The 109339-nt window shown below is 25.3% G+C and carries 83 protein-coding genes, 2 tRNA genes and 1 pseudogene; 13 read left to right on the plus strand and 73 right to left on the minus strand.

Features of this window, described 5'->3' with window-relative positions; translation table 11 throughout:
* Both OC680_RS00005 and trhA read left to right on the plus strand, forming a co-directional pair.
* Positions 1 to 461, plus strand: a 461-nt coding sequence (locus tag OC680_RS00005; RefSeq protein WP_320411966.1) for an HIT family protein, incomplete at its 5' end; no start/stop codon positions are given.
* Positions 462 to 550: 89 nt separating this feature from the next.
* Entirely contained in the window at positions 551 to 1228 is a 678-nt protein-coding gene (gene trhA / locus OC680_RS00010) for a PAQR family membrane homeostasis protein TrhA (protein ID WP_304515072.1), read from the plus strand.
* Positions 1229 to 1487: 259 nt separating this feature from the next.
* Here the strand turns inward: trhA and ruvB are convergent, their stop codons facing one another.
* A complete protein-coding gene (gene ruvB / locus OC680_RS00015) occupies positions 1488 to 2492 on the minus strand; it encodes a Holliday junction branch migration DNA helicase RuvB (RefSeq protein ID WP_304515073.1) in 1005 nt (334 codons plus the stop codon).
* Positions 2493 to 2505: 13 nt separating this feature from the next.
* Positions 2506 to 3066, minus strand: a complete 561-nt coding sequence (gene ruvA, locus OC680_RS00020) for a Holliday junction branch migration protein RuvA (RefSeq protein ID WP_304515074.1) — start codon at positions 3064 to 3066, stop codon at positions 2506 to 2508.
* Positions 3067 to 3377: 311 nt separating this feature from the next.
* Between ruvA and OC680_RS00025 the strand changes: the two genes are divergently transcribed.
* Positions 3378 to 4163 (plus strand): RHS repeat domain-containing protein, encoded by a 786-nt coding sequence (locus OC680_RS00025; RefSeq protein WP_304515075.1) that lies wholly within the window; start codon positions 3378 to 3380, stop codon positions 4161 to 4163.
* A gap of 854 nt (positions 4164 to 5017) precedes the next feature.
* Here OC680_RS00025 and OC680_RS00030 read toward each other — a convergent pair.
* The 14 genes from OC680_RS00030 to secA all read right to left on the minus strand — a co-directional run bounded on the left by OC680_RS00030 (position 5018) and on the right by secA (position 24421).
* The gene (locus OC680_RS00030; protein ID WP_304515076.1) at positions 5018 to 5827 is read right to left on the minus strand and encodes a 5'-3' exonuclease; all 810 of its coding nucleotides are present in this window, start codon (positions 5825 to 5827) and stop codon (positions 5018 to 5020) included.
* Between the two features lie 56 nt (positions 5828 to 5883).
* On the minus strand, positions 5884 to 7248 hold the full coding sequence (locus OC680_RS00035; protein ID WP_304515077.1) for a signal recognition particle receptor subunit alpha: 1365 nt from the start codon (positions 7246 to 7248) through the stop codon (positions 5884 to 5886).
* 32 nt (positions 7249 to 7280) lie between these two features.
* On the minus strand, positions 7281 to 8288 hold the full coding sequence (ftsY, locus tag OC680_RS00040) for a signal recognition particle-docking protein FtsY (RefSeq protein WP_420887956.1): 1008 nt from the start codon (positions 8286 to 8288) through the stop codon (positions 7281 to 7283).
* 181 nt (positions 8289 to 8469) lie between these two features.
* Positions 8470 to 10287, minus strand: a complete 1818-nt coding sequence (gene topA, locus OC680_RS00045) for a type I DNA topoisomerase (protein WP_304515079.1) — start codon at positions 10285 to 10287, stop codon at positions 8470 to 8472.
* A 79-nt stretch (positions 10288 to 10366) separates the two neighbouring features.
* Positions 10367 to 11230, minus strand: coding sequence for a ribosome biogenesis GTPase YlqF (ylqF, locus tag OC680_RS00050; RefSeq protein ID WP_304515080.1), 864 nt, complete (start codon positions 11228 to 11230; stop codon positions 10367 to 10369).
* Positions 11231 to 11238: 8 nt separating this feature from the next.
* Positions 11239 to 12024 (minus strand): hypothetical protein, encoded by a 786-nt coding sequence (locus tag OC680_RS00055; RefSeq protein WP_304515081.1) that lies wholly within the window; start codon positions 12022 to 12024, stop codon positions 11239 to 11241.
* A 179-nt stretch (positions 12025 to 12203) separates the two neighbouring features.
* Complete coding sequence (gene tilS / locus OC680_RS00060) at positions 12204 to 13466, minus strand: tRNA lysidine(34) synthetase TilS (RefSeq protein ID WP_304515082.1); 1263 nt, start codon at positions 13464 to 13466, stop codon at positions 12204 to 12206.
* Positions 13467 to 13468: 2 nt separating this feature from the next.
* A complete protein-coding gene (aspS, locus tag OC680_RS00065) occupies positions 13469 to 15229 on the minus strand; it encodes an aspartate--tRNA ligase (protein WP_304515083.1) in 1761 nt (586 codons plus the stop codon).
* Positions 15226 to 16497 (minus strand): histidine--tRNA ligase, encoded by a 1272-nt coding sequence (hisS, locus tag OC680_RS00070; RefSeq protein ID WP_304515084.1) that lies wholly within the window; start codon positions 16495 to 16497, stop codon positions 15226 to 15228. Before hisS ends, aspS begins: the two co-directional genes overlap by 4 nt.
* A 431-nt stretch (positions 16498 to 16928) precedes the next feature.
* Positions 16929 to 18074: a tRNA 2-thiouridine(34) synthase MnmA gene (mnmA, locus tag OC680_RS00075; protein WP_304515085.1), complete on the minus strand. Its 1146-nt coding sequence runs from the start codon at positions 18072 to 18074 to the stop codon at positions 16929 to 16931.
* A 4-nt stretch (positions 18075 to 18078) separates the two neighbouring features.
* On the minus strand, positions 18079 to 19890 hold the full coding sequence (locus OC680_RS00080; RefSeq protein WP_304515086.1) for a nitrilase-related carbon-nitrogen hydrolase: 1812 nt from the start codon (positions 19888 to 19890) through the stop codon (positions 18079 to 18081).
* Positions 19891 to 20000: 110 nt separating this feature from the next.
* On the minus strand, positions 20001 to 20726 hold the full coding sequence (locus OC680_RS00085) for a YitT family protein (RefSeq protein WP_304515087.1): 726 nt from the start codon (positions 20724 to 20726) through the stop codon (positions 20001 to 20003).
* A gap of 71 nt (positions 20727 to 20797) precedes the next feature.
* Positions 20798 to 21892, minus strand: coding sequence for a peptide chain release factor 2 (gene prfB / locus OC680_RS00090; RefSeq protein WP_304515154.1), 1095 nt, complete (start codon positions 21890 to 21892; stop codon positions 20798 to 20800).
* A 39-nt stretch (positions 21893 to 21931) separates the two neighbouring features.
* Positions 21932 to 24421, minus strand: coding sequence for a preprotein translocase subunit SecA (secA, locus tag OC680_RS00095; RefSeq protein ID WP_304515155.1), 2490 nt, complete (start codon positions 24419 to 24421; stop codon positions 21932 to 21934).
* Between the two features lie 593 nt (positions 24422 to 25014).
* Here secA and OC680_RS00100 point away from each other — a divergent pair.
* The gene (locus OC680_RS00100) at positions 25015 to 25554 is read left to right on the plus strand and encodes a hypothetical protein (protein WP_304515088.1); all 540 of its coding nucleotides are present in this window, start codon (positions 25015 to 25017) and stop codon (positions 25552 to 25554) included.
* Positions 25555 to 26120: 566 nt separating this feature from the next.
* Here OC680_RS00100 and mscL read toward each other — a convergent pair.
* Positions 26121 to 26567: a large conductance mechanosensitive channel protein MscL gene (gene mscL, locus OC680_RS00105; protein ID WP_304515089.1), complete on the minus strand. Its 447-nt coding sequence runs from the start codon at positions 26565 to 26567 to the stop codon at positions 26121 to 26123.
* Positions 26568 to 27104: 537 nt separating this feature from the next.
* Between mscL and OC680_RS00110 the strand changes: the two genes are divergently transcribed.
* On the plus strand, positions 27105 to 28739 hold the full coding sequence (locus tag OC680_RS00110; RefSeq protein WP_304515090.1) for an ABC transporter ATP-binding protein: 1635 nt from the start codon (positions 27105 to 27107) through the stop codon (positions 28737 to 28739).
* Between the two features lie 75 nt (positions 28740 to 28814).
* Here OC680_RS00110 and OC680_RS00115 read toward each other — a convergent pair whose 3' ends face one another.
* From OC680_RS00115 to OC680_RS00125, 3 genes are all read right to left on the minus strand, one after another.
* Positions 28815 to 29771 carry an HD domain-containing protein gene (locus OC680_RS00115; RefSeq protein WP_304515091.1) on the minus strand — a complete coding sequence of 319 codons (957 nt, stop codon included), beginning with the start codon at positions 29769 to 29771 and terminating at the stop codon, positions 28815 to 28817.
* Between the two features lie 129 nt (positions 29772 to 29900).
* The gene (locus tag OC680_RS00120) at positions 29901 to 30860 is read right to left on the minus strand and encodes a tRNA nucleotidyltransferase/poly(A) polymerase-related protein (protein ID WP_304515092.1); all 960 of its coding nucleotides are present in this window, start codon (positions 30858 to 30860) and stop codon (positions 29901 to 29903) included.
* 25 nt (positions 30861 to 30885) lie between these two features.
* Positions 30886 to 31737 carry a DegV family protein gene (locus OC680_RS00125; protein WP_304515093.1) on the minus strand — a complete coding sequence of 284 codons (852 nt, stop codon included), beginning with the start codon at positions 31735 to 31737 and terminating at the stop codon, positions 30886 to 30888.
* Positions 31738 to 32298: 561 nt separating this feature from the next.
* On the opposite strand from OC680_RS00125, the gene OC680_RS00130 reads away from it, so the two are divergent.
* The 3 genes from OC680_RS00130 (at position 32299) to OC680_RS00140 (ending at position 35607) form a co-directional block, all read left to right on the plus strand.
* Positions 32299 to 32577 (plus strand): hypothetical protein, encoded by a 279-nt coding sequence (locus OC680_RS00130; RefSeq protein WP_304515094.1) that lies wholly within the window; start codon positions 32299 to 32301, stop codon positions 32575 to 32577.
* A 659-nt stretch (positions 32578 to 33236) separates the two neighbouring features.
* Complete coding sequence (gene ligA / locus OC680_RS00135; protein ID WP_304515095.1) at positions 33237 to 35246, plus strand: NAD-dependent DNA ligase LigA; 2010 nt, start codon at positions 33237 to 33239, stop codon at positions 35244 to 35246.
* 19 nt (positions 35247 to 35265) lie between these two features.
* Positions 35266 to 35607 carry a holo-ACP synthase gene (locus OC680_RS00140; RefSeq protein ID WP_304515096.1) on the plus strand — a complete coding sequence of 114 codons (342 nt, stop codon included), beginning with the start codon at positions 35266 to 35268 and terminating at the stop codon, positions 35605 to 35607.
* 98 nt (positions 35608 to 35705) lie between these two features.
* On the opposite strand, the gene OC680_RS00145 is transcribed toward OC680_RS00140, so the two are convergent.
* From OC680_RS00145 to OC680_RS00200, 12 genes and pseudogenes are all read right to left on the minus strand, one after another.
* Positions 35706 to 36554 carry a hypothetical protein gene (locus tag OC680_RS00145; protein ID WP_304515097.1) on the minus strand — a complete coding sequence of 283 codons (849 nt, stop codon included), beginning with the start codon at positions 36552 to 36554 and terminating at the stop codon, positions 35706 to 35708.
* Positions 36555 to 37365: 811 nt separating this feature from the next.
* On the minus strand, positions 37366 to 37896 hold the full coding sequence (locus OC680_RS00150; RefSeq protein ID WP_304515098.1) for a DUF2963 domain-containing protein: 531 nt from the start codon (positions 37894 to 37896) through the stop codon (positions 37366 to 37368).
* A gap of 228 nt (positions 37897 to 38124) precedes the next feature.
* Positions 38125 to 39414: a glucose-6-phosphate isomerase gene (locus OC680_RS00155; protein ID WP_304515099.1), complete on the minus strand. Its 1290-nt coding sequence runs from the start codon at positions 39412 to 39414 to the stop codon at positions 38125 to 38127.
* 238 nt (positions 39415 to 39652) lie between these two features.
* A complete protein-coding gene (locus tag OC680_RS00160) occupies positions 39653 to 41086 on the minus strand; it encodes an MATE family efflux transporter (RefSeq protein ID WP_304515101.1) in 1434 nt (477 codons plus the stop codon).
* Positions 41087 to 41197: 111 nt separating this feature from the next.
* Positions 41198 to 42175 (minus strand): ATP-dependent 6-phosphofructokinase, encoded by a 978-nt coding sequence (locus OC680_RS00165; RefSeq protein WP_304515102.1) that lies wholly within the window; start codon positions 42173 to 42175, stop codon positions 41198 to 41200.
* Between the two features lie 43 nt (positions 42176 to 42218).
* Positions 42219 to 43085 (minus strand): class II fructose-bisphosphate aldolase, encoded by an 867-nt coding sequence (locus OC680_RS00170; protein ID WP_304515103.1) that lies wholly within the window; start codon positions 43083 to 43085, stop codon positions 42219 to 42221.
* Positions 43086 to 43158: 73 nt separating this feature from the next.
* A complete protein-coding gene (locus OC680_RS00175; protein ID WP_304515104.1) occupies positions 43159 to 43995 on the minus strand; it encodes an ATP-binding protein in 837 nt (278 codons plus the stop codon).
* Between the two features lie 115 nt (positions 43996 to 44110).
* Positions 44111 to 45322: a DnaD domain protein gene (locus OC680_RS00180; RefSeq protein WP_304515105.1), complete on the minus strand. Its 1212-nt coding sequence runs from the start codon at positions 45320 to 45322 to the stop codon at positions 44111 to 44113.
* 62 nt (positions 45323 to 45384) lie between these two features.
* Positions 45385 to 46212, minus strand: coding sequence for a DNA-formamidopyrimidine glycosylase (gene mutM, locus OC680_RS00185; protein ID WP_304515106.1), 828 nt, complete (start codon positions 46210 to 46212; stop codon positions 45385 to 45387).
* 313 nt (positions 46213 to 46525) lie between these two features.
* Positions 46526 to 46876 (minus strand): hypothetical protein, encoded by a 351-nt coding sequence (locus OC680_RS00190; RefSeq protein ID WP_304515107.1) that lies wholly within the window; start codon positions 46874 to 46876, stop codon positions 46526 to 46528.
* 36 nt (positions 46877 to 46912) lie between these two features.
* Positions 46913 to 48611 (minus strand): annotated as a pseudogene (locus tag OC680_RS00195) (ribonuclease J).
* A 65-nt stretch (positions 48612 to 48676) separates the two neighbouring features.
* Entirely contained in the window at positions 48677 to 50356 is a 1680-nt protein-coding gene (locus OC680_RS00200) for a ribonuclease J (protein ID WP_304515108.1), read from the minus strand.
* Positions 50357 to 50565: 209 nt separating this feature from the next.
* Here OC680_RS00200 and recU point away from each other — a divergent pair, with 209 nt between their 5' ends.
* Positions 50566 to 51132, plus strand: a complete 567-nt coding sequence (gene recU, locus OC680_RS00205; protein ID WP_304515109.1) for a Holliday junction resolvase RecU — start codon at positions 50566 to 50568, stop codon at positions 51130 to 51132.
* 42 nt (positions 51133 to 51174) lie between these two features.
* On the opposite strand, the gene OC680_RS00210 is transcribed toward recU, so the two are convergent.
* From OC680_RS00210 to hrcA, 6 genes are all read right to left on the minus strand, one after another.
* Positions 51175 to 51819: a hypothetical protein gene (locus OC680_RS00210; RefSeq protein ID WP_304515110.1), complete on the minus strand. Its 645-nt coding sequence runs from the start codon at positions 51817 to 51819 to the stop codon at positions 51175 to 51177.
* Positions 51820 to 51939: 120 nt separating this feature from the next.
* A complete protein-coding gene (locus tag OC680_RS00215) occupies positions 51940 to 52935 on the minus strand; it encodes a lipoate--protein ligase (RefSeq protein ID WP_304515111.1) in 996 nt (331 codons plus the stop codon).
* 228 nt (positions 52936 to 53163) lie between these two features.
* The gene (dnaJ, locus tag OC680_RS00220) at positions 53164 to 54258 is read right to left on the minus strand and encodes a molecular chaperone DnaJ (RefSeq protein ID WP_304515112.1); all 1095 of its coding nucleotides are present in this window, start codon (positions 54256 to 54258) and stop codon (positions 53164 to 53166) included.
* 104 nt (positions 54259 to 54362) lie between these two features.
* A complete protein-coding gene (gene dnaK, locus OC680_RS00225) occupies positions 54363 to 56219 on the minus strand; it encodes a molecular chaperone DnaK (RefSeq protein WP_304515113.1) in 1857 nt (618 codons plus the stop codon).
* Positions 56203 to 57009: a nucleotide exchange factor GrpE gene (locus tag OC680_RS00230; protein WP_304515114.1), complete on the minus strand. Its 807-nt coding sequence runs from the start codon at positions 57007 to 57009 to the stop codon at positions 56203 to 56205. The genes dnaK and OC680_RS00230 overlap by 17 nt, the downstream gene beginning before the upstream one ends.
* Before the next feature lie 55 nt (positions 57010 to 57064).
* Positions 57065 to 58117, minus strand: coding sequence for a heat-inducible transcriptional repressor HrcA (gene hrcA, locus OC680_RS00235; RefSeq protein ID WP_304515115.1), 1053 nt, complete (start codon positions 58115 to 58117; stop codon positions 57065 to 57067).
* A 622-nt stretch (positions 58118 to 58739) separates the two neighbouring features.
* Between hrcA and OC680_RS00240 the strand changes: the two genes are divergently transcribed.
* Positions 58740 to 61520 carry a trypsin-like peptidase domain-containing protein gene (locus OC680_RS00240; protein ID WP_304515116.1) on the plus strand — a complete coding sequence of 927 codons (2781 nt, stop codon included), beginning with the start codon at positions 58740 to 58742 and terminating at the stop codon, positions 61518 to 61520.
* 345 nt (positions 61521 to 61865) lie between these two features.
* Here the strand turns inward: OC680_RS00240 and OC680_RS00245 are convergent, their stop codons facing one another.
* The 19 genes from OC680_RS00245 to OC680_RS00335 all read right to left on the minus strand — a co-directional run bounded on the left by OC680_RS00245 (position 61866) and on the right by OC680_RS00335 (position 80804).
* Entirely contained in the window at positions 61866 to 62660 is a 795-nt protein-coding gene (locus tag OC680_RS00245; protein WP_304515117.1) for a lysophospholipid acyltransferase family protein, read from the minus strand.
* Positions 62661 to 62666: 6 nt separating this feature from the next.
* Positions 62667 to 63155 (minus strand): dihydrofolate reductase, encoded by a 489-nt coding sequence (locus OC680_RS00250; protein ID WP_304515118.1) that lies wholly within the window; start codon positions 63153 to 63155, stop codon positions 62667 to 62669.
* The gene (locus OC680_RS00255; protein ID WP_304515119.1) at positions 63152 to 64018 is read right to left on the minus strand and encodes a thymidylate synthase; all 867 of its coding nucleotides are present in this window, start codon (positions 64016 to 64018) and stop codon (positions 63152 to 63154) included. Before OC680_RS00255 ends, OC680_RS00250 begins: the two co-directional genes overlap by 4 nt.
* Positions 64019 to 64197: 179 nt before the next feature.
* Positions 64198 to 64287: transfer RNA gene (locus OC680_RS00260), tRNA-Ser, on the minus strand.
* A gap of 64 nt (positions 64288 to 64351) precedes the next feature.
* Positions 64352 to 65542: an acetate kinase gene (locus OC680_RS00265; RefSeq protein WP_304515120.1), complete on the minus strand. Its 1191-nt coding sequence runs from the start codon at positions 65540 to 65542 to the stop codon at positions 64352 to 64354.
* A 172-nt stretch (positions 65543 to 65714) separates the two neighbouring features.
* A complete protein-coding gene (gene citX, locus OC680_RS00270; protein WP_304515121.1) occupies positions 65715 to 66260 on the minus strand; it encodes a citrate lyase holo-[acyl-carrier protein] synthase in 546 nt (181 codons plus the stop codon).
* 67 nt (positions 66261 to 66327) lie between these two features.
* A complete protein-coding gene (citF, locus tag OC680_RS00275) occupies positions 66328 to 67875 on the minus strand; it encodes a citrate lyase subunit alpha (protein ID WP_304515122.1) in 1548 nt (515 codons plus the stop codon).
* A gap of 65 nt (positions 67876 to 67940) precedes the next feature.
* Positions 67941 to 68828: an HpcH/HpaI aldolase/citrate lyase family protein gene (locus OC680_RS00280; protein WP_304515123.1), complete on the minus strand. Its 888-nt coding sequence runs from the start codon at positions 68826 to 68828 to the stop codon at positions 67941 to 67943.
* Positions 68829 to 68931: 103 nt separating this feature from the next.
* On the minus strand, positions 68932 to 69234 hold the full coding sequence (citD, locus tag OC680_RS00285) for a citrate lyase acyl carrier protein (protein WP_304515124.1): 303 nt from the start codon (positions 69232 to 69234) through the stop codon (positions 68932 to 68934).
* The gene (locus OC680_RS00290) at positions 69221 to 69901 is read right to left on the minus strand and encodes a bifunctional 4-hydroxy-2-oxoglutarate aldolase/2-dehydro-3-deoxy-phosphogluconate aldolase (protein WP_304515125.1); all 681 of its coding nucleotides are present in this window, start codon (positions 69899 to 69901) and stop codon (positions 69221 to 69223) included. Before OC680_RS00290 ends, citD begins: the two co-directional genes overlap by 14 nt.
* A gap of 127 nt (positions 69902 to 70028) precedes the next feature.
* Entirely contained in the window at positions 70029 to 70901 is an 873-nt protein-coding gene (locus OC680_RS00295) for a triphosphoribosyl-dephospho-CoA synthase (RefSeq protein WP_304515126.1), read from the minus strand.
* Positions 70902 to 70958: 57 nt separating this feature from the next.
* Positions 70959 to 72476, minus strand: coding sequence for a 2-hydroxycarboxylate transporter family protein (locus tag OC680_RS00300; protein ID WP_304515127.1), 1518 nt, complete (start codon positions 72474 to 72476; stop codon positions 70959 to 70961).
* Positions 72477 to 72567: 91 nt separating this feature from the next.
* Positions 72568 to 73098 carry a DJ-1/PfpI family protein gene (locus OC680_RS00305; protein WP_304515128.1) on the minus strand — a complete coding sequence of 177 codons (531 nt, stop codon included), beginning with the start codon at positions 73096 to 73098 and terminating at the stop codon, positions 72568 to 72570.
* A 387-nt stretch (positions 73099 to 73485) separates the two neighbouring features.
* Positions 73486 to 74427, minus strand: coding sequence for an ABC transporter ATP-binding protein (locus tag OC680_RS00310; RefSeq protein ID WP_304515129.1), 942 nt, complete (start codon positions 74425 to 74427; stop codon positions 73486 to 73488).
* A gap of 1 nt (position 74428) precedes the next feature.
* A complete protein-coding gene (locus OC680_RS00315) occupies positions 74429 to 75376 on the minus strand; it encodes an ATP-binding cassette domain-containing protein (RefSeq protein ID WP_304515130.1) in 948 nt (315 codons plus the stop codon).
* Between the two features lie 34 nt (positions 75377 to 75410).
* Positions 75411 to 76241 (minus strand): ABC transporter permease, encoded by an 831-nt coding sequence (locus OC680_RS00320; RefSeq protein WP_304515131.1) that lies wholly within the window; start codon positions 76239 to 76241, stop codon positions 75411 to 75413.
* 36 nt (positions 76242 to 76277) lie between these two features.
* A complete protein-coding gene (locus tag OC680_RS00325; RefSeq protein WP_304515132.1) occupies positions 76278 to 77216 on the minus strand; it encodes an ABC transporter permease in 939 nt (312 codons plus the stop codon).
* Between the two features lie 83 nt (positions 77217 to 77299).
* A complete protein-coding gene (locus OC680_RS00330; protein WP_304515133.1) occupies positions 77300 to 78964 on the minus strand; it encodes an ABC transporter substrate-binding protein in 1665 nt (554 codons plus the stop codon).
* Between the two features lie 466 nt (positions 78965 to 79430).
* The gene (locus tag OC680_RS00335; protein WP_304515134.1) at positions 79431 to 80804 is read right to left on the minus strand and encodes a Wadjet anti-phage system protein JetA family protein; all 1374 of its coding nucleotides are present in this window, start codon (positions 80802 to 80804) and stop codon (positions 79431 to 79433) included.
* Between the two features lie 164 nt (positions 80805 to 80968).
* On the opposite strand from OC680_RS00335, the gene OC680_RS00340 reads away from it, so the two are divergent.
* Positions 80969 to 81580, plus strand: a complete 612-nt coding sequence (locus OC680_RS00340; protein ID WP_304515135.1) for a nitroreductase family protein — start codon at positions 80969 to 80971, stop codon at positions 81578 to 81580.
* Positions 81581 to 82478: 898 nt separating this feature from the next.
* Here OC680_RS00340 and OC680_RS00345 read toward each other — a convergent pair.
* The 4 genes from OC680_RS00345 to OC680_RS00360 all read right to left on the minus strand — a co-directional run bounded on the left by OC680_RS00345 (position 82479) and on the right by OC680_RS00360 (position 89263).
* Complete coding sequence (locus OC680_RS00345) at positions 82479 to 82805, minus strand: hypothetical protein (protein WP_304515136.1); 327 nt, start codon at positions 82803 to 82805, stop codon at positions 82479 to 82481.
* A gap of 99 nt (positions 82806 to 82904) precedes the next feature.
* Positions 82905 to 84242 carry an FAD-dependent oxidoreductase gene (locus OC680_RS00350; RefSeq protein ID WP_304515137.1) on the minus strand — a complete coding sequence of 446 codons (1338 nt, stop codon included), beginning with the start codon at positions 84240 to 84242 and terminating at the stop codon, positions 82905 to 82907.
* A 236-nt stretch (positions 84243 to 84478) separates the two neighbouring features.
* Positions 84479 to 89005, minus strand: coding sequence for a PHP domain-containing protein (locus OC680_RS00355; protein WP_304515138.1), 4527 nt, complete (start codon positions 89003 to 89005; stop codon positions 84479 to 84481).
* A 170-nt stretch (positions 89006 to 89175) separates the two neighbouring features.
* Positions 89176 to 89263: transfer RNA gene (locus OC680_RS00360), tRNA-Leu, on the minus strand.
* Between the two features lie 298 nt (positions 89264 to 89561).
* On the opposite strand from OC680_RS00360, the gene OC680_RS00365 reads away from it, so the two are divergent.
* Positions 89562 to 91757, plus strand: coding sequence for an ATP-dependent helicase (locus OC680_RS00365; RefSeq protein ID WP_304515139.1), 2196 nt, complete (start codon positions 89562 to 89564; stop codon positions 91755 to 91757).
* Between the two features lie 712 nt (positions 91758 to 92469).
* Here OC680_RS00365 and OC680_RS00370 read toward each other — a convergent pair.
* The 9 genes from OC680_RS00370 to rpsT form a co-directional block, all read right to left on the minus strand.
* On the minus strand, positions 92470 to 93609 hold the full coding sequence (locus OC680_RS00370) for an AAA family ATPase (RefSeq protein ID WP_304515140.1): 1140 nt from the start codon (positions 93607 to 93609) through the stop codon (positions 92470 to 92472).
* A gap of 102 nt (positions 93610 to 93711) precedes the next feature.
* On the minus strand, positions 93712 to 95403 hold the full coding sequence (locus tag OC680_RS00375) for a hypothetical protein (RefSeq protein ID WP_304515141.1): 1692 nt from the start codon (positions 95401 to 95403) through the stop codon (positions 93712 to 93714).
* A gap of 92 nt (positions 95404 to 95495) precedes the next feature.
* A complete protein-coding gene (locus OC680_RS00380) occupies positions 95496 to 96545 on the minus strand; it encodes a hypothetical protein (RefSeq protein WP_304515142.1) in 1050 nt (349 codons plus the stop codon).
* Between the two features lie 1048 nt (positions 96546 to 97593).
* Positions 97594 to 98097, minus strand: a complete 504-nt coding sequence (locus tag OC680_RS00385; protein WP_304515143.1) for a hypothetical protein — start codon at positions 98095 to 98097, stop codon at positions 97594 to 97596.
* A gap of 796 nt (positions 98098 to 98893) precedes the next feature.
* Positions 98894 to 100582 (minus strand): arginine--tRNA ligase, encoded by a 1689-nt coding sequence (gene argS, locus OC680_RS00390; RefSeq protein ID WP_304515144.1) that lies wholly within the window; start codon positions 100580 to 100582, stop codon positions 98894 to 98896.
* A 119-nt stretch (positions 100583 to 100701) separates the two neighbouring features.
* Positions 100702 to 101628, minus strand: coding sequence for an RluA family pseudouridine synthase (locus tag OC680_RS00395; protein WP_304515145.1), 927 nt, complete (start codon positions 101626 to 101628; stop codon positions 100702 to 100704).
* Between the two features lie 43 nt (positions 101629 to 101671).
* Positions 101672 to 103606 (minus strand): ATP-dependent zinc metalloprotease FtsH, encoded by a 1935-nt coding sequence (gene ftsH / locus OC680_RS00400; protein WP_304515146.1) that lies wholly within the window; start codon positions 103604 to 103606, stop codon positions 101672 to 101674.
* Positions 103607 to 103671: 65 nt separating this feature from the next.
* Positions 103672 to 104967 carry a serine--tRNA ligase gene (serS, locus tag OC680_RS00405; RefSeq protein WP_304515147.1) on the minus strand — a complete coding sequence of 432 codons (1296 nt, stop codon included), beginning with the start codon at positions 104965 to 104967 and terminating at the stop codon, positions 103672 to 103674.
* 160 nt (positions 104968 to 105127) lie between these two features.
* Positions 105128 to 105394, minus strand: a complete 267-nt coding sequence (gene rpsT, locus OC680_RS00410) for a 30S ribosomal protein S20 (RefSeq protein WP_304515148.1) — start codon at positions 105392 to 105394, stop codon at positions 105128 to 105130.
* 627 nt (positions 105395 to 106021) lie between these two features.
* On the opposite strand from rpsT, the gene OC680_RS00415 reads away from it, so the two are divergent.
* Positions 106022 to 106459: an Hsp20/alpha crystallin family protein gene (locus OC680_RS00415; protein ID WP_304515149.1), complete on the plus strand. Its 438-nt coding sequence runs from the start codon at positions 106022 to 106024 to the stop codon at positions 106457 to 106459.
* 97 nt (positions 106460 to 106556) lie between these two features.
* Here OC680_RS00415 and smpB read toward each other — a convergent pair whose 3' ends face one another.
* The 3 genes from smpB to OC680_RS00430 form a co-directional block, all read right to left on the minus strand.
* A complete protein-coding gene (gene smpB / locus OC680_RS00420; protein WP_304515150.1) occupies positions 106557 to 107009 on the minus strand; it encodes an SsrA-binding protein SmpB in 453 nt (150 codons plus the stop codon).
* Between the two features lie 176 nt (positions 107010 to 107185).
* A complete protein-coding gene (locus OC680_RS00425) occupies positions 107186 to 107713 on the minus strand; it encodes an inorganic diphosphatase (protein WP_304515151.1) in 528 nt (175 codons plus the stop codon).
* Positions 107714 to 107839: 126 nt separating this feature from the next.
* Positions 107840 to 109090 carry a hypothetical protein gene (locus OC680_RS00430; RefSeq protein WP_304515152.1) on the minus strand — a complete coding sequence of 417 codons (1251 nt, stop codon included), beginning with the start codon at positions 109088 to 109090 and terminating at the stop codon, positions 107840 to 107842.
* Between the last annotated feature and the right edge of the window lie 249 nt (positions 109091 to 109339).

The following is a 109339-nucleotide window of genomic DNA, read 5'->3' on the forward strand; positions in this document are numbered from 1 at the left end:
GTACAATTAAATTAGAAATTTATGATATAGGAGAAATTTATAATATGGCCACTATTTTTAGCAATATTATCCAAAGAAAAATTCCAAGTTATATTATATACGAAGATAACTTAGTAATAGCTTTTTTAGATATTTCCCAAGTTACTAAAGGCCATACTTTAGTTATAACCAAGCAAGAATATTCTAGTATAATTGACGTACCTAATAATGTTTTTGTCCATTTATTCCAAATAGTTCATAGAATAAGCCAAGTTTTAATGAAAACTTTCAAAGCTAAAGGTTTTAATTTGCTTAATAATAACGGAGAAATAGCAGGACAAAAAATACCACATTGTCATATACATATAATACCTCGTTATAAATTACAAGAAGTTGATTTTATTTTTAAGAACAATATGCATAAACTCAAATCAACAGACTATGAAAAAATCCAAAATGATATTCTTAATAATTGGAATTAATAACAAAAAGATGCTTTTTTAATTAAAACTTATCAAGTAAATAAAAAACATTGTGTAAAAATAAAAAAAGGATATGGTAATAATAAATTATGCAATGGCCAAGAAAAAAAAGTAAGACTCAAACAACAGGCGAAGAGATTGCAAACGCTATTTCACATGGTTTAATGATTCCTTTTAGTATTATTATTTATTTTATATATAAAAGAATTTTTTTGCAATCTAAAAGCATTCCTAAAATATATTTAATGTTATTTACGGGAAGTATGTTGGTTCTTTACTTATTTAGTTGTTTATATCACTCTTTAGCTTTTGCAAAAAATAAGCGCATTTTAAACCAACTAGACCACATCGGTATCTATTTATTAATCTGGGGTAGTTTTATTCCTTTTTTATTTTTAAATCAGAAACTACAACACCCTATTTGGTATTTAAAGATTATTAATTGGGGAGACTTTTTTTTCATTATCCAAACAATAGTTGTATTTTTAGGTATTTTTTTCAAAATATTTTATTTTAAGAAAGGTAACCGAATACATTTGTTGTTATATCTAATATTGGGTTGGAGTGGTATTTTTTTAATAAATACTTTGAAATATTCTTTAGCGATATTATTTTTGTTGTTACTAGAAGGAGTATTTTACAGCACAGGGGTTTTCTTTTATTGTAATTCACAGAAAAAATATTATCATTTTATTTGGCATTTATTCGTTATAATGGGAAATATTTGTCATGTTTATGCTATTTATTTGTTTATAAATAGATTATAAATAATTTTTTTATTAGCCTGGAAATTAAGTTGCATTAAAAAGTTTTATATTTATGATGCTTCCGTTTCGATACTATTAAAAATCATATTTACACAAAAACTTTATTCGAATTTAAACTTAAATATTTTTGGTATTTAAAATAAAACTTTTCTATTTTATCATAACTTAATTAAAATAACTATATAAATTTCATTATATAACTAAAAATTAACTTTTGTTAATTGATCAAGTTCCAATTTGCCAAATAACCAAAAATAATTCAATTAATTTTTTTTTTATTTTTGCGCAAAAGACTTATAGTCAAGCTAGTAGCTATTCGACCTTTAATAGTTCTTTTAACATATCCTTCTTTGATTAAATAAGGTTCATAAACCTCTTCAATCGTAAATATTTCTTCTCCTATTGTAGCTGCAATATTCTTAATACCTACAGGCCCACCATTAAATTTATAAACTAAATTAGTTAAATAATTATAATCAGTTTCAGTTAACCCGTTATCATCTATTTTTAACTTTTTTAAAGTTTCTAAAGTGATTTGATGAGTAATGATTTTATTGGAATAAATTTCTGCAAAATCTCGTACTCTTCTAAATAAACGATTAGCTATTCTAGGAGTCCCTCTGCTTCTTTTAGCTAATTCGATCAAAGCTTTTTGTTCAAAGATATTGCCATAAATAGATGCTATTCTTTCTAAAATTAATTTTAATTCTTCTTCTGTGTAATAATCTAGTTTAAGAGTAAGACCAAAACGATCTCTTAAAGGAAAAGAAATCTGGCCAAATTTAGTTGTAGCTCCAATTAAAGAAAATGGAGCTAAATCAATTCTAATAGTTCTTCTTTCGTTATCTTTGCCAATAATAATATCTAAAGCATAATCTTCCATAGCAGAGTATAAAACTTCTTCTATAGCTTTTGGGAGACGATGAATCTCATCTATAAACAAAATATCTCCAGGTTGCAGACTACTTAGAAGAGCTGATAAATCCCCAATCTTTTCCATAATTGCCCCACTTGTAATTTTAAAATTAGCTTTTAATTCATTAGCTATGATTTTAGCTAAAGTAGTTTTACCTAACCCAGGAGGCCCATAGAATAAAAGATGATCCAAAGGTTCTTTTCTTTTTTGCGACGCTTTAATATTAACACTTAAAAGATGTTTAATATTTTCTTGTCCTGTATACTGGTTTAAAGTTTGTGGTCTTAAAAATTGTTCATCTTTATTGTTATTATTAATCTCTTGATTTATAAAATTTTTTTTATTCATATATAAATAAATCCTATTTTTTTAAATTTAAAAGCGATAAAGCTTCTTTAATCATTAATTCTAAACTTTGGTTAGAATCTAATTTATATAAAATCATTTCTATTGTATGTTTTTTAAACCCTAAGTTCAGTAAGGCTTCTTTGACATCTTTTTGTTTACAAGTTAATTTATTTTTATCTGTGATAAACAAATTATTTTTTAAACTAAAAAGAATTTGTTGAGCAGTTTTGTTACCAATTCCTGGAAATTGTATTAAAAAAGATATATCATCATCTTGAATAGCTTTTTGAACTTGAGAACAAAATTCAGGATTAGTCATTACTATAGCACTTTTAGGGCCTATGCCTGGAAGAGCAATTAATTTTTTAAAAAATAAAAGAGATTCAATATCAACAAAACCATATAAAGAACGTATATTTTCCTGGATATGATAATAGGTAAACAATTTGATTTTCTGATTTAGCTGAAAAATATAAGGATTGCAAAAATAAATTTCGTAACCGATATCATGGTTTTCAATAATTATAATATTATTATTAATTGATTTAACTGTGCCTATAACATAATAATACATGATCTTTTTCCTCCTAATATTTCTAATATTTTAGATTTTATGAAAATACGGCTAAAAATAATTTTATATGGCGCTTACAAATTAATTATTGATCTAAAACTAATACTATATAATGCTTGCCAATATTTGATTTTATGTACAAAAACAAAGTTGAAAGACAAGCATCTTGGAATTAAGATAATTTTTATAAATAAAGAAAGTATATTTTGTATACTTATAGCGTGGTACAAAAGATAATTATTTATAATTGTACTTTGAAAATAAAAATAAATAGCAAATAATCATTAGAAAGCGAAGAAATTATATTATACATGAATCCGAACGCGATTATGAAAAGTTTTTTATTCATATGTTTAGCCGTAATTAGTATATTTTTACTTCAGAGTTATTATGAAATAATAACATCATATAGCAGTAAAAAACAATTTACAGAAATAAGAAATAAATTTAATTGCAAAGGGCAATTATTATCATCATTAAATGATAATGAAAACCCAAAAAATATTTACACTTCCAGTATTTTTAAATTTAAACCAGTTGCTAGATTAGATGATGAAGGCAAAATAGAAGTTATGTACGATTATAATCAACAAGCACTATTGCAAAGGAAAATTTATAAACAAGATAATCAAATTTATTACTACGAATATAATGCCCAAAATCAAATTATAAAAAAAATAAAAACCAAAAACGAATTTTTTCTAAGTGAAGCAAATCGACAAAATTTTTATTTATACGAATACAATGATAAAGATCAATTAATTACTATTAAAAATAATCAAAATCAAATTCAATTTGAGTATCAATACGATAGAAAAGGCCAGTTAATTAGAAAAATAAAACATAATTTGCATGGTAAGCCTGATTTTTATAAATCTGTGTATATTTATAAATATAACGATAAAGGACAAAGAATCGAGAAACTATATGATAGTATTATTCGCTTTAAAAAAAAATTGTTTTTTAAATATAGCACTTATAAAAAAATAAATCAGCTTATATATACTTATAAGTATAATAACGAAAATCAAAGAATTAAGAAAATAACCAAAAACGGCAATGAATATACTTATAAATATTATGAATTTGAATCATGAGATTAAAAACAAACCCGTGAATAAACAAAAATAAAAACAATCATGCACGATTGTTTTTATTTTTTAAATTATATTTTTTAAAGAAATCGCTTAGTAAATGTTGATTAAATGATTGTATATTAGTTTGTATATCGGGATAGAATCAATGTGTTCGTGCCATTTGTAACGGTCCATTACATGTAAGCCCCCCACACCACCGTACAAGCAAATTTCTAAGCATACGGCGGTTGAGTAAGTAAAATTACTCTTTTTCTTTCGCCTTGTGAATGGCTTTCCCATTCGCCTTGGTCGGTCAGTACATCTAAATATTCCAATTTAAACTTTGAATTTCCGACGACTACTACGATGTTGCTTTCTCCTTGCTTTTCATCAAATATGTTTTAATTTTCTTAAAATTAAGAAAAGTTTAGGAGGATCAAAGTTACTCTTAATATCTACCAAAACAGTTTTAGGGGAAATAACCTATGCTTTTCATCTGTTTCTACAATAAAACAAAACTTTTACAGCTAGGTGAGTTTGAGGTTAATTTTTTTGCCATGTTACAAAACATGATAATAATTTTATATATCGACTATATGAAATATATAAACGCCCTCAAGTTACAGATTAACTAACTAACTTGAAAACTTAAGTTTAATGTTATTCTATAAGTTCTTTATTACTCTGCTTTTTTTCTTAGGCCTATTTCAAGGCTTCACCATAACTATTCTTTCCACTTGCGTATTATTATCAGCTAAGATAACTTTATCTTAAACTTAAACCGCTTTTATGTTTTGCTGTAATCTAAATTTCTTTCGATTTTTAAATCAAACATATGTGGTCGTATATTATTATGATACGTGTAATTGGTTAAATTACTCGACATTAAGGCATCTTTTGCGCCCATAGTCAAAAGATAAAGGAACAAATTCATTTAATAGAACTAAGAAACGATTAAAAAATAACTTTTCTTTAAAATCAATAAATTTTATTTTTAATTTATCTGGCATTTTTTCTAAATTTCTAAAAAGATTATCTAAACTTTCGAATTGATTTAACAATTTAGTAGCAGTTTTAGGGCCAATAGTAGGAATGCCTTTAATATTATCTGAAGAATCCCCTACCATACTTTTAAAATCAACGATTTGTGATGGTTTTAAATTATATTTATGCCATAAAAATTGAGGATCATAATAAATAACTTTTGTTAACCCTTGTTTAATTAAACAAACAGTAATATTGTTATCAATAAGTTGTAAAAAATCTTTATCACTAGAATAAATAAAAGTCATGATATTATTAATACTAGCTTGTTTAGCAATAGTAGCAATAATATCATCAGCTTCGTAACCGTCTTGAGAATGATATCTAATACCTGAAAGCGTTAGATACTCTTTAGCTAAATTAATTTGTTTGATTAGAGATGGAGGAGTAGGGGCACGTCCTTTTTTATAATCTAGATATATTTCGTGTTTTTTGGTTCTATGTTTTGAATCAAAAGCGACTAAAATATGTTTTTGCGTTTTAGCCAAAATTTTTTCAAACATATTAATGAAAATCATCAATGCACGCAAATTTTCATTTGAATCATTTGCGTTTGGATTTAATTTATTTTGTTTATAAAAAGTAGCATAATAAGCCCTAAAAATTAATGCATTACCATCAACTAAGATCAAATTTTCCACTCTTAAATTTTGCCCTTCTAAAATTTAACATAAAAGAATTTCATGTCCATCTATTTTTATTTTTGATTAATAAACTTGTTTAGTAGATCTTGGTAATTAGAATTATCTCCTAGATTAGAATCTAAATTCTTAATATTTTTAGCTATCTTTTTCTGCTTTTCAAGGAAATCTATCAAATAAGTAATTTCTTTGAAAGTAGTCCCAGAACCTTTCATAATTCTTGTTCTTCTACGATTATTAAATTTAATCAATTGAGGATCTAGTTTTTCTTCTATAGTCATACTATTAATAATTGATTCAAGTTTATTGACAATATTATCTTCTACCAAAGGCATATTCTGTATTTGAGAATTTATTCCAGGAATAAAATTTAGCATTCTTTTTAGAGAACCAAATTTTTTTAACATATTTAATTGTTTTTGGAAATCATAATAATTATAATCCTCTTGCAAAAGTCTATCTATAAGTTTTTCTTTTTGTTGTGAATTTATTTTATCTTCGATATTTTCCATTAAAGTTAAAATATCTCCCATCCCTAAAATTCGAGATACTATGCGTTCAGGATAAAACAATTCAAAATTATCATCATTAGGTTTTTCAGATGAAGAAATAAATTTAATAGGTAGTTTAGTAATATGTTTAATTGATAAAATAGAACCTCCTTTAATATCAGCATCCATTTTAGTCATAATAACTCCCGTAGCGGTCATTTGTTCATGAATTTTTTTAACTGTATGAGCCACTTGCTGTCCTAAAAGAACATCTGCTACAATTAAAGTTTCTACAGGTTTGATTTTTTCTTTAATATTTTTGATTTGTTCAAAAACTTCTGTTGTTATAGAAGAGAATCCTGCTGTATCGATAATTACGATGTCAAAATTATTCATTTGAGCATATTGTAACCCGCCATGAATAACATGTAAAATCTTTTCGTTGGGGTGAGAAAAAACATGAATGTTAATTTTATCACCTATTTCTTCTAGTTGCTGAACAGCTCCTGGTCTGTAATGATCAGCAGCGATCAATAAAACTTTTTTCTTCATCTTACCATGAATTAAAAAAGATAATTTACCAGCTACTGTTGTTTTGCCGCTTCCTTGAAGACCAACCAACAAAATAATATTTAAATTATTTTTGGTTAAACTAAGAGATTCTTCTCGCGGCCCTAAAATTTCTATTAAAGTGTTTTGGATAATCTGAATGATTTGTTCTTGTGGAGCTGATCCTTTTAGTATTTGTTTTCCTAAAATTTTTTGATAAATTAATTTATTAAATTCAGTAATTACTTCATAATCTACATCAGATTCTAAAAACGACAATCGAACTTCTTTCATGATTTCTTCTAAATCATTTTCTTTAAAATATTTTTTTCTTCGAATGACATTGATTATTTTTTGTAAATTTTGGTTTAAAAAACTCATTTATTTATTTTCTCCTTTTATCCCTTATTCCTTTATTCATTTGTAAAATTTTCTGCATTATATTTGCCGCTATCATCAAATAAATTATTTACATAATTTTTTATATCAAAGGCAATTAAATCTTCTGGGTTTTCTCCTATACCTAGATATTTTGTAGCAAGATTGTAGAGATATTTAACTGATAAGATTAACCCGCCTTGAGCTGCCCCATCTATCTTAGTGAAAATAACCCCCGTTATAGTTATTCTTTGTTGAAATAATTCTATTTGATTTAAACCATTTTGTCCTATCATAGCATCTAAAATTAAAAAAGTTTCATGCGGGGCTTGAGGATCTTGTTTGGTAATTACTCTTTTGATTTTTTCTAGTTCTTGCATTAAATTAACTTTATTTTGTAATCTTCCGGAAGTATCGCATAGAATAAAATCAAAACTTTTATTTTTGGCATATTTTAAGGCATTAAAAATAAGACTAGAAGGGTTAGTCGTGTTATAATTAAAAAAAACTTCACTTTGAATTTGTGTACCCCAAACTTTTAATTGTTCAATTGCCCCTGCTCGAAAAGTATCACCAGCAACTAAAAGAACTTTTTTACCTTTTTTTTGCAGTTGCGCAGCTAATTTAGCAATAGTAGTAGTTTTACCTACGCCGTTAACCCCAACAAATAAGTATATTTTAGGTGTCTGTTGAATAGTATGAGACATCTCTTTTTTTGCGTTTATGTTTTCACATATATCATTCGCATGATAAAAAGATAAAATTTCTTGTTTAATTAAAATTAATAATTCTGTAGATTGATCAATTTTATTTTTTTTCATAGTCATTTTGATACGCGATATCAAAGCATTAGTAGTTTGGATGCCTACATCTGCTTTAATTAACAAAATTTCTAGTTCGTCTAACCAACTTACATCAATAAATTTTTTATTTTTTATATTAGTTGCCCATTTAGCAAAATTATTTTTAACTTTTTGCACACCTAAAAAAGAAGTTTTTTTTCTTTTTTGTTTAAAAAAATTCATTAAAAAATTCAAAAACACAACTATTATTCCTTTCTTTCCCTATTTTTACTCTAATTTGCGGAATAAACCAATTAAAATTTCTATATTAATTGGAGACAACAACAAATAATATCATAAATTAAATTTGTTTCTCTTGAAATTTTTTATGCAAAAAACTTATTCTCTTTTTGAGCATAGATATTTTCCTCGAGAAAAAATTTTATTTCTTATCCTTTAAGTCATTTTGACTTTGTAGAGAAACAATGTTTTTACATTTAGGGAAAGCACTACAGCCTAAAAAAGAACCGTATTTGCCTTTGCGTTCTACTAAAAAAGCATCACACAAAGAACATCTTTGGTCTGTTAAAATAGGTTTAACTATTTTTATTTGTTTATCTGCTACCATAAAAAGTTTCATAAAATCATGATAAAAATTTCGTAATACAGATAATTTATCTAAATGACCGCCAGCAATAGCATCTAATTGAGCCTCCATTTTAGCTGTATATTCAAAATTAACAAAAGAGGCAAAAAAATTATCTAAAATCTTTTTCGTAACCATTCCCTGTTCTGTACAAATCATTTTTTTATCTTTTATTTGAATATAGTATCTTTTTTTTAGTGTTTCGATAATACTAGAATAAGTAGAAGGTCTACCTATTTTTAAATTTTCTAGAGTTTTTACTAAAGAAGCTTCGTTAAAATATGCGGGAGGAGTAGTAAATTTTTTGTATGAAATAACACTTTGCGGCGAATAATCTTGATGTATTTTTAAAGCAGGCAACAAAATTTCTTTAAATGGGTCATATTCTAATAGTTTGTAGTAACCATCAAAAACTACTCGGTAGCCTTCTGTAGTAAACAAATATTTTTCTACCTGAAAAATGAGTTTGGTTTTATGAATAAATGCTGGCGACATTAGACTAGCTAAAGTTCTTTGGTAAATCATATTATACAAAGACATTTCATATTTATTTAAATAGGCAGTTAAACTTTGTGGAGTGTTTTGACAATCAGTAACTCTTATAGCTTCATGTGCGTTTTGTATTTGTTGTTGTCTATGCGGCTTGTAATCCTGTAAATATTTTTTGCCATATCTATGTTGAATCCATTGTTGAGCTTGAGTGACAAAAGTTGTAGACATTCTAAAAGAATCAGTTCTCATATAAGTAATTAAGCCAGTTATTTTTCCATTTATTGCTACCCCTTCATAAAGTTTTTGAGCTGCGATCATGGTCTGTTTAGCACTCATAGAAATATTTTTAAAAGCTTCTTGTTGTAAAGTGGCAGTAATAAAAGGTCGAGGAGGGGTTTTAGTTATTTGAGTTTGTTTTACTTCTTTTAGCCAAAAACTTTTATTCTTGATTTCGTTAATAATTTTTTTAGATTCAATTTCCTTCATTTTATAATTTGTAGGTTTAACTACTAAATTAGCTTGAAATTGTTGAAATATAGCTTTAATTAAATGATACTCTTCGGTAACGAAATTTTTACGTTCTTCTTCTCTCTCAGCAATTAATTTTAGAGCTACAGATTGAACTCTACCAGCTGATTTAGATTTTATTCTTTGCACTAAATGAGATAATTTAAAACCAATAATTTTATCTAATATCATACGAGTTTCTTGAGAGTGCACTAAAAATTCATTTATAGTAACAGGGTTTTGAAAAGCTTGTAAAACTACATCTCTGGTCACTTCAGTAAAAAAAATTCTATTTCTATCTGTTTTTTTTAAGTTTAATATTTGGGCTAAATGCCAAGCTATTGCTTCTCCTTCTCTATCTGGGTCAGTAGCTAAAAAAACGTTTTTTCCACGAGTTTTTCTTATTAAATCTTCAACTATTTTTTTTTGCCGAGGAATAATACAATAATCAGGTGCAAAATCTTTGTGAATATTAATTCCTAAACGATCTTCGCCTTGTAAAGATAAATTTCTAATATGACCTTTCGAAAATAAAACTGATACTTGGTTATTAAAATAATGACTAATTGTTTTGGCTTTAGAAGGAGATTCCACAATAATAACTTGCAATTTCATTGCTAACACGTTATCCTTTCTGAAAAAAAGATCTGATTATTTGTATGTTTTATTAAATATTAATTCAATGATAACATCATCATAAAGATAAATCCAAATCAAAATTAACTTTATCTATTTCTTTGTTAGATATTTTATGTAAAATCATATCTAAAACTTTATTTTCATCTGGAACATTATTTTTAGATAGATATCTATTCTTCTTCTTTATAACATTTAACAAATTATCGCCTTGCAAATCTTCATCTGTCAATTGAAAACATTTTTTTAAATTTTGATAATAATGTTTTTTTAAATATGTCAAACTATAATTAATTATAGGTTCTTTTAAGAATAAAGTAGATTTAATGCAACCGCAAATAGCTAAAGCATAGCTCATTTCGGGAGTATTTAACTTATAATTTAATACACCAGGAGTATCTAATAACCTTATTTTATTATTTAAATTTATCCATTGTAATCTTTTAGTTATTCCTGGTATATTAGCTGTTTTAACAACTTTTCTACGTGACAGACAATTGATCAAAGTAGATTTACCAACATTAGGAACTCCGACAATCATCAATTTTAACGTTAATTTATTAAAATTGGGATTTTTTAGTTTCAATATTTGCCTAATATAAGGATAAATTTTATCGATATTATTTTTATGTTTAGCATCTATCGGCAAAGTAGGTATTTGTTTTTGCCGCATAAAATTCGTAAAAATACAAATTTTTTTCATATCTGCTAAAGAAACTTTATTTAATAAAAGTAAAACAGATTTGTTATTTAATACTTTTAAGAGTTCAAAATTCATACTTGAAAAAGGAATACGAGCGTCTAAAACAATTAATATTAAATCAACTAATTTTAAATTATTTTGAATTTGTTTTAAAGTTTCTTTCATATGATCTGGAAACCATTTAATACAATCCATCATTAAATAACCATCATTTATCATTTATTTTGTTAATTATTATCTTTATTATCTTTATTATCTTTATTATCTTTATTATCTATATTATTTTGTTTATTTATTGCTTCGCGTAATTCATTTAAATAAGATTCTAAATTTTGATCCGATGTAAATATCTTTTTACTATAAATTTGATAAACTTCTTCTCCTAAAATCAAAAGAATAGCTATTCCTATTTTTTCAAATAACATATTATAAATATGATGAAAAAAAATTTTTTTTATCCAATGAAAAGGATTAATCAAATTTAAAGAACCACTAACCACATTAAATAATTTATTAGTTTTTTTCATTTTTTGAATATATTTTTTATCTATTAATTTTTGTTTTAATGTAAAAATCTGTCTTAAAGACATTTTTTTAAAAATACATAAAACTTTATTTTTAAATAATCCATCAATTCTTTTATGAAGATATTCTACCAATGATAAAGTTTCGCCAAGGGTTAATTCTAAATGAGGGAACGGTGAACTACTATGATAATTAGAAGCAATATTCAAAGTTAATCGGCATGCTTCGTCAAATAATACTAATATATAATCATCTTTTTTGTGATGAATTTGATTTAGAAAGTTATTTTGATGTTGTTTAATTAATGAATTAATTTTATCATCTATCGAAATATGCTTTTTTTTTAACGCAATTTTAAAACTTTTATTAAAATTTTTAACAACTAAAAATAAATAACCTAGTAAACATAAAACAACACCAGAAAAACAACCTGCTGCAAAAACACCAAAAATTTTAAATTGATTCCATAAATAATTAATCATCAACATAAATTAAATCCTTTTTAAAGGGTTATTTTTATAATTATTTGATAATAAAACTCTCTTGTAGTCTTGCTCACTTTATTATAAGCGAAATCTTTTGAACAAACTAGATCTATCATATAAGTTTTATATTGTAAGTTCTCAAAAAAAATTATAAAAATATTTATAATGTATTTAGTTAAGCATCAAACATTTTGCAGTCCGAGAAAAAGAATATTTCGATCTCCCAAAGTTTTATTAATATATAAATGAGGGATCCATATAATTTGATTGTTTTGGTCTGTTACAAGCCATAATTGGTTTCTTTTAAATAAGGCAATTTTTTTATCAATGAAAAATTTTTTTAGTTTTTTTTTGCCGAAAGCAAAATATAATATATCTCCTGGTTGTCTTTTTCTTATTTTTAAAGGAAATGAAATTTTGGCATCATCAAAATATATTCTTATTTGTGTAAAATTAAAATATTTGTTTTCGCTAACACTCCAATATAATGCGGGTTCAGAAGATGATTCTACTTGCGTCTGTAAAGGCGATAGTGGTTTTATTTGAAAAAACAATTGATTATATATTTTGACTAAATTCCACTGTTTATTAAGCTTCCATATAATATTTGGTTTGTTATGATTATGAATACCTTTAATAATATTAGTTATTATAATAAAATTTTTACTAATTTGGTTTTGTTCTAGTAAATAAAGAATGACATCTTTTTGAACTGCAATATGTAATTGTACGAACATTTTTATATCTAAAATATTTGGATTTATTTGTTGCGATAAGAATAAATAAGTTTGTTGCCTTAGGAAAGCGCTTATTTCTGATATTTGTAAATGAAATTTTTTGATATTTTTTAAAAAATTGTTTTCTTGTTTAAAAAAAGGAATGATATAATTCCTTATTTTATTACGGGTATATCGATCTGATTGATTAGTGGAATCTTCTAAAAAAGGAATTTGATTTTTATTAGCATAAGCTCTAATCTGTGTTTTATTAGTATATAAAAAAGGTTTCATAAAAAGAAAATCTTTTATACAATAAATATCTTGCATACCGCTATATCCTGATAAAGAACTGCCTCTTAAAACCTTTAAAAAAATAGTCTCAGCTAAATCATCTAAATGATGAGCTGTTAATATATAATTAGTTTTGTATTTTGTAGCTATTTCTTTTAATTTAATTTTACGTAATAAACTAGCTTCGCTTTGAAAATTTTTAGTAGAAATATTTAATTCAACATAATGGAAAGGGATTTTTTTATTTGCGCAATATTCTTGGATCAAAATTTTATCTTGAATAGATTCTTGCCGTTTTAAGTGATTAAAATGTACTACAATTAAGAAAAATTTCCGATGATATAAATAATCTAATAAAACCATTGAATCAACGCCGCCGCTTACAGAAATAATATATTTGTGTTTCGGATTTAATTTAACTAATAAATTTATCATTATTAATCGTTCTTTTTGCTTTTTTTGATCGGTTTTAGTTTTAGAATATCCAGTTGTGATTTATCCACGGTGCTTGGTATTGCTAACATTAAGTCTTGAGCACTTTGAGTTTTTGGAAAAGCAATAACATCTTTAATGTCATGAGTTTTAGTTAAAAGCATAGTTATACGATCTAATCCTAAAGCAATACCACCATGCGGTGGTGTCCCATATTTTAAGGCTTCTAATAAAAAACCAAACTGTTTTTGCATTTCATCTGAGGAAAAACCTAATCTTTCAAACATCAATTTTTGGGTATAGTATGTATGATTTCTTAATGAACCTCCTCCAATTTCATAACCATTCCAAACCAAATCATAAGCATTTGCTTTAGCTTGTTGAGGATTAGCAAGAAACATATCTATGTTACAAGGGGCCGTAAAAGGGTTATGCACAGCATAATATCTTTTTTCGTCAGCTTTAAATTCCAATAAGGGGAAATCAATTATCCATAACAAAGACTCTTGCTTAAAATCAATTAAATTTAAGTCATAACCTAATCTTGTCCTTAAAAAACCTAAACTTTTCAAACAATTATTTTGTAAGCCTTCCTGTTTTAGATTATCTATAATAAAAAAGCAACACTCTCCTTCTGCCAAAAAAGAGACTTTTTTTATGTAAGAGCTAAACTTACCTTTTAAAACATAATTTTGTTTGCGTAAAAAATGTAAGTCTAATTTACATTGTGTTTTAATTAGATGTTGATATTTTGATATTTGGCTAGATGTAAGTTCATAAGAAGTATCTAGAGTATTAATCTTAATCCCTTGAATAACTACAAAATTACTATTATTCCCTAAATATTGGGTATGAAAATTACATGTTAAATCTTCAATGAACAAGCCAAATCTTAAATCTGGTTTATCTGAACCATATTTTTTCATAGCTTTTTCATAAGTTATTGTGAGAAAAGGTGATTTAATTTTTGTTTTTAAAAATTGTTTGAATAAATTAATCATAATTTCTTCGGTTAAACTCATAATTTCTTTTTGAGAAAAAAAAGATGTTTCAATATCAATTTGAGTAAATTCTGGTTGTCTATTAGATCTTAGATCTTCATCTCTAAAACAACGAGCTATTTGGAAGTACCTTTCGAATCCGGCCACCATGTATAATTGTTTAAAAATTTGAGGGGATTGAGGTAAAGCATAGAAACGATTAGGATAAATGCGCGATGGCACTAAATAATCTCGAGCGCCTTCTGGAGTAGATTTAGCTAGTAAAGGAGTTTCTAATTCAAAAAAATTATTTTGTAAAAGGGTATTTCTAATATTTTGAGTAATATGATGTCTTTGAATTAGATAATTCTTCTGGTTTTCTCTTCGTAAATCTAAATAACGATACTTTAACTTATGTTCTTCTGTGCTTTCGTTTTTTCCTTCAATTGCAATATTCAAAGGTAATGGTTGTGCTTCGGCTAAAACATTCCATTCTTCTATGGCAATTTCAATGTCCCCGGTTTTTAAACTGCTGTTTTTACTAATTCTTTCAATAACTAACCCCTTAACATCAACAACAGTTTCTATGGTAACTGAAGCGATTTGTTTGTACTGTTTATGACGATGATCTACTATTAATTGCACTACTCCTGAAACATCTCTTAAAATTAAAAAAATTTTATTACCTAAATTTCTTTTCCTAGCTATCCATCCTTTTAAATAAACTTGTTCTCCTTTTTGTAAAATAGTAATATCGTTATTAGAATAACTGTATTTAATTTTCATTTACACAATTCCTTTTTGAAAAAATCAACAACTTTTTCAGTCTCTAAAATATAAACATCTCTACTAGAAACCTTTTTAACTGTTATTTTGTTATTTTGAATTTCTTTTTGGCCTATAAAAATAAGATACTTAGGATTTGTTTTTAAAGCTTTTTTAAGGTAGTTAGCAAAATTACTTAATTTATAATTCATTTCTATTTTAATATCATTTTGTCTTAATTTCTTCATTAACCAGAAAGATTGCAACAATAATGCCTCATCTAAAACTAACATATAAACATCTAGATTGTTTACAACAATATGATCCAAAAGATTATTATCTTGAAGGGCAATTATTAAACGTTCCATTCCTAAGGCAAATCCCATACAATTTGTTGCAGAACCACCAAAAAGTTTTGTTAATTCGTTGTAATTACCGCCTCCTCCTAAAACTAGTTCATTTTGATTTTTTTTTAATGTGGTAGTTATCTCAAATACTGTATCAGTATAATAATCTAAACCTCTTACTAAAAATGGATCAATTTCCAAATTAACTTGAGCTTGTTGTAAAATAGATAATATTTGGTTAAACTTCTTTTTTGATGCAGGGGTTAAATGATCTAAAATAACAGGTGCTTTTTGTAGAAATTGTCTATGACGACATATTTTACAATCAAAAATTCTTAATAAATTACACTGCATTCTTTTTATACATAAAACACACAAGTCTTTTTGATATTGTTGGACATAATTTTTAAAGATAACTAAAAAAGATTGACGAGTGGCTAAATCACCTAATGTATTAATCTTGATTTTAGCTTTTTTTAACCCTAATGTTGATAAAATATCATAGGATAAAATAATAATTTCTGCCTCTGATAAGTAATTCGTAATTCCTATAATCTCCGCTCCCAATTGATGGAATTGTCGATATCTTCCGTATTGTGGTCTTTCATAACGAAAAAATGGGCCATAATAATAAAATTTATAAAAATGAGGAATTTTAAAAAGATTATTTTCTATATAACTTCTAATAACAGCTGCTGTGCCTTCTGGCCTTAAAACAATTATTCTTTCTTTTTTATCTTTAAATTGATAAGTTTCTTTTAAAACAGTTTCAACATAAGGAGTAGCTCGGTAAAAAACTTCGTTATATTCTATAATAGGAGTTCGTATTTCTTGAAAATTATATCGATCTAGAATAGTTTTTATTTTAGTTTCTATATATTGCCACTTATTTACCTCATCGAAAATAAAATCATGAGTACCTTTGATCTTTTTCACTATCATTTTGGTTAAAATCCTTTATATGTATTTATAAATGGAATCTAAATTTAGCTTGTACGCAAAACAGAAACTTTTGCTTTTTTATCTAATATTTTAAAAACAGACTAGTTAAACAAATAATGCTTATGATTATTAAACTTAAGATTTTTAAAACAAATAATTTAAATTTTCTATTAGTAACTAAAAAATCCAACAAATCTTATTGAATTGTTATGTTAGTATATTTGCTTAATTTCCACTTGTAAAACATTCGTCCTAAATAAAAAAATTAATGCTCATTTCGCTACTTATTGTTTTTGCCTAATATATTCTCAAATAATACCTAATTGAAAATATCTAATTGAGATAGAAAATAACATGAATTACAAAGAATTAATATAGAATAATAGTTTATATAAATTTCTTTAATAGTTAAAATTTTATTCAATAAAATACTAAGTATACAAACGCTTTTGGTTTTGATAATAAACTTCTTTAATCATTCCTGCACCTAAACAAAACTCATTATAATAAAAAGCACAAACTTGTCCAGGAGTAACTGATTTAATAGTTTTTGGGTAATAAACTTTCAAAACTTTTTTATTGATCCAATCAATTTCTACATCTTGATCTGGTTGACGATAACGAAATTTAGCTTTCAATTTCATTCTACCACAATTATTGAAATTCTTATAAGATCTCCAAACCACATTAATGACCAAAGCAGAATCGCTATATAAATAAGGACTATTATGATTTTGGTCCACATAAAGTGTATTAGTTTTTAAATTTTTACCTACTACGAACCAAGGTAATGAATTATTATTTATATCTCCTAAATTTAAACCTTTTCTCTGCCCAATTGTATAATAAATAACTCCTTGATGTTGTTTTAAAACTTCATCGTTATTGATATTTTTAATAACCCCTTTTTTAATAGGGAGATAATTTTGTAAAAAAGATGAGAATTTTCTTTCTCCAATAAAACAAATGCCAGTAGAATCTTTTTTGTGAGCAGTAACTAAAGATTCTTGAACAGCTATTTTTCTTACTTGGTTTTTAGTTAAATTACCCAGAGGAAAAATAATTTTATTTAGTTGTTTGTGTTGCAACTGAGAAAGAAAATAGGTTTGGTCTTTAGAAACATCTAAAGCTTTAGTCAAAATATTACGTTTGTTTTTTAAAGTAACTTTAGCATAATGACCCATAGCAATATAATCTGGTTGAAACTGTTCAGCATATTTAATAAAAGTTAAAAATTTAATATGATTATTACATAAAACATCTGGATTAGGAGTCAAATTTTTGCTTAAAAATTTTAGAAAAGAAGTAAAGACTTGGGTCCAATACTCATGAGAAAAATCTACTTGATGACATTTTATATTTAATTGTTGAGCGATTTTAAGAGCATCCTGAAAATCCTGTGCTTGAGGGCAAATATTATTATTAATATAAGGATTACCTTGAATATCATAATTTAAACTACTATCCCAATTACGCATGAAAATACCTTCAACTTCATAATTATGTTTTTGTAAAATCAAAGCAGCTACACTACTATCAACGCCCCCCGACAACCCAATAATTACTTTTTTTTTCATAGTTTTATTTTAGTACTGTTGATCTACGGCAATCAACAGAAAGTTTTAATTCTGTTCTGGGAGAAAGGCTATTTTCAAAAATCTTGGGGCCAGGTGCTACTTGTTGTCTTTTATATTGATTTATATAAAATTGTGTCAAATAATCTTCTGTCAAAAATAAACTTTTTTCTGCAGATAAAAGAAAAGTTTTTTCTATTAAAAAAGAAATTTTATTTTTAGTGAAACTATATTTTAAGTAATAATATAAAATAAAATCTTGAATGATAACTTTCTCAGTTAAAAAACACTCTATTTGTTGTAAATAAAATTTTTTTAATTTGCGGCTTAATGAAAAAGTATTTTGTTTGAAATGAAATAAAATTAATTCTGTCATTGAGGTATTAGATAATCCGCTATTGACGTTATATATAAAATCATAGTTATATAACCTTGGGCTTAATTGGCCTAGAGATATGTTAGATAAATTATCGTTCTCCAATAAAACAATATTCTTTTGACATTGGGATTCAACTTTTTCTAACTTAGTTAAATAATTTAAAATCATTCTGTTATTCCGTTTAATGCGTGTAGTTTTATCTTTAGACAATGAATGATTAATAATATTTTTGATACCTGATTTAAGCAAAAATTTTTTCATTAAAATAACAAATTCTTTATTATCATTATAATAATCTAAAATAACAATCAAATCATCCCATGGTTTTTTATTAACTTGAAAACTTTGGATAACCACTAAAAGAGTTATCAAATCGCTGAATTTTACAGTTATTGGCAAAACTACCCTACTGTTTTCAAGAGAGTATAATTTATTTTGTAGGAATAAACATTGTAATTGATTAGATAATTTTAATTGTTCAGATAATTTATTTTGTGGCAAAAAAGGCTTTTTAGAAAAAGGTCTTTCAAATTCATAAATATCATTTTCTATTATTTGAAAATAAGATTTCCATAAAAAAGAGTTTTTGCCTATTTTTTGATCTGCGTAAGTGGTATCAATTTTACGTTGATGTTTAATAGCATCTATTGACACATCAACTATTAAATTAGTATCTGTATTAAAAATATCTTTTTCCCCAATAACCTCCCCTAAAACTGCTGCAATTTTATGATTGGAAAATACTGCATCGTCTGACGATTCTGTTGTACCATTACTAGTGTAAAAATATCCTCCAATTTGTTTTCGAGAATGATTGACAACTGCCATACGTCTTAATTCTTTTTTACCAATATGCTCAGTCGAAGCAGACAGATTAAAAATTAAGTGCGCTCCATTAAGAGTTAATAAATCACTAGGAGATTCCATTGTCCATAAATCCTGACAAATTTCTACTCCGAAACTAATATCAAAAAATTGATTCACAAATAAAATATTTCCGATAGGAACCTTTTGTTCTAAAAAAACAACTTCTTGCGTTTCGATTATTTTACCAGATTGAAACCATCTTTTTTCGCTAAATTCTTTGTAGTTCGGAATAACTTGTTTAGGGACAATTCCCAAAATTTTCTTTTTTTGTATAACTACAGCCACATTAAAAATAACTTCTCCTAAAATAAAAGGCATACCAATTAGGTATACGCCTTCAAAAGAAACATTATCAAGAATATATACCAAAGAAATCAAATTTTCCTGATAAAAAGCATTTTCGAAAAAAAAATCTCCTACTGTATAACCACTTAAACATAATTCAGGGAATAAAACAAAACTTGCTTTGCTATTGTTTAAAATGTTAACAATTGTTTTGGCATTTGCCAAAGTATCACCTAAAGATAAATTTGGGTTAGATAATTCGATTTTAATAAAACCATTTTTGTACATTTATTTATGACAAACCCTTTCTAATGAAGTAAATAATATAATTCAAAAATTTTTTAATATTACATAAAATTTTAATTTTATATAAAAAAACTTTTATCATCCTAAATTATTTACTTTGTCGTTTTTTTTAAAATTTTTAATTTAACTCTTTTTTCCATTATTAATCCAATAATAAAAACAGATACTAATGATAATAAAAGTCTTAAGAACATTTCCATAAAAACACTTATCCAATTATAATGTTCAATACTTTCTAGTACTGCAGAAATCAATATTAGTAAACCATCTGTTATGAATGAAATAGTAATAAAATTCATCCCATAACCATCTTTTAAAATTTGTTGAAAAATATCCATTCCACCGGTAGTATATCCAAGTTTCCTAATTTCTGAGAGAGTAAGTCCGATAAAAAAACCTCCTATAACAGAAGCAACCATTAACTTAAAGTATTTGTTATCAAAAGAAAACATGTCTAAAAATGTAACTTTTGTTGCATTAAATATCCAAGATAATAAAAATATAACTAAATTTAAAATTATTACTAAAAATACAGTTTTGCCTACAAAATCTTTACCACAACATCGGTATCCAATAATTAGAGCTACAATATTATAAAAAAACATAAAAAAAGTTATAACTAAATTGGAAGTAAAAATATCTTTTTTTGTTATAAATACTAATATCTTGCTGGTGATCATTGACAAACCATCTATTCCTCCTGTATTCAACTTACTTCCAAATGTAAATAAATAGATAGATAAAGCTAAGCCAATATCATTTAAAATAAGTAAGAACCATCGAGATTTATTAAAATTTAAAAATTTGTCTTGCTTCATATTTTCATTCCTCAAAAAAATTTTTTGTCTCTTGAAAAGCCAATATCAGAATTAACAAGATAAATCATTTTCTATTTTTTTCTCAGAAAAGCATTAATAAAATCATCTAAATTACCGTCCATGACATCACTGATATTAGATAATTCATAATTAGTCCTGTGATCTTTGACCATTTGATAAGGATGGAAAATATAACTTCTTATTTGTGATCCCCAACTGATGTCTTTTTGTCCGGCCTTAAATTCTCTTTCTTTTTCCTTTTGTTCTTTAACAGCTAATTGCAACAATTTAGTTTTTAAAATTTGTAAAGCTTTTTCTCTATTTTTAATCTGGCTTCTCTCATTTTGGCAATTAACAACAGTATTTGTAGGTAAGTGGGTGATTCTTACAGCTGAATCAGTGGTATTAACATGTTGACCACCAGCCCCACTACTTCTAAATACATCTATTCTTAGATCTTGTTCTCTAATATCTATCTTGATCTCATCGTTAATTTCAGGCAATATATCACAAGAAGCAAAAGAAGTATGTCTTCTAGCATTAGCATCAAAAGGCGAAATTCTAACTAACCGATGTACTCCTTTTTCTGCTTTTAAATGCCCATAAGCATAATTGCCTTTGATCAGAAGGCTAACTGTTTTTAACCCTGCTTCTTCGCTTGGTTGTAAATGAAGAATCTCAACTTTAAAATTTTTTTTTTGTGCATATTTTTGATACATACGAAATAATATTTCGCACCAATCTTGGGATTCTATGCCTCCGGCTCCAGAATGCAACATTAAAATAGCATTATTTTCATCGTAAGGTTGATTTAATAAAATTTCAATTTCCAAACTTCTAACATCTTTTTTAATCTTTTGCAATTCTTCTGATAAAAATAAAAAATCTTGATTTTCTTCGTTACTTTCTGCTAATTCAAATAAAATAATTAAATCATCATATCTTTTTTTTAAATCTAAAAAACGATTAATTTCATTTTTTAATTTATGTAATTCTTGCGCAACACTAACCGAATTTGTATTTTTATTCCAAAAATCAGATTGTTCCATTAATTGGCTTAATTCAGATATTTTTTGGATTTTTAGTTCTAAGTTTATATTTTGTTCAAGATGAGATAGAGTTATATTTAAATTATTTAAAATCTGATTAATTTCATATTTGTCCATTTTGATCAATAAAAAACTCCTTTTATAAAAAAAAAGATTTTAATTCCAAGGTTTTTTCATATTTCTGATATTTCTTTTTCTTTTGGTATATTGTTCATGAGATTTAACAGGCGGTTCAACCATTAAATCAGATTGTAATGACGAAGTTAACATGTTATTTAAAACAGAAAATTTTAAAATCATTTTTGTAATATTTATGGAGATATTTTCTATCATCTGATTAAAGAATTTTTGTCCTTCGTTTTGATAAACAGTTAAAATATTTTGTTGACCGTAACTTAAAAAACTAATACTCTTTCTCAAAACATTCATATCATTGATATGACTTTTAAACTGATTATCAATATTTATTAACATAATTAATCTTAACATATTTGAATAATGTTTTTCGCCAAGTATAATAAGTTTGTTTTTTTGTTTTTGTAAAAGATATTCAGTTTTTCTAGCAATTATAGGTTCTACTTCTTCGAAAGTAATTGTTTTTAAATCGAATTCTTCTGCGCTAAAGGTATTTTTTGGAAAAAAAGTCATTTCTAAATAATCAATAAGTTTTTGGATATTGCATTTGCTTTTATCATTATTTTTATTTGAGAAAAAATTTCTTATTTTTTGATTTAAGGTTGTTTGTATAACAGTTAAAGCTAATTTTTCTACATCATGAGATACTAGAATATCTTTTCTTTGTTGATAAATAATTTCTCTTTGTAATTTAAGAACAGAATCAAATTGTAATACAAATTTTCGGTATTCGAAATTAGAAGATTCAATTTTTTTTTGTATATTAGTAAATAAATTTGTTAAAAATTGCGAAGAAATATTATTTTTATTTTTGTCATTTGTTTGTAACAAAGAGATCAATTTGGCAATTTTAGAAGCACCAAAACGTTTTACAAGTTCGTCTTCTGCAGAAACAAAAAATTGTGAATAACCAGGATCTCCTTGGCGTCCGGCACGCCCTCTTAGTTGATTATCAATTCTTCTTACTTCATGTCTTTCAGTGCCTAAAACTGCTAACCCTCCGAGTTCTACAACACCTTCTCCTAAACAAATATCAGTGCCACGACCAGCCATGTTAGTAGCTATAGTAACTGAGCCTTTTCTGCCTGCTTTAGCAATTATTTCAGATTCTTTTTCATGATTTTTAGCATTTAAAACCTCATGAGGTATTCTTCTTTTTCTTAAATACTTAGAAATTTCTTCTGAAACTTCTACAGTAACTGTCCCAATTAAAATAGGTTGTTGTTTAGCATGTCTAATTTCAATATCTGCTAATAGAGCTTGCCACTTATCTTTTAAAGTTAAAAAAACCAAATCTTGAGCATCTTCTCTAATCATTAATTTATTAGTAGGTATTTCGATTACTTTCATTCCATATATACTAAAAAATTCTTTTTCTTCTGTTTTAGCTGTTCCAGTCATCCCTGATATTTTATTATAAATTCGAAATAAATTTTGATAAGTGATAAGAGCAGAAATTTCAGTTTCTTCTTTAATAGGACATCTCTCTTTAGCTTCCAAGGCTTGATGTAACCCATCGCTAAATTGACGTCCAATTAAAATTCTTCCTGTAAATTGATCAATAATTAAAATTTGTTCTTTATCAACTAAATAATCTTTATTTCTTTCCATAATAAAACAAGCTTTTAAAGCATTTTTAATAAAATGTAATAAAAGGGCATTATCATTGCTATAAAAATTACTAATTTTAAAAAAAGATTCTGCTTTTTTAATGCCTTCTTCTGTTAATTCAATTGTTCTAGATTCCAAATCAATAATATAATGATCAGATTTAAGACTTTTAGCAAAACGATCAGCATCTCGATAAAATTTTCTGCCTTTACGAATATTATCAGAAATAATAAGAGGGGTTCGGGCTTCGTCTATTAAAATAGAATCTACTTCGTCAATAATAACGTAATCATAATTTCGCTTCATTAAAACATTAGAAATATCACTTTCCATGTTATCTCTTAAATAATCAAAACCTAATTCACTATTAGTAGAATAAAGTATATCGCAATTGTAAGCTATCTTTTTTTGTTGGATACTTTGATTTTTAGTATTTAATCCTACAGACATACCTAAAAAACGAAAAATATCTCCTATCGCTCCTTCAGCTTCACGGCGCGCTAAATATTCATTTACAGTGACAATGTGTACACTTTTACCACTTAAAGCGTTCAAATAAGCAGGCATTACAGAAGTTAAAGTTTTACCTTCCCCTGTTTTCATTTCTGCAATATGTCCTTGATGTAAAATAATAGCTCCTAAAAGTTGGACATAATAAGGAGTTAATTTAGTAACCCTTTTAGAAGCTTCTCTTACAAGAGCAAATGCTTCCACTAGTAATTCATCTAAAGAAACCCCTTCTTGAATAAGCTTTTTTAATCTTTCGGTTTCTCTGGGAAAATCTTGGTCTTTTAGTTGAGCTTTTATATCACTTAATTGTTCGATTTGATGAGCTATTAAACGAATACTTTTTAAATGTTTATGCGAAGAAGCAAAAAAACTTTTTACAAAAAACCAGATTTTTTTATACAAACTCAGTATCACGAGCCTTAATTCCTTTGCTTAAAAAAATAATAATACAATTTACAAGCAAATAAGATTCTATTATCTGCATCACTAAAATAAATACATTTAAATGGTTTTAGTTGAAAAATATAAAAAAAACTTAATGAAACAATGAAAAAACTATTTTCTGATTTAAAAGCTAAGGACTCTTTAGTAAAAACAAGAAAAAATATTTTTTCAATAAAATTTAGTTCTTTTCAAATTCTTTTTAATTATATCAAAATTGAACAATTATAAATTAACTTTTAACTATTTGCATTAATAATATGTTACTTTTTGTAATGAATTTTAATAAAAAATCATTTATTCTAAACACAAGAATTCTTAATAATATAACAATACTTATATATCAGACTCATTAATAACGGATAATAAACCTATTCCATGTCTTTTTTTTATAAAAAGTGCTTTTTTAATTATCTTTACGTGTTATCATACGTTGTAACAACATTTTCATAAAAGGAGATAAGATTATTATATCCATCAAAAAAACTAAATGTTAATTATAAGTTTAAAATATCTAAAACAGAAAGTACATAATCAAATATATGCTAATCAGTCTATTTAATAAAAATAAATATAAGATATTTTTGTGGATATTTGTTTTTTTTACTATTTTACATGTTTATAATTCTGAACGTCAATTTTTTAATCATCTTAAATTCACATATCATGTAAAAAATAAAGAAATATTTTCTCATCAAAATTATCAAAAAATACAAGAATTTAATGAAAACCAAATTTTAATTAAAGAAACTCTTCTTTTAAAAGAAGAAAATAATATATTTACACTATACATTAAAGATTTTTATCCGAATGGCAACTTAAAAAAAGTTGTTGAAAATTATTTTCAAACTAATCAGTTACATTTTATTCGAAATTATAATCAATATGGTGTTGTATATGAAGGAGTAACATATAATCTTCAAGAAAAAAAAATAGGTGATATTAAAATGTTCTCGGATGAAGGGTTCATACAAGAAACAATTTTTTATGATCATCAAGATGATGTATTTCAAATATTGGAATATCTTCCTGATGGAAAGTTATTAAGTTCTTTTACACACAGTTTTGACTCGCATGACTAAAAAGGAAAAAAGAGTACCTTGTTAGCATGTACTAAATCATAAATCAACGACATTTACAAATTTAATGTAATAAAGTTAAAAAGCAGCGAAGTGTTGTTATAGAGAGTTATGTATTATATAAAACAACCTTTAAAATGAACTTTAAAGTTGAAATACCTACCTACTATATAGAAAAAACACAAAAGAACACAAAGAAAAACTTTAGTAAAGGAAATTAAAAGTTATAAACCAGAAGTAGATATAATCAAAGTTAAATTAAAATATATCAAAACATATTTAAATAAAAGAAAATACAAGATGCATAAGTTGTCATTGTTATTAGCTAACAAGAACTAGCAAAAAAAGTTTGATGATAACCTAATAAACAAAAATAATTAACTCGACGAACTCTAACATTAACATTGCTTTTGTATGTTATCATTACAAAAACTATTTATTTAAAAAGGAGGATTTAATAGATTAAATTTTTTTATCTAAGTGTTTCAACGCGTAATGTAATGTCCAAACTCGAAATAATAAACAGAAAATAAAAATTATTATAACAATTCATTCTAATTTAATTAGATTTATTTTTTGTTTTTAAGAATTTCTTTGATTTCATTTAAAACTGCAATTTGTTCTTTTTCTTTTAAAGAAATACTACTGTGTGTAGTTTGTTGTGCTTGAGGATTAGTTTGATAGTGTTTTTTGATTTGTTTAGAAAAATAACATAGAACTATATAAATAGCCAAAGAAACTGATAAAAATTCAAAAACATTCTGCATAAAATTGCCATAATTAATAGAAATTTCGCTATTCAATTTGATTTTTAAATCTTTTAAGGAATAATGACTATTAAAAATCCAAGTAATAGGAGGCATAATAATGTCTGTAGAAAGAGAACTTACAACTTTAGTAAATAACTGTCCCATAATAAATGCAATAGCTAACTTAACAACATCGCCTTTATTTATAAAATCTTGAAATCCTTTTTTAAATTCTTTTATCTTATTAAGATTTATTTTATCAGACATAAAATTTCTCCTTTTTATCAAAAAAATACTATCTTTAATTATTTTAATTAACATAACATATTAATTTAACTGTTAAATCTATAAATTTAAACTATTTATAAATACAATAATCTTGACCTAAAATTTTTTTAATTTAATTCGTCTATCTATTATCATAGATCCACTTTACTTCGCTTCTTTAAAATTTCATCCGTATTCAGTTAAAATTATAACACATAAATAACTTTGTCACGCATGCCCATTTTAGTTTTTTCTATTTTTTTATCTTTCTAAAATTAGAAATGTAAATATTATGAAATGTTAAAAAAAGTTCAACACTAACAAAATTCAGCATATTTATCTTCTGGAAAAACTTGATTATACTAAATTTTATCTATTTTAAGTTCATAATGATGTTTTAAGTTAGTTTACTATATAAATTCATTCGTCTTCAGCAAGAAATAACTTATAATGCGTTAATAATTAATAATTTTCTAAACTCTGGAATGAGAATGTGAAAAAACAATCTAAAAAGAAAGGTTAAATTTATTTTAAGTCATGATTAGAATAAGAGATGTTATTAAAAAATATGTTATTACAGAAGGCAATAGTTTTTTCCAAAGAGAAGAAGTTTATAATGGGCTAGAAAATGTGTCTTTAAATTTTCCTGATAATGGTATGTTTTTTATTTTAGGTAAGCATGGTTCTGGTAAATACACTTTATTAAATGTTATCGCAGGGATTGATAATGTAGACAATGGTAGCATTACAGTTAATAATAAAAATATTGTTCCTTTTAGTCAAATAAAACTAGATAATTATAGAAATGCTATGATTAGCTTTATTTTCCAGAATTGTAATCTAGTTGAAGATTTTAATGTCTTACAAAATATCGCTTTGGCTTCGGAATTACAAAATAAAGAAATAGATAAAAATGTATTAGCTAGTTTATTAAAAGAATTTGATTTTAATATCTCTTTATTAAATAGAAAAATACATCAATTATCAGGCGGGCAAAAACAAATTGTTGGAATTATTAGAGCTTTAATGAAAAAATCTCAAATAATTTTAGCTGACGAGCCTACTGGAAACCTAGATATGGGAATAAGTCAAAAAATATTTGATAAATTAAAGGCGATTTCCAAAGAAAAATTAGTTATTATTGTTACACATGATCAGACAATTGCTTATAAATATGCTGACCGTATTATCAAAATAAATAATAGTCATGTAGAAAATATTCTGGTTAGAAAAACAAAACCACTACAAAACCAGATTCCTAGCCACAAAAAAGAAACAGCATCAAAAAAACTACCCATTACGGATTATGAAAATTATGAAGAATCTTTTTCTAATGAATCTATATTTGATGAATTAAGTACAAATGTATTTTCTCATGCTAAAGAATTTGATTCTCTGCCTAGCCATTTATCTTTACAAAAAAAATTCAAAATGACTTGGAATTTTCTCACAAAATCAAAAAGATTATTTATAACAAGTATTTTATATACAACAATGTTTTTTGCTCTTTATCATGTAAGACAAATTTCATTGGCAATAGGCCCAAAATATTTCGAACAAAAATCTATTTTTACAATCCCATACGAAATTTTCAATAATCTTCGTATAATATACGAAGATTACGGAACAAAAATGACTTTCTTATTCGTTTATATGCCATACATAATATCTATATTAATTCTTTACAATACTTTCAACATAAATATCAAATTTAAGAAAAAAAACATAGGTATTTTAAGATTATTAGGTGCTAACATTTTTACTGTATTTAAAATTATTTTAGTAGAATGTTTTTTATTTGCTTTTACTGTATTATTACTTACATATTTTATTATCTGTACACAATTCCGATTTGAAAATCCCACTCCAAAACTAAATTATCCCAATTCTAATAGTTTCTTTTCATCTTATAAACCGATACCAGATAAATTTAATGCAACAAAAGAAGATAGATATTTTTATTTACAAAAATTTGTAAGAGCAATAGGTATGCCACAAGGGAATTTTGCCATGCTTACTTTACAAGGATATTTTGCTGTGCCACCATTCATTAGATTTACAAAAATTATGTTTCTATCTTATCTACTTATTTTTTTCTTAAATTTAGTAAGTTTACTCTTGCCCCTCTTTAAAATATCTATACTAAAACCTATTGAAATAATGAACAAATAGATCTTTTCATAAATAACAATCTTTTTTAGCTAAGGCAAGAAAATTTAGAAACTTTCTTTCTTTTTTCAGTAGTAATTATTCTGGTATAATTGTCAAATCTGGTTTATAGAAACATTTCTTTTCTAAAATAGCTAAGGGGTCTGAAAAATCACCTTTATCAGTTTTTTCTAATATTTCTTTTAAAACGGTCAATTTAGCATCTATATTATCTAAGTGCCATAACAAAAATGCTTCGCTGGTTTGTGGTTTTTTAAAGGCACCATATTCTAATAATCCATGATGAGAGATTATTAAATGTTTCAAAAGCAAAATTTCTTCTTGATTTTGAACATTTAATAAAACTGCTTCTTCATGTATATGATTTACTCCTAAAATTAAATGGCCTAATAAAATACCTTCTTTAGTATAATTTTTTTGAGTAAAATCAAATTCTTGTATTTTAAACATATCATGCAAAATAATCCCAGAATATAATAAGTCAACATTTAAACAAGGATACATTGGAGATAATAATTCAGCGATTTTCAGCATATTGGTAGTATGATAACCCAACCCACCATAATAGTTATGGTGCATTTTAAATGCTGCCGGAGAAATTAAAAATTTTTGTTTATTTTTAGTATATAAATTAAAAGTAATTCTTTTTAAAATTGGGTTTTTAATGATAGATAGAAATTTTTCTATTAATGCTGCAATTGCATCAAAAGAAAGCGGTGCACATGTAAAAAAATGAAAATATAATTCATAAATCCTTTGTAAATTAAGAACATCTTCTATAGGATCTATTTTTTGACACAAAAAAATATTTTTGTCATTTTTTAAAAGAAAAATGACTTGAAAAATATAAATTTTATCCACTATAATATTTTGATAATTTTTGTCTAATTTAATATTAACACAGGTATTTTCCGGAATTAACACATTAACATTGTGAAAATTATCTCCCTTATTAAAGCTTGTTATTTTGCCTGTTATTTGATATGTTTGACCAATTTCTTTTTCTTTGAAAATATCTGTTTGTTTTTGATACATATATTTAAATTCATGCCTTTATTCATTTTATTATAAGAATATTCAAATACTGTTAATGAGTGGACTTTTATATCGCAACATGTTATTCCTCCCAAATATAATATTGAAATGAAGAAATAATAAAATAATCTATTTAACGCATTCGTTTTGCATAATTTTTTGGATTTGCTCTTTTAACATTTGAAAATATTCATCGTTATAACATAATAGGTCATTACTTTTTTGTTGTTGGTGCCAACAAAATATTTTTTTTAGTAGTTTTTTAAATCTAGTAGCAAAAGGGAAATCATGAATAATTTGGGGATCTAAAATAAAAGATAAACTAAAAAATAATTCTTCTGACACATCTTGTAAATTATTTCTCAACACAAAAATAATCCCTTTTTTTAAACTTTTTACAAAATCAAAAGCCTTAGTTTCTTGCAAAGAAGAAAAAGCTTTTTGAATATTTTTTTGTTGTAAAATTTTACTAAACTCTTTTAATAACATCTGGTTTTTTATTTTTTGTAATAAAAAAATATTTTTCTTCAAAATAGAGAAAGTTTCCTCTTCTATTTCAAAATTAAGTTTTGCCTGAAAATAAAAAATTCTCATCATCCTTAAAGGGTCTTCTGTTAACTTATTATGAATATTACCAATGGTTCGGATAAGTCTATTTTTTAAATCAAAAATACCGTTAACATAATCGAATATATTATTATTGTTGTCTAATAAAAGAGCGTTAATAGTAAAATCACGCCTCATAATGTCTTCTTTGACATCTGATACGAATTCAATATCCGAAGGATGTCTGTAATCAAAATAATTTTTTTCCTTACGATAAGTAGTGATATCAAAATAATGATTTTGAAAAAAAATCTTTACACATCCATATCTATTATCCATTGAAATAAATTCCGAAGAAAATATTTTTCTTATTACCGAAGGATGAGCATTTGTAGTAATATCCACATCACGAATAGGCAATTTTAAAATCCAATCTCGAACAGCCCCCCCAACAATGAAAGCTTCTATTTTTTTTTGTTTAAGTATTTTCAATATTTTTTGAGCTTTTGTGATCTTAATAATTTGATGTTTGTAATCTAACATAAAAAATAAACTTCTGCTATATTTGTCAAGATTTTAAAATAACTCCTACTCCTAAAACATTATTGCCTACATGTGCTCCAATCGAAGGAGCTGAAGGTATTTCTAAAATATTTGTTAAATGAAGTTTTTGTTCTAAAATCAATCTTAATTTTTGTCTCATTACAGGATTACCTGTAAATAAAATATGAATTAAGAATTCTTTATTTTTTGTATATAATCTAATTCTCTCTATAATATAAAGGAAAGCTTTTTCAATATTAAAAGTTTTTTCGATTAAAACTATTTCACCTTCTTCGTTCACTTGCAGAATAGGTTTAATTCTGAAAAATCTTCCTAGCAAACTTTGTGTTTTAGACAAACGCCCATTTTGAATTAAATAAGTTAAAGAATTAACCACAAAAAAAATAGTATTATTCTGTCTTAAAAAATCTAAATAATTGATTACTTCCGTAACAGAAGCTCCTTTAGCGAATAAACGGTGAGCTTGAAGAGCGAAATATCCTTCTGAAAAACAAACGGTCTTAGTATCATAAACGATTACTTCAACTTCATTTTTAACTATTTGTTTAGCTTGAAGAATACTATTATAACTCCCACTCAAGTGTTTGGACAATGTAGTCACAAAAATTTTTTTATATCCTTGTTGAGATACTTTTTTAAAATAAGTTACTATTTCACCAACCGAAGGTTGAGATGTTTTGGGTATTAATCTAGGATTCTTATTTAGAATATTATAAAATTCATAAGCTGTTAAATTTACCCCATCTATATATTCTTGATCATTAATAAAAATTTTCATTCTAATTACATCAATATCATTATTTTCTGGTAAATAATCTAAACAACTAGTGGATGTTGCGGCTACTCTTATATTCATATAAATCATAATCCTTTAGTTTTTGTATAAACAATTCATAATAACCTATATTTATAACACAATTATAACAAAAAAAAGTAAAAAAGTATTTATCCCACAAATATAAGTTGCTTAATAACCTTGTTTGAATGGTGCCTAAAGCATAAAAAATTGACTATTTCTCATTCTCATAAAATATAATAATAAAAAACTTGATTCAATGATGGATGACATTTTGTAAATGAATTAATCCAATGAATAGAAAAAATTATTGCTTATTTATGCATTATCTTTTTTTGGGATAACAATTAATACTAACAAATAATAATTGTGCTGTTTAATTAGTGTTTTTAATTAGTAACTAATAAAAGATATTTAAAATAATTACTTAAATAACAATAGCATTTAGAAGATTTGATTCAATTCTTCAAACCAAAAACCTAATTAAATAATTCCAGAGAGTTAAAAAATTACGATAAAAAGAGAAAATAAGGCATCTAGATCTAAAATTAAAACAACTAAAGCTCATCTTAATAAAATAAAAGCTTATGACCTTCAGAAAGTGATAATGAGAGCTTACGTTTGAAAACATATCCTACAAAGAAAAAAGTCATTGGCAAAATTAAAAATAATTTTAAATTATCTTTCGAATTAACAGAAGATTATTTGCAAAATAATCAGAATAAACAAGAAAAAAAGAAGAAGACCTGCCAAAAATCTTTAAAAAATAGCAATACATGTTCGCGATTTTCGCATCAACTAACTAAAATAGTCACTAAATTTCCTAAGTTGAATTCCAAATTAGTAAACTTAGGGTTCAACATAAATCTTTCGCTTCTAAAGAACACTAAACCTTGCTGAAAATTTCAAAAATAGTTTAAAATATGATTGTAAGTAATTTAAACTAAGAAGATTAAGAGTTAACCTTCTCTTTATAAAAAATTATTTCCGAGAAAGAATATAATTAAATAAAGGATTTAGATAAATATTTAAATCAAACAAATCATTTCAGATAATTTTAATTTATTTCTTTATTTACTTAGGATTATTATTTCTTGCCATAGCTGCTGGAATCAATTTAGAAGCAAAAACCCCAACTTATAACAAAAAACAATTTATTAAGACAATTAAATAGTGCTTTTGCTGATATATCCATAACTTCTAAAACATGATTGCCCGTATGCAAAATATCTCCACGCAAATAGAATAAACTCAAAAAATGAGCTTAACATAGTGAATATGTAAATTGTAGAAAAGAACCGCTATCAAAGTCAAAGAACAAATAATGTACCAAATAATCATTGAAGAAGTTAAATTATCATTCATAACTCTCTCTCTCTCGTTCTTGAAAGTCTTTTTATTTAGTTATATCACGCATAATAATAAATTATTAAGATTTATTTTCCATAATATTAAAATTTTAGCAATAGAAAAATATTTTTGACAAGATTTGACCAAGAACTACCCCCTAAAGTATGATGAAAAAACATAATATAATGGTAATAAAAAGGTGGAGCAATGTGACATTCCATATAGCTAAACAAATAAAGTTTTTAACAGACACCCTTACTCAAGCAAATTATGAATATTATAATTTAAGTGATCCTTCACTAACAAACCAACAATACGATGCTTTATTACAAGAGTTAATAATCCTCGAAGAAAAATACCCTCAATATAAACTTTCCTATAGCCCAACTTTCAAAATTGGCGGTAATTTAAATTCCAACTTTCAAAAAGCAGAGCACTATTCGCCTATGTTATCGCTAGAAAATGTTTTTGATATAACTAAATTACAAAAATTTTATGATCGTATATTAAAAAAATTTCATAATTGTAATTTTGTGACAGAATTAAAAATAGACGGTGTAGCTATAAGTATAAAATATAAAAAAGGGGTTTTAGCGCAAGCTCTTACTAGAGGCAACGGAATCAAAGGTGAACTAATAACAGACAATATTAAAACTATTAAAAATATTCCTTTAAAAATTAAAAAACCAATCGATTTAGAAGTCAGAGGAGAAATTTTTTTTGATCATCATAATTTTGAAAAATTAAACAAAGAACAAATTAAAAAACATCAAAATACATTTGCTAATCCTAGAAATGCTGCTTCTGGAACAATAAGATTATTAGACTCTAATATTGTCGCTAAAAGACGTTTATCCTCTTTTTTTTACACGATCATTAATCCTCCTATTGAGATTCAAACACAAGAAGAAGTTTTAATGTTTTTGAAAAATATGGGTTTTTCAGTTAATCCACATTTTTATGTTATTGATACCTTCGCGCATATAGTCGAAAAAATAAAGTTTTATGAAACATTCAGGTTAAATCTAAATTATGACTCTGACGGTATAGTTATAAAGGTTAATCAATTATCCTTATATCCTTTCATAGGATATACTACAACATTTCCTAAGTATGCTATTGCTTATAAATTTAATTCTACCGAAAGTGAAACTATTATCAAAAATTTTAGCTTTCAAATAGGAAGAACAGGATTAGTTATTCCTATAGCAGAACTTGTTCCTGTTATTATTAGCGGTAGCATCATCTCGAGAGTAACTTTACATAATTATGATTATATAAAAACAAATGATATTCGTATTAATGATAGAGTATTAATCCATAAATCAGGATCTATTATTCCCCAAATTATCAAAGTTATAAAAGAAAAAAGACCTGGTATTTCGCTTCCTTTCCAAATGATTACTAATTGTCCTTTCTGTTGTTATAAATTAAACAAAGAGCTGGATGAAGTTAATTATTTTTGTTCTAACAACGAATGCAAAGAAAAAAAAATAAAAAAAATTATTCACTTTGTTTCTAAAGAAGCAATGGATATTAATATTTTGGGCGAAAAAACAATAAGTTTGTTAAGCCAAAAAGGGTTTTTAAATAAAATCTCTGATTTATACTGTTTAAATGAATTTAAAAATGAATTAGAAAAATTGTCTTTCTTTGGCGTTAAAAAAGTTAATAAAATTCTAATAGCCATTGAAAAAAGTAAAAAAAATACTTTAGATAAAATTTTATTTGGGTTAGGGATTCCGCATGTTGGTCGTAAAATAGCTGAAATACTAGCCAATAAATTTAAAAGTATTTTTCAGTTACAACAAGCTAGTATTAACGAGTTAATAAAAATTCCTGAAATAGGAATTAAAATTGCTAAAAGCATCCAGCATTATTTTAAAGACACTCAAAATATAGAAGAAATAAAAATATTACAACAGCATAAACTTAATTTCGAAATGAACAATAACAAAATTACTAAAAGTAGTAATTTTTTTTATCAAAAAAGAATAGCTATAACGGGGGTTTTAGAACGTTATTCTCGCGAACAAATATTTACTATTTTAAAAGAATTAGGTGCTTTCATAACAAATTATCTTTCGCATAAAACAGATTATTTAATTTGTGGTACAAAAAGTGGATCGAAAATAAATAAAGCTATTGACTTAAAAGTCAAGATCATCTCTGAAAAAGAATTTTACCGGTTACTATCCTTATCATTAAATAATATATAAATAAAAAAGGCAAATAAGAATGAAAAACATTGGTATCGATTTAGTAGAAATGAAAACAATTAAAAAGATTGGAGTTCAAAAAATAGCTAATCGTATTTTATCTAAGCTAGAATACCAAATTTATAATAAAATTCTTTCTGTTAAACGAAAATGTCATTTTGTTGCTGGACGATGGGCAGCTAAAGAAGCTATTTTTAAAGTTTATAGCAAAGGTAATTTGTGTAACAATTATTATGATTGGTCTATATTGAATGATGAAAAAAATGGATCTCCTTATGTTATTGATTTTTATAACAATCAAGTTATGATTTCTATAACACATACTGATAATTATGCTTTAGCTTTAGCCATTTTAGTGTGATTCTAGAAATATTTTTACTTTTTTAAATAAAAAAAAGAGTTTTAAGCTCTTTTTTTTATTTAATGTCGCAAAAATTTTGTTTTAGTTTCGGCAAATACTTATGATTTAGGTTTAATAAAATGTTTATAAATATAGATAAAGAATATGAATATAATACAATTCCAAAAAAATAATAAAAATATGACGAAACTTTGAATATTTACGGATTTTTCTTGTCTATCCGAAGAAAAAAAAGATGTTTTTTGAAGATTATTTTTCAAATTATAATTTTCCAACGGATTTAATTTATTTATAAAAAGATTTTTTAAATTATGTTTATTTTGTTTATATGTTTGTATAGCTTGCTCGAAATTATATCTAGCGCGATCATATTTATTATTTATAAATTCGTTATTATGTTCCATATCTGCTTGTTCTATTAAATTATTACCTTTATTATAAAAATCAATTGCATTCGCTATTGGATTAGCATCAAGCTTATACTGCGTTTTACTAACTAATTCTGGGATTATTTTATTTTCTTCATCTAAAAACAAATTAATTATTTTAAACAACTTTTCGTTTTTTTTCTTAGTTTCTTCGAACATTTGTTTAGTTATTTTTGTGTTATATTTTTTAATTTTAGTAATTAATGATTTATATTTTTGGTTTATACTATTAAGAAATTCTTCAATTTCTTTCAAATTATTTTGATTATTCTTTTTGTCTGATATTGCTTTTAATTCTATTAAATTATCATTTAATTTTTCTATTTCTACTGCACATTCTTCAAAAATAAGCTTTACAAATGAATTAGTATTTGCTTCATTAATCTGTTTTTTGAGTTTTTCAGCATAATTCAATTCTACTGTGGCAATTCTTTGGTTTTGTTCAATTTGTTTGTTTAAATTAAAAATATTATCAGAAGAATTACTATCCGTTGCTGTAATATAATTACCAAAATTCACAAAAGCGATCAATATCAAAAATATGTAAAACAATAATAACAAAAATTTTTGTTTACTTTTAACAAAAACTATCTTTTGTAATAATGTAGTTATTTTTATTTTGCTCTTTTCTAATTTAACAATGTATTTGGAATAAAAAACATTTTTATTATATTACAAAAATATAATATTTTTATTATAACACCTGTTTGTTATATACTTTAAATTTAATTATTATTATTATTTATAAATTGCATAAATTATCTTTAAGTTGAAAAATTTAATACAAATATTTAATTAATCATCTTTGAGGTTGTTTATTTTTGGTTATCAAAATAAAAAAACACCTCGTCATATTATAACATATGTAATTAATGTACAAAGAACAAAAAAAGACATTAAAAATACTTAAATTAATGTATACACAAAGCTAATCATTATCTTTTACTTAGTATTTATATGATTTTATCATCATTTTATATAATGCTTCTGTCTCTTTCTTCCTTATTGCTATCTTATGATAGCTATCCATGGCAAAAAAGAAAAGAAGTTTAAAGAAAGAAATAAATTGGTGGTTACAGCAAAAGACACATAAATAAAATACGAAAAAATAAAAATACCTAATATTAATGCCAATTATATATTAAAACAATAGTAACTTAGTAAAAATTACTAGTAATTTACTCTTTTAGAAATGTCGAAACATCTTTTTATTTTGCTAAAATATCATTTTTAGACAATGTTTTTTTAACAGCACTTTAATTCTAAATAAAAAATACAGCAAAAAGCATGATTTTTTTCGAAGTCAAGAAATAATAAATAACTACTTTAATTAATTAATGGTATCATATATCAATGTACCATCATCTTTATACGAAATACTTCTAATCATTTTACCAGTGTTTTCGTCAAATTGGCGTATAGAAGCAACATTCGAATTAGCATAATAGATAACATGACTAATACATTTACCGTTAACAGAATAATGTTTAACGCAGGAAATATGATAAAAATCTTGGTTAGTTTTAGTATAAAAAATTTCTTTTACGATTGATTTTGTATGAGAATTCCAAAATGTTTCTTTTTTACAGGAATCATCATCATGAAAACTAACAATTCCATTTTTAATATCTAAATTATAATCACTATTAACAGAACTAGAAGAAGGAGCAGAAATAGTAGATACACTAGAAGATACACTAATATCAGAAATTTTTTTACGCAACAAATGATTTTCTTTATTAATTCTAATCATAGCGTCATCAAGATACTTATAACTCACTGACAAAGCTTCAATAGCAAAAAAAACAAATATCATAATAAAAAAAATTATAATAAAAAAATAAAATTTAATAATTTTCATTAAAAATAATCTCCTTTATATATAAAACTATTCGCTGCTGGCAAAATAAAATTAACTAAATATGCAGATAAAAATTCATATATATCTAATTTTTAATTTATACAAAAACCATAATATTTTTTTATTATTTATCAAAGCAATAAATTTATTGTAACAATAACTTGCTACATACTTTAATTTATTGGTATACTAAGATTATATAAAAATCATTGAGAAATTAAAAATTAATTAAATGTTTTTTAAAAGAGCTAACATTTTATGTTTATATATTTCTACATCTGGTTGATCAAAAGGATTAATGTCTAAAAGCAAAGCAGAAACGGCACAAGCTTTTTGAAAAAAATAACATAAATATCCAAAATGATATTCATTTAATCTATCAATAATAATTTCAATATTAGGGACATTTCCTGATATATGTGATTGCTTTGTAGCTTGAAGAATTTTTTGATTAATCTGTGAAAAAGATTTACCTGCAAGATAGTTTAGCTTATCTAGGTCGTAAGTCATTTCAGGAATAATACAATCATTTTTAAGAGAAGTCACATTTAACACTGTTTCAAAGATAATTTTAGAGCCTCCTTGGATAAATTGTCCTAATGAATGAAGATCTGTCGAATTATTAACAGAACTTACAAAAAGACCAATATCAGATTTACCTTCTGATTCTGCAAACAATTGTTTCCACCATTCTGAAAAGGCCATTAATTCAGGATCATAACAAACCAATAGCTCGATTTGTTTACTCATTTTTTTATAAAGCAAATATCTAGCTACAGCATATTTATAAGCTGAATTAAAACAAAGATTTTCTACAGAAGTATCAATATAGGCTTGATACGCTCCTTTTAAAATATTATCAACATTCAAATTAGCAAATATAAAAGGCAACATACCTACAACAGTTAAAACACTAAATCTGCCGCCAATTGATGCTGGAATAATAAATGTTTCGTAATTTTCTCTCAAAGCTATATCCAATAAAATATTTTTTGGTTGACTACCTGTAGTTACAAAAATATATTCACAAGCCTTTTGAACACCGTATTTTGTTTCAATTTCTTTTTTTAAAACTCGAAAAGATAAAGCTGGTTCTAAAGTATTACCTGATTTAGAAATAACATTAAGAGCCCATTTTTTATCTTTTAAATATTTAATTAAATTTGATAAATAATTTCCTGAAACTTGTTGTCCTGCAAAAATAATTTCTGGGGTTGGTTTTCTAAAAAAAGTTTGCGTAAATTCTATTCCTGCTCTAGATCCTATATAAGATCCTCCAATGCCGATAATCACTAAAGCATCTAAATCTTTATATTTTCTTTTTAAGGTTTTGATTCTATTAATTACATTTTTATCATAATTAGAAGGTAATCTTAACCATCCTAAATCCTTATTTTGTAATAATAGATTATGATGTAATTGAAAATGGATATTTTTTATTTTAGGTGTAATTAACTTAACTTCTTGGCCCCAATCCAAAAAAAGATTAAGATCATTGATATTTAACTTGAAACTCATTTCATTTCTCTCCACAAAGATATTTGTAAATCTGAAATATCCAGAATAAAAAAATAACAGACAATCAAAATGAAATATATATCTCAAACATGAGCGCCTTTTATTGTCTTAGAACAAACCTTTGATTTTATAGTAATTTAAGAACAACGATATTTTTTCCAAATAAAAGTTTTATTTTATTAATATGATTTAAAACCAATTTTTTACTTCCTTAACGAGAAAAATCTTCATCATTAACTTAACTTAGTGAAGTATTAATACAATTTTTACGCAAAAAAAGAATAAATATAATAATAATGATGAAAAAAATAATAGTATTACTTGCAAAAGTACTTAAACCAAATTGTCTATATGAATTAATATTCAAAAAAGCAAACTTATGAAAAAACCATAAAAAAAATATTCTTATTATAATTCTTAAAATATTTATACATAACACAATGTTGGCATTTTTGCGATAGGCCACCATATAAACCATAATCATAGAAGTCCAAACAGAAGTAAACAAAGAAATTTGTTCCCAAAATAGAATTTCTTTAAACTTAAATATCGTTGCCATATCAAAGTTAATATTAGGTTTAATTTTTTTTAGCAAAATAGTACCAAAGTAATAATTAGTTAGAATACCTAAAATACCTATAATAAAAGTAATTATTAAAACATGTTGGAATATTTTAAAAGTTCTTTTGTTATTTTGTGAATCAGCGTTTTGAGAAACCATTTTTGTTTGAGCATCTTCTAAAGATTGAGCAATAACATAAAAAATACCATTAATCACTGAAGATAAACCTGCAATAGCCACTAAATCAGAACCATACCAATCACTAGAACAATCCAAAATAATTTTTTTACCAACTTGATAAGTAGTTTTGCCAATCATTAAGATACAAGATAACTTTAACATTTCTTTAATGATTTTTTTGGGAAATAATAATTTATGTAATTGTAACCGAAAGTCGTTTTTAGGGTGTAACATAAAATAAAAAGCTAAGATAGTAATAAATAAATTGGAAAATAAGTCTGCATATGATAAATGTACAACTGTTATTTCATCTCTATAAACTTTCTTATACGCAAAAGAAAGGCATATTCTGCAAATAATATTTAAAATATTTAAAATTAAAACAAATCGAGATCTATTTTTAGCTATCTCTAATCCTAAAAAAACTGAATTAATTGTCATAGAAACAAAAGTTAATAGTAAAATATTGTAATAAATAAAACCGTTATCAGAATGAAAAGTTTTTTTGTAAAAAATATTTCCTAAATCAGATGGTAATTGAGCACCTAAATAAAAAATAACAAAGATAACACAAGAAATAATAACAGATAATAAAAAAGCTAAAGTAGCATATTGTTGCGCTATTTCTTTTTTTGTTTTTTGATATTCTCGCGCAACTAAAACTAAACTAGCTCCGCCTAAACTAACAGCAATACTACTAAGTATTCCTTTAATTTGTTTCATATAAACTACTAATGCATCTAATTTTAAAGTGCTTTTAGAATTACTAATAATATAAAAATCCACAATAGTTATTATATGTTGAAATAATAAATATATAGCAATGGGAAAAGCCAGAAACATTAAATTTTTAAAAATTGTTTTTGAATTATAATCATATTGATTTTCGTTTGAATTAGGAGTTTTTGTTCGCACAGCATCTACAATCATAAAATATTTAACCTTTACCATATTAAAATTATGAAAAAAATACGATATAAAGAAATAAAAATAAAGCATTGTAATAAAAAAGAAAATAAAAAGAAAAGAAAGTTTTCTCTCTTAAGATAAATAATTTAATAATTGAAATAATTCATTAGGAGTAGAAGAAAAATTAAAAACACTTTCAAAACTAGTATAATTTAATTTTAACCCATGAACCCCAATAGCACAGTTAAAAATATTTTGTTCCAATAAATTAACGGCATAATTGCCCATTTTAGAAGCTAAAATTAAATCTTCAGCGGTAGGAGTACCTCCTCTTTGTAAATGTCCTAGAATTTGAGCTCTACTTTCAAATCCACTATATTTTTCTATTTCTTGAGCTAATTGATATACGTTAAAAATATGTTCGGTAATAACTATGATCAGATGCCTTTTATTAGTATTATAAAAATACTTGATTTTATCTAATAATCTTTGTTTATCCAAAATATTTTCATGAGTAATAATAAGATCTGCTCCTGTAGCGATTCCTCCATATAAAGCTAAATCGCCTGTATATTTCCCCATAACTTCAATAATACTACACCTATTGTGAGAAATAGATGTATCACGTAATTTTTCAATAGCAAGCACTATATTATTTAGAGCAGTACTGAATCCGATAGTAAAATCAGTATCTTTAATGTCATTGTCAATAGTAGCAGGAATACCAATGCATTGAATACCTAATTTAGTTAATTCTATGGCTCCGCGATAAGACCCATCCCCTCCAATAATAATGATTTTTGTGATGTTCATTTTTTTCAAATTATCAACGCATATTTGACGAATATTTTCGTCTTCTTTAAACACTACAAAACGAGAAGTTCCTAGTAATGTACCAGACAAATTCATAACACGTTCAAAATGTTTTTGGGTTAAAAGTTCTATTTGATTACGATACAATCCTAAATAACCATCTTTAATACCATAAACAGTAAAACCTTTGTTAAAAGCAGTTAAAAAAACAGCTCTAATAGCAGCATTCATACCAGGAGCATCTCCGCCTGAAGTTAAAATAGCTATATTATTAGCTTCTTTTTTTTTATTTTTCATTTTTTTAAAACATACAATCCTTTTTGTAATGTACTTATATTTGTTAAGCTTGATTTGCTGATCTAAACAAAATTAACTTATTTTTAATAGCTTTTTTAATAGATAAAAAACCTGAATTTAATAATTTTCTCGGATTAAAACCATTATCAACTAAATCTTTCTTTGCCTCAATATATCTACGAATGGCTTGGGCAAAAGTTATTTGGAATTCAGTATTGATATTAATTTTAACAATTCCTAAATTAATAGCTTTGTGGATCATATCATCTGGCACACCAGAACCACCATGAAGAACAAAAGGGATTTTATAATCAATTTTTTCTCTAATTTTAATTAAAATATCTAAATCTAATCCCAACCATTGATCAGGATATCTACCATGCATATTACCAATATTAACAGCCAACATATCAACCCCTAAATCTATAAATTGTTGGCATTCATTAAGGTTATATCTTTTTTTAGGAGGATTAACTACATCTGAGCTTGAATATATTTCGCTAGTTTCTGTTTCTATTAAAATTTTTTTATTACGACACAATTGAATAATTTTGCATATTTTAGCCGCATTCAAAGATAAACTAAAATGATTTTGGTCTAGCATAACAGAATTGAAACCTGCTTCAATTGCTTTTTCGACGCTTTGCTCAGACCCATGATCTAAATGCAAAATAACAGGAACAGTAATATTGTAAAAACAATCTAGTTCTTTAACTAAAGCGAATACAGTTTTAAACCCACCCATATATTGCGCAGCTGTTTCAGAAACGCCCAAAATAATCGGAGAACACAATTCCTGAGCTGTTTCTAAAGCAGCTTTAACCCATTCTAAATTATTAATATTAACTTGAATTATAGCATAATTTTGGCGATAAGCTTTTAAAATAATTTCTTTATTAGAACTTAACATAAAAAAATCCTTTCTCAGAATAAAACCTTTTTATATCGATTATATTTTTGCTATATCGTTGAAATATATTTTTTTATACTATGCTTTTGCTTTTTTTCTTTTCTAAATCTGCAAAATTATAAAATAAAGTAGTTTTTTTAATCAAATTTATAATCTTATTCGCTTTAATCTTACTATTAATATCTTGATTAAATTGTAAAAAATTTAATAATTCCGTAAAATCAAGATTACTACTAAAAAAAACAGGCAATTGATGCTCATAACGATAATATAACAAAGGAAGTAAAATGTCATCTCTAAAAAAAGGAGTCATATTTTCAGATCCTAAATCATCTAATAATAAACAAGAAATTGTTTTTAAATAATTTAATTTATTTTCTAATATATCATTAGACCAAATAGTTTTTAATTGTCTAGCTAAATCAGGCATAAAAATAAATAAAAAAGGGATATTATTTTGCATTAATATTTTAGAAAAAATTTTTAAAATAAAAGTCTTACCAGTATTAAAGGGGCCATATAAATAAAAACCTTTATTGGTTTTATTCCATGTTTGAACTATAATTTGAATTTGTTTGAAAACTTGAGTCTGTATTTTATTTTGCGGTGTAAATTTTTCTATTTCAATAAGATTGAATTCTAACGCTTGATTAAATAAAATATTTTTGCTGGCTAAATTATTTTGCAAATTAATTTGCTTTGTTTTTTGAGTTTCTTGCCAAATTACATGAACATAAGGATTGTGTTTTAAAATTAGCTTGTAACCAAAAGGATTTTCTTTATCTTTATTTTGTAAATAATTATAAACCATAATAACATCTTTATCATCTATTATCAAATTTTTAGTTTCTGGATGCTTAGAAATATCATTTTTCATTTTTTGAAAATATTTTTCTTTCGAAATTGACATAAAACGTACCTTATTTGTTTCAATGAACTAAAATAATTTTAATTAGTACAAAAAAATACACTCTAACAAATGCATTTTTTATTTTTTCACACGATTTGTAAAACTTGCTTATTCATTAACAAAAACTTTTTTCAAAATCATCTAACCATTTAGGGCTATTTTTAACATTTTTTTTATATTTGCGCGCTTTATATTCTAATTCTTCTATTAAGTAATTATAGGCGTTTTCTGCAGAAACAATGCCTCGTTTTAACCATGATCTTAAAATAGTTTCGCAATAATTATAAGAAATTTCAAAATAATTTTCATGAGCTTTCTTTTTACATATATACATTAATAAGGAGTTGATAACTCCTATATCTACATTATTTTTATGTATAAGGACAAAAAGGTCATCATATACACGTTTGTTAATGAAAATATTTTTTCCAAAATTTTTAATAATATTCATAGGATGAGATTTCTTTAAACAAAGAATCATCTTATTTTGGTCATCAGATATATTACTTGTGTTAATTACTTTCACGTAAGTTTTTTTTTCATCATATTTAGACATTAAGACATTTCTTAATATATTTAAATCTACGTCATTCCCATAATTATTACGAAAAACATTTTGATACAATAAAGCCATTTGTTGCGGAGTAATCATATAAGCAAATCCTAACTTAGTTATATAATCTATGTTTTGTAACTTTGATAATAAAAAAGGTTTTTTAAATCTTTCTGGCAAACAATGCAAAAAAACTTCATAATCAAAATATTTTTGCAAAACAGTTAATTGATTGCTTTTTTCAACACTATCATTGACATTTTTCTGGGTTCTTAATGCTAAAAATTCTTGAGTGTTGATTTTCTCTAAATGATAAATATCTACAAATGTTTTGCTAATATTTTGAAAGTCTTCCGGTACAGATTTCTGTTTTAAAACAAATAACTTTTCTAAAACAAAATAATATTCTCCCAACTCACTAAACAAAAATTGGCTAAATAACGGATCTTGAAAAAATAAAGTAGAATTCAAAGGATTACGAATAACGTAAATTCTATCTCCTTTTGAGTCTTGATAAGTATCTAGTAATTTGACAGCTTCCAGTTTATCTTTGCATTTTGTAAACACATTATTATCTATATTTAATAAATCAAACAAAAATTGATGGGTTAAATTATATTCGTTAAATTGATTTCGCCCTAAAAAATAAAGAGTATAATAAAGACCTACAGCTTCTGCCCCTATTAAAGGTTGATATAATAAAGTCAAAGCTTTTTGTTCTTCTGGAAATAAAACACTGTTATTTTGCAATAGAAATTTTTTTGAATTACACACACACGAACCTCTTTGCTTAATATAAATATAAAAATATTTTAATATAAAACTATTAAATTTAATTATTCTTTTGAATTATACTTTTGGCAAAAAGAACAAAAATAAGAACTACGTCCATCTATGTTAATTTTTTTTATTTCCTGTTGACAAAAACAACAATTTTCTTTTTTTTTGTTATAAACTAAAAGTTTTTTTTGAAACAACCCTTTGATCCCCAAAGATTCAAAAGTATTAACTGTAGTCCCTCCTAAAGAGATAGATTCAGTTAAAATTGCTTGAGCTTTTTTTAACAACAATTCGACTTGTTTTAAAGTTAAATGACAAGCAGGAGTCTCTGGATGAATTTTAGATAAAAATAAAACTTCACTAGCATAAATATTGCCGATACCTGAAATAAACTTTTGGTTTAAGAGAACTTTTTTAATCATAACATTAGTTTTTTGCAATCTTTGATAAAAATCTTTGGCTAATATTAAAAAAGGATCTAAAGCTAATTGGTCTAACTTACTTTCAGACAAATAGTTATGTTTATTATACAATAAAAAGCGCCCAAATTTGCGAAAATCATAGTATCTAAAAACAGTATCATTATCCAAAAATAATCGAAAATGTTCATGTCTATCTACAGTTGTACAAGCATCCACGTGTTCAATATTTATTTTACCTTCCATTCTTAAATGGCCAACTAAAACCAAATTATCACTTAAAAAAAAAACTAAATATTTACCTTTGCGATATATATCTAAAAAAATTTTGTTTAAAATTTTTTCAAAAATAATTCTTTGTCCGATTATAGATTCATAAAAAATACTTATGTTTGTAACAACACGATTTATCATTTTGGATTTTAAAGCTCTTACAACAACTTCTACTTCTGGTAATTCTGGCATATTTTTTACACCTTTCATTAAACACTAAACAAAACAATAAAGTTTAAATTAATAATTGATGATTTGAAATGTTCAAAATAACTTAATTATTTCAACTTATAAATATTTCTACAATAAATTAATTTTATTCTTAATCAAAAAAACTAAATTGTCATTTAGCTCAAAAAATAAATGTATCTTATATGTTTCGAATATTATTTAGTTTTTGCTAAAAACATAATCAAGAATATAATATAATATTTTACTGAAATATGTAAAAAATAATTTATGTATGCAAAATAAGCAAAAACAAATTAAATTTTAAAGTTTAGTTTTAATTGGTTTTATCACTTAAATGTTTAAATTTATAAACTATTAGCAAATAGTTTTCATTTTTTAAACTATTATCTGGAGAGAATTGAGTTAATTTACCATAAATAATGTTAATCATTTGGCCTGGTTGTAAAAAAAATTCTGGATTATCATTATCTATATGATCAAATATCAAAAATAATTTTTTAAAAAAATAATTCTTATCCTTGATAGAAATTTCTATGTCATGAGAAAACCATTCTCTTTGAACCTGGTTACATTGTTTTAAATATCTAACTTGGACTACCGCTTTGATATTATGAACTAAAAATTCATCTTGAACACTATCATTTTTATTCGTGATTAAATTCATTTTAAACAACTCCTTTATAAATTTGATAAAATAGCATTAAATAGTTAAAATAATGGGTAAAATCAAAGGATTACGTAAAGTAGATTCATAAATTTGTGGCGTAATAAAATCAACTATAACTTTTTTCAAATAACTTTTGTTTATTGTATCCGATCTTAGTAATTTTTGTAACATTTTTTTTACATCAGAAGATATTTGTGTGATTAACTCTTGATTGCCTTTCATGTAAATAAAACCTCGGGACACTATCATTGGATAGTTAACAATTTTTTTCTTTTTAGTATCAATGCTCACAATAATAGATAATAACCCTTCTTCGTTCAGAATTTTTCTTTCTTTTAAAATAATGCTACCTAAATCTTCCATACCTGAATCATCAATATAAATATTATCATAAGGAATTTTGCCAATTAGTTGTGTTTTATTACGACTAATACCTAATAAATCTCCATTATCTAAAACAAAAATATTCTCTGGCAGTAAACCACATTCAATGGCTAACTTCTTGTGAGCCATTAACATAACATATTCTCCATGAACTGGAATAAAATATTTAGGTTTAACTAAATTTAACATTAATTTTAAATCATTTTGGCTAGCATGTCCTGAAGCATGCGTATCAACTAAAAAACCGTGAATAATAACATTAACATCCATTTTATATAAGAGGTCTAATATTTTATTAACACTATCTTGGTTACCAGGAATAGGAGAAGAAGAAAAAATTACCGTATCTTTGCTATTAAGTTTTATTTGTCTATGGATACCATGAGCCATACGACTAAGAGCAGCTAATGGTTCACCTTGTGATCCAGTACAAAGTAAAGTGATATCATCATATTTATCAATATTATTCCCATTTACTAAAAATTCTTTAGGTACTTTCAGATAACCATTTTTCAAGCCTGTATCAATTGCTTTTTCCATACTTCTTCCAAAAACAGCTACTTTTCTATTAGTACGCACACTTGCTTCAATAATTTGTTTAATACGATAAAAATTCGATGCAAAAGTAACAATAATAATTCTATTTTTGATTTTATAAAAAAGTTTATTAATAGTAGAACCAATTTTATACTCAGATTCTATTAATCCTTGTTGTTGGGCGTTAGTAGAATCTGATAATAAACATAAAACTCCCTCTTTGCCTAAATCAGACAATTTTGAATACTCTGCTAAGGGCCCTTCAGGAGTGTGATCGATTTTAAAATCTCCTGTATAAAAAAGAATATTCTGATGATATCTAAACACAACTCCAAAAGTATCAGGAATAGAATGATTAAGTCGCACAAAGGAAATTTTTACATCATCAAATACCAATTCAGAATCATAAAAATATTTTTCTATAATACTAAAATACTTATGCAGTTTATGTTCTGTTAACTTAAATTCTATTAAATCGTAAGCAATTCCAGACACAAAAATTCGGGGAATTTTAACTCTTTTTAATAAATAAGGAATACTACCAATATGATCTTCATGACCGTGAGTAATTAAAAGGCATACAATTTTATGTTCATTTTTGATTAAATAATCATAGCTAGGGAATAATGTAATTCACTCCTAAAAAAGAATCATCTGAAAAAGACATCCCTGAGTCCATAATAAAAATTTTCTCTTTAATTTCAAAAATATACATATTTTTGCCAACTTCGCCTAATCCTCCTAACGCACAAAACAATATATCAAAATCTCTACGAGGTGAAAGTGTTATCTTATTATTAAGAGTTTCCATTTTATATTTTTATTTAACCTTTTCTTTCTTGTTGATTTGGCTTATCTCCTGTTATAAAACATGTTTTAACGTATAACTGAAATTAAAACAGGAATAATTACAGGTTTTTTTTTAGTTTCTTTAAAAACAAATTTGGATAATTCTTCTCTTAGATTATTTTTAAAATCGCTCCATTTAATTTGTCTATTATTATTTAGAAAATTTTTACTAATCTCTACAAATAAATCTTTTATTTCCATCAACAAAGAATCAATTTTGATTTTACTTAAAAAACCTTTGCTAATTAATTCGATGTTACCTATAATTTTTCTTAATCTCATATCTAGATTGCAAACTACAATAATAATACCGTCATTAGCCAAAAGCTCACGATCTTTTAAAATAAAATCATTACCATCTAAAACAGGAGTACCATCGATTAAAATATCTCCTAAATTTTTAAAAAATTTTTTTTTAATTAATGGTTTATTTTTGCCATCATAAGACCAAATATCTCCGTTTTCTAGTAAAAAAATTTTATTCACAGGATAATTAAAATTCTGAGCAATCTTTTTCACTTGATACTGATGTCTATATTCTCCCATAACCGGAATTATAAAAGTAGGATTTAATAAATTTAGCATTAATCTGAAATTATCTTCATAATTATAAGAAAATGTTTGCAATAAATCTTTCACCAAAACATCTACCATAAAACCATTCCGCGCTAACATATCTATAGTTTTATTTTGTATTTTATCAATACCTGCAAAATCAATAGAAAACAATAGAATTTTATCCAGCTTATTTAATCTCATCAAACGATCCGTCTGTTTACACATTCTTTGCAATCTATAAAAAGGTTCAAAACGTTTACCAACTACTATAACAACCAGATTCTGATATTTTAAATAATCACTGGCTTTTTTCAGATTAACTAAAAAATTATCTGGAATTCTAAGATATTTTTGTTGTAATGCTATATCAATAATTTTTTCGCTTTTTCTTCCTAAAATAACAATTTTTAAATTTGCTTCTACAGCCAAATCTATAACCATTTGTATTTTTAACAAATCAGGAATTAAAAAAGAAATAATAATATTTTTCTCTATACTAGCAAAATAACTGCTTAGATCATACTCTAAAATATCTTCTTTTTTCAAAGTAGTGATATTTAAAACACCTTGCGAAGCTGGTAATAAAGCTAAAACTTTTTTTTGAGACAATTCAGCTAAATATTTAAAATTCGTTTGAAAAGACTTATTTTTTGATTGCAATAAATTCATTGCACTCATATAAAGAATTATTCCTTTAACTGTCTCAAAAGCAATCCCAAAGACTCCTGGTAAAAAATGAGATATGCTAAAAAAATGAATTTTAATATCATCTAATTTTATCTGTGTTTGGTCATGGACCACTTGAAATATTACTTTATTATCATCGATGTTTTTTTGTTTTAAATAGTGTTTTAAAACTTCTATGGTGAAATTAGCAGCATAAACAGGCACATTTAAGTATTCAATAACATAAGATAAAGCACCAGAATGAGTGTCTAAAGACGAAGTAATAAAAATACCTTTAATTTTATCTTTAATAAATTCTAATTTACTATAGTAAGGAATAATAGCATCTATACCATTCATTATAAGACTGGGATATTTCAAACCTGCATCTAAAACAAAATAAGAAGATTGAATCTTTAATAGATAAAAGTTTTTTCCATTTTCCCCCATGCCTCCTAAGGCAAAAAAACTTATTTCTTGCATTTTATATAATATAAACTCCTTAAAAAGATTGGATAAAATTTAATAATGTAATTTTAGTAATAATGAATAAATAAAATATTTATTTCAGAATATACTAAATGTTTCTTATATAATTAGAATTGTGAAAATATTTTTTTACCACCCACATATTTACATTGTTATGAATATCAAAAACTAACTCATTATAAAAGAAAGCGACAATTCTGTGTATGGTTTATTTTCTTAAAATTGATAGAACCAATAATAAAACAATAAGAAAAAATAATTTAGGTTCTAGCTTAGAAAAAGATATTAACTTAACTAATATTTTCTATAGAGAGCAAAAAATAGCATTCATCCACAAAAATGAAATCCCTATTCAAGTTGTAAAAGTTGAATATCCAAATCGTCAAAAAGCTAAAATTGTTGAGGCTTATTATAAATTTAAATCTTTACCTGATTACCAAGGTATTTACAAAGGTAAATATTTATCATTTGATGTCAAAGAAACAAATAATCCAAAATATTTCAACTTGTCCAATATTCCTCAACACCAGATATACAATTTACAAGAAGTACAAAAACTGAAAGGTATATCTTTTTTTATTATTAATTTCAAAACTAAAAATAAATATTTCTATTTACCAATTAATTATTTAACTGATTTTTTAAATAATTCATCAAAAAAAAGCATAAGTTATGACATTTTTGAACAAAACTTTTTTATGATTCCGTTTCGTTACAATCCTAGATTAGATTATTTAAAAATCGTAGATAAATTTATCCAAAAAGACTAATCACTAGATAAGAATTTTTGATTTAGTTACAAATTTGTAAATTTAATTTAAAAATAAAGTTTCTATATTATCTTTTAAAATAGGATTTATAAAAAATAAAATAAATCCAATTAATAAGTTATTAATAATAACAGATAATAAATAGTATAAAAAAATAATCATATAAATAGACGAAGAAAACCAAGGAACCCATAAAATATTTCTAAAATCATCTAACATTGGGTTATGAGATAAAAGCGAAAGACAATAGGTAAAACAAGCATAAGAACAAATTTGCATGATAGTAATTAATGACAAGCTTAAAATAAGAGATTTATAATCTGTTAAATTTTTTAAATTTTCCTGATAAAAAAGACCTGAAAGAGAACAAAAAATATAAGGTATTACAAACATAAATAATAAAAGTAAAATTTGCAAAAAAAACGACTGATCGCTTTTAACATTTAAAAAAAAACTCATTTTATGATAATCTATTAAAAATTCTAAACTTATGTGAATTAAAATATAGAAAAAATTCGCAAAAAAACTAAATTTGAAACCAAACAAAAATCCTATTAAAATAATAGGTAATAACTCTAATTTTAATAAAGAAGTGTGACAATCAATAGATAAAAATTTAACAAAAAAAAATTCAATTACAAGCGAAATAGTTAATAGCCAAGAAATAACCGTAATTTTTCTCAACAAAAATTTTTTCATCCTTATTTTTTCTATATTCCTTCCTTATATTATAATATATTTTTTATATTTATTAATTTATAAATAAAAATAAAAACATCATAAATATTATTCTAAATATAAATTAATTTATGAATGTAAAATACCTTTCTTGAATAAAAATAAAAAATCTTCATTACAAGCATTCAAAATATAATCTTGAATATTAATAACCCTCAAAATTTTTTTTAAACTTTCGCTTGTATAGGGAATATTTACGAAATAATTTGTAAATTCAGATAAATTATCTTCCTTGCCAAAAAAATCTCCTGCTAGTAAAAGTTTTTGAATTTTACCATTTTCTAATGATAATGATAATTCGATATCGCCCCAAGGAAAACGATGTTTTAAAATTTTGGAATAAGGAGGATGTTTGAAATATAACCATTCTTTAGAAGAATATTCTTGAGAAATTTGCTTTATTCGTTCTATTTCTTCTTTGCTTAACAAATATTCTCTTGTTGTTAAATATTTTTCTAAATGATGGATCAGTTCTTCTTGTGTCATTTCATTGAGATAATCCTTTAAATTAGCAACACGAGAAACTACACTGTTAATTCCTTTCGAGATTAGTTTTTCATTATTAGGCGTAATGCAACGAATCATAATCTCAATATCACAATTATAAAGCAAAGTTCCATGTATGATAACACCATTTTTATTTTGCAAAAATGCACTACCTGAAACTTTTTTGCCCTCTAATAACATATCATTGCGCCCACTAAAATATAAATTAACACCTAAACATTGAAAAGCTTTAATAATTTGTTTTAAATATTGTTTAAAATGAAAATTAGGATCTTTTTTTTTAGCAATAATACTAAAAATGGGTGTATTGATGTCATTATAGACACAACCTCCCCCTGTAGGACGTCTAAAAAAATCAATTTTATTTTTTTTTACAAAATCCAAATTAATTTCATTTTCAATAATTTGATTTCGGCCCAAAACAATACCTTTCATTTGCCATAAAAAAAAATAAACCTCGTTATCATGTTTCACAACATTATTTAAAATATAACGCTCTAACCCATAATAAAAATAAGGTTTTAAATTGCTTAATTTGGAATATTTTATTAAGATCATAAATTGTTTTTTTATTCCTCAACCTTAAATCTTTGACACTTTGATGCTATTCTGTATTTATATTAACACAAATAAACTATTTTGTTTAATTAATCTACTTTAATAATATTTATTTCAAACGTATTCAATAAAAATAGAAAAGATAAAAAATTGAAAATATTTAAAACCAATAAATTAAAGTAAAAAAACCATCATTCTTAACGTAAAAAATGATGGTAATGATCAAAATTAAAAAAACCAAGATCTATTTTTTTTTTGTTTTTTTTCTAATTGATCTAATTCTTCAAGTTTTTTAAAAGCACTTTTTTGTTCTTGCGAAAGAGTATCAGGTGTACGCACTTTGACTACAACATAATGATCGCCCAAACGAGAAGAAGAATTTAAATAAGGAATCCCTTTATTTTTTAGTCTGAATTTAGTATCAGTTTGTGTTCCACCAGGAATCTTTAATTCTACTTCGCCATGGATAGTGTTAACATTAACAATAGTGCCTAAAGCAGCTTGGTAAAAATTAATAAATACAGCGGAAATAACATCATTACCTTCTCTTTTAAAGACAGTATGTGGTTTAATGTGAATTTCTACATATAAGTCGCCGTTAACTGATCCTTGATATCCACTATGACCTTGTTGAGAAGACTTTAAAGTCATTCCATTTTCAACTCCTGCTGGTATTTTTAAAGTAATTTGTTTTGTATTTTTTATTCTTTTTTTTCCTTGACAAAAAGAACACTGATTTATAATAATTCTTTTTTTCCCACGACATTGAGGGCAAACTTGCTGAGTAGATATATCTCCTAAAAAAAATCTCTGTGAAATAGCAACATATCCTAGACCATTACAATAAGAACAAATTTTAATATCTTCTTTGCTTTTAGCTCCTGTGCCACCGCAATAACTACAATCTTCTTGAATATCAAATTTAATTTTTTTTTCAGTTCCTAAAGCTGCTTCCATAAAATCAATTATTATTTTAATATGTTTGTCTTCCCCTGAACCAGTTTTATTTCTATTACTAGTTTTAGAACCAAAAAAACTTGAGAAAATATCAAAATCAAATGAACTATTATTAAAATCTTGAAACCCACTAAAATTTTCATTAAATCCAGAAAAACTATGTCCTGGATTATCATATTGAGCTTTTTTGCCAGGATCACTTAGAACACGATAAGCTTCTTGAATCTCTTTAAATTTTTCATCAGCATTAGGCTCTTTAGAAACATCAGGATGATATTTTTTAGCAAGTCTTCTATAAGCTTTTTTAATATCGTCTTCATTTGCATTTCTAGATAAGCCTAAAATGTTATAATAATCTTTTTTCAAAATAAAACTCCTAATTAAAATTGAAATAGCGAATTAATAAAGAAACCAAAAAAAGAACTTATTATCTTTTTTTGGTTTAGTCGAATGATTTAAATTTTGATACTTTATTTATTTTTTTCTTCAAATTCTGCGTCAACTACTTTATCATCACCATTAGATTGTTGTTGTTCATTCGTTTGAGAATTAGAATTACTTGATTTTTCTTTTTCTTGTGCTTTTTGATAAGCCTTAATAGCTAGTTGTTGAGACGATTTTTCTAAAACATTTACCTTTTCTTTAATCAAATTAAAATCATCACCTTTTAAAGCTTGCTCTAAATCTTTAATATTTGTTTCGATGTTGTTTTTATCATTAACATTTACTTCGTCTTTAAGAGAATCTAAAGTTTTTCTAGTTTGAGCAATAAGAGTATCAGCATCATTACGAATAACAATTTGTTCTTTTTTTACTTTATCAGCTTCAGCATTTTCTTCAGCTTCTTTAATCATTTTCTTAATTTCCTCTTCACTCAAACCACTTCCACCTGAAATAGTAATACTTTGTTCTTTATTAGTTCCTAAATCTTTTGCTGATACAGAAACAATACCGTTAACATCAATATCAAAAGTCACCTCAATCTTTGGTATACCCTTAGGAGCATTAGGAATGCCGTCTAAACGAAAACTTCCTAAAGTTTGATTATCTTTAGCTAATGGTCTCTCACCTTGTAAAACATGAATATCGACGGAAGTTTGACCATCAACAGCAGTAGAAAAAATTTCTTTTTTATTAGTAGGGATAGTTGTATTTCTATCGATTAATTTTGTAAAAATTCCTCCCAACGTCTCAATACCTAAAGAAAGAGGAGTAACATCTAAAAGTACTACATCTTTTACTTCCCCTATTAAAATACCACCTTGTATAGCAGCTCCCATAGCTACTACTTCATCAGGATTAATGCTTTTATTAGGTTGTTTTTGCAACTCTCTCTGGACTAATTCCTGTACAGCCGGAATTCTAGTAGAACCACCTACCAAAATAACTTGGTCAATTTGGTTATATTTTAGTTTAGCATCAGATAAAGCGCTTCTTAAAGGTTTTAAACAACGTTCTACCAAGTCTTGAGTTAATTCGTTAAATTTTGCTCTTGTCAATTCGCATTCTAGATGAAGAGGAAATTTATTATCAGCACTCATGGAAATAAAAGATAAGCTTATTCGTGTTGATAAAAGACCACTTAAGTCTTTTTTAGCTTTTTCAGCAGCATCTTTTAATCTTTGATAAGCTACTTTATCTCTAGATAAATCAACACCATTTTCTTTTTTAAAGTCTTTTATCAAAAAATTCATGATCGCAGTATCAAAATCATCACCACCTAATTTATTATCACCAGCAGTAGATAAAACTTCAAAATTACCTTCTAATAAATTTAGAACAGAAACATCAAATGTTCCGCCTCCCAAATCAAAAACTAAAATATTCTGTTCTTGGGAATGGTTTTTTTCTATACCATAAGCTAAAGCAGCAGCTGTTGGTTCATTAATGATTCTTTTTACCTCTAACCCAGCAATTTTACCTGCATCTTTAGTAGCTTGTCGCTGAGCATCGTTAAAATAGGCTGGCACTGTAATAACTGCATTAACTACTTCAGCACCTAAATATTCTTCAGCTTGTTTTTTTAAATTTCTCAAAATCATAGCACTTATTTCTTGAGGAGTATATTTTTTCCCATTATAATCAACTGTATAGTTTTTATCTCCCATGTGTCTTTTAATGGAAACTACAGTATTAACATTGGTTATCATTTGTCTTTTAGCTGCATTACCAACCATAATTTCATTTTCTTTAAAAGATACAACAGAAGGAGTAGTTCTATCTCCTTCTGCGTTAGGAATAATTTTAGGATTACCATTTTCTAAAATAGCAATGCAAGAATTAGTGGTGCCTAAATCTATTCCAATAATTTTATTTGTTTTCTTCATTGTTCGTATTGCTCCATTCATTTACTTTTACTTTAGATGGCATAACAACTAAATCTTTATATAAAAAACCTTTTTGTAAAACAACAACATTAATTCCGTTTGGTTGTTGCGGATCTGAAATTTTTTCTAATGCATGATGTAATTGTGGATTGAATTTTTCTCCTAAAGATTTAATTTCTTTAACTCCGTATTGTATTAAAATATCTTTAATTTGTTGATTAATCATTTGAAATCCTAATAAAAATTGTTTTAATATCTTATCTTCATAAGGAGTTTCTAAAGTTCTTTCAAAGAGTTCTAACGGAATTAATATATCACGCACTAATTCCATAGAAGCATATTTTAATTCTATGTTTTTTTCTTTTTGTATTCTTTTGGTAAAATTGTCTAAATCGGCTTGATATCTTAATTTGGCATTAATTAATTCTTGTTTTATTTTATGTAAATCTGTTTTTAAATGAACATTTTCTTCTGCTAATTTTTGAATTTTATCACAAGAGTTCTCCTGTTCATTTTTGTGTGCTTCTGTTGATTTTACACTATCACTATGACAGTTACAACTTGTTGGTTGGTTGTAAAAATTTTTTTTTACCTCTTGTTTTTGGTTCGCAACATATTTAGTTTGGTCATTGTTGATGAATTCTTTCTGTGATGTTTCTTTTTCATGGTTAATCATTTCATCTCTTTTCAAATTATTTCGAGAAGCATCACATCCACATTTGTTTATTTTATCATCATGATTATTTTCTTCTTTGATTTGAGACTGATTATTCTTTTCATCTTTATTCATTTAAATTTTTACTCCTATTAAACATCTTATTCACTATTATAATCTATCTTTTCTATTATCTTTCATATAACTGAGATAAATGGGCAGACAAATATTCTAAAATAGGGATTATCTCCTGGTATTTCATCATTACAGGACCTAAAACTGCTATAAATCCTTTTTCACTTTTGCCATCGCCTGTATTATAAGGCGCAGAAATAATGGCAAACTTACTATATGATGTTAAACTAATTCGGTTAGCCAATTTACAAATATTTTTTTCATAATCAAAAAAAATTTGGCTCAAATTATCACTTTCTATTAATTTTAACAACTCTTTAACTGTAACTATATCATGAGAAATGAAGTTGTTAATGAAATTATAAACGCCATAAACATGAAAATTATTAGCCAAAAAACTGTAAAAAATTTCTATTAAAGGTTTAATTAAGCTTTCATGATTATAAAAATGATGAAAATACTTTTTTTGGATAATGATATTACGAGCAATTTCTATAGCTTCATATAAATATTTATCAAATAATAAACGATTAAGCAAAAATATAATTTGTCTCAAATTTTCAAAAGTAAAATTTTTATGAAAATTGAAATTAACATTTTGGCACTGAGCATTTCCATGATCCGTTATAACAACAATGGTAACTTGTTTAAAATTAACAGAAATTAAATAAATTTTGTTTAACTTATGTATTTTTAAAATATTAGGTCTAACTAGTATAACGACGTAATGGGTTAAATTGCCTAAAAGTTTTAAAACTTTTTCAATGACACTTTCCTTATTAAAGTTTTTTTGCTGAAAAAACTTTTCAAATAAAGAAATCATTTCAATGACATTATGGTTACGAGTTATTAAATTATTAAAATAAAAAACATAACCTTTCAGCGAAGGAATCCGGCCGCTAGATATATGAGGTTTTTGTAAATACCCTTTTTTTTCCAATTGAGCCATATCATGACGAATAGTAGCACTTGAGTAATTAAGATAAGGCAGACAGGACAACAACTTGGAACTAACTGGTTGGTTATGTTTTGAATAATTTTCAACAATAGCTTTTAAAATCAATCTTCTTCTATTCGAAAGCAAAATTAATAACCCCTTCGCAATCAATCAAAACGATTCCTAAAATGATCTTTATTTTGCTGTATTGTAATTTATATTAATACCTCCCTCAGCATTATAAAATATCACTACAATAAAAAGCAAAACAACTTATTAACTTTTTATCAATTTTATAATTTTTAACTAATAAATAGTTTTTGTAATTAACCAACCAACCTCCCTACTTTAACAACTACATAGTAACTTTTTTTTAATTTATTCAAAATAATTTGGCACTCAATTACAATGACTGCTAAAATTATTCTATTATTTTTTGTATTCCATGTCAAGTAGCAAATAATAACTTTTTTATTTAATTGAAAAAATAAAACTATTCAAATTACAATGGTTTTTTAGATTTGATGAATTAATCATAGTGAATTAGAATAAACTAAAACATTTATAAACAAATATATTTGATTTTGGTCATAAATTCAATAATTTAATGACTATTGTAATATATAATAATATTGGTCCAAAACAACTTCAGAAAATCATTTTGTTACAAAATCCTACACTATTCAATTTCAATATAAGAAATTCATAAAAATATTCTCGAGTTTTTATCATATTTGGTGTTTAATCTATAATTAACGTTAAAATTTCCATTAAAAGGATCATGAATAATAATATGAAGATAAATAAACTACAAAAAAAATTTTTACTTTTTATTCTTTTAATTTGGCTAATATTTAGTTTTATTTTTTATTATTTTAACTACTATAATATGTTTTATAATAAGCATCACCTAATAACTGTAAATAGTCATGTAATTAACAAACACAACTATATGACACAAACCAATAACAAAAATATCAAAAAATACCAAATTATTGATCAAATTCAAAAAAATCTTCAAAGTATCTTTGATCCTGATAAATCTAATAAAAACATAAAGCCTTATAAGTTGAAAAAACATAATTTAAAAATAGGCGATGTAGTATATGCTTTTACATTAGATACTAAAGAAAATATAAAACCATTTCAAGAAGGAATTATAAGTGAAAATTACAACAAAGATGAAGACCATTATCTAGCTATTTCAATAAAAGGGCAAAATAATAAAATTTTTTTTAATGATGAAGGAGAATTTATAGGTATTTCTTTGCCTAAAAAAGAATACGATGACGAAATAAATTATGTAATAACTTCTAACAGTATGTATAATTTTTTAGAATGTGCTCATATATTTTATAATGAAGAAAATTTTCAACAAAATAACAACCAAAATTTCGATAAATATTGGTTACCTATTCAGTTCAAAAAGAAAGATTTTAAAATTTCTTTAGACAAAGAAGGTTTATTTTTAGGTTTATTGCATAAAGAATTTATGTCAAATTGGGATACATTAAACGAATGGTTATTAAAATGTTCTATATTAATAGATTTTATTGAACAAAAAATGGTTGATACCCAAAAAAATCAATCTAATTTTATCCAAAATATATCTGATATTACTTTTGTAATTATGTTTGGCAAATACCTAGGTTCAGGTTTTATTTATAAAATAGAAAAAATAGAAAATACTAATTCATATAGATATTACCTTTTAACTAATAGGCATGTTATAGAACCAATAATTACATCGGGAGAATTAAAAACAAAAATGAGAATAGGTAACTCATATTTTTTAGTTAAAGAAGCCGAAGTATTTGCTTATATCAAAAATGAAAATGTCTATGATGATATAGGTATCATTGCATTTGAAGACCAAGACCATCAAAAATTTGCCAAAATAAGTCAAATTTTAGAATGTGTCTTCCCCAAAGAAAGAGATTATGATATTGAACAGGGCAATGAAATTTATAGTATGGGATCACAACAAATAATCAACCCTGCAGTTGATTTTATAATCCCGCAACAAACAAAAAATGAAAATAACTCTCCTAAGGAAGAAAAAACAGAAGATCAAAACTTTTTTTTAAAAGCTTTCAAACAAATAAAAAGAACGGAAATCAATTTATTAAAAAAAGGGAATATAATTAATTTTAATGAAAAAGCCATTTATTTTAATATTGAAATTGATCATGGTAATAGCGGAGGACCTGTTTTCAATCGAAAAGGACAAATAATAGGTATTAATAGAAGTACTATTGAAAATAGTTATACAACAGACAATTATTCCCAAGCTATTAATATCATGCATATAAATGATAGATTAGACGAAATAGAAACATTAATAAAAAAAAATAAAAAAATTGATTATGCGATTGAGTTTCAAGGAGATGATCATCAAAGTTACTTAAACGACAAAATCAATTCATTTAAAAAACATTTTAACGCAGAAACTATCAACCATAACTCAAATCAAAAACTAACTCTTTTCATCGATGAACTCTTTTATTTAACCCCTAAGAGGCATCACATTGAATTTCCTTTGCTGCAAAACAATAATCAACAACAAAACATGAAACTACGTATCAGTCTTGTATATAATCTTTTCCAACAACAAACATTTTTAATAAACCCAATTGATGAATATATACAAATTCATATTAAAAAGAACTTTAAAAATAAGAAAGTTATCATAGAATTTGTTAAAAAAAACAAAAATAATCAAGTTTTAGATAGTACTAATTATGAACTAGAATACAAACCAAACTCTTATTTTTTATCCTTTGAAATGTTTAACCTTGACAACTTACATACCAAAACAAATTATGACAATTTTCAAAAAATAAAAAACTCTTTGGTTATTTGGAATCAAAATGAATATATAAGCGGGAATGGGGTTATTCTTAACAAAAAAAGAACAGAGAATAATAAATTCTTATATTTAGTATTATCTACTTATCAACCTTACCACAACATTAATATATGGGATAGTATCGGAAACATAATCATGAACCAAATGCTTAATATTCAAACAAACATTATTATACCTATTGACAAAGGAAAATACAGAAAAGAAAAAGGATATTTAAAAAATTTTATTGGGGCAGATAATATACTTTTAATAGCTTTTGAATCTGCTTATGATTATCCTGTTGTAAGCGTTAAAAAAACATCAAATTTAAATATTGGTGAAAACATATATTATCTAATTAATTTTGAAAATACAAATCATTTTCCACAAATGTTTAAAAGCCAAATAAGCAGTATTAAGAAAAATTTATTTATCTTTGACTCTGTTTTTGATTTAAAGAACAAAAAAAAGCAAATTAATTTTTTTTGTTTCGATGAAGAAGGAAATTTTATAGGTATAAATGATATTATTCAAAACCATCTTACTATTCCTTCACATTTTATTAAAGCTTCTTCAATCAGCAAACACGCTCTTCAAAAACTTTTTATCCAAAGCATATTAAAAGATAATATAAACATTATTTTTTCTTTTTTGTTTTTGGCAATTATCTTTTTTATTAGTATAAGTATTTTACCAACTAAGAATAAAAATAATTTTTTCATATAAAACTTAGTTTACAATGACTTTAATAATAAAGGAGAAGTTTTTTAAATTTTATTTATTCATATAGAAGAAAATAAATAAAAGTGTTTTTGATAACTACCTAAATAAAAATTTTTGTCTTATATTCTCTCCGATAAGAAAACAAATATTAAAAAACACTTTTATCCTTTCATTTATGATTGCTATCATAATACTGCTTATGCCTTTTTAATGCATTTCACCCATAAAAAATAAGGTACCTACTATACTACCTATATCTTTTGTGCAAAAAAGCATTCGGGCACTCAATTGATAGAAATAAATAATCATAATATCTAACTTAGAATTCTCATTAACATATAAAAAAACTTATAAAACAGAATTAATAATATTCTTAATATGTTGATTTATTTGTTGAGTATTTTTATATTGATAATCTATAAAAGGTATACAAGGGTGAATAAATAACTCTACTTTTTTAAGCCGAAACCAACACTTACGATGCATTTTAGATGATCCTTTTAACGTTATAGGAAGAATATCAGCTTCACTTTTAATTGCTATCTTATAAGCTCCATCTAAAGAAGAAATTATTTGATCAGTATTTTCAGTAATAACTCCACCTTCAGGAAAAATAACTAATGCTAATTTTCGCTTAATGTTATCTATTGCTTTATTAATATTTTTAACTGTTTCTCTATTATCCCTTCTTACTATTTTAAGACAACGAAAAGCATTAAAACAAAAAGTTAAAAACCATCCATAAAAAGGATGATGATAAAATTCATCCTTAGGGCTAAAAGTAATATTACGGGGAAATACACAAGAAATCATGAAAGGATCAAAATAACTTTTGTGATTAGCATAAATAATTAATTTGTTTTTTAAAGGTATCAAATGAGAATTATAAACTACAATTTTAATCCTAAAAAATCTAATAACTAATTTAGCAATACTACAAAAAACTTTTTGCCTAAAAAAATGATTCAACGGCAAATATTTAATTATAATCATGCAAAAAAAGAATACAATAAATACCACAACCCAAGCTAGTATTACACCAATAAAAAACCCTAAAACAAACCCTATAATTTTAATAGGGAAATATAAAATAGATAATAACCAAAAAATCATTAAATTGATGACAAAAATCAAACTAAACATCTTACGTTAAACTCTTTTTCTTTCATAAGTAACAAAAATTAATTCTTCAATATTTTTTTTTTCTTTCATTATGTATTGGTTAAAATCTAAATAAGGAAAATAAATGTTGCCTTTATACCTTCTTAAAATATGTGTCAAATATAAAGTAGTAACATAAGGCAAAGATTCTTTATAAATTTGTCCTCCACCTATTACTATTATATTTTCTTTGGAATATTGATATTTTTTTAAAAAATAAATTAAATCATGAACTAAAATAATATTAGAAACATAATTATCTATAACAGAAGAAGAAGCGACATAAAATGTCTTAAAAGGGAAAGCTTTACTTTTGTAATATTTTCGTAAAGATTGATATGTTTTTAATCCTGCTAAAACATTTTGATTTAAAGTTTTTTTCTTAAAAAAAATAAGATCTTTAGGATAATGCCATGGTAATTTATCTTTATCTCCTATTAAAAAATTAGAATCTAAAGCTGCAATTAAACTAATCATACTGCTATTTTACCCCTTATTAGGGGATGAAATTTATAATCATTCAAATAAATATCTCCTGCTTTAAAATCTTCAATATTTTTAATTTCGGAGTTTAAAGTTACTTTGGGTAATTTTTTTGGGATACGTTGAACTTGCTGTTTTACTTGTGCTAGATGATTAATATAAATATGAGCATCTCCTAAACTATGAATCAATTCATACGCTTTTAGATTGGTTGTTTGGGCTATCATCATAAGAAGCAACCCATAACAACTAATATTAAAAGGTATTCCTAAAAAAACATCTGCGCTTCTTTGAAATAATTGTAAAGAAAGCCTTCTCTGACACACATAAAATTGCATTAATATATGACAAGGAGGTAAAAGCATATCTTTTATTTCCAGAGGATTCCAAGCTGAAATAATTAAACGCCTAGAACAAGGATTATCTTTGATCTCTTGAATGACTTTTTGTAATTGGTCTACTCCAGAGAAATTACGCCATTGTTTACCATAAATAGGTCCTAAATTACCGTATTCTGCGGCGAAACTCGAATCTCTTTTAATTTTATTGATAAATTCAGTTAAATTTTCTCCTTGAAAATTATTAGATTGACAATATTTTTGATAAGGCCATTCATTCCAAATATTAACGTTATTTTTAACTAAATAACTAATATTAGTATCTCCTCGAATAAACCATAACAATTCATGGATAATAGCTTTAAAATTGATTTTTTTTGTTGTTAATAAAGGGAATGTTTGAGTGAGATTAAATCGCATTTGATACCCAAAAACACTTTTAGTTGGGATCTTAGTACGATTATCGCGAATCGTGCCATTTGTGATTATATGTCTACATAAATCTAAGTATTGTTTCATATTATCTCCTCATAGTTAGTTTTTTGCCGCATTAGGTTTAGCTATAATAATATTTAATTATTGAAAAAATTTTAAATAATTAAATATTATTATTTGTTGAATATTAAAAATATCTAATAATCTAAAATAAAAAAATATTTGACACAAAATATTTATAAATGAATTCAAAATAAAACTAATGGCGGAGGAAGAGGGATTCGAACCCTCGTATCTTTTTAAGATCTACACGCTTTCCAAGCGGGCCTCTTAAACCACTTGAGTATTCCTCCTAATTATTCTTTTATATTTACAAATAAATATAAAAGAATCAGTATAAATTTAATTTTTATGGAATTACTTGGACACAATAAAAGAAAAAACATCTCTAGCGATAACTATTTCTTCATTAGTAGGCACAACTAAAACTTTAACAGATGAATCTGGAGTAGAAATAATTCTTTCTTGTGTTGAAGATGTTTCATTGATCTCTGTATCTATATAAATATGCAAAAATTTTAAAGATTTCAATACTTCCCTACGTACAAAAGAAGAATTTTCACCTACCCCCGCTGTGAATATTAAACAATCAACACCCTTTAATAAAAAATAATAACTCGCAATATAATCAACAATACGACTAATTTGTACTTCGAAAGCTAACAAAGCTCTTTCGTTATTTTGTTTTATCATTGCTTCCAAATCTCTACAATCATTAGAAATACCAGAAATACCTAATAACCCTGACTTATGAATCAAATCATTTATAACTTCTTGAGCAGTTTTTTTTTCTTTTTCAGCTATAAAAGAAATAATAACAGGATCAATATCACCACTGCGAGTCCCCATAGGAACTCCTGATATAGGGGTAATTCCCATTGAATTAGCAACAGAACAACCATTTACATCTACAGCAGTTATAGAAACGCCGTTTCCAATATGACAAATAATTAACTTAAGATCTTTTTGTTGAAACATTTGATGTACTTTTTGTACAACGAAACGACAGGAAGTACCATGAAATCCATATTTTCTAATTTTATGTTTAATGTACCATTCATAAGGAACCGCGTATAAAAAATTCTTTTGTGGAACAGTCTGATGAAAACTAGTATCAAAAACTCCTACATGCAACGCTTCAGGAAAAAAATTTTTAAATAACTTAATCCCCACAACATTAACAGGATTATGAAGAGGTGCTAAAATGCCTAATGCTTCAATTTGCATAATATTTTCATCTGTTAAAATAACTGAATTGTTAAAAATCTCTCCACCTTGAACTACCCTATGCCCTACGCCTTTAATTTCAGTTATTGCACTAATAATTTTATTTTCGATTAAAGTTTTTAACAACAATTCAACAGCATGTTTATGATTCAAAATAGACAAAACCTGTTGTTGTGTTTGATTTTTAGATCTAATTTTAAATAAAGCATTATCGTGACCAATTCGTTCAATTAAACCACTGCAAAGCACTTCTTCTTCTGGCATATTTAATATTTGAAATTTTAAAGAAGAACTCCCTGTATTCACAGACATAATTTTCATAATTATAATATTTCTCCTAAGCTTTTTTATAAATCATTGTTTTATTTGTGATTTGGTATAAATATCATTCTTTATCTGATACCAAAAAATTTTTTTGTTAGAAAAAGAAATAAAATAAAAAAACCTAATATTTTAACTAATAAGAAAAATCAAACTAATTATCTTTTTATATTTAATGAATATAAAAATTCACAAAAGTATTTATTTTTTGTTCAATAAAAAACAATAACTCTTGCAAAGTATGATTTTTCTGAATAGCGCAAATTTTAGCATACTTATTACATAAAAAACATTTTCTTGGATTAATATTTAAATTAGTTCTAATAATAGATTTGTGATGGATGTTTATTACATCCATATCTAATAATTGAAAAATAGAATTGGATTGTTCTAAATAAATTAATGTCTTTTTTATGTGTATTAATTTCAACATATTTTTTGTATTTAAAATAATATTAGAGTAAAGACCAGCATCATCACTAACGATAATAAAATCATCATTCAAACAAAATTTATTTATTTGTAAAAATTTAGATAAAATATTCACCATAATGACTTGAAAAAAAATACAATATAAAGAATTATTTTTATTTGGGCCAGGAATATTTAAATTTACAGTTAATAAACCTTTCTGATATTGTTGTAAAAGGGTTTGTTGGTATAAATACCGTTTTTCTCTTGCTTCAAGAATATGAGAGATATAGTTTTTTTCTACCATTTATGCATTAATGTATAACAAATATTCAAATATTCAATTTTATTTTTAAATCTATTAAAAAGGAACTTTATAATGAGAATTTTTCAGATTTGTAAACAACATCAATTAAAGTACCATCTCGATATTCTATTAAAGCAATTATATGATTAGTGTTATATATTATTTTCTCAGGTACACCTACAATACTGTATGCTAAATCGCGTAATTCCCTAATATCTTTTGTAGGCACTTGATTATTCTTAAAAATCTCAATTAAATCAGATCTTAAAGGATTAACAGCAATTCCTACATCAGTTACTAAAATATCCACAGTGTTCCCAGGTGTGACTACTGTTTGAACTCTGTCTACAACGGAAGAAATACGACCTCTGACCAAAGGAACAGCTACAATAGAAATTTTGCTTCCATAAGCCACGTCGCTGTGGCCGCCTGAAGCTCCTCTTAAATAACCATCAGCACCAGTAATAACATTACAATTAAAATTAACGTCTATTTCTAAAGCACTTAAGATACCATAGTCTAATTTATTTACAGCACACCCCTTAATAAAAGGATTAGCATAAAAAGAAGCTGACATTTCTAAATGATTATTATTTTCCCTTAAAGAACGAATAGCTGTTAAATCAAAAGATTGCACATCTAATAATTTATCTACTAAATTTTGTTTTAATAATTCTACTTGCGGCTGAATAATACCTCCTAAAAAAAAAGAAGCTTTTATTTTTTGTTTCATCATGACATCAGTTAAAATCATTAAAGAAGCTTGAGAAGCTCCACCAGTACCGGTTTGAAATGAGAATCCATCTCTAAAATAAGGAGTATTAATTATCACTTGGACAATATTCTCGGCAATTTGGATTTCTTTTGGTTTAAACACAGAATGAATTTCACCTGAAGAAATTTTGGAATTATCTCCGATATTATCTATTTGCACTACGAAATCGACATAAATCTGCGGAATAGAAATAGGACTATTTGGATAATCAACTAAAGAATCAGTAATAATAACAGTTTTATTAGCATATTGAGCATCTACCATAGCATATCCTAAAGAACCAACACAAGAATCACCTTTTACTCCGTTAGCATTGCCCATTTCATCACTACTAGAAGCCGCTAAAAAAGCTACATCAATACGAGGTTCACCTGTGCTTATATATCTAGCTCTTCCCCCATGAGAACGAATAATTACAGGTTTTAACAAAACACCTTCAGAGATAGCATTGCCTAATTCCCCTCTTATAGCTGAACCTTCTAAAGCAGTAACTACTCCTCTCTGAATATAATCAATAAAACAATCATGTGATTTAGTAAAGGAAGAAGCTAAAACCGTCAAATTTTTAATATTTAACTTATCGATGACCTGCATAACACGCAAAAAAGTTTGATCTCCATGCCTAAAAGCATGATGAAAAGAAATAGTCATCCCATCTTTTAAACCACTTTTGTTAATAACTTCTTCTAAAGAACTTACAATTTTACTTCTTAATAAATTATTTTTATTTTGCAAATTAAAATAAAGATTTCCTGGCTTTGAACAACTATCATAACTTTTGTAAGTATAATTATTATCTTTATTAATCTTATTTAATTCTTGATCATTTAAATATTTCATACTCTGTTTATCCCTTAATATTTTTCTATAAATCAGCGAATCAAAAACTTATTCTCCTAAAACTTTTAATTCTCTAAAGGGTTTTTGATATTAGCTTTTTGCAAAATATTTTCTGCATTTTGTATAACAGGTTTATCAATCATTTTGCCTTCAATAGCAAAAACACCTTTATTATTGTGACGATATTTTCTATATAAATTTAAAATTTTTAAAGAATCTTCGATTTCTCGCGAATTTGGAGTAAAAATACGATTAATAATCGGTAATTGAATAGGGTGTATGGCAGATTTTCCGTTAAACCCTAATTCTTTCACGATAAGTGATTCTTGCTCTAATCCTTGTAAGTCTTTAACATTATCATAAATACAATCAATAGCATCAATATTTGTTGCTCTTGCTGCATGTAAGATCATCTGACGAGCAAAAAGTAATTCATGTCGAGTTATAGTTTTAGTAGCTTGTAAGTTTAACATGTAATCTACTCCTCCTAAAGCAATCCCAACTACTCTAGGAGAAGCTGATGCTATTTCATATGCATTCAAAACCCCTTGAGCGCTTTCTATTGCACAAAATAAAGATATTCGCTTATTTTTATTCATTTTTTGCTCAATTTCTTCAATATCATGAATAACTTTTAATACATCTTTTTTAGATTCTGTCTTTGGTAAACGAATTACATCAGCTTTTGAATCAGTTACTATAGCTTTTAAATCATCCGCATAAAAAACTGTATCAAAATGATTAATTCTAACAACAGTTTCAATATTATACTTATTATAATTAAAAAAATTAATCATTCTTTTGGTTAATTCTCTCGCTGCGTCTTTTTCTTGAATACTTATAGAGTCTTCCAAATCAAAAATAACACTATCCAGATTATACGAAATAATATCTTTGAATAAAGCTGGATTATTACCTGGTACAAATAACATAGTTTTTCTATTTTTTTTCATTAAATGCCTCTATGCCTCTATTATTACATCTTTAATTGAGATAAATAAACAATTATCTCTTATAATTTTTCAAATTTAATTATGCAAAGTAAATAAAAATAAATCAAATATCATTATACTTTTGTGCACGACGTAAAGCTGTAACAATTCTAGCTTTTAACACTTCGTCAATAGCTCCCTGATCCTGAATAATTAATTTACAACTTACAATTTGATGTTCTTTTAAAATATTTAAAGATATTTGCTTTATTTTGGCGCCAAATTGTCTAATAAAAGGAGATTTAATAAAAATATCGATTTTATTATCTGGATTAGGTTCCATAATGATCAAACAATCACTAGATTCTAAAGAACCACAAAAAACTTTTTGAAGTATTTGTGGAATAACGATTTTATTTGTTGACATAAAGATGCTTTTCGCGCTCTCTTTCTGTTGTTATATGTTTGACGATATTAACGTATTTAATCGCTAAAGAAGCTATTTCTTGTTCATCGACTAAACCCCCATGTTCATCGCTACCTAGAACTCCTGTAATACCTACAGCCCAAACCCCTGCTTTAAAATAAGAAATGATATTAGTCAAATCTACTCCACCTGTAGCTAATATTTTAAAGTAAGGGAAGGGATTACTAATTAATTTTAAAGTTTCAGGCGAAAAGCAACTTACAGGATAAACTTTTAAAAGTGAAGCTCCTTTTTGAAACACATAATACATTTCATTAACAGTCATAACACCAGGAATATATAAAATATTCTTTTCTAAAGCCCATTTCAAAATATCTTCATTATAAACTGGAGAAACTAAATATTCGGCTCCTGAATGAATAGCTTTTTGAGCTTCTTTAAGAGTTAAAACAGTCCCTGCACCAATAGTAGCTTGGGGATATTTACGGCTTGTCTCTTCTATTAATGTGTAAGCATTAGGAATAGTTAATGTTACTTCTGCAAAACTAAAACCATTTTCTAATGTATTTTTAAGAATCCTGCAAGCATTTTCAAATTTTTTAGTTCTTACAATTACGCTTAAAGGGCTTTGCTTTAAATTTTGAATAATATTTGTAATAGATTTCATGTTAAAAAGAATGACCTCTTTATCTTATTTTTTTCAATTAACAAATAAATTTTTTCAAATAAGTTCCAAAAAAAAGAACAAATAAAGATAGAATAAACAATTCCAAACAGATAATATTAGCTAAAAATTAAATAATTTTAAAATAAGAACTAACAAAAAATAAAAAACAGGTAACAACACTGAGATCAGCACAACCACCAGGAGATATTTTTTGTTTTTGATACATTTCATTTTTATTTAAAATTTCTTTTCGAAAAGATGTAAAATCTTTTTCATCTAAAATACTTAACCAAAGAGCTGCTTGCTTCTGAATAATTTTATACTTAGCATAACCTATTTTCATAATTAAAGTAGTATCATCAATCATTTTTAAATAAAAAATCAGGAGACATAAATAAAGTTCATATTTAGTTAACATAGGATATTTAGAAGTACATTTATGAGCAAATGGAAATCCGCATAAAAAAATGTTTTTATATCCAGATAAGGCTTCTCCTCGCGCTCCTTTAATACCATATTCTTGAAATATTTTTTCCCCTTTAGTCCTATTATTAAAAAAAACAAAATCTTTTTTCACATCTTGAGCTAATATCTTTACTAAATTTTGCCACAAACCAAAAGATATTCGGTGTATTAAACCATAAAGAGTTACATAATAAATAATACCAAAAACAAAAATTAATCCCTTATGGGTATTAATATTATTAGTACTCTTAAACATTCTTTTTTCTTGTTGGATTCCTATAATTCTTAATTGGTTAAAATTTAAATTTGGTTGTTGCGATGCTAAATGATTAATTTGAACAAAATAAAAATAGAAAGTATGTTTAGACTTTAAAAAAGTAGCAATATTCATATCTACATGACAACCACAATTAAAATAAGAAACTAAACCTAGAGCCGGATAACATAGTAATTCGCTTTCTATAGACTGAATAGCTATATCAATTAATTTGTTTTGTAAAAAAGCCAAAGATACGGCTCCATTTAATAACTTCATATAATTCTCTTCAACAAAATTAATCTTTTTTTATTTTGAATATCATTCCTAATAATTTTAAATACCAGGATTAATAGAGTAAAATAAAGGAAATACAATGCTAGCTATGATAACTGTTAAATCGCCCCCAATACGAGTAGCTATTTGCGCATAAGGAGTAAGTTTTAATGCATTGGATGCTTCTAAAATAGCTATATTACCTGCTCCACCAATGCTATTAGCACAAAGACCAGCTGCAATTGAAGATTGCACAGGGTAAAAGCCTACTTTATTACCTATAATAGCAGCAACTAAAGCAGTAGTACCAACACATAAAATACAAGTTGATAAAAAAGCTAAATCTACCATTTTATTCATAACTATACCGATATTAATATTTACCCCTACTACAACCAAAATACAAGATGAAAAAGTCTGAGTAATAAATTGAGAAGCTTGACTGATACTTTGAACATAATTATCCGAAATCAAATCAAAAAATTTCACAAGTAAAACCAAAAGAACTAAGAAAATAATAGTTGGTGGAAGATATTTAGCGATATTCTCACTAAGAACTAATTTTAATAATAAAAATCTTAAAACATTACTAAATATATATAAAGCAAAAATCGCTACTAACCCTGTTTTAATACGACTTAAACTAGTTTTTTCAATTAAAGTTGAATTTTTTGTATGATTTATGGATTTTTTTTGTATTTGAACTAAGTTTTTTTGATCAGGTACAGTAAGTTTTTCTAGATCACCATTAGGACTACCATATTTACTATTACCAAAAATTTTTTTAATTAATCCACCAAAAATAACACTTATAATACCACCAATTAACAAAGAAGTTATAATATGAGTTTTAAAAAAATCTTCATAAATAGGTATTCCTTGTGAAAAAACTTTTACTAACGGAATAATGCCACATGTAAGACCGCCACAAGAAATAGGAACAAAAATATAAAAAATAGAATTCAAAAAATTATTATAACTGCTATTAGGAATAGTATTAATCCCCCCAATAGGTCTAAAAAGAATACCTGCTATCCCCACTACAATGGCAGAAATAAATAAAGAAACAATAACCAAAGACAAAAACTTTATTCCATTTCTTTTCAAAATATCTTTTCTAATACCTAAAAGACTACCACAAACCAAAGAAGATACAAACAATTCTGAAAAACCTATGCTAGAATTTTTATTAAAATAAGATATTTTTTCTCGAAAAGCTGCTTGGAATTGGAAAAAACGGTTTGAGATTTCAGAAGGAAAAAAATTATAATTGAAAATAAATGCTGGAACAAGCAAACATAAAATAGCCCCCCCTCCTATATCTTTTAGAATAGGGGTTTTTTTACCTATCACTTTTAAAATTTCAGCTAAAACCATGGTGAATAATAAAACAGATATCAAATGATGCCAAGAACTAGTAAAGATGCCCTGGGAAGCATCGTAAGCAATCCATATATGCATAATCGTGATAACTAAAATAATCATTATTAAACTTAATGGAAATCCCAAAATATCTATTTTAGGTTTAATATTATTTTTAGAAACATTTTGTTTTTCGGAATGATTTAAATTGATCATATTTATCTATTGCCTTCCCCTTTCTTTGTTATTTTCCTAAATAAACCAATATTTTTATTTAATTTTTTTTCGAAGATCATAAAATATACCCTCAATAATTATAAATATTAAGTTTGTCTAACAAACGATTGGCAAAATCAAAAACCGTTAAAGGAGACTGAGAAGTAATAAAATTATCACTAACAACAGTTTTGCAATTGCTGCAATATATGCCACCCGTAATATTAGATTCATACCCCGGATAACATGTAAACGAATGATTTTGTAACAAACCAATCCTGCCTAAAAATGAAGGAGCAGCGCAAATAGCTGCAATAATTTTTTTCTTCTCGGCAAAAGATTTAATTATATTTAATACTTTATGTAAATCTTGATTATTGCTTCTTAATAAATTTTGGACATAAGGACCACCAGGAATGATTAAAAAACCATATTCATCACAAACCACTTTATCAATATGCATATCCGCCTTCACATGAAGTTCTTGCGAGGAAACCACTTGCAAAGAATTATTCGGAGCGCAAGTAATTACATCAAAAGCATTTTGTTTAATAATTGCTCTTGTTGTAACAGCTTCAGTATCTTCAAAACCGTTATATAAAATTAATAATCCTTTCACCATAGAACATTACATTCAATACATCATTATGTCAAATAATAGTTATCTTAAATATAGCTATAATAATAAAATTGAATTTTTTAAAACTCCTTTTCCTTTGATATAATACATCTGCAATTAATCTTATAAATAAATAAAAACTAAACATCAACTGTATTCTATCACTAACTAATACTACATTGCAAATATTTTATACAATTTTATGCTGCTATCTAATCCAAGTTCATCATACTAAAATGTCATTTCCTTACCTAAATAAATAATAAAATATTGTCAAATTAATCTAGAAAGTTAAATCATTAAAGAATAATTTAGTTTTAACACATAGTTAACATTATTATATAATCATGATGTTTTTCAAAAAAGAATTGAAAACAACTATAAAGTAACTCAAGAATGTCTTTTTAGAGTACAACTAATAAAATGATTTTTGGTAACTTCTAAAAAATCTGGATCTGGTTCTAAATAATTTTTAAACATATAAAAATCAAAAATATCATTTTGCGCTTCAAACAAATTTGTATTTTTTTTGTATTGTTTTTTGTAAATACTAGTCATAAAGAAATCATTTAATAATTTTTTGGTATAAGGATGTAAAGGATTTTTAAAAATCTCAGAAGAAGGTGCTTTTTCTATGATCATACCTTTATATAAGACAATTATATTTTGTACTAAAGAAGAAACAATACCTAAATCATGTGTAATAAATAACATAGACATTTTATATTTATGTTGCATTTTAGCGATCAAATGTAAAATTTCCTTTTGCGTTAGAACGTCTATGGCAGTAGTAGGTTCATCTGCTATTAATAGTTCAGGTTGGCAAGCAAGGGCCATAGCAATAAAGACCCTTTGACAAAGCCCGCCTGAAAGTTGATATGGATAAGATTCCATAATCCTTTCTGGCTCTAGAATTTCCACTTGTTTTAACATATCTATAGACTTGCGAAGAGCTTCTAAATAAGGAATTTGATAATGTAATTGAAAAATTTCTGTCATTTGAGTTTTTATTTTTAAACTAGGATTAAGACTAGACATTGGATCTTGAAAAATCATACTAATCTTAGTACCTCTAATATGACGCATTTGTTTTTCGGTAAATGTAGAAATAATTTCTTTTTGAAAAATAATATCACCTTTATATATACTTTGATTTTTGCGAAATAACTTTAAAATAGATAAAGCTATTTGACTCTTGCCAGAACCTGATTCTCCTATAATGCCTAGAGTTTCTTGTTTTTTTATAGAAAAAGTCACACCTCTTAACACTTTAATGAAAGAATCTTCCGTTTGGAAATGCATATGTAAATTATTAACCTGTAATAAAACCATTTTATTTAATTTCCTTATTATTTTCCAAAGTACAAAGAACAAAATGTCCTGGTGTATACTCATAAAAATTTAGGTTTTCAGAACTTGTACCAAAGGTAATATGATTATTTGTAAACATTTTATCATTTAAATTAATGTTAAAAGAATATGAATCTATTCTAGGAATGGCATTCAATAATTTTTTAGTATAAGGGTGCAAAGGATTGCTAAAAATTTTTTCTTTCGGAGCTAATTCCACTAAATGGCCTTCGTACATAACTCCTATCCTATCACTTATATAGTGGGCTACTCCTAAATCATGAGAAATAAATAAATAAGTAATATCGTACTTATTTTTTAAATCATTTAATAAATCTAAAATTTGTTTTTGCATAGTCACGTCCAAAGCAGACACAATTTCGTCGCAAATAACAAACTTAGGTTTTAAAATTAAAGTTTTAGCTATATTTACTCTTTGTCTCTGGCCACCGCTTAATTCATGTGGAAAACGTTTCATTAAATCTAAATGTAAACCACATTTGCTCATAATATCTGAAATTTGTTCTTCATAGGAGGGATCTTTATAATTCTTCACTTTTTTGTGTATTATCAACCCTTCTCCAATAATATCCTTAATTTTAAATTTAGGATTTAAAGCTGAAAAAGAATTTTGAAAAATAATTTGTAAATCTTGTCTTAACACCTTAACTTCTTTTTTATTTAATTGATTTAATTCTAAAGCATTTTTTAGATTTTGGTAATAAATGATTTTTCCTTCCTGAGCCTTTTGTAATTGAATAATTAATTTGCCTAAAGTAGATTTACCTGAACCTGATTCTCCTATAATGCTCAAAGTTTCTCTTGCAAAAATAGATAGATTAATATTATTATTAGCTTTACAAATTTTTTTATTAATCTGAAAAAATTTGCTTAAATTTTCAACTCTTAACAATGTTTGAGGCCATTCCATAATTTAAACACTTCTTTCTCTTTTTTTAATTAAATTAATTATTATGAGAATTCCAATATTGCATTAATCCTTCAGCTATACAATTAAAAGACAAATTAGTTAATATAATAAAAATCATAGGATAAAAAAATAATCTAGGATACATATCAGCATATAATCTATTCATACTTAACAAAGACCCCCATTCTGGAATAGATGAATCTAACCCTACACCAATAAACCCAAAATAAGAAACTACCAGAATAACACTACTTAAACTTAAAGTCATTCTTATAAGTAAAGTATTTAATATGTGAGGAAAAACATGTTTTTTTATAATGTAAAAATGACTAGCCCCTAAAGCAAAAGCGTTTTTTACAAAATCTTTTTGGGATATTTGAATGGTAGCTGCTTTAATATTTTTAATAAATGTTGGTAGATAACATATACTCAGTACAATAATCAATTGACAAGCCCCTCTGCCGTAAAATAATACAATTAAAAAAGCTAAAATAAAATCTGGGCAAACAATTAGTAGATCACATATAAAATTAGTTAAAAAGCCAAAAAAACCATGAAAATAACCACCTAAAAGCCCTAACACACAACCTAATAATCCACTAATAAAAATAGCACTTACAGATATGTAAAGAGAGGTAGTCATACCTTTAATTATATATTCAAATAAGTCATGTCCTATGAAGTCTGTTCCTAACCAATGTTTTTTACTAGAAGGCAAAAAAGATTTATAAGATAAATTGAAAAACTGATTATCAGCAAATAAAAATAAAGGTAATAGGATATTTAACAACAATAAAAAAAATAGCAAAGATATACCAAATAAAAAGATTTTATTTTTTTGATAAAAATAATTAAATGTTTTCAATATAATGTCTCCTAATAAAAAATATTCTTGTTTCAATCAAGAATACTTCATTTTAACAGTCGGATCCAAACAATAACATAAAAATTCTAGACCAATATTAAACAAACTAATCACTATCGATAAAAGTACCACACAACATTGAATAACAGGTAAATCTCTATTATTGAAAGATGTAAAAATCAAACTTCCTAACCCATTAATATTAAAAATAGACTCTATAATAATAGAGCCACTTAACATAAAACCTAACATTAATCCAATGTGTGTGCAAATGGGAACAAGAGCATTTTTTAACGCATGCTTAAATAAAATACGTGTTTCCGATAAGCCCCTAGCACGCGCAGCTAGTATAAAAGGTTGTTCTAAAATATAAATTACACTAGTTCTGGTTACCCTAAAAATGGGGAAAATTGTGACTAAAGTTAAAGAAAGGATAGGAAGTATTAACGAAAAAGGATCATCTAAACCAGATATTGGTAATAAATTCAAACAAAAACCAAGAAAATATTGCATACAATACCCTACAATATAACTAGGCAAGGAAATAATTAAAATAGAACACAAAATAAGAATATAATCCATTTTACTATCTTTATAAAAAGCTGCTATTAACCCTAAAAAAATACCTATTAAAGAAGCAATTAAGCAACTAATAAAAACGATTTGGCAAGTGATTAGGAAAGAAGACCAAAACAACTCTGTAGATTTAGTATTTCGATTAACATACGAATAACCAAAATCAAATTTATAAAAAACATTTATCACATATTGTTTGAATTGATTTATTAAGGGTTGATCTAACCCTAATTCTTTTTTCAAGTGAATTCTCTGCTTACTAGTGCTCTTGAGCCCTAATAAAGTTGTAATTGGATCCGAAAATGTTCTCATAGAAAAAAATACGACAACAATAACAATCATAAAAATAAATAAAGTATAAAATATTTTTTTTAACAAAAAACTTAAAAACACCTTCATTATGAACATCCCTCTTTTTTATACTTATTAAACTATCAAGGAACATAAGTAAATATAAGATTAATATTTATACAAAAGTAATTTTAATTTTTTATAATGTAACGTAAATCCGCGTTCGCAAAAGCATCTTCGTTATACATTAATATATTTTTTTTAATAATACGTTTCGTTCTATTAACATGGAAACAAGGAATAAAAGCATATTTTCGCGCTAACTGGAGGTGGACATCTTTAATCCTTTGCCCATAATTCTCTGAATTAACATCTACATATTTCAAATTTTCTAATTCGTCCCAAATATTTTTATCTTCGCAAAAAGAAATATTATTAACAGCTTCTACATTAACAAAATATTTTGATTTATCACCTTTATTTTGGTTATTAATTTTACCAAAATATAAGTTGAGCAAATGATGAGGATAAGGATTTTCTAAAAATTCACTAAAGCCTGTTATATCATAATCACCTGAAAAAATTTTCTTCCACGTTTCGCTTTGATCATAATGTTCAATTTTAATCGAAAAACCCTTTTGTTTTAAAATATCTGCCATTTTTAATATGTATTTATTTGTAACAGAGTTGTGAATATTACTTAATACTACACGTATAGGTTGAGTAGGTTTTGTTGCATCTGATTGCGAATTATTAGGTGAATCATCTGAATGAACATCATGCAAATACCCTTTTAGACGAGAATCAGAAAAACTATCCACTATGGAATAATTATCATCTTCATTCAGTTGATCTAATATATCTTTTTTCACTTCTGGAGTAAAAATTTCACAAATTTTTTCTCGGACTGAAAGGTCTAAAGTTTCACAGTTTAAAAAAACAGAAAATATATTTAACAAATCACTTTCAAATACTTGTAGTACTTTTTTGTCTACTGTTCTCGCAGTCTGAAGTTGAATATTTTCAGCATTATCCTGCATAATATCTATGTTACCTCTAGCTACATTCATATAAAGCGTTTTCGGATTCGGAATATATTCAGATACAATTTTTTTTATATTGCTCATGCGATAATCTGCAGCTTTATAATAATCTTCAAAACGTTCTAATTCCACTAAATTTGTTGCCGCATCAAATTTAGTTAGTCTATAAGCGCCTAATCCTATATGTCTATATTTTTGGTTTGTTCTGATTAAGTCAGAATTCATAATATAAAGTTTACATAAAGCATACAAATTCAAATTATTTTGGTTATTAGCGAACTTAATAAAGAACTTATATTTATCTTCTGCCGATGGTCTAAAATCTGTAATAAAAGAAGCAAATCCCCCTCCTTTGTTATTATTTAATGTCAAAGTCGCGATAATATCTTCATTTGTTAATTCTTTTCCGTTATGGAATTTTATACCAGGACATAAATTATATTCAAAATAATTTTCTAATTCGCCGGCAGTAATCGGATTTTGCGGTATTTCATGAACAAGTGCTGGTGTAAAAGTTATATTATATTGTCCCTCTGTTTTAGGCATATCATACTTGATTAAAGTCTCGTGTATAAGTTTTTTAATATTCTCGTTAGTGACTAAATTGTTTCCTTCGCCGTATAATCCAAGACTTTCTTGAATAAATCGTTGTCTACCTATAAATAATGTATTTTTTTGTATTTCGCGTATTTTTTTGGATTCTTGATTTATAAAAGGAAGTTTTCGATCTATTAAAAAGAATATTATGGCCAAACAAATAACAAAAGATACTATTACAACTATTATATTTTTTTTACTTCTCCAATTTATCATCTAAAAACTCTCTTTCTTTAAAATCATTTTTATTTTTATGTCATAATAATTTATTTTTTTGATAAATTAATTTGATAAAAATAGTTATAGCGATTATAACATATTATTTTGACAAAATAAACCCCCTTTTTTTCTAAATATCTGAAAAAATTTGAATATGTTATTATATTTGCTAAAATTAGGATAGAATATATCGTAAATCTATTGATATTAGAGAAATTAAAGAATAACAAATGACTCTCTGATATTGTTTTAAATTTAACTACCCATAAATATTTTGGGTTCATAAGAGTCTAAATAATATAAGATAAAAATTTTGCTAGCTAGGACAATAATTAAAATGAATATTATCAGAATTAGTGATATCATAAAAAAAATTAATTTGTTTGTAAAATAGAGAATTCAAAAATAATACTAGCTACAAAAAATCATTATATATCATAACATCAGGACACTTCATTTACTTTTAAAATCTCAAAATTAAAAAATTTGAAAAAGTTATTTGATTACAAGTTACTTTTTGGTTTAATAATCGAATTTGATAAACATTATTTTTTTTGGCAGTTTGAGAGTAAAGAAAAATCAACATTAACTGAGATATTCTTTGCTGTGTATTCAAAACAATATCAGAAGCTTTATAAGGATTTCTTTGGTTTAAAAGTTTTTTTACAAAAAGTTCAATATTCGATTTAGTATAAAAAAGATCTTTATTCAACAAAGAATTTTTTTTTTGCTCAAGACGATATTGAGACTGTGTTGGAATCATTTTAAGCGGAGGTGTGATAATGCTTCGTTTTTCTCTGCGAGGTTTATAAAAAGAAAATTGATCTAAATTTCTTATCTGGTAAAGATTAAATAAGTTATTATATTCTTGTGTTATACTAAGGATTATTTTAATTCCATAATTTAAAAGATTCTGTATATTTTTCTTATTATCATAAAATAGGATTTTTTGGCAAACTATTTGAAGATACTGTTCATTTTTTCTATCTATAACTTCTATAAGTTTGTCTGCTATTTTTAAGTTATCTTCCATTTCTTGAATTTGTCTTACAATAACTACAACATTTTCTTTTGCATTTCTTTTATTAATTTCACTCAACTGTTCACTAAGTAGTTGCATATAGAAATCTTTTGTACGAATTTTTTTTAAAAACAAATTAATCTTGCCGCGATATTTAAAAAAATTATCTGCAGTTTTTAACAAATAATAAGAAGAATCAAAAAAATTTTTTTTGTAATCCAATAATAATTGTTGGAGAATATTATTAATGTTAATATCGAAATTAGCATGTAATAATTGATAATAAAAACGGTAGATATTAGCTTGTAAAATTCTTAATTTGATTAAAAGATTCTGTGTTTTAACAACAGCTTCATGGAAATTAGCATAATTCTTTTCCATTAAAAAAAGTCTCAAAAGAGAATAAATACTATAAATATTACCAATAGATTCTGGCTTGACTTGGCGAAGAGTTTTTTTAAAAAAATGAATCATTTCTAAACTATAATCAAATAAAATCAAATAACTAGTATTATAATTAAATCTTTCTTCTCCCAACCAACCATTTCTTTTTAATAAAGTAATAATTTTAGATGCTTTTTGATAATGATTAATCGTCATTTGTTGATTTGTTTCTTCTTCAATTAAGACTTTATTTTTATCATTAAAATATTTTTCTAAGCTTGTTAACGCTAAGTTTTTATTAATATAAGTATTATGATCTTCTTTAGATAGATAATCTAAAATCAAAAGACAATCTATATAAATATCCTTATTAGGAGAAGATAATAATGTAAAAAAATTAGATGGTAAAATTTCAAATAACGAATGAGACATAAAATTCTATTATTACCCTTACATAACTGCTAATTAAGTAAAATATTCTTTTATTTTTTTCAATGAAATCGAAATTTGTTAAAATACATTGTCTCATATACTTTTTTTATTTTTATGAACTTAAAAAAATAAAAGAATATTTTATCAGAGGAAAATAAATACATATGAAAATAAAAACTATTAGAAGATTTGAAAAAAATCATAAAATTACTAAAAATACTTGGATGCAAATATTTGAAAGTATACGTTACACTCCTTCTTCTTTTGACCTACAACCATGGCATTTTTTTATTATACAAAAAAAGAAGAACAAAAAAAAATTAAAAACTTGCTTAATAGGGAATGAAACACAATTATTAACTAGTTCTGCCATGATTTTGCTTTGCGGCAATCTCTGTAAAAAAGAAAATAGCGCACATATTTATCAAAAAAAATTGTTTCATAATGAGATTACTAAAGAACAACAAAAAATGATTCTCGAACAAATATATAAAACTTATGATTCTTTAAATCCTTATAAACTTAAAAACGAAATTTTTTTTGAATGTGGACTAATAGCTGCCAATTTTGTCTTAGAATTACAAAAATCAGATTATAATGCTTGTTTTATTGGTGGATGTCAATTTGAAAAAATAAATAGTTTGTTTGATATTCCACCAAAATATACTCCTATTATTTTAATTGCTGTAGGAAAAGAAGATACAAATGCAAATTTAAATATGAGCAAATTACCCTCATTTAAATTGCCGCCTAAAAATTTTATTTCTTTTCTATAACCTATCGAAATTAAAAAAATATTAAGTCATAATATAGGTTTTTATAATTTTATTTAAATGATTTTTTTAATTTCAAATGATTATTATTTAATGATCCTATTTATAAACATTAAAACAACTAGTATTATATTTTGTATTTGTAATTGAAAAATATAATAAAGTTTGGTGGAGATGAGGGGATTCGAACCCCTGTACAAAGTTAATTAACTTTATTTACTATACATATTTATTTTGTTTTAATCAAAAACAAACAAAAATAAGATAGATATTCAATAATGTTCGAAACAAGTTCATAAAACATTATTTATTTTGTTTATTCCTTAAAAAGGAATTTTTATTATAAAATAAACACTTGAAAATATAATTCAAATTTTTCTTTTATAAAATATTATATTTAAGTTTTTTGTTAAAGTCAGAAATTAAAAAATTGATTATTTAATTTAATAACTATTCTTTTAAAGAAACATATTCAATAGAAATGCTTCTGACTTAAAATAATTATCAATAATCAAAAAAAGTATTTTATCTCGCTTTAATTATAAAACGACTATTAACAAACCGCTGCTGTTAAAGCTGGCGAAACAAAAGGAGAGTACATGTAATCTCTACTGCCCTTTTGTGATTGGTTAATGTCGATATCTTTTTCTTTGCCATTTATTTATGACCTCGAACGTTTTTACTTGCGTAACCAAGATATGATAAATAAAATCTTTTAACTTTGGCGAAACCAAAAACATCCCCAAGGCTATTTTAGCTTAAAAGGAATAAAAATAAATAACAAATAAGATTAAAAATCCAAATATTGTAACTGATTTTATTATTTATCCAGTTTAATTACAGTTTAAATCAAAAATCGCACGTAATCAATTTTTATTTGTATATAAAATAACATAAATACTTATCCATAAAAGGGTATATCAATCATGTTATCAGTAGGTAATATAGATGATAAATACCCTTTAGTCCAATAATTTAACTTATTTATTATTTTTTGAATTAATTCAAGCCATTTATGAAGAAACTTATCATATAAAGTTAATTTTGGGCTTAAAAAAGAAAATGACTTTGGAAAACTAGATGAAACATTTTTACTAATAGGTAACATTTTATATTGATATAAATTTTCTTGTTCTAAAGCTTTTTTATATAAGATAGCACCTGCCGTAGCTACTACAAAATTAAAAACACAAAAAAACAACAAATTGAGGAAAAATTTTAAAGACATAGTATTGTTTTTTTATATAAACTCCTTCATTTTTTTATTTACTTACAAACTAGACATGAAATTAACTTTTTTATAGAATGTAAAAATTCTTTTCTTATATTAAACAGTAATAACTTTTAAAGCAGCTAAATTAAATAAACTAAATGGTTTGTTATAATGAGGATTGAAAAAAGAATCTATAAAAGCTAAATCTTGCATAGTCATTTTTTGTTGTATGCATAAACTTAAAGTGTTAATTTGTTCTAATACATTAGCAGTAGATAATATTTGCCCTCCCAAAATTTGTTGAGAGTCTTTATTAAAAACTACTTTAAACAATACAGAATTATATTCTGGCATAAATTCAGGTTGATCAGCATCTTTTACTATTGTTGTCCCATAGTTAATACCTAGTTGTTTAGCCATATATTCAGTCATTCCGGTAGAAGCAATATTTAAATCATAAATTTTAATAGCGCTAGTTCCTTGAGTACCCAAATATTTAAATTTGTTTTCTTTAATATTCAATCCTATGATTGTACCTGTTTTAACAGCATTAGTAGCTAATGGAATATATTTATTCTCTTTAGTGGGATTATATAAAACACTAATACAATCACCACAAGCATATACATCTTTATTAGAGGTTTGTAAAAATTCATTAACTACTAACGCACCATTGCTGGTAGTTTCTAAACAATTGTTTACAATTTTAGTATTTGGCGCAAAACTAATACATAAAATCACCATTTCAGTTTCGAAAACATTTTGATTGGTTTTTACACAAGTGATTAAATCATCTGTAGTTTCTAATTGACTAAGTTTTTGGCCTAAAGCCAACTTAACATTATGTTTTCTGAATTTATCTTCAGCTAAAGTAGTAAATTCTTCATCTAAATATTTAAACATAATTCTTGGTTCAGCATCTATTAAAACAACTTCTTTGTCTTGTAACGAAAAAGCTTCAGCCAATTCTACTCCAATGTAACCAGCTCCTATAATTGTAATTTTTTTTACATTAGCAGCATATTTAATAATATTATTAGCATGCTCAAAATTCTTACATAAGAATAGATTTTTTGATTCTATTCCTTCTATTTTTGGAATAACAGGCCAAGACCCTGTAGATAATATTAATTTATCGAAAGAATCAACGAATTCTTGTTTATTTTCTAAATTTTTAACTAAAATTTCTTTTTTATCAAAATCTATGTGTAAAACTTCATGTTTTAAATAAACATTAGCTCCCATTTGAGATAATTCCTCCGGATTAGAATAAAATAAACCTCTTTTGTCTTGTACCACCCCACCAACATATAAAGCTATCCCGCATGATAAAAAAGATATATTATTGTTTTTTTCATAAACAGAGATTGCAACATCGTCTCCGTAATTTTTTTTAATAACCTTAACAGCAGCAGTTCCGGAATGAGTACAACCTACAACAATAACTTTCATTGTCACACCTACTTTCTTATTATTTTTTATGTTAAGCAGAAATATTTTTACTAATAAAATAATGTTTTGAAAATATAAAAAAACCAAGTTCTCTCAAATTATTGATAAATATAATCAGAATTAAGAAATTCTTACACACACTTATTATAACATAATCAAAATCAATTAAAAAGTTATAACTAGAAAAGTCGGAATGAAAATAATTATGAATGAATAACTGAAATTAAAGAAATGCCTTATGCTTCAGGCAATTTTTCTATAAGTTTTAATTCTTCTTGAAATTTTTTTAAAATAGTTTTATTTATTTTAACTCTCTTTAAAAAATCCTGTTGAGAAAATAATTTTTCCTTTCTGTTTTTTACGATATTGTCAGCGCCTATTTGACCTAAACCATCAATAGCAATAAAAGGCATTCTTAAAGCATTAGGTTTTTCCATAACAAATATATTAGCTTCTGATTTATTTAAATCAATAGGTAAAATAACATAACCTCTTTTTTTCATTTCTAAAGAATTAGTTAAAGTGTTTATCATATTTTGCGTTTTAACCGTATGAACAATATTCTTTGCATTTAATTCTTTTAGTTTATTTTCGATTTCATCTGTACTTTTTAACATAGTATCATAATCAAATTGATCAGTTCGTTTAGAAAAATAACCACTGTAAAACAAAAGAGGGTGATGAACTTTAAACCAAGCAATTCGAACTGCCATCAAAACATAAGCAACAGCGTGTGCCTTAGGAAAAAGATATTTTATTTTGGTTAATGATTTAATATACCAATTAGGAATCTTGCCGATTAATATTTTTTGCAGTTTTTTCCAATCTAGCGGATAAGAATATTGTTTTCCTTTACGTACAAATTCCATAGTTTCAAAAGCTTTCAGAGGAGAAATACCTTTTTGAATTAAAGTATTCATAATCTCATCTCGACAACTAATAATATCGTTAAAAGAAATTTTTTCATTTTTATATGAAATAAAATCACCTGTTTGTCTAAGAATGTCTTGAGCATTTTCAAACCAAACATTTGTTCCATGTGAAAGTCCTGATACTTTCACTAAAGTAGCAAAATTTAATTTATGTTCTTTTTGGTAAATATCCTTAAGCATTTCGCGTACAAAATGAGTACCAAATTCAGGAATAGCAATAGAGGAAACTATATGTTTTTCATCATTAGAAAAAATTTGATAAACTTTAGGATCATCAATAGGAATATCTTGATAATGTGTAAAAGGGAACTCCATCGGATATTGTTCAACATAATCCATAAAAAATTTAATTAAAGTCGGATCATCATGCCCCAAGATATCAATTTTAAATAAATTTTTTTCAAAAGAATGATAATCAAAATGCGTGGTTTTCCATAGGGAAGTTATGTCATCAGCAGGAAATTGTATTGGAGTGATTTCATATATAGAGTTATCTTTAGGAACTACTATAATTCCGCCCGGATGTTGCCCAGTAGAACGTTTAACTCCCTCGATCATATTTACTCTTCGATTGATTTCGTCGAAACGTATTTTACCTTCTAACCCTTTAACTTCATGAAATCCTTTAACATACCCATAAGCATTTCTTTGAGCTACTGTTTGAATAGTTCCAGCTCGAAAAACATTATTTTCTCCTAATAATTCTTTGATATAATCATGTGCTTTGCTTTGATAATCTCCTGCAAAATTTAAATCAATATCAGGCATTTTATTGCCTTCAAATCCTAAAAAAGTTTCAAAAGGAATGTCTTGCCCATCTTTATGAAATCTTATAAAACAAAAAGGACAATTCATATTTGGTAAATCATAACCTGAAAAAAAATTTGTTATAAAATTATAATCATTATTATCCTGTTGATTCCGAGAATAAATATCATTTTGATATTGTTGGTATTCTAGACATTGTTGTTCTTCTAATGACATTTTCATAACAGTGTATTGACATTTAGAACAACGATAATGCGGCCTTAATGGGTTTACCTCAGTGATCCCTAAAATATTAGCTATTAAAGAAGACCCGATAGATCCACGAGAGCCAACAGAATAACCATCTTGCATTGATTTTTTAGCTAAAAGATATGATAAATAATAAATAGGAGCTATATAATGGTTAGCCGTTAATTTTTTTTCATTGCCTAAAATACTTCTTAATTCTTGATTAATTCTTTTTTGAACCAAAGGATGAATAATTTCTCCATATAAATTTTTTATTTTTAATGCAATAATTTGGTGCATTTCTTTTTGAATACTAGGAATTTGCAAATTTTGATTGAAAGTATCATCCGGAAGATAAAAAAGTTTCTGTGGAAAAATTTCAATTTTTTCAATTTGTTGATTCAATAAATGAGTGTTATTAATAACAATATCCTGCTTTATTCGTTCATCTTCAATAAAATCAAAAGCATCCAGCATTTCCTGGGTAGTTAAAAGATAATTATCAGGCAAATACTCAGTTTTATACCTAGATAACCTGTGTAATCCTCCCCCAATTAACTTAGCATTAATATAAATTTCTCTATAAATTTTTTCGTGGGGATATAAATAATGAACATCTCCCGTAGCAATTACAATCTTATTTTGTTTTTGAGCTTCTGAAATAATTTTGATAATTGTTTGTTTAATTATTTCTATTCCATTTACGTAGTTATCACTAGAATCACCATCTAATTCATAAATAATATGTCGGTATGCTGATATAGGTTGTATTTCGATATAATCGTAAAAAGCAATAGCTTTTTGTAAATCTTCATCATTTTGATTCAAAGCAATATTGAAAATATTACTATCACAACAACCGCTTCCTATAATTAACCCTTCTCTATGTTTTTCTAGATTAGATTTTAATAATCTAGGTTTTTTGTAAAAATCTTTAGTTAAAGCGCAGCTCAATAAATAAAATAAATTACGGTAACCGACTTGGTTTTTAACTATTACACTAATATGATAAGGCCTTTCATATTTATTATCAAGAGCACCTTTTAAATCAAACAAGTTTGTAATTTGTCGTTCTTTTAATTTTTCTAACATTTCCATGAAAATCATAACAGTCGCATTTGCATCAAATAAAGCACTATGATAATTTCCTTCTAAGGTAGATTTAACTTTAAGAGCTTTTACAATATTTTTCAAAGAAAAAGTTTTTAAACTTTTACTAAAGAATTTTTGTGCTAAAGACAAAGTATCTATAGTAAGAACCGCAGGAAATTTCAGGCATAGTTGACGGCTTACTTCCCGTAAAAATTCAATATCAAAAGACACATTATGAGCTACCAAGTTATATCCTTTGATAAATTTAAGAAATTTTGGCATAATAATACTAATATTAGGTTTATTTTGTAAATCCTCATTGCTTATATGAGTTAATGTTTGAATAATAGAACTTAAATTAACTTCTGGATTCACAAATTCATGAAATATTTGATCAGTTACTACTCCATTTTCTATTTTAATAGCAGCTATTTCAATAATTTTATCTCTTGTTTTCGAAAAACCAGTTGTCTCTATATCTAAAACTACATAATCTTGTTTTTGTAAAATAAAATCAGAGAACTGATCTTTATAAAACTCTTGATTAGTCACAAAAATAGGTTTTTCTTCGATAAAATCTAATTCAACCCCTAAAATAGGCTTAATTTTTTTACCTTGAATATATCTGTTAATTTCAGGATAAGCGTATACTCCATTATGATCTGTAAAAGCAATAGCTTCATGTTGCCATCTTTCAGCAGTTTCTATATAATCTTTTGCGCTAGTAACAGCATCTAAATTAGACATTTTTGTATGCAAATGAAATTCAATTCTTTTTTTACCGCAGTAATCATCTATTCTTTTCATATAGTAAGGAGTTGCATCTATAATTACGTAACTTTCTAAATTAAAATAAAATTCTTGTTTACTTTCAGACAAAGAAGTAACTATTTCTATTAATAGACCTTCTTTTAATTTTGTTTTAATATCTTCTAATTGGTGTTTTTGCGCATTATTAAAAAACTTACTAACTAAAATAGAATCTTGCTTTGTTTCTGGCTCAACTAAATAAAAAGTAAAACGTTTATTCTTGATCTTTTCATTTCTATCCTTAAATAATTGAACATACCCTTTAATTTTTATTTTTTTATATTTCTGTTTAAATAGTTTTAATTTTTCTTTAGAAATAGGAATATCCTGAAATAAGATCTCAGGTACTATATCATTATGTTCAGCAAGTGTTGTTACAACTGAACTTGATGCAGGCAACATATGATTTGTAGGTAAAATATCATTTTTAAGTTTAAAATCAAAATTAATACCATAATTTAACTCAAATAATGTCTGTAATTTTTTCAATATATAAGTAATATCTTGAGAAATAATTTCTAATGTTTGAGTTTCAATATGAAATTGAAATATTCTTTGATGAGTATCAATTAAAGGTATTTTATCAAAAATACGATATATTTTATTTTGATCGTTCAAATCAATAATTTTATTTAACATATATTTAAATTTTTGGGGCCATAGATGATGATTATATAAATGATCAAAATAACTAAATTTCCAACGAATATCAATATTCAGTTGTTTAATCAAGTTACGGGTTTTATGATGAAAAAAATTTTTAAATTGAACAGCAAATAAGTCTAATTGTTCAACTTGGATAGGTATATGAGAGGCTTCGAAAAAACAAGTCCAACTATTTTTCAATTTATTTACAAGTACTTCTTTTAAATCAAATTTTGGCAAATCTATACTTTTTAATATGTTTATGAAATTTTTATATTCTAAAGACATTGTTATTGTTACTCTTTTATTTATTTTATTTTTTCAATTTCTAACTAAACCATATTTTATTTTAGTTCGAAACAAGATATATATTTGTTTTAAGAGATTAGATAATATATATAAAAAAAGAAAAAACACATGAATTACTACCATGTGATACTATAAGTTAATTTTATATCTGGTACTGATGATCGGATTTGAACCGACATGAGTTATACACTCGTTTGATTTTGAGTCAAATGCGTCTACCAATTTCGCCACATCAGCATTAAAAATTTTTTAACCATTCTTTTTTTATTATAACACATTATAAATAATAATTTAAATAGTTACACAGTTACATTCCGTAAAATCTTTTTTTCTATACTCAAAATTATTGTATATTTTCATAAATTCCATAATAAAATCCAAATACCTCATAATTACAGCATGAGTAAATTTAAATATTTAGTGATTAATTTTATTTGAGAATAGCCTTAATTTTATGTTAGTATGAAGATAAACTGAAAAATAAATGCGATTTAGAATATTCCTAATAATCAAAAGAAAGTGATTTTCGCTAAATATGTCAACGTCATTATTATTAAAAGAACTTAATACTGCTCAATTAAAAGCAGTTACCAATCTGCAAAATGCATTATATGTTTTAGCAGGAGCAGGGACAGGTAAGACAAAAACTTTGACTACTAAAATTGCTTATTTAATAACTGAAAAAAATATTCCAAGCAAAAATATTCTTGCTGTCACTTTCACCAACGATGCTGCAATAGAAATGAAAAATAGATTATATAAATTTCTTTCTTATTCTTTGTTAAAAGATCTCACCTTAGGAACGTTTCATGTTTTAGGGAATCAAATCTTAAAACAAAACATCAATAAACTTAATTTACAATTAAACAATCATTTTATGATTGCAGATGAATATGAAAGTAAAAATATTATTCAAGAAATATTAAAAAAAATGAATATTAATAAGAATTTATATTCTTTATCTTTTTTGAAAAAAAACATTTCTTACTTAAAAAACCAAAGAATTAAAACCAAAATATCTAATAAATATTATCCCCCTAGTAACCTTACTAATAAAAAAATTGATATACAAATAGAAAAAATCGCCGAATTATACCAGTTTTATTTACAACAAAATAACTTATGTGATTTTGATGATCTGCTTATTTATACTTACCAATTATTGACAAATGATAGCATTGCCGCTATCTACCAAAAAAAATTTGATTATCTGTTAGTTGATGAATTCCAAGATATTGATTTAATACAGTATTATATAATAAAAACAATCGCTCAAAAGAAAAATATTTTTGTAGTAGGAGATCCTAATCAAAGTATTTATAAATTTCGAGGATCAGATATTATATGTAGTCAATTATTACAACAAGATTTTAACGCTTCTCTGAATTACTTAACTCAAAATTATCGTTCGTCTGCTTTAATTTTAGCAAAAGCTAATTCACTAATTCGTCATAATTATTCCGATGATAACCAAAATTTCTATAAAGCATTAAAAGCTGTTAATACATGGAATGGAGAAATGATTTACCAACAATTTAAAGATGCTGAAACAGAAGCTAATTTCGTTACGCAACAAATCATTAGTTTAGTAAATAACAATAAATCTGATTATAATGAAATAGCAGTATTATATCGTTTTAATTACTTAGAAAATGAAATAGAAAATCATTTAATAATGAAACAAATACCTTATAATATACAAAACAATTTTTCGTTTTACCAAAAAAAAGAGATACGCGATTTTATAGCTTATCTCAAGATTATACTATTCCCTCAACAAGATTTGGTTTTAAAAAGAATTTTAAACGTCCCTAAACGTGGTATTGGTAATAAAAGTATTAAAAAATTAGAACACATTGCTACAATGAAAAATATTTCTTTATGGGAAGCTATAAACTATTTACCCAAAAAGACTAAAAAAGAATATAATTTAAAAACTAAATTAGATAACTTTAAAAACATATTTACAATAATTAATAATAAAATCCACAATAATATAATAAATTTAACCAATATCGTCAATTATATCGATAATATTATTGGATATTCCCAAAAAATCAGCCTAAACAAAACACAAAAACTTGATAACAATCAAAATTGTATAAATGAACAACAAACGGAAAATATTATTAGATTACAAAATATTTTGAACAAATCTGAAACTATATTAAAAGGAACTTTTTTTGAAAAGTTAAGATTAGTAATTGATAACATTGTTTTATCTAATGAAAATAATAACTTTCATTTACATAAAAAAGTTACTTTATCATCTATTCATAAAGCCAAGGGATTAGAATTTGTGACTGTTTTTCTTGTAGGGTTTGAAGATTTACAAAATTATCAAGAACACAATTATATCCTGGATAATTATTCCTTAGAAGAGGAAAGACGTTTAGCTTATGTAGCTATTACTAGAGCTAAACAAAATTTATACATTAGTAGTGTACAAAAAAGATTTTTATTCGGAAAAGAACTATTATTAAAACCTTCCATTTTTATTAAAGAAATGAATTTATTCCCACATTGTCAAAAGAATTATTTGGACAATAAAACACAAAAAAAATTTTATTTGCCTAAAAAAACTTTTAAAACAGGTCATAAAATAATGCATAAACACTTTGGAAAAGGGATTATTATTGCAATTAGTAATCCGATAGCTACTGTTCTTTTTCAAAAACCTCACGGCCTGAAAAAAATACTAATTACATATCTATCCTCCTTAAATAAATAATTATTTTTTCAATTAATCATTTATCCTATCCTAAAAAATATGTTTTATTTACACATATTTCAAGACAATTTAATAATTTGTTGTATTTTAGTGTGAATTACTACTCGCATTAAAAAAATAAAATTCCTAACTTGTATGTGTCTAATTTATTATTCTAATTAATTCTAGCATCTATTATCTGCTCAAATAGTTTGTGATTTTATAAATATGTATAATTTATCCAAGACTCCTATTAACATAATTTTCTCAGTTAAACAGATTAATTTCTTTCGAGAAAAATATATCAACTTCAATATACTCTGATTTTTCATAATAAGATTATGGCAATTAAATAAGCTAATTAAAAGAAAATTATCAGTTAGAATAGAAAGTTTATAATAGCAAAAAAATAAAATTTAGTTTTTGCGCCGAAACAATAAGTAAATATTGTATTTACGAATTCAAAGAAGGAAAGCGAAATAATCCAAAACCACTTAAAAGACAGTCAGTTGATAGTAATACAAAACTAACTACCAACTGAATTAAGCCTCAAATATTAGAAAAACAAAAGTTTAATTTATATCATGAATATAATTAACAGATACTAGTACATAAATAAAAATTTTGTTTTAATTTAGGGTAAAAGAAAATTAATTTCATATATTATGAAAGAATTATTGAAAAAATTGCATTTAAATTTGAAAAAAATTAATTAAGAGGGCAATAAAGCTAATTAAACCGCATAAACTTCTTTAAAAGCATCTTCAACATCTTCTATAGTTACTATTTTACGTTCGTTTTTTGCTGTTTTAGAAATAATACTATTTAATAATTTTTCTAATTGTCTATTAGAAAGCATAAAAAAAGTTTTTGGTGATGATGCAAATCGTTCAATTTCCGCATTTACCTCATTCAAAAGATAATTTAGAGCATTGTCGTGGTATTTATTTTTTCTTTGTTTAATGCGAAGTTTTAAAAAGTCTTCACGTTCTTGCTGATTACCTGGTTTAACTTCGATATGATAATCAAAACGAGATTTAATAGCCTCATCTAATTGATCATAATAATTGGTAGCACCAATAATTAGAATTGGTTTTGTCGGATCATTTTCGGTACTAGTTAATTCCACTTTAAATTGGTTTACAATATTAGCTAAATCTTTACTATTATTTTCGCTATTTTTTGATAAATCTTTAAAAATTTGTTCACACTCATCCAAAAAAATAATAGATCCATTGATATTTGCCCTTTTATTATTTAATCTCACATCTTGAAATAAGTCACGAACTTTTTGTGGCCCTTCTCCCACATAACTACATGAAAAATCAGGAGCTGCAAGTTCATAATAAGAAATATTATCTCCTGCTTTCTTAGCTAAAGCTCTTGCTAGAAAAGTTTTTCCTGTTCCGGAACAACCATAAAAAATAACTCCTTGTGGCGGCTTAATTTCGCCTAATCCTTGATAACAATAAGGTTTTTGTATATAATGAAGAAAATTTTCTAAAGCTTTTTTTTCTGTTTTCATTCCGATCAAATTATCATATTCAGGCAATTTAGCTTTTTCTTTTGGCTTGAACTTAGTATCTTGAGGTAATATATAATCTTGTGCTTGTGATTTCGAAGAAACATTTGAACCAGAATTTTCTCCTTCGTTTGAAATTTTCTCTTTTTGTGAATCATCTATCTTTTTTTCAGATTCATATTGAGTCTTTAACTCTTTTGTAATGTTTTGAAATTTTTCGTCACATATATCTTGTAAAGCTTTATCAACGTCATATTCTAGAAATAATTCTTTAGGCATTTTTTCTAAATTATGAAAATGGCGCTCATATTTTCTGGTTAAAGACCAAACAAAAAAACAGCCAAATAACAAAGCGAAAACAAAAAAAACAAAAAAAATAATCAACCAAAAATCATAATTTTTATTAAATTTAATTTTTTTTTTTAATATATTGTTCCTCCTTTAATTCAAAAACTAATTATTACTTCTTTTTTTTGTTATTAATCTATATTTTTCATTTTTGAAATTATCTGACATAATATTATCGTTCTGTAAAGCAACTTCTTCTTTCTGAGAAAATTTATCTGGAATTAAATTTTTGACTAATTTAGATTCTAATTGATACCTTTTTTCTTTATTAAAAGAAATGAACTTAGGATCTACTAAATAATGAGATAAAGGTGTGTTGTCAGATTTTATTTGAACATCTTCATTGTTTGGTTGATTAATTTTTCTTGAAGAGCTCGCCATGTCTAGTTCATTGTCCCATTGCATATGCATGTTGCTTATAAATTTACTAAATGCAATATCATTTAAAAAGATAGACCCTGGCGAACCTTTTTCCATAGCTCCTCTTGGTAATATTTTGCCTAGCGGAAAAAATTGTTTAATATGTAAATCAGAATATGTTTGTTCATTGTCATTTTGATACTGAGTTTTCACCCAAAAAATAAAAATTTTTCCATATCCATTTTTTTCATATTTAGTATCTTTGTCTAAAAATAAATTTAATTTGGTTGCTTCTTCTCGAAATAATTCTGTTAATTTCCCAATTTTATCTAATCTGTCATCATTTAAAGATAGAAGTTCATCCACACTATTTAAATTAATAATACAGGAATAATTTTGTCCAATAAGAACAATAATTTTTTCTTTATATATACGATAATTTTTAAACGAAAAAGGTTCCCATGAGTCAATTAATCGATGTTGTTGTAATATATCATTTATTGTTGATTCCCCTTCTTTTTTAAAAATCGTTCCATTCTTTATCAGATGCGAAGGTATAAAAAAATGTCTAATATTTGCATTATTACAATTAAAGATATTTGGCAAAATCTCTTCTTTTCTGTTGGGAATTGTATTTATAACAATTTTTATTTTAGGTTTTCCCACAAAATCTGAGAATTTTATCGATTGGCTTTTTTTATAGATGTTTTGGATTACATCATTAGTTTGTGTTTGTTTAGTAAAAAGAAAATTATAATTATCGGTTACATCAAAATCCATTTCTAAAGTTAAAAAATCTGTTAAAATTTTTAAATCTTTTTCTGTTATGCCGATGTCTTTACTAGCATTTTGAGAAATACCAAGAATAACTTGACATTTTCCGTCAATAAAAGGGATTTTTTGGAATTCTTTTGCAGAATAAGAAAAAGTGACATCATAATCATTCGAACTAGTAAATATTCTGTTCAAGGAAAGTTTTTTGTAATTATTTTTAATTATTTTTGTATTAACAATATCACCTTGTTCAGCTAATATACAATTATCTAAATTTTCACCTTCATAATAATTAATATTAAAATATCTTGTTATATCATTTTGATTAGATAATGTAACCTTTGCTTTCATATGTAAATATAAATCTTCATTTTTACATAATTGGGTATCTTCATATAAAGATAAGTTAAACCCATATTTTTCTTCTAATTTCTGTTCCCCTTCTTTTTCTAGCACGTTAAAGGGTTCTATTTTTAATAGGAATTGAGCTAACGGAATATTTTCTTGTTTTTTTGTTTGAAAACAAAGAGAGTTATCAAAAAATGATTCTGGAATATTGATAGCCAAATTTGCTTTTAATTGCAAACAAAGATTATGACAAAAAAACGAAACAAAAAGAAAGTTAATAATATTAATAATATTTTTTAATTTGAAACCAGACATAAATACTCTCTTTCAAAAAGTACAGAAAATATTTTTTTAAATCAATTCTTTTTAATTCTTGTCCAAAAAGAAATATTTAAAAAATATTAAGATTAATTACTTTCTCTTTGGATTTCGCTCATTTTGTTTTGGTTTAATAATTTCACACTTTTAATTTGTGGTGCATCTTCTCTTAGTTTTGAAGTCCATCTCATACCTTGAATCTTAGGGCCTTGAGGTCCGCCATCTCGTTTCAGTTTATTACTTTCAGGTGTATTTTCATTTTGATCTACTAGATCATATTCAACTATGGTTTGTACACATTGCATATAATTATCATAGTCATCAATTTTTTTATTTAATTTTTGTAATTCATTTTTCAGAAGATTAAAAACTTCTTTATTTAAAGATATACTTTGTTGAAGTTGTATAAAAACTTTACATGTAGTAGGAGTATTTTGATTATTTGGGTTTCTATCACAAAGAAGAGGATAATTTTTTGTATCATTTTCATAATATTTAGCCCATAGATTCTTATCTAATTTCTGACCATATAACCACTCTGCGGCGTGTAATTGTGTTTTTGATCCGTTATTTTCTTTCCATGGCACTAAACGATTATAAACCATTGATAAAGGGAAAAAATCTATTGGTTCTTGATTATCACCCACTTGAAATTGAGTATGAAACCCATTTCTAGTATCTACCAGTGTTAAATTTTTTTTATCATCAATTTGGTGTTCTGGTTTATTGAAGTTATCTTGATGTAATAAAACAATTTTATAATTCATACTCAAACGATTATATCTATCTAAAACATCATCCGGTATTTTTTTTAAATCATCTGGGTTCAATTTAATTTCATGTAACATATTTAAAACATAAGTATGTTTAGCATCATCTCTTCCTAAATATTCATTTTGTGGAAACAAATGTTTTGGCTTAATTTTTTTGTTCGGATTTCTTTCGTTTAAATCTTCGTAGTAAGAATAATATTCAGTATTTTTTAATTCTTCACGTTTGTCTTCAACTAATAAAAATTGACCTTTTTTTACTTCTGCTAACGGAATATCTTCACTTACTATAGCCGTAAAAAGATCTAATTTAATAGCTGCATAAATAAAAGCAGAAGATAGAAAACATAGCATTATAGAAGATAACATCAATATAAATCTTTTTTGTAAACTTCTTTTTCTTTGCAATATTTATTTACTCCAATCAATTTATGAAATGATAAATTAAATAATAAATACTTATATTTTATTATTTTTACTTTCTTAAAAATAATTTTTAAAATATATGCCAATAATTATAACATATTATAAAATAATTATCAAATTTTTTCAGATAATTATTTTTTTGCAATAAAAATCAAAAAACATCTTTGACTATGAAACAAAAAAAGATCGAATTTAATATAACAATGTTGCGCCATTAATATTATCTCCTGTCTTAAATCTTAAATTTTAAACATTCTAAAATAATCTTCGCGCTTATGAACTATTGTTTTTAAACCAGAACAACAAAAGAATTAATTTTACTTCTCGATGAATAACAACTGTTCTTTTTTTGGTAGTATTAAATAAAAAAAACAAGAAATCAAATCAATCCCTCTTGCTTCGCCGCTTTCGAGGGAGGCGAAAGACCCATCATAAAGTAAATTAGACGAATTTATAAATTTTAAGTAGTTAATAATAATCGTTTAAATTGGGAAGGTTAATAAAACTTTATTTCTGAAAAAATCTCTATAACCATAAAAAGAAACTAACAACAACAAATAACTTTTAACCAAAGATATCGCCGATTTTACCATTTTGAATTCTTTATGAAAGTAATTAGTTAGTTTATCTTAGAACTTCTCCGAAGAAACTTGTGCTTAATAATCAACAAAGAAAAACGTATCTTGCTAACATTTAAGCTAACTAAAGAATACACCTTAACCAAAATACACAATAATGAACAAATAAAATATTTTAGTTTATTTATTTACCTATTTGATTTTACACACGTCATTTGGAACTTATACCTTTATTGTTCAATAGCTTTATTTACTAATTAAATAAATTAATGAGTAAATCATAACAAATTTTCTATTTCGCAAAATAATCTAAATATTTTTTTGTAAAAGATAAATTATTAAAAATCCAAATAGGCATAATGAAAATAACTTCAATTATACAAAATATCATTATTCATGGATTAAAAAGGCAGTTAAAATTTTATTTTTAAAAAATTGTTAAAATAATATTTATTTTTAATCTGTTTAAATTGAAAATAAATATCTAAACGAATAGAAAAATTATCCCTGTATTTATAAATACCAGGAAAAATTTTTATATAACTTGTTCCAAAATAAACTTTTGTATTAATTAATGAATCAATATTAGCAACAAAAATTTTATTTTTTTGCGCATCATATTTAATATTGTCATTTTGATAAACTATTGCAAAATTTTTAAGAATTTGTTGTTTTATATCTGCAGAACAATTCCCTATAAAATAAGGTATTTTTTTAGATATTTTATATAATACTGAACAATCAACTAAATTATCCAAATAAAACTCAAAATCTTGAGTTTTAGTTTGATCTTTGTTGCCTAGATAAAAAATATTTTCTTTGTCTAAAAAAATTTTTTCCATTATGTACTTGACATAAAAGAAATAAACAAAAAGTAAAATTATGACAATAAAACAAAACAAAACTTTGTGTTTCATTAATCAATCTCCATTTATTAATGCTTTAGATTTTATACTATTTACGTAGATAAAAAAATAACCTAAATACACAAAGTACAATCTAATACCAACCAATTTTAGTTTGTTTATATGTTGTTAAAAAATTTCTTTTTTGCTTGAAACATTTTGAGAACAACAAAAAGTAGAATCCTTTAGTTTAAAGCTATAAAAGAAGAAAATGATTTTATAAAAATACTAACTCTATGTAATATTCGATCAACAAAATCAGCATGCTTGCTAAAAAAAATTTATAATCAACATTCATTTTTGGGTTTTATTTTAATAAATACAACTTTTCTAATCAACTTCAACTTAACCAATTAAGCCAAAAATTTATTTATTAAAATAAATTTTCTAAATATTATTATTATTTCTGTTGTGCATCAGATTGAAGCAAATATCTTTATTTTACGTATAAAGATTTATTATTTAATTATTTAAGGAATGTCTAAATGCACAAAATATATCCATTATTATACTATGAAAAATGCATTTATAACGAAAACTTTATAAAAAAACTTATCATTCAAATTTTAAAAAGTGAAAAATTCTACTATAAAAATTCATTTGAGTCATTTAATTTTTATATGTAACTTTTTTTAAGATAAAAAATAAACTAAATAGGTTATTATGAATAATAACCTATTTAGTTTATTTAATGATTATGTCAAATATATGATTTATAAAGTAATTAGATCCTAAAATGATTTAATGCTAAAGATAAGAGTATTTAAAACATTTACAAGATAGAAAAAGTTTAAATCAATGACAACAATTACATTTTTTCTAAAATAGGTATTCCTAATAATTTTAACCCTTCTTTTAAAACAACTAATACTGTTGTAATTAATAAAATGTTAACATCTTTTAATATAGGGTCATCAGCTAAAATTTTTTCTCGAGAATAAAACTGATTAACATATTTAGCTATTTTTAAGAGATATCTAGCCAAAATACTAGGCATATGTTCTTGTATAGTTCTTTCTAATATAAGAGAAAATTGATCAATTAGCTTAATTAAAACAAAATAATGTTCTTGTTTATAAAAATGCTGCATTTTCTCCCATTTTAATTGATTTATGTCAAATCTATTTCCTAGTTTGCTCATAACTGAACTAAGCCTAACAAGAGTATATTGCAAATAAGGGCCTGTATTTCCTTCGAATTGAATCATGCTTTTCAAATTAAAATCAATATTTAGATGACGATCATTTTTCAAATCATTAAAAATAATCGCCCCAATAGCTATTTTTTGAGAAATCATCTTTATGCTTTTTAATCGAATATTTTTTTTGCGAATCATCTTTGCTGCTTCTAACGAAGTTTTCTGAATAATATCCAGTAACCTATAATTATTATGCTTACGACTAGAAATTTTAATATTATTAAATAATATCAATCCAAAATTAATATGTTTTATGGCTAGATTATAACCTATTTTCTGTACAATTTTTTCTAATTGTTGATAATGTAATTTTTGTTCGTTCCCTACAATATATAAATTTTTTTGAAAATTAAATCTTTTATAACGATAAAGCAGACAAGCAACATCTCTGGTTAAATATAATGTGCTGCCATTATCTTTTTGCATTAAAGCCGAAGGAAGACCATCTAAGTGCATAATATAAGCTTTTTTTTCTAACACGACTAACTTTTGATCACGTAATCTTTTTAATAATTTCAGCGCTTTATGGTGATAAAAAGATTCTCCCATATAATAATCAAAAGTAACACCTAATAACTTATAAATTTTTCGGAATTCCCTAAGAGAAATAGTTTTAAACCATTTCCATAATTGAGTAATTTGTGACTGTTTTTCTTCTAATTGTTTAAAAAGATCTTTAGCCTTTTGGTGTAGTTTTTCATTCTCACGAGCTTTCTTATGAAACAAAATATAAAGCTTTTGTAATTCATGTACAGGATCTTGTAAAATGGTTTCTTTTTGCCCCCATTTTTGATAAGCATAAATTAACTGCCCAAATTGTGTGCCCCAATCTCCTAAATGATTTATGCTTATTGTCCGATATCCTAATTTCTGATAAATATTTTTTATTACATTTCCGATAATAGTAGAACGAAGATGTCCAATCGAAAATTCTTTAGCAATATTAGGTGACGAATAATCCAAAATGATAGTTTGTTGGTTTTGTATCATTTGACCATATTGATCATTCGATTTGTAAACATTTAACAAAACTTTTTTACTAACTAAACTTCTTTGTAATCGAATATTTAAAAAACCATTATCCAAAAAAATATTTTCAATTTCCTTTAACGTCTCTAATTCTTGTTTAAAACAATTAAAAATTGCTAAAATATCTTTGTTTAATTTGCTTTGATAGATAAATAATGGTATATAAAAATCAAATACTTTTGTTTTATCACTATTTTTAATAATCGTTTCGATATTATATTTTTGATTTAATATACTTACTATTTTTTGTTTAAGTCCTTCTAGATACATAAAAATTTATCCTTATTAAATTTCATTTTATTTAACAATTATCCATTGGCACCTTTTACTAGAAAACCATAATTTGTTGGAATAATGACTTCATTTGCTGAAAATAATAATAAATTATATTATTTGACTTTTAAATGATCTAACGCTTTTTGAAAATAATCTGGCAAAGGAATTTCTAACTGTAAATACTGATTAGTAATAGGGTGGTAAAAGTTTAGCTTCTTAGCATGCAATAATTGCCTTCGAATGTTCCTTAACATGTGATAATTGTCTTTGCATTTTATAGTCTTTTTCCCATACAACTGATCACCTACAACAGGATGGTTTAAATAATCGAAATGTACTCTAATTTGATGAGTTCTTCCTGTTTCTAATTCCACCTCTAATAAAGAAAAATTATCAAATTTTTCTAACGTTTTAAAATGAGTAATAGCTTGTTTGCCTTGAGAAGAAACAGCCATTTTTAAACGATTACCTAAATCTCTTTTAATAGGTAATTTTATAGTACCCTGAACGCTTAAAAAACCATAAATTAAAGCATAATAAAACCTTTTAATTTTTCTAGCTTGCAGTAATTTTTGGGTCTTAGAAATGCTTTCTTCTGTTTTGCCAACGATAATAAGACCTGTAGTATCTTTATCTAAACGATGAATAATCCCCATCCTATCATTTTGAGGAAGTTTATTGAAGCCTATTATCTGACTGAGTAATCCATTGACTAAAGTAACACCTCGGTAATTAGGAGAAGGATGCACTACTAAATCATAAGGTTTATTAATGACTGCTAAATAATCATCTTCATAAACAATTTCTAAATTTAAAGGCAAAGGAGTTAAATAATGAAAATGATTTTCATAGATTGTTTTTACTATAATTAAATCATTTTTTTTTAAAAGATAACTTTTTTTGGGAATTTGACTGTTAACTAAAATATTTTTAGCCATAATTGCATTATGGCATTTTTGTCTGCTCAAGTTCATTTTTTGTGCTAAAAAACGATCTAAACGTATTCCTTGTTCTATTAAACTTACTAAAAATTCTTTCATATTGATTAAAAAACCTATGAACTATTACAGTTTATCCTAATCATCATTGAGGATCTTGAGTTGTTTGAATTTGATTTTTTTCATCAGCAAGTCTTTTCTTTTCTTCTTCTAACCAAATAATTTTCCCTGTTTTATATATTTCTTCTATGTCTTTAGATACCAAAGTTTCAATTTCTAATAAATATTCTACAATTTTAGTTAAAAGTTTTTTATTATCTAAAATAGTTCTTTTAGCCAATTCATAACAATTAGAAATGATATTTTGGATACTCTGATCAATTTCTAAAGCTTTTGAATCTGAAAAATCTTTGTTATTAAATTGAACTAATCCTAAATCGCTCATACCATATTTAGTTACCATCAATTTAGCTATTTCTGTGGCTTGTTGAAAGTCTGAATGAGCTCCGCTAGAAATATCATCCAAAAATATTTCTTCAGATGCTCTACCAGCTAATAAAACAGTAATTTGAGTCAATAATTGCTTTTTAGATAAAAAAACATGATCTTCTTCTGGCAACATCAAATTATATCCGCCCGCATCGCCACGTGGAATAATAGTTATTTTATGAATTTTTCTACCATTTTCAGATGTTAATCCTAGTACGGCATGTCCTGCCTCATGATAAGCTACCAAATTTTTCTCTTTTTGAGAATATTTACCAACTTTTTTAGTTGAACCAACTAACACGCGATCAATAGCTTCATTAATATCGTCATTTTCAATTTTAAAACTTCTTCTTCTGGTAGCTAACAAAGCTGCTTCATTCAAAATACCTTCTAATTGAGCTCCGCTAAAACCTGGCGTTTGTTTAGCTATTTCATCTAAATTAATATTATCTGCAAGTTTTTTATTAGACGCATGTAATGTTAAAATAGCTTTACGATCTTTAATGCTTGGTAAATTAATAGTAAAACGACGATCAAACCTGCCAGGTCTTAATAAGGCTGAATCTAAAAAATCAGGTCTATTAGTGGCAGCAATTACAATAACTCCTATATTTTGGTTATAACCATCTAATTCAATTAATAATTGATTTAAAGTTTGTTCCTGTTCGCTATGACCAGATTGCATACCCCTCTGACGAGCTAATGTTTCAATTTCGTCTATGAAAATAATACAAGGAGAATTTTGTTCTGCTGTTTTAAATAAATTTCGAATACGAGCTGCACCAACTCCCACATATTTTTCAACAAATTCTGACCCAGAAACAGCTAAAAAAGATACTCCCGCTTCACCAGCTACTGCCTTAGCAAGTAAAGTTTTACCTGTCCCAGGAGGACCTGATAATAAAACACCTTTAGGAATACGAGCTCCCATATCTTTATATTTTGTTGGATTTTTTAAAAAATCAATTAACTCCCGCATTTCCTCTTTTTCTTCTTCAGAGCCTGCAATATCTTTAAAAGTTAATCTAGATTTTTTATCATATTTGTTATTAGGTTGAATGTTGTTGTTTTTATCTGAAAATTGATCCATAAATCTATTTGTAGTAGTTTTAAATAAAGTAAATAAAAAGTAAAGTGTTAGTATAAGTATACACCACGAAATAGTCTTAAATAAAGGACCAAACCCCCAATATGGATCTAATTTTCGAGGACTACTTAAAATACTCTGATATCTGAAATTATTTGGGTTTTTCTTTATTTTCTCTTGAATCTTATCAGTTATTACGTCATAAATATGACCTGTAACTGATGTATATAATTTAGTTTCTTTTTCAGCAAAAAGGTCATTATACACTAATTGTTCTACTTCTAAATCATATAAAACAGGGAAATCACTGACTATTATGGGTTTGATCTGAAGGATTTTACTATCATCTACTTCTAACCCATATAATAATTCCCCTATGTAAGTTTCTTTTTTAATTTTTTGTTCCAATTTATTATATAAAGATGTAAAAAAACCTACTAATAAAATAATAATAATAACATGCCAAATACTAATTTTATCTAAATTATATGGTAATTTTTTCATAAATTTTTTCCTTAAAAAATTATTTATATTTTACTCATTAAAATCTTTACTGCACCATGCACTAATCAATAAGTCGAGTTTGTTTTAATAATGTCAATACCTAAGTATTTTTGTAAAACCTCTGGAACAACAACGTGTCCATCTTTATTTTGATAATTCTCTAAAATAGCTGCCATAGTTCTTCCAATAGCTAGCGCAGAACCATTTAAAGTGTGAATATATTGCCTTTTATCTTGACTATTAATCCTGAATTTAATATTAGCTCTTTTGGCCTGAAAAGTTTCTGCGTTACTAATAGAAGCTATTTCATAATATTTTTGTTGACTAGGCAACCACACTTCAATATCATAAGTTTTAGCCATACTAAACCCTAAATCCCCAGTAGATAATAAAACAATTCGGTAAGGCAATTCTAATTGTTGTAAAATTGTTTCTGAATCCTTTAACATTTGATCTAATTCCATATAAGAATATTGAGGCTCTACAAATTGAATTAATTCAACTTTATTAAATTGTTTTTGCCTTAAAATACCTCTAGTATATTTACCGGCAGCTCCTGCTTCTTGTCTAAAACAAGTAGTGTAACTTACATATTTAATGGGCAATTGATTAACATTAAAAACTTCATCACGATGTAAATTAACAGTAGGAACTTCCGCCGTCGGATTTAAATACCAATTTTTTGTGTTTAAATCAAGTTTAAAAACCTCTTTTTCAAACTTTGGCAATTGACCAGCCGCAAACATAGATTTATCGTTAACAATAAAAGGGGGGGTGATTTCCAGATAATTTTTACGCACATGAACATCAATCATAAAATCGATTAAAACTCTTTCTAAACGAGCCCCCATCCCTTTTAAAGTAACAAACTTACTGCCTGTAATTTTAGTTGCTGTTTTAAAATCTAAAATATTTAATCTCTCTCCTATTTGTACATGATCTTGCACTAAGAAATTTTTAACTGGGATATTTTGGGGATAGCGGTATATTTCTATGTTATCATGAGTGTTTTCTCCAATAGGAACTGAATCGTGTGGTATGTTAGGGATACTATATAAAATATTTGTAATCTGATCTTCGATAATCCCCAAATTTTGTTTTAATCTTGCTAAATCTTTTTTTAAAAGTGACATTTCTAAACAAATATCGTTATCTATAACTCGTTGTTTTAGCTTGGATGAAGAAATTAAACTTGATAATCGATTATTTTTAAATCTTATTTTTTCTATTTGAATGACTAACTTTTTTTTAGATTGATATAAATCAACTAACTCCTTTAAAAAATTACAATTAATTTTTCTGGTTTGTAATTTGGCAATAACAAAATCTATATTATTAAGTACAAATTTTATATCTAACATAAAAACAACAGTTATCCTTTGTTAATATAATTTCAAAAGTTTCTTAATAAAATACAAAATAATTTATAGAAAATAAAAAAGAAATAACAAAGAACCAAGTAAATTAAAAAAATTCTGTACAAAATTGTTGGATCAATTTTTTTTAAAATTCTTTTTTTATTTATGTTTGCATATTGTTAAATAATTTGCTTAAACGTGATTTTTGTCGAGCTACAAAATTAGCACCAAAAACACCCTTAGATAGACTTTTATCTAATTTTTTATGAACTAATCGTAAAAATAAAGTAGCTTTTTCCTCTTCTACGGAAGTAACATAATTTTTAAACCTCTTAACAGCCGTTCTAACAGATGCTTTAAAAGCAGCATTTCTTAATCTTCTGGTCTCGTTAGTTTTATTACGTTTTTTTTGTTGTTTAATATTTGCCATTTTTCCCCTCTTACATGCGTTGAATTAAATTTATTTACATGTTCTATATTGCATGCAAAATATTATGGATGATTTATTTACTTAAACAAAGCTGAATTAAAATTCCATATTTTTGTATTAGATCTTGAAAAATATATACAAAAAATTATTTAGAATCTAATATTTAACTAGTATTTTAAAATGTTTATTTAAATGATAAATCAATTAATTTAATTCTTTATACTACTATTCTACACATATTCTCATTATTTAGATATAGTTTTATTTCATATTAAAAATATTTTCATTTATAAAGATAAGTAATTTTTTCAAAATCATTTTTTTAATTTTTATTTATAAAAATCATTCTCATGAATCAACTACAATATTCAAATTTAATTATCCAAAAATAAAGTGATGAGTAAAGTTTTACAATTAAATAAAAATAATAATGATAAGCTTCTTAAAAAGACTTTTATTTGAAAAATCTACTACTACTTTTTTTACTAATCCATGCAATTCTTATTATATCATGATTCATTTTAAGATTGAATTAAATACAAAAATTTGTTAAAATAACCGTGGTGAATTATTTCAGAAAGTTAAGTTACACCATGCTAGATAATGAAAGAAGGAGATGGTTTGTCAATGTCAACATTATTACATTTATTTAATCAAAATAAAGATTTAATAGAAAATTTTTTGGATGATGTTTATAAAAACGAAAACTTTGCTGGTAGTGTATCGCATTTTGCCAAAACTGATATTTATAAATGGGATAATTTTTATGAGATAATCATAGAAATGCCTGGTTTCACTAAAGAAGATATTCAAATTTATGTACAAAATGATTGGTTGGTTGTAGAAGCTAAACCGAAAGAAAAACCAGAATACAAAGAAGAAAATAAATCATGTAAACTAGTACAAAAAGAAAGAATTAGCGGCATGATTAGACGCAGTTTTCGAGTTGTCGAAGGGTTAAGTATAAATGATATCCAAGGTAATTTAGAAAATGGATTATTAACTCTCAAAGTTAAACAAGAAACTCAAGAACAACACAAGAAAGAGTATTTAAAATTAAAGTAAGTTAAATTATTAAAAATAAAAAAAATTCAAAAAAATTTTTTTGAATTTTTTTTATTTTTAAAACTAACAATAACATCTGACAAGTTAAGTATAAATATTAATATTGAATATTTTTTAAAGCTTTTTTTATTTTTAATTCATCATCTTTTTTCTTTAACTCATATCTTCTATCATACTTATTTTTAGCGCGAGCTAAAGCAATTTCTAATTTCAACAAATTTCTATCAGAAAAAACTCTTAATAAAACAACAATCATCTTTTTAATTTGAATTTGACTTTTAATTTGTAAAATTTCTTTTTTATGAAGTAAAAGTTTTTTTTTTCTATTTTCTTCATAATTAAAGAAATGACTAAAATTATACTTATTAATTCTCATGTTAAAAATAAAAAGTTCATTTCCTTCAAAATAAACATAAGAATTATCTAAATTAACTTGCCCTAAACGAATAGATTTGACTTCATTACCTAAAAGTTTAACACCTGCTAAATACTTTTTGTACAAAAAATATTCATAAGAAACTTTTTTATTGATAATAATATTTTTCATCATTGTATTATTTCACATCTCTCTCTTCCGTTGTTTGGTGGACTTACAAAGGCAAACCCCCCAAATAAACTACATACAAGAGGGTTAAGATACATATCGAAATATAATAAACTAAAAATTTATATACTAATAATAACCAAAAACAAAAAAATCGAATCAGTCCACATATAGAAGAAGGTTTATTTCAGATTTTTTTGATATTTGTTTAAAGCTGTTTTAACAGCTAATAACGCTTCAGCTTTATCTAAAATTTCTTTTATAATAACATTTTTATTTTCTAAATCTTTGTAATGTAGTAAAAAATGTTTAATTTCAGATAATAAAGGCGAAGGAAGATCATTTATATTCCGATATTTTTCCATAATAAAATCTTTTGTTGGCACAGCAATAATTTTATCATCTAATTCGTTATTATCAATCATCTTGATAATACCAATGGGATAACACTCTACCAATACCATAGGATCTAAAGCTTCTTGAGATAAAACAAAAATGTCAAGAGGATCATTATCATCACAAAGAGTGAGCGGAATAAAACCATAATTAACCGGATAACGAAAAGATGTTTTTAAATAACGATCTAAAAATAAATAACCTGTTTCTTTATCCATTTCATACTTTTTTTTGCTTCCGCCTGGAATTTCGATAAAAGCAATGACTTTCTCGTCGGAAAATCTATTTAAATTTATATTTTGTAACGAATACATGACATAAAACCCTTTCTTTTCGGAACCTCCCTAATCTAGTTTTATAACCTTAACCTAAAAGAAAAACTAATTTAATCGACTAGAAACTGCAATTTTTTAATTTAATTTCATTAGCGAATAAATTTATTACTTCAATGTTTCACGCTTATTAAATAAAAATTTTGCTTGCGTAAATAAAGTTTTCTCTTCTAAAATATTAATAGATAAATGTTGAAAAAAAGAATAGTGTTCTTGTTTATTCATATGAGAAATCAAAACTTTATCAACAAATCTTAATTGTTCTTGTTCGATGATTTCATCTCTAAAAATTTCATATAAACTAAGAAAAAAATTCTTATCAGTGTCATTTTGTTCTAATTTTAAAGCGAAACCAATAGTCAAATGTTCTTTTCTCTGGGAAACATCAAAATTCATTTCTTTTAATGGTTTTGTGCTTTTGTTATTGATAGAATAATGAAAAGAAAAAACTTCAGGTCTAAACGAACGACTCAAATTTTTAATTAAGTGAAATATTAAACTTTGATCTAAAATCTCAATATCATCTGCAGATATAATTTGGTCTAACAATTGATGAACTGATATTTTCATTTCTTCTAAAGAAATTTCTGATTTCATTATATCTACTAAATTTTTAACATAAAAAACCAAATGCTGTTTGAATTTGTCTAAATTATTTTCTCTTAAATGCATAATTTCGTAAATTAATTCTAAAACTGAATACCCTTTAACCTGACAATTGCAAAACGCAATATTAACTGAATTAATCAATTTAGCGTTTTGATGTTTGAAATAAAAATATCCTAAAGATGGTATTTTATGTAATAGGCGATAAAAATCAATAGATTCTAAAGCTATTCTCTCATATTTATCATCAATAAATTCTTCTTTTATACCAAATAAATTTAAGCAACTAAATAACAATTCTATTTTTGGTATATTATATTCAACAACCCCGAAGCAAAATTGCTTCCAATTTAACCATTCTTGAAAAGCAAGACACGGAACAGTTTTAACAGAGTTAATATTGTAAAATAATCTTATTTTTTTAGATAAAAAAGAACCTGAATTATGTTTATAACCTATCAGTAAGTGTTTTTTTTTTGATAAATCATAATCATCAATTAACAAAATAAGATCACTTTCTTTCTCGGCGTCATTACGTTTAGAACTAGACTGATCCGGATCATAATCATCATTATTTAGTTTTGGATTCTTTGTTGCTAAATTATTATCTTTCAAAAAAGTTAATTCTAGCTCTTCTTCTTGCTTTTCCGTATTGATTGCGTAAACATTATCTATACTTAAAGAAAAAAAAATAACAAAAATAATTAATAAAATATTATTAGTTTTACCTAAAAAAAATGTATTTTTTTTCAATATCTCTTTTTTTTATTGCTCATTTCTATTTAGTTCAAATATGTAAAAAAATTTCCACAAATTAATATAAAAATGGTGGCTCTGGGCAGAATCGAACTGCCGACACGAGGCTCTTCAGGATGGCGGATAGAAATATTGCGCCTTGTTTAAATAAATCAGGTTTCAATATGCCCCCCCCCAAACCGGACAGGCCAGTCTCCTGGCATCCGGCTTTCCAAGTGCAACTTGCAAAAGGGCATCAACCTTTCC

The organism is Candidatus Phytoplasma melaleucae, from assembly GCF_030588185.1.
GTDB lineage: Bacteria > Bacillota_I > Bacilli_A > Acholeplasmatales > Acholeplasmataceae > Phytoplasma > Phytoplasma melaleucae.

Bases quoted from the DNA above. Each gene is read 5' to 3' on its own strand.
- OC680_RS00425 (WP_304515151.1), bottom strand. From the start codon at position 107,713: ATGTATTCGTTACAAAATATAAATTTAAATAGATTTTCCGACGAGAAA.
- OC680_RS00365 (WP_304515139.1), top strand. From the start codon at position 89,562: ATGTCAACGTCATTATTATTAAAAGAACTTAATACTGCTCAATTAAAA.
- OC680_RS00325 (WP_304515132.1), bottom strand. From the start codon at position 77,216: ATGAAGGTGTTTTTAAGTTTTTTGTTAAAAAAAATATTTTATACTTTA.
- mnmA (WP_304515085.1), bottom strand. From the start codon at position 18,074: ATGAAAAAAAAAGTAATTATTGGGTTGTCGGGGGGCGTTGATAGTAGT.
- OC680_RS00100 (WP_304515088.1), top strand. From the start codon at position 25,015: ATGCTAATCAGTCTATTTAATAAAAATAAATATAAGATATTTTTGTGG.
- OC680_RS00035 (WP_304515077.1), bottom strand. From the start codon at position 7,248: ATGAGTTTTTTAAACCAAAATTTACAAAAAATAATCAATGTCATTCGA.
- ftsH (WP_304515146.1), bottom strand. From the start codon at position 103,606: ATGAAAAAATTACCATATAATTTAGATAAAATTAGTATTTGGCATGTT.
- mscL (WP_304515089.1), bottom strand. From the start codon at position 26,567: ATGTCTGATAAAATAAATCTTAATAAGATAAAAGAATTTAAAAAAGGA.
- OC680_RS00345 (WP_304515136.1), bottom strand. From the start codon at position 82,805: ATGTCTTTAAAATTTTTCCTCAATTTGTTGTTTTTTTGTGTTTTTAAT.
- OC680_RS00110 (WP_304515090.1), top strand. From the start codon at position 27,105: ATGATTAGAATAAGAGATGTTATTAAAAAATATGTTATTACAGAAGGC.
- OC680_RS00380 (WP_304515142.1), bottom strand. From the start codon at position 96,545: ATGTTATCTTCTATAATGCTATGTTTTCTATCTTCTGCTTTTATTTAT.
- OC680_RS00335 (WP_304515134.1), bottom strand. From the start codon at position 80,804: ATGTCTCATTCGTTATTTGAAATTTTACCATCTAATTTTTTTACATTA.
- OC680_RS00125 (WP_304515093.1), bottom strand. From the start codon at position 31,737: ATGAATATAAGAGTAGCCGCAACATCCACTAGTTGTTTAGATTATTTA.
- OC680_RS00055 (WP_304515081.1), bottom strand. From the start codon at position 12,024: ATGTTGATGATTAATTATTTATGGAATCAATTTAAAATTTTTGGTGTT.
- trhA (WP_304515072.1), top strand. From the start codon at position 551: ATGCAATGGCCAAGAAAAAAAAGTAAGACTCAAACAACAGGCGAAGAG.
- OC680_RS00265 (WP_304515120.1), bottom strand. From the start codon at position 65,542: ATGAAAATTATGTCTGTGAATACAGGGAGTTCTTCTTTAAAATTTCAA.
- citD (WP_304515124.1), bottom strand. From the start codon at position 69,234: ATGTCAACAAATAAAATCGTTATTCCACAAATACTTCAAAAAGTTTTT.
- OC680_RS00250 (WP_304515118.1), bottom strand. From the start codon at position 63,155: ATGATTAGTTTAATTGCAGCTTTAGATTCTAATTTTTTAATAGGAGAT.
- serS (WP_304515147.1), bottom strand. From the start codon at position 104,967: ATGTTAGATATAAAATTTGTACTTAATAATATAGATTTTGTTATTGCC.
- OC680_RS00295 (WP_304515126.1), bottom strand. From the start codon at position 70,901: ATGAAGTTATTAAATGGAGCCGTATCTTTGGCTTTTTTACAAAACAAA.
- OC680_RS00240 (WP_304515116.1), top strand. From the start codon at position 58,740: ATGAAGATAAATAAACTACAAAAAAAATTTTTACTTTTTATTCTTTTA.
- OC680_RS00255 (WP_304515119.1), bottom strand. From the start codon at position 64,018: ATGAAACAATACTTAGATTTATGTAGACATATAATCACAAATGGCACG.
- ruvA (WP_304515074.1), bottom strand. From the start codon at position 3,066: ATGTATTATTATGTTATAGGCACAGTTAAATCAATTAATAATAATATT.
- hisS (WP_304515084.1), bottom strand. From the start codon at position 16,497: ATGATAGTGAAAAAGATCAAAGGTACTCATGATTTTATTTTCGATGAG.
- OC680_RS00160 (WP_304515101.1), bottom strand. From the start codon at position 41,086: ATGATTGTAGATGCTGTGCGAACAAAAACTCCTAATTCAAACGAAAAT.
- OC680_RS00175 (WP_304515104.1), bottom strand. From the start codon at position 43,995: ATGTCAATTTCGAAAGAAAAATATTTTCAAAAAATGAAAAATGATATT.
- argS (WP_304515144.1), bottom strand. From the start codon at position 100,582: ATGTATCTAGAAGGACTTAAACAAAAAATAGTAAGTATATTAAATCAA.
- OC680_RS00085 (WP_304515087.1), bottom strand. From the start codon at position 20,726: ATGAAGCAAGACAAATTTTTAAATTTTAATAAATCTCGATGGTTCTTA.
- OC680_RS00025 (WP_304515075.1), top strand. From the start codon at position 3,378: ATGAATCCGAACGCGATTATGAAAAGTTTTTTATTCATATGTTTAGCC.
- ruvB (WP_304515073.1), bottom strand. From the start codon at position 2,492: ATGAATAAAAAAAATTTTATAAATCAAGAGATTAATAATAACAATAAA.
- OC680_RS00385 (WP_304515143.1), bottom strand. From the start codon at position 98,097: ATGAAACACAAAGTTTTGTTTTGTTTTATTGTCATAATTTTACTTTTT.
- rpsT (WP_304515148.1), bottom strand. From the start codon at position 105,394: ATGGCAAATATTAAACAACAAAAAAAACGTAATAAAACTAACGAGACC.
- dnaK (WP_304515113.1), bottom strand. From the start codon at position 56,219: ATGAAGAAAACAAATAAAATTATTGGAATAGATTTAGGCACCACTAAT.
- OC680_RS00200 (WP_304515108.1), bottom strand. From the start codon at position 50,356: ATGCAAGAAATAAGTTTTTTTGCCTTAGGAGGCATGGGGGAAAATGGA.
- mutM (WP_304515106.1), bottom strand. From the start codon at position 46,212: ATGCCAGAATTACCAGAAGTAGAAGTTGTTGTAAGAGCTTTAAAATCC.
- OC680_RS00350 (WP_304515137.1), bottom strand. From the start codon at position 84,242: ATGAAAGTTATTGTTGTAGGTTGTACTCATTCCGGAACTGCTGCTGTT.
- OC680_RS00305 (WP_304515128.1), bottom strand. From the start codon at position 73,098: ATGGTGAAAGGATTATTAATTTTATATAACGGTTTTGAAGATACTGAA.
- OC680_RS00310 (WP_304515129.1), bottom strand. From the start codon at position 74,427: ATGGTTTTATTACAGGTTAATAATTTACATATGCATTTCCAAACGGAA.
- OC680_RS00340 (WP_304515135.1), top strand. From the start codon at position 80,969: ATGAAAATAAAAACTATTAGAAGATTTGAAAAAAATCATAAAATTACT.
- OC680_RS00120 (WP_304515092.1), bottom strand. From the start codon at position 30,860: ATGTTAGATTACAAACATCAAATTATTAAGATCACAAAAGCTCAAAAA.
- ylqF (WP_304515080.1), bottom strand. From the start codon at position 11,230: ATGATAAATGATGGTTATTTAATGATGGATTGTATTAAATGGTTTCCA.
- OC680_RS00170 (WP_304515103.1), bottom strand. From the start codon at position 43,085: ATGTTAAGTTCTAATAAAGAAATTATTTTAAAAGCTTATCGCCAAAAT.
- OC680_RS00415 (WP_304515149.1), top strand. From the start codon at position 106,022: ATGTCAACATTATTACATTTATTTAATCAAAATAAAGATTTAATAGAA.
- citF (WP_304515122.1), bottom strand. From the start codon at position 67,875: ATGAAATATTTAAATGATCAAGAATTAAATAAGATTAATAAAGATAAT.
- OC680_RS00150 (WP_304515098.1), bottom strand. From the start codon at position 37,896: ATGAAAATTATTAAATTTTATTTTTTTATTATAATTTTTTTTATTATG.
- OC680_RS00115 (WP_304515091.1), bottom strand. From the start codon at position 29,771: ATGTATCAAAAACAAACAGATATTTTCAAAGAAAAAGAAATTGGTCAA.
- OC680_RS00140 (WP_304515096.1), top strand. From the start codon at position 35,266: ATGAAAAACATTGGTATCGATTTAGTAGAAATGAAAACAATTAAAAAG.
- OC680_RS00165 (WP_304515102.1), bottom strand. From the start codon at position 42,175: ATGAAAAATAAAAAAAAAGAAGCTAATAATATAGCTATTTTAACTTCA.
- OC680_RS00215 (WP_304515111.1), bottom strand. From the start codon at position 52,935: ATGATCTTAATAAAATATTCCAAATTAAGCAATTTAAAACCTTATTTT.
- tilS (WP_304515082.1), bottom strand. From the start codon at position 13,466: ATGATAAATTTATTAGTTAAATTAAATCCGAAACACAAATATATTATT.
- OC680_RS00280 (WP_304515123.1), bottom strand. From the start codon at position 68,828: ATGAAAAAAAATAGAAAAACTATGTTATTTGTACCAGGTAATAATCCA.
- prfB (WP_304515154.1), bottom strand. From the start codon at position 21,892: ATGGACAAATATGAAATTAATCAGATTTTAAATAATTTAAATATAACT.
- OC680_RS00395 (WP_304515145.1), bottom strand. From the start codon at position 101,628: ATGAAAGAATTTTTAGTAAGTTTAATAGAACAAGGAATACGTTTAGAT.
- topA (WP_304515079.1), bottom strand. From the start codon at position 10,287: ATGAAATTGCAAGTTATTATTGTGGAATCTCCTTCTAAAGCCAAAACA.
- OC680_RS00375 (WP_304515141.1), bottom strand. From the start codon at position 95,403: ATGTCTGGTTTCAAATTAAAAAATATTATTAATATTATTAACTTTCTT.
- citX (WP_304515121.1), bottom strand. From the start codon at position 66,260: ATGGTAGAAAAAAACTATATCTCTCATATTCTTGAAGCAAGAGAAAAA.
- smpB (WP_304515150.1), bottom strand. From the start codon at position 107,009: ATGATGAAAAATATTATTATCAATAAAAAAGTTTCTTATGAATATTTT.
- OC680_RS00080 (WP_304515086.1), bottom strand. From the start codon at position 19,890: ATGTACAAAAATGGTTTTATTAAAATCGAATTATCTAACCCAAATTTA.
- OC680_RS00300 (WP_304515127.1), bottom strand. From the start codon at position 72,476: ATGATCAATTTAAATCATTCCGAAAAACAAAATGTTTCTAAAAATAAT.
- OC680_RS00190 (WP_304515107.1), bottom strand. From the start codon at position 46,876: ATGAATTTAATCACGAATAAAAATGATAGTGTTCAAGATGAATTTTTA.
- OC680_RS00355 (WP_304515138.1), bottom strand. From the start codon at position 89,005: ATGTCTTTAGAATATAAAAATTTCATAAACATATTAAAAAGTATAGAT.
- OC680_RS00315 (WP_304515130.1), bottom strand. From the start codon at position 75,376: ATGGAATGGCCTCAAACATTGTTAAGAGTTGAAAATTTAAGCAAATTT.
- OC680_RS00330 (WP_304515133.1), bottom strand. From the start codon at position 78,964: ATGATAAATTGGAGAAGTAAAAAAAATATAATAGTTGTAATAGTATCT.
- OC680_RS00290 (WP_304515125.1), bottom strand. From the start codon at position 69,901: ATGAAATCTATTACAAATATTATTCAAAATTTAAAGCAAAGCCCTTTA.
- recU (WP_304515109.1), top strand. From the start codon at position 50,566: ATGGTTTATTTTCTTAAAATTGATAGAACCAATAATAAAACAATAAGA.
- OC680_RS00155 (WP_304515099.1), bottom strand. From the start codon at position 39,414: ATGAGTTTCAAGTTAAATATCAATGATCTTAATCTTTTTTTGGATTGG.
- OC680_RS00245 (WP_304515117.1), bottom strand. From the start codon at position 62,660: ATGTTTAGTTTGATTTTTGTCATCAATTTAATGATTTTTTGGTTATTA.
- OC680_RS00230 (WP_304515114.1), bottom strand. From the start codon at position 57,009: ATGAATAAAGATGAAAAGAATAATCAGTCTCAAATCAAAGAAGAAAAT.
- aspS (WP_304515083.1), bottom strand. From the start codon at position 15,229: ATGAAAATTAAATACAGTTATTCTAATAACGATATTACTATTTTACAA.